The organism is Helicobacter saguini (assembly GCF_000762875.2).
Classification (GTDB): Bacteria; Campylobacterota; Campylobacteria; order Campylobacterales; family Helicobacteraceae; genus Helicobacter_A; species Helicobacter_A saguini.
The window spans coordinates 1-115,343 of the sequence record NZ_JRMP02000006.1 but is presented as its reverse complement, the minus strand read 5'-3'; the positions used below and the strand labels follow the sequence as shown (position 1 = coordinate 115,343).

At 34.1% G+C, this 115,343-nt stretch carries 101 protein-coding genes and 4 pseudogenes (1 of these 105 running past the window's edge); 59 read left to right on the top strand and 46 right to left on the bottom strand.

The genetic code is table 11. The annotated features are described in order from the left end of the window. On the top strand, positions 1 to 2,972 hold the 3' portion of the coding sequence (locus tag LS64_RS05330) for a DEAD/DEAH box helicase (protein WP_034572534.1). Its footprint begins 2,062 nt before the window's first position; the window shows 2,972 of its 5,034 coding nt (coding positions 2,063–5,034); its start codon lies off the left edge, out of view; its stop codon occupies positions 2,970 to 2,972. Positions 2,973 to 3,025: 53 nt separating this feature from the next. Beyond that, positions 3,026 to 3,403: an exodeoxyribonuclease VII large subunit gene (locus tag LS64_RS05325; protein WP_052062547.1), complete on the top strand. Its 378-nt coding sequence runs from the start codon at positions 3,026 to 3,028 to the stop codon at positions 3,401 to 3,403. A gap of 33 nt (positions 3,404 to 3,436) precedes the next feature. On the opposite strand, the gene LS64_RS13585 is transcribed toward LS64_RS05325, so the two are convergent. Continuing rightward, positions 3,437 to 3,565, bottom strand: coding sequence for a hypothetical protein (locus LS64_RS13585; RefSeq protein WP_272916602.1), 129 nt, complete (start codon positions 3,563 to 3,565; stop codon positions 3,437 to 3,439). A 330-nt stretch (positions 3,566 to 3,895) separates the two neighbouring features. On the opposite strand from LS64_RS13585, the gene trpD reads away from it, so the two are divergent. Next, complete coding sequence (gene trpD, locus LS64_RS05320; RefSeq protein WP_034572531.1) at positions 3,896 to 5,539, top strand: anthranilate phosphoribosyltransferase; 1,644 nt, start codon at positions 3,896 to 3,898, stop codon at positions 5,537 to 5,539. Positions 5,540 to 5,587: 48 nt separating this feature from the next. Here the strand turns inward: trpD and LS64_RS13180 are convergent, their stop codons facing one another. Beyond that, a complete protein-coding gene (locus LS64_RS13180; protein WP_237416269.1) occupies positions 5,588 to 6,112 on the bottom strand; it encodes a hypothetical protein in 525 nt (174 codons plus the stop codon). 5 nt (positions 6,113 to 6,117) lie between these two features. Then, positions 6,118 to 6,930, bottom strand: a complete 813-nt coding sequence (locus LS64_RS13175; protein ID WP_237416268.1) for a protoporphyrinogen/coproporphyrinogen oxidase — start codon at positions 6,928 to 6,930, stop codon at positions 6,118 to 6,120. Between the two features lie 138 nt (positions 6,931 to 7,068). On the opposite strand from LS64_RS13175, the gene LS64_RS05310 reads away from it, so the two are divergent. Continuing rightward, complete coding sequence (locus LS64_RS05310; protein ID WP_052062546.1) at positions 7,069 to 7,881, top strand: outer membrane beta-barrel protein; 813 nt, start codon at positions 7,069 to 7,071, stop codon at positions 7,879 to 7,881. 88 nt (positions 7,882 to 7,969) lie between these two features. On the opposite strand, the gene LS64_RS05305 is transcribed toward LS64_RS05310, so the two are convergent. Then, on the bottom strand, positions 7,970 to 8,983 hold the full coding sequence (locus LS64_RS05305) for an aldo/keto reductase (protein WP_052062545.1): 1,014 nt from the start codon (positions 8,981 to 8,983) through the stop codon (positions 7,970 to 7,972). A gap of 205 nt (positions 8,984 to 9,188) precedes the next feature. Between LS64_RS05305 and rimO the strand changes: the two are divergent. The 4 genes and pseudogenes from rimO to motB all read left to right on the top strand — a co-directional run. After that, positions 9,189 to 10,583, top strand: a pseudogene (rimO, locus tag LS64_RS05300) (30S ribosomal protein S12 methylthiotransferase RimO); the annotation flags it as partial. A 452-nt stretch (positions 10,584 to 11,035) separates the two neighbouring features. Continuing rightward, positions 11,036 to 11,776, top strand: a pseudogene (locus tag LS64_RS05295) (HesA/MoeB/ThiF family protein); the annotation flags it as partial. Between the two features lie 198 nt (positions 11,777 to 11,974). Next, a complete protein-coding gene (gene motA, locus LS64_RS05290) occupies positions 11,975 to 12,745 on the top strand; it encodes a flagellar motor stator protein MotA (protein ID WP_034572525.1) in 771 nt (256 codons plus the stop codon). A gap of 349 nt (positions 12,746 to 13,094) precedes the next feature. After that, positions 13,095 to 13,865, top strand: a complete 771-nt coding sequence (gene motB / locus LS64_RS05285) for a flagellar motor protein MotB (RefSeq protein ID WP_034572523.1) — start codon at positions 13,095 to 13,097, stop codon at positions 13,863 to 13,865. 26 nt (positions 13,866 to 13,891) lie between these two features. On the opposite strand, the gene LS64_RS05280 is transcribed toward motB, so the two are convergent. Beyond that, positions 13,892 to 15,070: a type II secretion system F family protein gene (locus LS64_RS05280; RefSeq protein ID WP_034572520.1), complete on the bottom strand. Its 1,179-nt coding sequence runs from the start codon at positions 15,068 to 15,070 to the stop codon at positions 13,892 to 13,894. 294 nt (positions 15,071 to 15,364) lie between these two features. Here LS64_RS05280 and LS64_RS05275 point away from each other — a divergent pair, with 294 nt between their 5' ends. Then, entirely contained in the window at positions 15,365 to 16,384 is a 1,020-nt protein-coding gene (locus tag LS64_RS05275; protein ID WP_118949331.1) for an FIG domain-containing protein, read from the top strand. A 39-nt stretch (positions 16,385 to 16,423) separates the two neighbouring features. On the opposite strand, the gene LS64_RS05270 is transcribed toward LS64_RS05275, so the two are convergent. From LS64_RS05270 to ndk, 5 genes are all read right to left on the bottom strand, one after another. Then, positions 16,424 to 17,119 (bottom strand): ABC transporter ATP-binding protein, encoded by a 696-nt coding sequence (locus LS64_RS05270; protein ID WP_034572685.1) that lies wholly within the window; start codon positions 17,117 to 17,119, stop codon positions 16,424 to 16,426. 73 nt (positions 17,120 to 17,192) lie between these two features. Then, positions 17,193 to 18,200, bottom strand: a complete 1,008-nt coding sequence (gene plsX / locus LS64_RS05265; RefSeq protein WP_034572682.1) for a phosphate acyltransferase PlsX — start codon at positions 18,198 to 18,200, stop codon at positions 17,193 to 17,195. 18 nt (positions 18,201 to 18,218) lie between these two features. After that, a complete protein-coding gene (gene rpmF / locus LS64_RS05260; protein WP_034572679.1) occupies positions 18,219 to 18,368 on the bottom strand; it encodes a 50S ribosomal protein L32 in 150 nt (49 codons plus the stop codon). A gap of 3 nt (positions 18,369 to 18,371) precedes the next feature. Then, positions 18,372 to 18,857 (bottom strand): DUF177 domain-containing protein, encoded by a 486-nt coding sequence (locus tag LS64_RS05255; RefSeq protein ID WP_202391515.1) that lies wholly within the window; start codon positions 18,855 to 18,857, stop codon positions 18,372 to 18,374. A gap of 146 nt (positions 18,858 to 19,003) precedes the next feature. Further along, a complete protein-coding gene (gene ndk / locus LS64_RS05250) occupies positions 19,004 to 19,417 on the bottom strand; it encodes a nucleoside-diphosphate kinase (protein ID WP_034572676.1) in 414 nt (137 codons plus the stop codon). 188 nt (positions 19,418 to 19,605) lie between these two features. On the opposite strand from ndk, the gene LS64_RS05245 reads away from it, so the two are divergent. Beyond that, positions 19,606 to 20,940 carry a sodium-dependent transporter gene (locus tag LS64_RS05245; protein ID WP_034572673.1) on the top strand — a complete coding sequence of 445 codons (1,335 nt, stop codon included), beginning with the start codon at positions 19,606 to 19,608 and terminating at the stop codon, positions 20,938 to 20,940. A 54-nt stretch (positions 20,941 to 20,994) separates the two neighbouring features. After that, a complete protein-coding gene (locus LS64_RS05240) occupies positions 20,995 to 22,530 on the top strand; it encodes a UDP-N-acetylmuramate--L-alanine ligase (protein ID WP_034572670.1) in 1,536 nt (511 codons plus the stop codon). 10 nt (positions 22,531 to 22,540) lie between these two features. Here LS64_RS05240 and rsmH read toward each other — a convergent pair whose 3' ends face one another. The 8 genes from rsmH to tig form a co-directional block, all read right to left on the bottom strand. Continuing rightward, positions 22,541 to 23,599 carry a 16S rRNA (cytosine(1402)-N(4))-methyltransferase RsmH gene (gene rsmH / locus LS64_RS05235; protein ID WP_034572667.1) on the bottom strand — a complete coding sequence of 353 codons (1,059 nt, stop codon included), beginning with the start codon at positions 23,597 to 23,599 and terminating at the stop codon, positions 22,541 to 22,543. 13 nt (positions 23,600 to 23,612) lie between these two features. After that, entirely contained in the window at positions 23,613 to 24,530 is a 918-nt protein-coding gene (locus tag LS64_RS05230) for a carbon-nitrogen hydrolase (RefSeq protein WP_052062779.1), read from the bottom strand. A gap of 303 nt (positions 24,531 to 24,833) precedes the next feature. Then, positions 24,834 to 25,925 (bottom strand): KpsF/GutQ family sugar-phosphate isomerase, encoded by a 1,092-nt coding sequence (locus LS64_RS13170; RefSeq protein WP_052062563.1) that lies wholly within the window; start codon positions 25,923 to 25,925, stop codon positions 24,834 to 24,836. Positions 25,926 to 25,978: 53 nt separating this feature from the next. Continuing rightward, positions 25,979 to 27,277: a hypothetical protein gene (locus LS64_RS05220; RefSeq protein WP_052062562.1), complete on the bottom strand. Its 1,299-nt coding sequence runs from the start codon at positions 27,275 to 27,277 to the stop codon at positions 25,979 to 25,981. 28 nt (positions 27,278 to 27,305) lie between these two features. Next, positions 27,306 to 29,921: a hypothetical protein gene (locus LS64_RS05215; RefSeq protein ID WP_034572665.1), complete on the bottom strand. Its 2,616-nt coding sequence runs from the start codon at positions 29,919 to 29,921 to the stop codon at positions 27,306 to 27,308. A gap of 25 nt (positions 29,922 to 29,946) precedes the next feature. After that, the gene (locus tag LS64_RS05210) at positions 29,947 to 31,149 is read right to left on the bottom strand and encodes a hypothetical protein (RefSeq protein ID WP_138127255.1); all 1,203 of its coding nucleotides are present in this window, start codon (positions 31,147 to 31,149) and stop codon (positions 29,947 to 29,949) included. 155 nt (positions 31,150 to 31,304) lie between these two features. Beyond that, positions 31,305 to 32,108, bottom strand: a complete 804-nt coding sequence (rfbF, locus tag LS64_RS05205; protein ID WP_034572659.1) for a glucose-1-phosphate cytidylyltransferase — start codon at positions 32,106 to 32,108, stop codon at positions 31,305 to 31,307. Positions 32,109 to 32,164: 56 nt separating this feature from the next. After that, positions 32,165 to 33,481 carry a trigger factor gene (tig, locus tag LS64_RS05200; RefSeq protein WP_138127253.1) on the bottom strand — a complete coding sequence of 439 codons (1,317 nt, stop codon included), beginning with the start codon at positions 33,479 to 33,481 and terminating at the stop codon, positions 32,165 to 32,167. Positions 33,482 to 33,566: 85 nt separating this feature from the next. On the opposite strand from tig, the gene fliI reads away from it, so the two are divergent. The 7 genes from fliI (at position 33,567) to LS64_RS05165 (ending at position 38,405) form a co-directional block, all read left to right on the top strand. Further along, a complete protein-coding gene (gene fliI / locus LS64_RS05195) occupies positions 33,567 to 34,922 on the top strand; it encodes a flagellar protein export ATPase FliI (RefSeq protein WP_052062561.1) in 1,356 nt (451 codons plus the stop codon). A gap of 27 nt (positions 34,923 to 34,949) precedes the next feature. Continuing rightward, complete coding sequence (locus tag LS64_RS05190; RefSeq protein ID WP_034572654.1) at positions 34,950 to 35,270, top strand: YnfA family protein; 321 nt, start codon at positions 34,950 to 34,952, stop codon at positions 35,268 to 35,270. 137 nt (positions 35,271 to 35,407) lie between these two features. Next, positions 35,408 to 35,695 (top strand): hypothetical protein, encoded by a 288-nt coding sequence (locus LS64_RS05185; protein WP_034572422.1) that lies wholly within the window; start codon positions 35,408 to 35,410, stop codon positions 35,693 to 35,695. 9 nt (positions 35,696 to 35,704) lie between these two features. Beyond that, a complete protein-coding gene (locus LS64_RS05180) occupies positions 35,705 to 37,096 on the top strand; it encodes an ATP-binding protein (RefSeq protein ID WP_052062531.1) in 1,392 nt (463 codons plus the stop codon). A 22-nt stretch (positions 37,097 to 37,118) separates the two neighbouring features. After that, positions 37,119 to 37,502, top strand: a complete 384-nt coding sequence (locus LS64_RS05175; protein WP_034572424.1) for a hypothetical protein — start codon at positions 37,119 to 37,121, stop codon at positions 37,500 to 37,502. A gap of 11 nt (positions 37,503 to 37,513) precedes the next feature. Then, positions 37,514 to 37,876, top strand: a complete 363-nt coding sequence (locus LS64_RS05170; RefSeq protein ID WP_052062532.1) for a hypothetical protein — start codon at positions 37,514 to 37,516, stop codon at positions 37,874 to 37,876. 136 nt (positions 37,877 to 38,012) lie between these two features. Next, positions 38,013 to 38,405, top strand: coding sequence for a hypothetical protein (locus LS64_RS05165; RefSeq protein WP_052062533.1), 393 nt, complete (start codon positions 38,013 to 38,015; stop codon positions 38,403 to 38,405). Between the two features lie 14 nt (positions 38,406 to 38,419). Here LS64_RS05165 and LS64_RS05160 read toward each other — a convergent pair whose 3' ends face one another. The 3 genes from LS64_RS05160 to panB form a co-directional block, all read right to left on the bottom strand. Then, positions 38,420 to 39,007: an HAD-IB family hydrolase gene (locus LS64_RS05160; RefSeq protein ID WP_034572427.1), complete on the bottom strand. Its 588-nt coding sequence runs from the start codon at positions 39,005 to 39,007 to the stop codon at positions 38,420 to 38,422. A 54-nt stretch (positions 39,008 to 39,061) separates the two neighbouring features. Further along, positions 39,062 to 40,864: a flagellar hook-basal body complex protein gene (locus LS64_RS05155; RefSeq protein WP_034572429.1), complete on the bottom strand. Its 1,803-nt coding sequence runs from the start codon at positions 40,862 to 40,864 to the stop codon at positions 39,062 to 39,064. Between the two features lie 218 nt (positions 40,865 to 41,082). Further along, on the bottom strand, positions 41,083 to 41,877 hold the full coding sequence (panB, locus tag LS64_RS05150; RefSeq protein ID WP_034572432.1) for a 3-methyl-2-oxobutanoate hydroxymethyltransferase: 795 nt from the start codon (positions 41,875 to 41,877) through the stop codon (positions 41,083 to 41,085). 188 nt (positions 41,878 to 42,065) lie between these two features. Here panB and ppk2 point away from each other — a divergent pair, with 188 nt between their 5' ends. Genes ppk2 through LS64_RS05130 form a run of 4 tightly spaced genes read left to right on the top strand, consistent with a single transcriptional unit; the run spans position 42,066 to position 44,607 of the window. Beyond that, a complete protein-coding gene (gene ppk2, locus LS64_RS05145) occupies positions 42,066 to 43,001 on the top strand; it encodes a polyphosphate kinase 2 (RefSeq protein ID WP_034572434.1) in 936 nt (311 codons plus the stop codon). A 31-nt stretch (positions 43,002 to 43,032) separates the two neighbouring features. Next, complete coding sequence (locus LS64_RS05140; protein WP_118962089.1) at positions 43,033 to 43,584, top strand: hypothetical protein; 552 nt, start codon at positions 43,033 to 43,035, stop codon at positions 43,582 to 43,584. Positions 43,585 to 43,613: 29 nt separating this feature from the next. Continuing rightward, on the top strand, positions 43,614 to 44,201 hold the full coding sequence (locus LS64_RS05135) for a DUF2972 domain-containing protein (RefSeq protein WP_138127251.1): 588 nt from the start codon (positions 43,614 to 43,616) through the stop codon (positions 44,199 to 44,201). After that, complete coding sequence (locus LS64_RS05130; RefSeq protein WP_081948324.1) at positions 44,161 to 44,607, top strand: DUF2972 domain-containing protein; 447 nt, start codon at positions 44,161 to 44,163, stop codon at positions 44,605 to 44,607. The genes LS64_RS05135 and LS64_RS05130 overlap by 41 nt, the downstream gene beginning before the upstream one ends. 4 nt (positions 44,608 to 44,611) lie before the next feature. Here LS64_RS05130 and LS64_RS05125 read toward each other — a convergent pair whose 3' ends face one another. Further along, positions 44,612 to 48,817: an Eco57I restriction-modification methylase domain-containing protein gene (locus LS64_RS05125; RefSeq protein ID WP_034572028.1), complete on the bottom strand. Its 4,206-nt coding sequence runs from the start codon at positions 48,815 to 48,817 to the stop codon at positions 44,612 to 44,614. A gap of 20 nt (positions 48,818 to 48,837) precedes the next feature. Further along, positions 48,838 to 49,560, bottom strand: coding sequence for a hypothetical protein (locus LS64_RS05120; protein WP_034572031.1), 723 nt, complete (start codon positions 49,558 to 49,560; stop codon positions 48,838 to 48,840). A gap of 119 nt (positions 49,561 to 49,679) precedes the next feature. Between LS64_RS05120 and LS64_RS05115 the strand changes: the two genes are divergently transcribed. The 4 genes from LS64_RS05115 (at position 49,680) to LS64_RS05100 (ending at position 57,132) form a co-directional block, all read left to right on the top strand. Beyond that, complete coding sequence (locus tag LS64_RS05115; protein ID WP_034572034.1) at positions 49,680 to 50,774, top strand: glycosyltransferase family 2 protein; 1,095 nt, start codon at positions 49,680 to 49,682, stop codon at positions 50,772 to 50,774. A gap of 1 nt (position 50,775) precedes the next feature. After that, complete coding sequence (locus LS64_RS05110) at positions 50,776 to 51,933, top strand: alpha-1,2-fucosyltransferase (protein ID WP_118977180.1); 1,158 nt, start codon at positions 50,776 to 50,778, stop codon at positions 51,931 to 51,933. 377 nt (positions 51,934 to 52,310) lie between these two features. Continuing rightward, a complete protein-coding gene (locus LS64_RS05105) occupies positions 52,311 to 53,552 on the top strand; it encodes a DegT/DnrJ/EryC1/StrS family aminotransferase (RefSeq protein WP_034574425.1) in 1,242 nt (413 codons plus the stop codon). 22 nt (positions 53,553 to 53,574) lie between these two features. After that, positions 53,575 to 57,132 carry a DEAD/DEAH box helicase gene (locus tag LS64_RS05100; protein WP_052062491.1) on the top strand — a complete coding sequence of 1,186 codons (3,558 nt, stop codon included), beginning with the start codon at positions 53,575 to 53,577 and terminating at the stop codon, positions 57,130 to 57,132. Between the two features lie 69 nt (positions 57,133 to 57,201). Here the strand turns inward: LS64_RS05100 and trpF are convergent, their stop codons facing one another. The 5 genes from trpF to LS64_RS05070 all read right to left on the bottom strand — a co-directional run bounded on the left by trpF (position 57,202) and on the right by LS64_RS05070 (position 61,375). Next, the gene (trpF, locus tag LS64_RS05095; RefSeq protein WP_052062492.1) at positions 57,202 to 59,277 is read right to left on the bottom strand and encodes a phosphoribosylanthranilate isomerase; all 2,076 of its coding nucleotides are present in this window, start codon (positions 59,275 to 59,277) and stop codon (positions 57,202 to 57,204) included. Between the two features lie 77 nt (positions 59,278 to 59,354). Then, complete coding sequence (locus LS64_RS05090; protein WP_034572041.1) at positions 59,355 to 59,627, bottom strand: type II toxin-antitoxin system YafQ family toxin; 273 nt, start codon at positions 59,625 to 59,627, stop codon at positions 59,355 to 59,357. Beyond that, positions 59,624 to 59,821, bottom strand: a complete 198-nt coding sequence (locus tag LS64_RS05085) for a hypothetical protein (RefSeq protein WP_034572044.1) — start codon at positions 59,819 to 59,821, stop codon at positions 59,624 to 59,626. Before LS64_RS05085 ends, LS64_RS05090 begins: the two co-directional genes overlap by 4 nt. 47 nt (positions 59,822 to 59,868) lie before the next feature. Further along, positions 59,869 to 60,780, bottom strand: a complete 912-nt coding sequence (locus LS64_RS13160; protein ID WP_034572047.1) for an MqnA/MqnD/SBP family protein — start codon at positions 60,778 to 60,780, stop codon at positions 59,869 to 59,871. A 37-nt stretch (positions 60,781 to 60,817) separates the two neighbouring features. After that, a complete protein-coding gene (locus LS64_RS05070; RefSeq protein WP_052062493.1) occupies positions 60,818 to 61,375 on the bottom strand; it encodes a hypothetical protein in 558 nt (185 codons plus the stop codon). 111 nt (positions 61,376 to 61,486) lie between these two features. Between LS64_RS05070 and LS64_RS05065 the strand changes: the two genes are divergently transcribed. Beyond that, entirely contained in the window at positions 61,487 to 62,032 is a 546-nt protein-coding gene (locus tag LS64_RS05065; RefSeq protein WP_034572050.1) for a DUF507 family protein, read from the top strand. A 71-nt stretch (positions 62,033 to 62,103) separates the two neighbouring features. On the opposite strand, the gene LS64_RS05060 is transcribed toward LS64_RS05065, so the two are convergent. Continuing rightward, positions 62,104 to 63,192: a hypothetical protein gene (locus LS64_RS05060; RefSeq protein ID WP_052062494.1), complete on the bottom strand. Its 1,089-nt coding sequence runs from the start codon at positions 63,190 to 63,192 to the stop codon at positions 62,104 to 62,106. Positions 63,193 to 63,318: 126 nt separating this feature from the next. Between LS64_RS05060 and LS64_RS05055 the strand changes: the two genes are divergently transcribed. Beyond that, the gene (locus tag LS64_RS05055; protein WP_034572054.1) at positions 63,319 to 63,708 is read left to right on the top strand and encodes a hypothetical protein; all 390 of its coding nucleotides are present in this window, start codon (positions 63,319 to 63,321) and stop codon (positions 63,706 to 63,708) included. 141 nt (positions 63,709 to 63,849) lie between these two features. On the opposite strand, the gene LS64_RS05050 is transcribed toward LS64_RS05055, so the two are convergent. The 7 genes from LS64_RS05050 to rrpB all read right to left on the bottom strand — a co-directional run bounded on the left by LS64_RS05050 (position 63,850) and on the right by rrpB (position 71,132). Continuing rightward, positions 63,850 to 65,229, bottom strand: coding sequence for a class II 3-deoxy-7-phosphoheptulonate synthase (locus LS64_RS05050; protein WP_052062495.1), 1,380 nt, complete (start codon positions 65,227 to 65,229; stop codon positions 63,850 to 63,852). Between the two features lie 104 nt (positions 65,230 to 65,333). Then, positions 65,334 to 66,284 (bottom strand): DNA ligase, encoded by a 951-nt coding sequence (locus LS64_RS05045; RefSeq protein ID WP_034572059.1) that lies wholly within the window; start codon positions 66,282 to 66,284, stop codon positions 65,334 to 65,336. A gap of 1 nt (position 66,285) precedes the next feature. Then, the gene (gene rimM / locus LS64_RS05040; RefSeq protein WP_034572062.1) at positions 66,286 to 67,017 is read right to left on the bottom strand and encodes a ribosome maturation factor RimM; all 732 of its coding nucleotides are present in this window, start codon (positions 67,015 to 67,017) and stop codon (positions 66,286 to 66,288) included. 31 nt (positions 67,018 to 67,048) lie between these two features. Then, positions 67,049 to 67,336, bottom strand: coding sequence for a KH domain-containing protein (locus LS64_RS05035; protein WP_034572065.1), 288 nt, complete (start codon positions 67,334 to 67,336; stop codon positions 67,049 to 67,051). Positions 67,337 to 67,410: 74 nt separating this feature from the next. Beyond that, a complete protein-coding gene (gene rpsP / locus LS64_RS05030) occupies positions 67,411 to 67,638 on the bottom strand; it encodes a 30S ribosomal protein S16 (RefSeq protein WP_034572068.1) in 228 nt (75 codons plus the stop codon). Positions 67,639 to 67,713: 75 nt separating this feature from the next. Next, entirely contained in the window at positions 67,714 to 70,740 is a 3,027-nt protein-coding gene (locus tag LS64_RS05025) for a Kae1-like domain-containing protein (protein ID WP_052062496.1), read from the bottom strand. Between the two features lie 29 nt (positions 70,741 to 70,769). Beyond that, positions 70,770 to 71,132, bottom strand: a complete 363-nt coding sequence (rrpB, locus tag LS64_RS05020) for a MarR family transcription factor RrpB (RefSeq protein ID WP_052062497.1) — start codon at positions 71,130 to 71,132, stop codon at positions 70,770 to 70,772. A gap of 339 nt (positions 71,133 to 71,471) precedes the next feature. On the opposite strand from rrpB, the gene LS64_RS05015 reads away from it, so the two are divergent. Then, on the top strand, positions 71,472 to 72,113 hold the full coding sequence (locus LS64_RS05015; protein ID WP_034572070.1) for an SDR family oxidoreductase: 642 nt from the start codon (positions 71,472 to 71,474) through the stop codon (positions 72,111 to 72,113). 43 nt (positions 72,114 to 72,156) lie between these two features. Here LS64_RS05015 and LS64_RS05010 read toward each other — a convergent pair whose 3' ends face one another. Then, complete coding sequence (locus tag LS64_RS05010) at positions 72,157 to 74,640, bottom strand: TonB-dependent receptor domain-containing protein (RefSeq protein ID WP_238699466.1); 2,484 nt, start codon at positions 74,638 to 74,640, stop codon at positions 72,157 to 72,159. A 338-nt stretch (positions 74,641 to 74,978) separates the two neighbouring features. Between LS64_RS05010 and LS64_RS05005 the strand changes: the two genes are divergently transcribed. The 8 genes from LS64_RS05005 to LS64_RS04970 all read left to right on the top strand — a co-directional run bounded on the left by LS64_RS05005 (position 74,979) and on the right by LS64_RS04970 (position 84,447). After that, positions 74,979 to 75,284 (top strand): hypothetical protein, encoded by a 306-nt coding sequence (locus LS64_RS05005; RefSeq protein ID WP_034572893.1) that lies wholly within the window; start codon positions 74,979 to 74,981, stop codon positions 75,282 to 75,284. A 94-nt stretch (positions 75,285 to 75,378) separates the two neighbouring features. Then, positions 75,379 to 80,595, top strand: coding sequence for a S6 family peptidase (locus LS64_RS05000; RefSeq protein WP_034572895.1), 5,217 nt, complete (start codon positions 75,379 to 75,381; stop codon positions 80,593 to 80,595). A 54-nt stretch (positions 80,596 to 80,649) separates the two neighbouring features. Further along, positions 80,650 to 81,186 carry a hypothetical protein gene (locus tag LS64_RS04995; protein WP_034572897.1) on the top strand — a complete coding sequence of 179 codons (537 nt, stop codon included), beginning with the start codon at positions 80,650 to 80,652 and terminating at the stop codon, positions 81,184 to 81,186. A gap of 49 nt (positions 81,187 to 81,235) precedes the next feature. Continuing rightward, entirely contained in the window at positions 81,236 to 82,060 is an 825-nt protein-coding gene (locus LS64_RS04990; RefSeq protein ID WP_118988438.1) for a polysaccharide deacetylase family protein, read from the top strand. Beyond that, a complete protein-coding gene (locus tag LS64_RS04985; RefSeq protein WP_118988439.1) occupies positions 82,032 to 82,316 on the top strand; it encodes a polysaccharide deacetylase family protein in 285 nt (94 codons plus the stop codon). The genes LS64_RS04990 and LS64_RS04985 overlap by 29 nt, the downstream gene beginning before the upstream one ends. A gap of 80 nt (positions 82,317 to 82,396) precedes the next feature. Then, the gene (gene coaD, locus LS64_RS04980; protein WP_034573085.1) at positions 82,397 to 82,894 is read left to right on the top strand and encodes a pantetheine-phosphate adenylyltransferase; all 498 of its coding nucleotides are present in this window, start codon (positions 82,397 to 82,399) and stop codon (positions 82,892 to 82,894) included. Further along, a complete protein-coding gene (locus tag LS64_RS04975) occupies positions 82,891 to 83,655 on the top strand; it encodes a dTMP kinase (RefSeq protein ID WP_034573087.1) in 765 nt (254 codons plus the stop codon). Before coaD ends, LS64_RS04975 begins: the two co-directional genes overlap by 4 nt. Positions 83,656 to 83,718: 63 nt before the next feature. Next, the gene (locus LS64_RS04970; protein ID WP_034573089.1) at positions 83,719 to 84,447 is read left to right on the top strand and encodes a hypothetical protein; all 729 of its coding nucleotides are present in this window, start codon (positions 83,719 to 83,721) and stop codon (positions 84,445 to 84,447) included. A gap of 20 nt (positions 84,448 to 84,467) precedes the next feature. On the opposite strand, the gene LS64_RS04965 is transcribed toward LS64_RS04970, so the two are convergent. Further along, positions 84,468 to 85,244 (bottom strand): MetQ/NlpA family ABC transporter substrate-binding protein, encoded by a 777-nt coding sequence (locus LS64_RS04965; protein WP_034573091.1) that lies wholly within the window; start codon positions 85,242 to 85,244, stop codon positions 84,468 to 84,470. A gap of 58 nt (positions 85,245 to 85,302) precedes the next feature. Further along, positions 85,303 to 86,736, bottom strand: coding sequence for a DegT/DnrJ/EryC1/StrS family aminotransferase (locus LS64_RS04960; protein WP_052062622.1), 1,434 nt, complete (start codon positions 86,734 to 86,736; stop codon positions 85,303 to 85,305). 91 nt (positions 86,737 to 86,827) lie between these two features. Between LS64_RS04960 and LS64_RS04955 the strand changes: the two genes are divergently transcribed. The 9 genes and pseudogenes from LS64_RS04955 to LS64_RS04915 all read left to right on the top strand — a co-directional run bounded on the left by LS64_RS04955 (position 86,828) and on the right by LS64_RS04915 (position 92,760). Further along, the gene (locus tag LS64_RS04955) at positions 86,828 to 87,796 is read left to right on the top strand and encodes a transaldolase (protein WP_034574842.1); all 969 of its coding nucleotides are present in this window, start codon (positions 86,828 to 86,830) and stop codon (positions 87,794 to 87,796) included. A 195-nt stretch (positions 87,797 to 87,991) separates the two neighbouring features. Continuing rightward, positions 87,992 to 88,381, top strand: a pseudogene (gene rpsF / locus LS64_RS13155) (30S ribosomal protein S6); the annotation flags it as partial. Between the two features lie 213 nt (positions 88,382 to 88,594). Then, on the top strand, positions 88,595 to 89,167 hold the full coding sequence (locus LS64_RS04945) for a single-stranded DNA-binding protein (RefSeq protein ID WP_118949325.1): 573 nt from the start codon (positions 88,595 to 88,597) through the stop codon (positions 89,165 to 89,167). 43 nt (positions 89,168 to 89,210) lie between these two features. Continuing rightward, positions 89,211 to 89,465 (top strand): 30S ribosomal protein S18, encoded by a 255-nt coding sequence (gene rpsR, locus LS64_RS04940; protein ID WP_034570005.1) that lies wholly within the window; start codon positions 89,211 to 89,213, stop codon positions 89,463 to 89,465. Between the two features lie 94 nt (positions 89,466 to 89,559). Next, positions 89,560 to 90,279 carry a uracil-DNA glycosylase gene (gene ung, locus LS64_RS04935; protein WP_034570004.1) on the top strand — a complete coding sequence of 240 codons (720 nt, stop codon included), beginning with the start codon at positions 89,560 to 89,562 and terminating at the stop codon, positions 90,277 to 90,279. 125 nt (positions 90,280 to 90,404) lie between these two features. After that, the gene (locus LS64_RS04930; RefSeq protein ID WP_118949324.1) at positions 90,405 to 90,695 is read left to right on the top strand and encodes a hypothetical protein; all 291 of its coding nucleotides are present in this window, start codon (positions 90,405 to 90,407) and stop codon (positions 90,693 to 90,695) included. 58 nt (positions 90,696 to 90,753) lie between these two features. After that, on the top strand, positions 90,754 to 92,133 hold the full coding sequence (locus tag LS64_RS04925; RefSeq protein ID WP_064773725.1) for an ATP-binding protein: 1,380 nt from the start codon (positions 90,754 to 90,756) through the stop codon (positions 92,131 to 92,133). Next, positions 92,108 to 92,404, top strand: coding sequence for a hypothetical protein (locus tag LS64_RS04920; protein ID WP_034572567.1), 297 nt, complete (start codon positions 92,108 to 92,110; stop codon positions 92,402 to 92,404). The genes LS64_RS04925 and LS64_RS04920 overlap by 26 nt, the downstream gene beginning before the upstream one ends. 11 nt (positions 92,405 to 92,415) lie before the next feature. Further along, positions 92,416 to 92,760: a hypothetical protein gene (locus tag LS64_RS04915; RefSeq protein ID WP_034572570.1), complete on the top strand. Its 345-nt coding sequence runs from the start codon at positions 92,416 to 92,418 to the stop codon at positions 92,758 to 92,760. 1,027 nt (positions 92,761 to 93,787) lie between these two features. On the opposite strand, the pseudogene LS64_RS13150 reads toward LS64_RS04915, so the two are convergent. Then, positions 93,788 to 94,942, bottom strand: a pseudogene (locus LS64_RS13150) (peptidase U32 family protein); the annotation flags it as partial. A gap of 188 nt (positions 94,943 to 95,130) precedes the next feature. On the opposite strand from LS64_RS13150, the gene LS64_RS04905 reads away from it, so the two are divergent. From LS64_RS04905 to tssF, 4 genes are read left to right on the top strand one after another with little or no spacing between them, the layout of a single operon-like run. Beyond that, positions 95,131 to 96,006 carry a CheR family methyltransferase gene (locus LS64_RS04905; protein ID WP_034572573.1) on the top strand — a complete coding sequence of 292 codons (876 nt, stop codon included), beginning with the start codon at positions 95,131 to 95,133 and terminating at the stop codon, positions 96,004 to 96,006. Beyond that, the gene (locus LS64_RS04900; RefSeq protein ID WP_193554424.1) at positions 96,006 to 96,716 is read left to right on the top strand and encodes a CheB methylesterase domain-containing protein; all 711 of its coding nucleotides are present in this window, start codon (positions 96,006 to 96,008) and stop codon (positions 96,714 to 96,716) included. The genes LS64_RS04905 and LS64_RS04900 overlap by 1 nt, the downstream gene beginning before the upstream one ends. A 25-nt stretch (positions 96,717 to 96,741) precedes the next feature. Then, positions 96,742 to 97,134 (top strand): GPW/gp25 family protein, encoded by a 393-nt coding sequence (locus tag LS64_RS04895; protein ID WP_034572576.1) that lies wholly within the window; start codon positions 96,742 to 96,744, stop codon positions 97,132 to 97,134. Positions 97,135 to 97,143: 9 nt separating this feature from the next. Next, positions 97,144 to 98,862, top strand: a complete 1,719-nt coding sequence (gene tssF, locus LS64_RS04890; RefSeq protein ID WP_034572579.1) for a type VI secretion system baseplate subunit TssF — start codon at positions 97,144 to 97,146, stop codon at positions 98,860 to 98,862. Positions 98,863 to 98,898: 36 nt separating this feature from the next. Here the strand turns inward: tssF and LS64_RS04885 are convergent, their stop codons facing one another. Next, positions 98,899 to 100,170, bottom strand: a complete 1,272-nt coding sequence (locus tag LS64_RS04885; protein WP_052062552.1) for an arginase family protein — start codon at positions 100,168 to 100,170, stop codon at positions 98,899 to 98,901. Positions 100,171 to 100,486: 316 nt separating this feature from the next. On the opposite strand from LS64_RS04885, the gene LS64_RS04880 reads away from it, so the two are divergent. From LS64_RS04880 to LS64_RS12390, 4 genes are read left to right on the top strand one after another with little or no spacing between them, the layout of a single operon-like run. Continuing rightward, positions 100,487 to 101,329, top strand: coding sequence for a fumarate reductase cytochrome b subunit (locus LS64_RS04880; RefSeq protein ID WP_034572582.1), 843 nt, complete (start codon positions 100,487 to 100,489; stop codon positions 101,327 to 101,329). Between the two features lie 17 nt (positions 101,330 to 101,346). Continuing rightward, complete coding sequence (locus tag LS64_RS04875; RefSeq protein ID WP_034572584.1) at positions 101,347 to 103,326, top strand: fumarate reductase flavoprotein subunit; 1,980 nt, start codon at positions 101,347 to 101,349, stop codon at positions 103,324 to 103,326. 2 nt (positions 103,327 to 103,328) lie between these two features. Continuing rightward, on the top strand, positions 103,329 to 104,102 hold the full coding sequence (locus LS64_RS04870; protein WP_052062553.1) for a fumarate reductase iron-sulfur subunit: 774 nt from the start codon (positions 103,329 to 103,331) through the stop codon (positions 104,100 to 104,102). Positions 104,103 to 104,121: 19 nt separating this feature from the next. Continuing rightward, complete coding sequence (locus LS64_RS12390) at positions 104,122 to 104,265, top strand: hypothetical protein (RefSeq protein ID WP_160659380.1); 144 nt, start codon at positions 104,122 to 104,124, stop codon at positions 104,263 to 104,265. A 36-nt stretch (positions 104,266 to 104,301) separates the two neighbouring features. On the opposite strand, the gene icmH is transcribed toward LS64_RS12390, so the two are convergent. Next, complete coding sequence (icmH, locus tag LS64_RS04860) at positions 104,302 to 105,063, bottom strand: type IVB secretion system protein IcmH/DotU (protein ID WP_034572586.1); 762 nt, start codon at positions 105,061 to 105,063, stop codon at positions 104,302 to 104,304. A gap of 256 nt (positions 105,064 to 105,319) precedes the next feature. Here icmH and LS64_RS04855 point away from each other — a divergent pair, with 256 nt between their 5' ends. The 3 genes from LS64_RS04855 (at position 105,320) to LS64_RS04845 (ending at position 109,234) form a co-directional block, all read left to right on the top strand. Next, positions 105,320 to 106,612 (top strand): citrate synthase, encoded by a 1,293-nt coding sequence (locus tag LS64_RS04855; protein WP_034572589.1) that lies wholly within the window; start codon positions 105,320 to 105,322, stop codon positions 106,610 to 106,612. 93 nt (positions 106,613 to 106,705) lie between these two features. Next, entirely contained in the window at positions 106,706 to 107,737 is a 1,032-nt protein-coding gene (locus tag LS64_RS04850; RefSeq protein WP_034572591.1) for a metal ABC transporter solute-binding protein, Zn/Mn family, read from the top strand. 18 nt (positions 107,738 to 107,755) lie between these two features. Beyond that, the gene (locus LS64_RS04845; RefSeq protein WP_052062554.1) at positions 107,756 to 109,234 is read left to right on the top strand and encodes a hypothetical protein; all 1,479 of its coding nucleotides are present in this window, start codon (positions 107,756 to 107,758) and stop codon (positions 109,232 to 109,234) included. Between the two features lies 1 nt (position 109,235). Here LS64_RS04845 and LS64_RS04840 read toward each other — a convergent pair whose 3' ends face one another. From LS64_RS04840 to LS64_RS04825, 4 genes are all read right to left on the bottom strand, one after another. Beyond that, the gene (locus tag LS64_RS04840) at positions 109,236 to 110,051 is read right to left on the bottom strand and encodes an alpha-1,2-fucosyltransferase (protein WP_118988440.1); all 816 of its coding nucleotides are present in this window, start codon (positions 110,049 to 110,051) and stop codon (positions 109,236 to 109,238) included. A 5-nt stretch (positions 110,052 to 110,056) separates the two neighbouring features. Next, positions 110,057 to 110,299: a hypothetical protein gene (locus tag LS64_RS04835; protein WP_034571577.1), complete on the bottom strand. Its 243-nt coding sequence runs from the start codon at positions 110,297 to 110,299 to the stop codon at positions 110,057 to 110,059. Between the two features lie 56 nt (positions 110,300 to 110,355). After that, positions 110,356 to 112,137, bottom strand: coding sequence for a DnaJ-like cysteine-rich domain-containing protein (locus LS64_RS04830; RefSeq protein WP_034571579.1), 1,782 nt, complete (start codon positions 112,135 to 112,137; stop codon positions 110,356 to 110,358). Positions 112,138 to 112,228: 91 nt separating this feature from the next. Then, positions 112,229 to 113,326 (bottom strand): FkbM family methyltransferase, encoded by a 1,098-nt coding sequence (locus LS64_RS04825; RefSeq protein ID WP_237416267.1) that lies wholly within the window; start codon positions 113,324 to 113,326, stop codon positions 112,229 to 112,231. A gap of 230 nt (positions 113,327 to 113,556) precedes the next feature. On the opposite strand from LS64_RS04825, the gene LS64_RS12385 reads away from it, so the two are divergent. Continuing rightward, positions 113,557 to 113,724 (top strand): hypothetical protein, encoded by a 168-nt coding sequence (locus LS64_RS12385; RefSeq protein ID WP_160659381.1) that lies wholly within the window; start codon positions 113,557 to 113,559, stop codon positions 113,722 to 113,724. A 114-nt stretch (positions 113,725 to 113,838) separates the two neighbouring features. Further along, complete coding sequence (locus LS64_RS04820; RefSeq protein WP_034569810.1) at positions 113,839 to 115,194, top strand: PDDEXK-like family protein; 1,356 nt, start codon at positions 113,839 to 113,841, stop codon at positions 115,192 to 115,194. Positions 115,195 to 115,343: the final 149 nt, after the last annotated feature.

Genomic DNA, 115,343 nt, shown 5'->3' with positions numbered 1-115,343 from the left:
GTAGCGAGCAAAACGCAAAAACAGCCTTGCTAGAATTAGAAAAATTACAATTTTTAAAACGCAAAAAAGATTACATAAATGTATTTGCCACATCAATAAATATAGAAAATACAAATATAGATTCTATAAAAACATTAAAATTTAAAAATGGCGAAATAATGAATGAAAAAATAAGAAAATATATGATTGAATTTATGCAATATTTATTAAATTTAAAAGAAATAAATGAAGTGGAAATAGAAAAAGCATTTATAGATTTAAGCTTGCCACGTGAGTATATAAACGATATTTTAAGTGAATTGAAAGCACATAAATTTATAGAATACAAAAATGATATAAGCATATTTTATAATAAAAGTGTAAAAGAAAAATTAAATGAATATATACAATTAGAAAATTTCTTATTAGATTCTATAAGAAATGCAAAAGATAATAAAATTAATTTTAAAAGCTTGAGAAACCCGCAAGATGCGAATTTTAACGATATAAATTTATATAAAAATATACTAAAAAGTTTTAGTTTCTTAGATAATTTTTTAGAAAATAATACAAAAGATTCTAAAATATTTGAAATTATAGAATCTAAAAAATTTTCTTGTAAATTTAATTTGGATAATTTTAATGAATTAAGTCAAATGTTAAAAAAGCGTCAAGAATTATGTGAATATATTGTTGATTTTTTAGATAAAAAGAAAGAAGATTCTAAAAAAACAAGCGAAATTATATTTTGTGAATTAGAAATGTTAGAATCTTTTAATAAAGATTTTTCAAGTAAAGTAAGCCAAAGTGGCTTACACTCGTGTTTAAATATATTAGAACATTTAGAATCTAATAATATTAGACTAAATAAATCTTGCATTTTTTCATACAAAAGATATGAAATACAAATCTTAAAAAATATAGAATATACACCAAAATTATATGAGGAAAATTTAGGGAAATATTATAAAAATAAGCTAGATTCTATATATATTTTTAAAGATTTTTTAGAAAGATTAAGCAAAGATTCTAACAATATTGATAATTTTATAACAGATTATTTTGAATTAGAAATGAAATCTTTTAAGGAAAAATACATAAAAGATTCTAAAATTGAAATTTTATATGATAATTTAAATGAAAAGCAAAAAAATATTTTAAATACGAATGGTTCTATGGTGATTTTAGCTCGCGCTGGTAGCGGTAAAACTGAGATTCTAACGCGTAAGATTCTAAAAATATTAAGCGAAAATAAAGATAAAAAAATACTAATGCTAACACATCAAAATAGCACACTAAATTCATTTAAAGCTAGAATCTATACTCGATTAAAAGAGCTGAATTTAAGTAATAATAATATTGAAATTTCTACAATACATAAATTTGCCTTAAATATTTTAGGGAAAAATTTAGATTCTATGGAAACACCAAGTAACACAAAAGCAATTATTGAAGCAACTAAAATTTTACAAGAAAGTGAATCTAATTTAGAATATGATATTTTTGCCATTGATGAATTGCAAGATATAGATTCTAAATTCTATCATTTCTTTAAAGCGATATATGATAAAATGCCTAGTAGCAGGGAATTTATAGGCGTTGGCGATACATTGCAAATGATAAATGACTATGATAATGAAAGTGGTGAAAATAGCATAGAAAATAAAGAAAAATATATACAAAATATAATAAATGGCTTTATGGAATCTAGTGATAAAAAATTCCACACAAAACCTTTAAATATAAATTATAGAAGTCTCAAAAATATCATTTCTTTTGCAAATTTATATAAAAATAAATATATAGATGAAAATATAGAATCTAATATGGAATCTAACACGCAAAATAATGGCAAAATAAATATAACATATTACAAAAATGACTACATGATAAATATTGCAAATATCCTAGATTCACAGCTAAAAAATTCTAAAAATCAAGGGAAAAGCTTTGGAATCTTTTTTAGGGAAAACGAGGAGGTGGATGAATTTTGTGAGATTTTAAATGCTAAAGATATTTCTTTTCGTGTGCTTAAATCTAAAACACATAAGTCAAATAATAGCTTTAGTGTTATAAAACTTGTAGAATTTCAAGATTTTTTAAATCTTTTAAAGGAAAAAAGCTATAAAGATTCTAAAAAAGAAATATTGCAGAAATATAAAAATACACAAAATTATCAATTATTACAAAATGCTTTTGAAATATATGAGCTAGATTTTAGAGATAATTTTTATGAATTTATAAAATATCAAGATTTATATTCATTGCAAACTCACGCAAATGTCACAATTAGCACAATGCATAAAGCAAAGGGCTTGGAATTTGATATTGTGTATTTTGGTTTAAAAGAATTAATAACAACAAAAGGTAAAAAAATTGATAATGCTTTTGAAATAAGATTGATATATATGGCTATCACACGAGCAAAAGAAAATTTAAATATACATATTTTAGATTCTAAAAATTTAGAAAGTTATAAAAAAATTGAGTTTATAGAATCTAATGACAATATAAATATTAAAGATTATAGAAATATATATTTTAATAAGGCTGATAAAATTTCATTTATTATGGGTCTCCGTGATGTTGTTTTAACAAGAATGGAACATATAGAAAAACCAGAGAAAATATATAAAAAGACACACATAAGAGAAATGGTAAAAGAGAGCGAAAACAATGGAAAATATACGTTGATTATTAAAGTTAATGTGGGTGATGAAATAAAAGTTAAAGAAGGGAAATATTACCTAAGCGATTATACAATTTCAAATGGAAAAAAGATATGTTACTATCATAAAGTATATTATTTTTATAAATATGATTATATAATCGCTGTGTCTTCAAATGAACTTATTAAGAAAATAGAAGATAATGAAAAAATGGGATACAAACTAGATTCTAAAGCAAAAGTTATGTATATAGTGGATTATTATGACGATAAAACAAACAAAACATACACACAAATTTTATGCCAAATCACAATGACAAAATAAATCTTAAAATAAAAATTATACAATTCTAGTCAAATTAAATTTTAAGGAAAAAAATGCCAAATTACGCGCTAAATTCATATCCAAATTATCCGCTAGATTCTATAAATATTACAGAATCTAATTCTCTAAAAACGCCAAAAGCACAAAAGCCGCTGCAGGTAAGCGAAATCACACGCCAGATTAAAAGCGCTATAGAATCTGATTTCCCTTATGTCGAGGTTATAGGCGAGATTAGCGGCTTTACTTTGCAAAAGACAAATGGGCATATTTATTTTAGTTTAAAAGATGAAAATTCTATGTTATCTTGCACTTTTTTTAATTTTCGCAACAAAAAATGTCCCATTTCTCGCGAGCTAAAAAATGGCGATAAAATCATCGCAAAAGGCGAAATAAAACTTTATGAGCAAAGAGGCACATTTGTTAGCCTTTAACCTACATCGCTATCTACTGTAACTTCTGTTTGATTATATGTATATCGGTTTAAAGCTAATATTCCATAGCCACACTTGCAAAGGCTTCATGTTGGCGGATACTTCTAAGCCATAGCTTAATAGACTTGCACAAGTTATCGACTTTTCAAATGTCATAATCATAACTTAAAGGCCATTACAAAAGAGCTTAATTTGTCTTGAGCTTAATATCATTTGAGAATATTATGGTGATTTTAGGGCTTTGGACTACGAAAAAAAAAGAGGTTTTATAGCGAGTTATCAAAATGGGCATTTTGATAATAATGGTAAAAAAACAAGCAAGTGTATAAGAAAAGAAATTAGGGAAATATGATAACACATTCCTAAAAATTATAGAATCTAATTATTAAAAGGCTAATGTTAAATCTAGATTCTATGTGTTTAGAATCTAAGATTTTATATTTTACGCATAAAATTGCTACAATAAGATTTTTGAAACTTTAAGGATTCTAAATGATACTACTAATCGATAACTACGACTCATTTACCTATAATATTTATCAGTTGGTCGCAAGGCTAGGCTTTGATGTGGTGGTAAAACGCAATGATAGCATAAGCATCGATGATATACGTGCGTTAAATCCTAGCCACATAATCTTAGGTCCAGGTCCAAATGCGCCGCAAGATTCTAGAATCTGCCTTGATATTGTGCGTGAATTGAAAGGCGAGTATGCGATTTTAGGAATCTGCTTAGGGCATGAAGCGATACTCCATGCCTTTGGTGTGCCGATTGTAAATGCCAAAAATATCGTGCATGGCAAGGTTTCACCGCTAAATCATAGCGAAGATTCTATATTTACCAACATTCCGCAGGGTGTGGCGATTACGCGTTATCATAGCCTTGTGGCGAAAGCAAAAGATATTCCAAATGAGTTTAGAATCCTTGCTTTTAGCGATGATAATGAAGTGATGGCAGTCGCACACAAGGAATATGCCCTTTATGGACTGCAGTTTCACCCTGAATCTATCGGCACGGAACACGGCGAAAAAATGCTTTTGAACTTTATAAATTACAAGCGAAATAGCATTCCGCTTAAGACTTTTTTGCATAAACTAGCCGATTTGCAGGATTTGAGCTTTACGCAAAGCTATGATTTGATGGAGTGTATCGCGGAGAATGACTTGACCCCAGCCCAGCTAGGCAGCGTTATTACGAGTTTTTACATTAAAAAGCCTACAAGTGATGAGTTAGCGGCGTTTTCTAGTTTGCTTGTGGCAAAGGCGGCTTCGTTTGATATTGATGGCAACGATTTTTTTGATATTGTCGGCACGGGCGGGAGTGCGCGTAAGACTTTTAATGTCTCTAGCACAGCCGCGATTGTCCTAGCGTCAATGGGCGTGAAAGTGGTAAAGCATGGCAATCGCGCAATTACTAGCAAAAGTGGCTCGGCTGATTTGCTCTCCGCTCTTGGCGTAAATATCAATATGTCGCTATCTACGGCTTTGAAGTGCTATAAGGAAATCGGGCTAACTTTTCTTTTCGCCCCACGCATTCATAGCGCCTTAAAGCACGTGCAAGGTGCGCGCCGTGAGCTAGGGTTTAAGAGTATTTTTAATTTGCTAGGTCCCTTAAGTAATCCGCTGAAACCGGACTTTCGGCTTATCGGTGTGTTTGATTCTAGCTTTTCATCTATTATGGCATCCGCGCTTGGCAGTCTTGGCTGTAAAAGGGCTATGGTGGTGCATGGGCTGGTAGATTCTAAAGATTCTAAGAATTTGGATTCTAAAAAACGCAAGACTTCATATAGCGAGGGCATCGATGAATTTAGCCTGTGTGGTATCACAAAAGTTAGCGAACTGAAAAATGGCGAAGTGATAAATTATGATTTTAACCCTTTAGAGCATGGAATAGGCTTAGTTAATTTCAATGATTTAAAGGGCGGCGATGTGGCAAAAAATGTAGAAATTACAATGGAGATTCTAAGCGGAGTTGATAGCCCAAAAGCTAACTTAGTCGCCCTAAATGTCGGCGCAAGCCTGTATCTTTACAACATTGCCAAAAGCATAGAATCTGGCTTCCACCAAGCCAAAGAACACCTAAAAACTAAATCCGCCCTAAAGACCCTAGAATCTTTTGTAAGATTAAGCAATATGTAATGTAATCTAGTTAGAACTAATCAATATTTTAACCCCAAATTATAGAATCTAAATTAAATCCGTTGCGTTTTTGCCACTCAAAAAGGCTTCGTCACTCCATAAATATTCCCATTTGCCAAAGCGACCGATAGGGATAATCTCATTTTTTGCCAAAAAATCTAATAGAATCTTCCTATCTTTTTCCATTCCTTTATAAAACGTCACATTGCCAAAAGGTGCAATGCGAAAGTCTTTTACGCATATATCTTCGCTCTTAAAAAGCCCCATTTTCACGCCCTTTTCTACCACGTGATTTATTAGCTTTTCGCCCTTTATTTTCAAGGGTTTTTCACGAGTAAAATAGATTTCAAACTGCATTGAGCTTGTATTTTTTGGCGTATTTTGTGGTGATTTAATGCTTGGCGAGTAGCATCTAGCAGGCAAAATATCTTCATCATAAATGTAAAACCATAAATATTTTGGAATTTGTGGTTTGTTAAAACCTAGTGAAATTAGGGCTACGCTTGTGTATTGCAGTTTGTTTGCGGTATCTATTATTTTTTGTGTGATTTTTATAGAATCTTTACGCCGCAAGGGTGTTACCCCCCCCCCCCCCCCGTAACATTTCTAAGTGATAATAAATCCGCGTAAAGTGGCAGTGGCAGGCTTGAAATGAGTTTGTCATAATTATCATTTGTGCCATCTTTAAAATACAAAATCTTTTCTTTAGAATCTATCCCTACAACTTCCTTATTATAGGCAATATTACACTCTTTTTGCGCCTTTTTAAAGAAGCTTTTGTAGCCACCTGATTTTGGGTAACGCATTTCTTTTGCGTAGTAGAAATTAAAATCTTGCGTTTCAAACGCACCTTTTAGCACTTCTTTCATATTTGGCTTATAAAACCTTGAACCAGCGGCAGATTCTAGCCATTTTACGCCCATTTCTTGCGCCTCTTTACACCAGTATTTTCGCGTGTATTTAAAGGGGAATTTTGTAGCAAAAACTTCGCCAAATTGCGCGATAAGCCAGTCAGCATAATCATTTACGCGTCTTTTTGTGTTTTTATTTTCTATAAAATCATTTATGATTTCAACTTTTTCATCGCTATCAAGCGGAGCTAAATTATTTTGTGCAGGATGTCTTAGCCACTTAGACTCATAATAGTTATATGCCACAGGTATATGTTTAATCAATTCGGTAGAATCTGCAAAGAAATCTTGCACATATTTATCCTTAGCAAAGGATAAATGCACAGCCTTGTCAAACAAAAAATTATCCACGACAAAATTCCCACAAAGCCCACCCCATGTAGAATCTTTTTCATAAATCACGCTTTCTATACCCTTTTGCTTTAAATGATAACCAGCTGAAAGCCCAGCTATCCCCGCCCCTAAAATCACTACTTTCATATTTGTCCTTTTTGTTGAGATAAATATATTTTACTTTGTAAAATTTTAGATTCTATAAATAAGCAGATATAGAATCTAAAAACTAAAATTAAAGTCTTAAAAGTCGATTTGTCACAAATATTATTACAAAGGTTAGATATGAGAAATGTGGTGCAAGATAAAATCTGTGTTGAGAATGAAAAATACGAGATAACTAACAATAAAAGCTCGAGAAATATAGGTGTAAAAGGCATGTTATCACTTGTGTTAGTAATGTGTATGGGTAATGTGGGGTTTTCAAAGCCATTTAAAAATGTATATGCAAAATCTCAACCTGTAACACCTAAAGAAATTACTAAAAATAGTAAAACAGGCTTTATGTTAGGTGCTGATATTGGTATTAAGACTTTAAACATACAAAAAGATTCTGATAATTTTATTATGGATTTTGGTATTTCATTAGGGTACGTGCTGTATTTTCATAAATCATTTGGGATGCGTATAAAAGGAGATTATCATTATGCGTTTATGAGCGTAGTTAGTGCAGATAGGATTGATCCAAGTAATAGTTATGTAGGTAATCTTAGCACGGGCAATTCGCATGAGTTTTTGTTTAATATGGATTTTTTGTATGATTTTTACAATAATAGTAGCGAAGGACTAAGTCTTGGATTATTTGCTGGAATAGGTGGTGGATATGTAATGCAGCCAACGCAACAGCCTAGTATTTCCCAAGCAGTAGGTGCTAATGCCTATACAACCATTAGCAGAAGTGGATTTGAGTTTGTATTTAATGCAGGATTTTCCACAATCTTTAAAAGTAAGCATAGATTAGAGTTAGCTTATAGATACGCTATTTTAACCCCAAGCTTTACAGGTAGTATCATACAAAATAATGCAATCGTAGGTAACATAGAAGCGAAAGCTAGTGTCCCATTTATGTTTAATTTAGGATATAGTTATGTGTTTTAAATCATTAAGACAATAATTAACAACACACTTACAGCACACATATAAAGATAGAATAAACATTTACACAAGAAACATAAGAATATGACTATTATTGCTTCTTAGAGTAGCTCTCTTTTTTAACATCTTTTTTCTTTTTCCCTTCTTCCCTTGCTTTGATTCTATCTCTTTCTTTTTTAACGTCTTTAAGCCTTGATATAGCTTTTAAATCTCTTGCTTCAAGATTGAAACTAAAAACATCACTATACTCTTTTATGGTGTCTACGTCAGCACTACCCGCTAGAGTTGTATATCCTTTTTGTAGATTCCATCTTAAGATAACTTGAGCAGGAGTCTTATTATATTTTTGTGCAACTTTAGTTACGATAGGCTCTGTAAATATTTCATCTCCAAAACCAAATGGAATAAATGTAGCTACTTGCATTTTTCTATTATAAGAATCATCCACCAATCTATCATCAAACATATATGGGTTCAAGAATAGTTGATTTACTACAGGTCTTATTTCACATTCTGACAAGAACTTATTAAATAATTCATACTTAAGATTTGTTACTCCAAGTGCTCTTACTCTACCACTTTTATATAATTCTTCCATACCTTGCCAAATACTAAGCTTCTGTTTTAAAAGCTTGTCATCTACTTCTTTAGGAAAAAACAAACAAAGCAAATCAACATAATTCGTCTTCAATTTAGCCAAACTTTGATTAAAACTCTCAATAAAATCATCAGCACTTGTTATGTTTTTACCTTCCAATTGCAATGATACAAAAATCTCTCCTCTATCTATACCACTTTTTAGTAATCCAGCACCAACATCTTCCTCACTTTTATAAACACCTATGTGTCTATATCCTATATTTATAGCTTCTACTATAGCCTCTGAATTTTTATAGCTATCATTACTAAGAACCCTTGAATATGCCCCAAAGCCAAAAATTGGCATTAATACACCATTATTAAGTCTTTGTGTACTAAAAAAACCCTGTACATCAACATGTGGTGCAGCAATCATGCCATCAAATAATCCAGTTCCAACAACCAAAGCTCCAGTAGTAATGCCCGCTATTTTCATAAAATCACGTCTACTTATATTCCCTTGCATAAAAATCTCCTTGAAAAATTTAGAAAAAAAAATTAAAAGATTATACAATATATAAATGTTTTTTTCAAGTAAAAAATAAGATTTTTAAGCATTGTATTCTTAAAAATTATCACACATAAAATCCATTTTCACACAAATTCTAAAAATATATCATTTTAAGATAGAATCTGCAATTTAAAAAATACCAAAAAGGACAAAAAACTATATGAAAAAAGTGCATGTAATTTCACTTGGTTGTAGTAAAAATCTAGTCGATAGCGAGGTTATGCTAGGGCGATTGTGCGAGTATGAAATCACAAGTGAAATCAAAGAAGCCGATGTGATAATAATAAACACTTGCGGTTTTATCGAAGCGGCAAAAAGTGAGAGTTTGGGGCATATTTTTGAGGCGTTAAATGTGCGAAAAAAGGGCGCATTGCTAGTGGCAAGTGGCTGTCTAATCGCGCGATACGCACAAGAAATAAAAAAACTTATCCCTGAAATAGATATAATGACGGGTGTGGGCGATTTTAATAAAATAGATTCTATGATAGAATCTAAAATCACAGAATCTAAACGCAACTTGTATTCAAAAAATACGCTAGATTCTAAAAAAGATTCTAATATTATAGAATCTAAGGCGAATTTTGAAGTCAAAAAAGATTCTAAAAACACTGAATCTAAGGGAGTTTTTATAGAATCTAAAAGAGATTCCAAATTAGATTCTAAACCACAGCCAAAAGTAATAATAAGTAGCAATAAAGTCTTTCTAAATGATAATGAGAAACGCGTCATCACAGGCTCAAAAATCCACGCTTATGTGAAAATTAGCGAAGGGTGCAATCAATCTTGCTCATTTTGCGCTATTCCCACTTTCAAAGGAAAATTGCAAAGCCGCAGCATAGATTCTATACTAAAAGAGCTTGAAAATCTCGCTACACAGGGCTTTCAAGACATTTCTTTTATCGCGCAAGATACTAGCTCATTTTTGCTGGATTTGGGCGTAAAAAATGGACTTTTAAAGCTAATAAACGCGGTGGAAGCACAAGGTGCGATAAAGACGGCTAGAATCTTGTATCTTTACCCAAGCAGCACGGACTTTGCACTGCTTGATTCTATCGCAAATAGCGAGATTTTCCAAAACTATTTTGATATGCCGATACAGCATATCAGCCAGCGCGTTTTGCGTGATATGAACCGCAGTTATAAGGATGTGCGATTTTTGCTTGATTATATGAAAAAGATTCCAAATGCGTTTGTGCGAAGTAGCGTTATTGTCGGCTATCCAACCGAGAGTGAGAGCGATTTTGAGGAGCTTTGTGAGTTTTTGAGCGATTATAAATTTGATAGGCTGAATGTGTTTGAATATTCGAGTGAAGAAGGCACACGTGCGGGACTTTTAAAGGAGCTACCAAAAATGATACGCACAAAGAGAATAAATAAGATAAAAAGAATCATTGCTAAAAATCAAAAGGAGCTTTTTAAAAGTATGTTAGGGCAGGTTTTTCCTTGCATTATTGAGGGGAAAAGTGAGGTTAGCCCGATGTTTCTAAGTAGCCGAGATGTGCGGTGGGGACGCGAGATTGATGGTGAGATTTTGATAAATGATGTTTCTTTTTCGCTTTTGGAATCTTTGGGTAATAAAGATTCTAAAAACTTGCAGGCTAAAGATTCTAATATTTCACAAGGTAAAGATTCTAATATTTTAAGGGTAGAAGATTCTAATATCTTAAAAACTAAAAATTCTAACATTTTAATGGCTAAAGATTCTAAAAATACCCCTTTCACGTCTTTAGATTCTATGAATTTAGAGGGCTATTTTAATGTGAAAATTACAGAATCTAAGGACAATATTTTAGTTGGGAAAGTGGTAGGCTAAATAATAGAATTTTGGTTATTTTGGATTAAAATAACTTTACAAACAAAGTCTCATAAAAATTTTAATATTTTCATTTATGTAATTCCGCCAAAATTTACATTTTTTTTCACAAAATTCACAAAACTAAATTTTATATAATATAATTATGATTTTAAAAAGGGTGAGATTGCAAGGTAAAAGTAAAGGCAAAGTTTATGGAAAGCAAAGAGACATTACAAGAGCGGTATAAGCGGCATTTGCTACTTGATGATATAGGGCAGGCTGGGCAAGATAAGCTAAGCAAGGCAAAGGTTTTGGTGATTGGCATTGGTGGGCTTGGTTCGCCTGTGTGTATGTATCTGGCGGCGGCTGGTATCGGTCGCATCGGCATTTTAGATTATGATACGATTGAGATTGGCAATCTGCAGCGGCAAGTAATCCACACAACAAGCGATGTAAATAAGTCCAAAGTGGCGTCCGCTAAGGCAAAAATGAATGATATAAATCCAAATATTACAATTGATGATTATTTTAGTAAAATTACGCAGGATAACGCACAGGAGCTTATTCATAATTATGATTTTGTGATTGATGCGACTGATAATTTTTCGACAAAATTCCTTGTAAATAACGCTTGTGTGGCGACTAATACGCCCTTTTCTCACGCAGGAGTATTGCGGCATCGCGGGCAGACTATGACTATTATCCCGCATAAAAGTGCGTGTTTTGCGTGTGTTTTTGATGATAATTATACTAAAGAGATGAATGAGCTTTTCCACACAGGTCCGCTTGGCGTAACCCCCGGTATTATCGGGGCTATTCAGGCGAGTGAAGCGATAAAATATTTTCTAGGTATCGGCAAATTATTGACGGATACGCTTTTGACTTTTGATGTTTTAAATACTGATTTTACAAAAATTGCATTAGAAAAAAATAAAAACTGCCCTGTGTGTGGCGGCGTTTCGAGCGAAGATTCTAATGAAGATTCTAATATAGAATCTAATTTGCAAGATTCTAACCAAAAAGTCGATATAGATTCTAATCTTATAGAATCTAAGGCAGATAATATCGCTTAGGTAAGGCTTAACATGCGTAAGGTATATATTTTGCTTAATGTTTCATATTTGCGTAAATTTTGCTAAGAGAGGATAGGTATGGATTTATCAACGATTTTGGGTATTGTGTTGTCGATTACGAGTATCTCGGTTGGGGATATTTTGGAGGGTGGTAACCCTTTGCATGTTATTCACTTAAGCTCGGTGCTTATCGTGATTCCAACCGCGATGTTCTCCGCGATGACGGCGACACACGCAAAGGCGGTCAAGGCGGCGTTTAAGGAGTTTAAGCTCGTTTTTACAAATCCAAAGGTGAATTTGAATAATACGATTCGCCAGATGGTCGAGTTTAGCTCAGAGGCTAGGAAAAATGGCTTGCTTACGCTAGAGGCGCGTGTTTCGCAACTTGAGGATGACTTTACACGCGAGGCGATGTCAATGATTATCGATGGTCGCGAGGCAAAGGATGTGCGTGAGGATATGGAGATACAAGTAGAGCAGCTAGAGCATTATTACCACACTGCAGCGCACTTTTGGATACTAATGGGTAAATCTTCGCCTACATTTGGTCTAGTTGGTGCGGTTATGGGTCTAATGCTTGCGTTGGCGCTTTTGGATAACCCAGCTGCGATGGCAAGTGGTATTGCGGGGGCATTTACCGCGACGGTTACGGGGATTATGAGTGCGTATGCGTTATTTGGTCCTTTTGGGCAAAAGCTGAAGGCAAAATCACATGATATTGTGAAAGAAAAATTGCTAATTTTAGAGGCGGTCGTAGGTATCGCAAATGGCGATAACCCGCGTAACTTAGAGCAGAAATTGCTAGGATTTATCCCACCGGGCGAGGCGAAAATTTCACAATTTGAATAGGTTTTAGAATCTAAACCGCTTGAAAGGGCGGACGTTAGGTCATATTGAGCGAAGCGAAACTTAATTTATAGAATCTAGATTCTATAAAATTCCGCCTATCACATTAAATAAGGTTAGGAGTTTAAAATTATAGAATCTAGATTCTATCCACTTATTTAAAAGGGTGGCTTTAGGAATTAGCAAAGCAAGATATAGAATCTAGATTCTATCCACTCATTTAAAAGGGTGGTGGGTGGGCGTTAGGTTTGAGCGAAGCGAAATATCTATATTTAATGTATATGGAGCAAAACAAAATATTTAATTTATAGAATCTAGATTCTATAAAACACAATCTCAAAAAGGAGACAAAATGGCAAAGAAATGTAAATGCGAAGAATGCCCCGCAGGTGAGAAATGGGCTGTTCCTTATGCGGACTTTTTGTCCTTGCTACTTGCGTTATTTATTGCGTTGTATGCGATTTCAGCACAAAATACTTCGCGTATCAAGGCTGTCACACAGGCTTTTATCACAATTTTTGATGCGACTCCTATGCCGGAGCGCACTATGCCTGTTATGATTATCCCGCCTGAGCCTAGCACCGTTCGCCCAGAATCTGAGCAAACTGAGAAAAATACTAGCACAAGCACTAGCTCGCCAACAACCGTTGTTACGATTACGCAGCTATCTAACCTTATCCAAGATGGCGGTTTGCTAGAGCAAATCGAGCAAGGCACGACCTTAAGGCTACCTAGCGAGATTTTATTTGAGCAAGGAAGTGCGGAGTTAGCCAACCAAGATACGCGAACCGAGCTTGACTTACTTGCAAGTTTAATTGCCAAACTGCCGCCAGAGGTAAATGTCAGCATTCGGGGCTACACTGATAACTCCGTGCCAAGCGGCTACATGGACAACTACGAGCTAGCAGGCAAACGCGCCGCAAATGTCATGCGTTATCTAATCAGCAAGGGCGTAAATCCCGCAATGCTATCCTACACATCATTTGGGCAATACAACTCCGCTGTGCCAAACAATAGCGAGGTCAATCGCCATGTAAATAACCGCGTGGAAGTCTTCTTTAACACCACAAAAGTCTCAACGCAAGAAGTGCAAGGCGTGCTAGAGGACATGCGAAATAACTAGATTCTATATTTTAAAGTGTTTATCATTCACACAGCGATTTCTAAGAGTTGCCACATCGGGCTTACCACGCTAAAGGCTAGAAATGTGATAAAAAGTCCCATTAAAATCGTGATTAATGGTTCGATGATGATACTTAGGCTTTCTAGAGCTTTTTTATATCTTTTCTTATAAAATTCATAATTTAGCTGCAGAGATTTATCAAATGCGCCACTTTCCTCGCCGCTTTTCAATAGCGAAATATTCGCAATTTCAATATCAATATGAGAAAACGCATAACTTAACGCATGACCGCCATTTAGATAATCTATCACAGGTTTGAAACTTTCTTTTATCATAACATTATTTACCAAAGAGTTACAAATTTCGATACTTTGTAAAAAATCAACCTTGCTAGATAAAAAATAATAAAGCCCCAAAAAATACCGATACAATTCATAATCAAGCAAGATTCTATTAATAATAGGAATGTTTAATAAAATTCTATCTTTCATAACTTTTTTGGAAAAAAGTGCCGCAACAAAACTCACAAAAATTATAAAAAACATAACTATTTGCACAAAATATTCGCTTAAAAATCCACTAATTGCCAAAATATATCGCGTGCTAGTAGGCAGGCTAGAATTTAGCTCACCATAAATATTTGCAAATTCTGGCACGACAAAAATCGACAAAATAAAAAAAGCAACCACGCAGGACACGAGCAATAAGCATGGATAAATCATCGCTTTAATCATGCTTTGGACAAATTCGTTTTTCGCGCGGATTTCGCGTGCGCATAGCTCACACATTTCGCTCATTTTGCCGCTTTTTTCGCCGATTTCAAATAGCACCACGACCAAATTTCCGCATACTTTTGTGTGTTTTTTGAGCGCGACTGATATGCTTTCCCCGCCATTTAGCGTCTCAATTATAGAATCTAAAAGGGCGATATGTTCCCTAAAATGCAAGCCTTCGCGGATAGATTCTAAAAGCGCGATTAGTCCAAGTGAAGAGTTTATGCCAAAGCCTAGCTGCCAAAAAATGTTTTCTAACTCGTCTAATTTTGCGTTTGGGTTTATGAGATTTGAGATGCCAAATTCTTGGATATTTATTAATATAACGGGCTTATTTTTTATTTTTTCTATCGCTTTATCTTTGCTATTTGCAGTTATAAAGCCTATTTTTTCGCCTTTTATATCGCGATATAAATATTTAAAAATTTTCATTTTGCTTCTTTCTTAATTAAAAATTAAGTAATTATACACATAATTCTATAACTTTTTGATTGTGAGATTGTTGATTTTCTAAATTAGATTCTATAACAATATACTGATTTGGTATACTTAGATATTAATATTTAAAAAAAACATATAAGAATCTTAATTATAATGTTTTTTTACCTATGAATTGAAATATGAGAAACTTGTGAAATGTTATAGCACTAATAAATCTTAGAATCTAAATTTCACATTTCACACAAAAACGATAAAATATCAAAATACAAACAAAAAGGACAAAAGATGTGGCAAAAGGGCATTGCTGATATGATGGATAAGATTGATAGCACGTTTTTTACGCGTTGTTTGCTGGCGAGTTGCGAGATTATCAATGTGCTAAATACGCGGCACTGGCTTTTGTATGAGGACTATGGCGTGGGCGCTGGGGGCGATGAGTCTTGCGGTGGCGACTTGATTGCGGAGGCGATTTTTGCCAAGTATCTTACGCCGTTTTATAGCATTGATAGCGAGGAGAGCGGCTTTATCGCGGCTCGTGGGAGTGCGCCGCGTGGCAAAATCGTGCTTGACCCCCTTGATGGTAGCAATAATTTTAAGTCGAATATCCCCTATTTTGGCGCGTCTTTGGCACTTTGCGATAGTGATAATATCGTTAAAGAGGGCTTTATTGTGAATTTTGCTGCGCGAAAAATTGTCTATAGCAATGAGCGTTTGCTGAAAATCACGCAAGTGCCGCTTACCTTTAGCTTTGGGAATCTAGATTCTATCCCTGATTTAGATTCTATAAAAGAGCTAGAAAGCCATCTGCAAGGCGATGAAATGGCACTGCGTGAGCTGCTAAATAACGACAAGGAAAGTGGCGATTTTAAGGGGCTATGCAAGGAGATTATGGCACAAAGTGGCGATGTGGATTCGACTATTTTTCCTACGCTTTTTAAGAGTGGCTTTGTGCGGTATGAAAATAAGACTTTTTCGCACAAGCTAAATTGCGGGATTTTTGAAAAGGCAAGCTATCATTTAGACTTTGCAAAAGAGCTGTTAAAACAGAATCTAAAGTTTCGAAGCCTTGGGGCTGGGGCGCTTAGTATCGGCTTTAGCTTTGAGTCTTTGTTTGTCATTTTACCTACTAAAGTAAGAAAATATGATGTTTTGGCGGGATTTTTCTTAGCGCAAAATGAAATCAAAACGGGCAATCTAAGCGAATATCAAAAATATATCCCAAACCTTCGCGCTGTAGATTCTAAATACATTTTAATCACAAAAGACTTTGATGTGGTGGAAAAACTTAGGAATGTTTTGACGTAAGAGAGTTTTATAAAGATTTTTAGTTTTATAGAATCTAAATCACGCGTTTTTTTCCAAAATCACCTCTTTATTGATATTCCCATCCAAAAAGTAGATTTCGCGGTGTGCGTATTGCGCCATTTCAGGCTCGTGCGTCACCATTAAAATCGTGATTTTTAGCTCCTTATTTAGCCTCGTCATAATCTCCATAACCTCAATGCTACGTTTGGTATCAAGGTTGCCCGTTGGCTCATCAGCTAGCAAAAATAGCGGGTGAATCACAATCGCGCGCGCTATTGCCACACGCTGACACTGCCCGCCGCTAAGCTCGCCACTGCTGTGGTGCGCCCAGTTTTCTAAGCCGACCATTTCAAGCGCCTCATACGCTAGCTTCTCACGCTCCTTTTTAGCCATACCACGATAAATAAGCGGCAGCTCGACATTCTCAAGCGCGCTCGTGCGGCTTAGCAGGTTAAAACCCTGAAAAATAAAGCCCATATAATGACGCCGCAGTAGCGCCCTTTGATTGCGAGAGAGCGCAAACACATCCACGCCATTAAAATAATACTTGCCCGTGGTAGCGACATCAAGGCAGCCAAGGATATTTGCCATCGTGCTTTTGCCAGAGCCAGATGGTCCCATTAGCGCTACAAAATCGCCTTGCTCAATGCTTAGATTAACCCCATGCAACGCCTGAAACGCGCTCTTGCCCTTGCCATAAGTCTTTGTAATTTTTTGCAACTCAATAAACGCCATAGTTTTAACTTTAGATTCTATAAATTTAAGAGTAGAAATTATAATATAAAAATAAATGTTTTATAGAATCTTTTTAAGCCTTGTTTTCAAAAGCCTTAGCGATTATGTCGCAGATGTTAGAATCTAGGGCATTTAGTGCTTGGTAAATAGCGCACTCCATAGCCCTTGCATTACTTTTACCATGGCTAATAATCACAGGCTTTTTAATGCCAAGAAGTGGTGCGCCGCCATATTCAGCATAATCAATCTTTGCCTTTAACGCCTTGAAAGCGGGTTTTGCTAAAGAGTAGCCTATCATATTTAATAGTGACTTTTTTATCTCGCTTTTTAATATCGAATTTATAGCCGCCGCCACGCCCTCACTTGCTTTTAACACAAGATTACCCATAAAGCCATCGCACACGACCACATCCACGCTACCATTGAAAATGTCGTTACCCTCGACATTCCCCTTAAAACTCGCACCCAAAATATCGCTATCCTTTAGCATTTTAAACACAGCCTTAGTTAGCTCATTTCCCTTAGAATCTTCCTCGCCATTAGCTAGGATTCCAACGCGTGGCGTGGCGTATTTTAGCACCGACTTAGCGTAGTGATAGCCCATAATCGCAAACTCATACAAATACTCCGGCTTGCAATCAGTATTCGCCCCCGCGTCCAAAATAATGCTAGGATTAGCCGTGATAGTCGGCATACAGGTGCATATCGCAGGACGGGAGACGCCCTTAATGCGACCCACTTGCAAAGTCGCAAGGCTCATCGTAGCCCCGCTATGCCCAGCACTCACACACGCATCCGCATCGCCATTTTTCACTAACGCAATGGCTTTAAATATCGAAGATTCACTGCGTTTATTAGCCGCGCTTGCATGTTCGCTCATCTTTATATAATCGCTCGTTGGGACAATCTCGACATTTTTTAGGCTTTTTATCGATAAAGATTCTAAGTGCTTTTTTATTTCACTCTCATCGCCTACCAAAAACGTCTTAAACTCCTTATGATTTAACGCCGCACGCAAACCATCAATCACAGGAGCTACGCCATTATCCGCGCCCATCGCATCTAATGCTATTTTTTGCATAATTTTTCGCTTTAGAATCTAGCTGTAATTTTGCGTAAATTTGTTAATGTGATGCGGCAATTTCCAGCTGCCATCCTTATCTTTAATCGGTTTTGCCAACGCGATTTTATAATGCGTCCTTCTTTTCGCCGCCCTAGTCTTGCTTACTCGTCTCTTTGGAACTGCCATTTTCTACTCCTTAATATTATAGTCAAGTCGTATCGATTCAATCTCGCTATTTAGCACAAAATCAATATCGATAAAGCCATCAAAAAACTCGATGACATCAAGGTCAATCTCGCTTTGGCTTTGCATTTTGTAGATACCATCTGCAAAATACAAAACCAAATCCTGCGTTATATTTTTGCTAAATTCTTCGCCACTTTTAACGCAAATTAGATTCAAACTCCCGCTTAAAGTGCCGCTAAATTTGACTAATTTAGAATCTAGCCTTGTTAGTTCGCCTTTTAGGGTTATGCTTTCTGGCGTTGATTCTATGTTTTGAGATTCTATAAAATTATGATTTTTGTTAGAATCTTTATTAGAATCTTGCAAATTTTGCAACTTTTTAGAATCTTTTTTTATACTAAAATCTTGCAAATTTTCCAACTCACAGCCACTTTTTGTAATATCCACAATCTTTGGCGTTCGCGTAATTTTCTTAAATTCTATCCGCAAAATTCCAACCTTTTAGATTCTATAGAATCTAGATTCTATATAAAAGCAAAATTTTAAAGATTCTCGCAAAATCTTATAGAATCTTATAGAATCTAAAACCTACACATTCCATAACTTTTAAAGCAAAAAATTATAGAATCTAGATTCTAATAAATCTTACTCTTAGCAAAAAAGAATGCGATTTCATTTGCCGCATTCTCCTTAGAATCACTGCCATGCACCGCATTTGCATCAATGCTATCTGCAAAGTCCGCTCTTATCGTGCCTTTTGCTGCTTCCTTTGGATTTGTCGCACCCATAAGTTCGCGATTTTTTGCTACCGCGCCCCTGCCCTCAAGCACCATAACGACCACAGGACCGCTAATCATAAACTCAACCAAGTCCTTAAAAAACGGACGCTCCTTATGCACGGCGTAAAATTCTTGTGCTTCCTTTTTACTAAGCTGCACCTTTTTTGCCGCGGCAATGCGTAGTCCATTATCCTCAAATCGCGATATAATCTTACCTATAACGCCCTTTTTTACCGCATCAGGCTTAATAATCGATAGAGTTTGCTCCATATTTTCCCCTTTAAAAGTTATGAAAATCCTAACTTTTGCAACAAAACTAAGATTCCATAAACAAACATTAAAAAAACCGCTATTTTACACAAAAAAGCAAGAAAAATCAACAAAAAATTCTAAATTTTATAGAATCTTCAATTTTATCAAATATAATTACACGCAAAATTAAAACTTTTGGACAACAAATGACAAACTTCTCCAAACTAGGCTTTATAATGGCGACGCTTGGCAGCTCCATAGGGCTAGGGCATATCTGGCGATTTCCTACGATGGCTGGGCTAAATGGCGGCAGCGTTTTCATCGCTATATTTTTGCTAATCTCCTTTGGCGTGGGCATTTCAATGCTAGTTGCTGAAATGCTAATAGGCAATCGCACCAAAACAAACGCGCAAGACGCCTTTGCCGCCTTAGATGAAAGCAAGCACAAAAAGTGGCACTACGTGGGCTTTTGCATCGTTGGGGGACCTTTGATTCTAACATTTTACTGCGTTGTGCTAGGCTGGGTTGTGTATTACTTGGGCGTGATAAGCACTGATTTACCGACAAATATGCAAGATTCTAAGCTACTTTTTTCGCAGTTAAAAGAAAATATTTTAGCCCAAATCATTAGCCTTTTTGTAGTCGTATTTTTGACCGCATATTTTGTCGCAAAGGGCGTGAAAGACGGCATTGAAAAGCTTAATTTTATCTTAATGCCTATGCTTTTTATCGTGTTTTTAGGGCTTTTATTTTACGCGATGAGCATGGAGCATTTTGTAGATTCTGTAAAATTTATGTTTGCTCCTGATTTCAGCAAAGTCACCGCACAAACGCTAATAGATTCTATGGGGCAGGTTTTTTTCTCGCTATCTTTGGGTATCGGCATAGTCATAACTTACGCCGCTTTTACTGAATCTAAGCAAAATCTATTCCACGCAGCCCTTTGGGTCGTAATCCCAGGCATAATAATCTCGCTAATTGCCGGGCTAACCATTTTCACATTCGTCTTTGAATACAAGGGCGATGTCGCCGAAGGCACAGGGCTAGTCTTTATCACACTGCCTGTGATGTTCGCACAGATGGGCTTTTTTGGGAGCATTGTTTGCATTTTGTTTATGGTTGGGCTGGCGTTTGCTGGGATTTCTAGCACGATTTCGCTTTTAGAGCCTAGCATAAAGTGGCTGCTTGACAAAACGGGGAAAAGTCGCGGTGTTTTGACTTATAGCGTGGGCTTTGTGGTGTTTGTGGTCGGCTGTGTTTTGATTGTCTCGCTAAATGAGAATGCCCTGCAGTTTGGCGGTAAGAGCCTATTTGAGTGGGCTGACTGGATTAGTGCGAATATTTTGATGACTTTTGGCGGGATTTTATCTGCTGTGTTTGTAGGATATGCGATAAAGCGGGAGCATTTGCGTGAATGGACGCGTGATTATTTTAGCGAAGGTATGTTTAGATTCTGGCTTTTTGCTATTAAATATCTCGCCCCGCTAATGGTTTTGTGCATTTTTACATATCAAATCTACGCCCTTATAAAGGGGAAGTAGGATTAATTTTAAAAATAAAAAATTACATTTTTTTAGTTTAAAGGTCAAAAATTTATGTTTTTTAAAAATTTAAAGGTGCATTTTATCGGTATTGGCGGCATTGGCGTGAGTGGTTTGGCGCGATTTCTTAAGGCGCAAGGTGCGATTGTAAGTGGCTCTGACATTGCGGAAACTAGCATTACAAAGGGTTTGCGTAGTGAAGGAATCACGATAAATATCCCGCATGATAGCGGCGCGATAAATGGCAAGGATTTGATTATCCACTCCGCGATTATTAAGGATTCTAACATCGAAATTATGGAATCTAAACGCCAAAATAAAAAAATCTTTTCGCGTAAGGACGCACTTTTGGAGCTGCTAAAAGAGCGGCAGGTGCTTAGCATTTGCGCTGCGCATGGCAAGTCTAGCACGAGTGCGATTTTGAGCGCGATTTTGCCTAAAGCTGGCGCGATTATTGGCGCGATTAGCAAGGAGTTTAATAGCAATGTGCGCGTTTCAAAGGATAAATTGCTAATTTTTGAAGCCGATGAGAGCGACAAAAGCTTTCTAAACTCAAATCCTTACAAAAGTATCGTGCTTAACGCTGAAGCCGAGCATCTGGAGAGCTATGGGGGTGATTTTAATGCGCTTAAAAACGCGTATTTGGAGTTTATAAAACTTGCTAAGGTGGCTGTTTTGAATGTGGGCTGTCCGGTGGTTTTGGAGCTTTATAAACGTTTGATTAAAGAAATGCCTTATTTAGATTCTAAAGTTAGTTTAGATTCTAATGTCGCTTTAGATTCTGTTGAAAGTAGCGAAAATAATAATGTTATAGAATCTAGACTTACTAAAATTGATACTTTTAATCCAAAAAATGATATAAAAAATATCCACTATACATTGCAAGATTCTAAGCCATATACTGCGTTTAGCTTTAGAGATTTTGGTGAATTTAAGATTTTTGGGATAGGTGAGCATAACGCACAAAATGCAGGAATTGCGATTTTGAGTGCGTTAGAGTTTCAAAATATAGAATCTATTCGCAAAAATATTCTAAATTTTAAAGGTATTAAGAAGCGATTTGATATTTTGTGTGATTTAGATTCTAAAAGCCCTTGCATTATCGATGATTACGCACATCATCCAACAGAAATTCGTGCGACTTTGAGTGCGGCTAAGATTTATGCAGACTTACTTTTTAAGGAAAAAGTTAGGGAATTTGAAAGTTTAGATTCTACAGAATCTACTTTCAAAAAACATTTGAATAAGTCGCAAGATTCTATAAAAATCACTGCGATTTTTCAGCCGCATAAATACTCGCGTTTGCGTGATAATTTGGATGCGTTTTGCGCGTGTTTTGTGGGCTGTGATGAGCTTGTTATTTTGCCTGTGTGGGCGGCTGGTGAGGAGAAAATCGACTTTGATTTTGCCAAGCTTTTTAAGGCGTATAATCCTATTTTTGCGGTGCGTGTGAAACGCGTGGATTCTAAGAAAGGGGCGAGTTTGCACCTGCTAGATTCTAATGATAAGCTAATTAAGATTCTAGATTTTGGCATTATTTTAGGACTTGGCGCAGGCGATATTACCTACCAACTCCGCGGCGAAAAATAAAGAATATATGTTAATCCTTAAAAAAATAAAAAGCTCGTAGTTTAGCACTTCTAGAGCGTGGGTTTGATTTTATTTCACTTGCACTTGCTACTAATGGCTTTTTGTATAGAATCTGCCCTTTTGCGTGGTTATTTCCGCATTCGCACTTCATTACATTCTCGTCGCACACGCAGTTTTTAGCCCAGATTTTAAAGGTTTCTTTTATGATTCTATCTTCTAGTGAATGAAAGGAAATGACGCAAAGTAGGCAATTTGCAAGATTTTCACAAGCCTTTAGTAGCCTTTTTAGTTCGCCTAGCTCGTCATTTACGGCGATTCGCAGGGCTTGATAGATTAGTGTTAGTGGGTGGATACTTTTTTTGTGATTTAATTTTAGCGCGATTGCGTGTAATATTTCACTTGAAAAATTAGGATTTTTAGAATTTTTTCTAAGATTCTCACGCTCCAAAAGTATCAAATTTACTAACTTTTTATACTCTTTTATTTCACCATATTCACTAAAAATTTTCTCTAACTCCAAACGATTATAAGTGTTTAGAATCTCATTTGCACTCAAATTTTGCGAAACATCCATTCGCATATCAAGGGCAATTGAATTAAAACTAAAGCCACGATTTATATTATCAAACTGAAGCGAACTAACGCCTATATCAGCCAAGATTCCAACTAATTTCACATTTTCTAAAAAGCTAGATTCTATAATATTAGAAATATTAGAACTTTTTGGGCGTAAAAATTCATTTAAAATAAGCGGTAACATCTCACCAAACGCCCCCTTAACAATATAGATTCTATCATTAAACTCATCGCACAAATTTTCATTATATTTTATGGAATCTAAGTCCCTGTCAATACCGATAATCTTAAGTCGCGGATAGCTTTGTAAAAGCTTGCGTGAATGCCCACCATAGCCTAGAGTGCAGTCAATTATAAGTGGAAATTGATTATTAGATTCTATAACTTTATCCCCCAAAAAGTTAGGATTTTTAGAATTTAAGATTCTATTAAAAGTTTCTAATACTTCATTTAAAAGCACAGGGATATGTGGCGAGTTAGAATCTTTTATCATTTATTTCCTTATTTCACTCACTTAAATGGCGTTTGGTTAAGGGCGCATAAAAGTCTATGCGGCGGTCGCGTAAAAAGGGCCAGATGTCGCGGACTTCTTTTGTGCGATTTTTATCGATTTCAGCGTATATAATCTCATCTTTATCGCTACTAGCTTGTGCTAAAATCTCGCCTTGAGCGCCACAAATAAAGCTATTTCCAAAAAAGCGAATGCCCTGTATATCGGCATTTTTTGCACCCTTAGAATCTTTAGAATCTTGTGACTTAGATTCTATAGAATCCAAACAACTAGATTCCACAAAATCCGCGATATTTATAGAATCTAAATTCGGCTCAAAGCCCACGCGATTGATACTTGCCACAGGGATGCCATTTGCCACGGCGTGGCTTCGCTGAATAGTCTGCCACGCCTCAAGTTGTCGCGTTTTTTCAAGCGTAGAATCCGCGTCAAACCAGCCAATCGCCGTAGGGAAAATGAGCAAATCAGCCCCCGCCATACTCATAAGGCGCGCCGCCTCAGGAAACCACTGGTCCCAGCAAATAAGCACACCAAGCCGCCCAACACTCGTCTCAATGGGGCGAAAGCCCAAGTCACCGGGCGTAAAATAAAACTTTTCATAAAACTGCGGGTCGTCTGGAATGTGCATTTTGCGGTATTTTCCAGCGATTTTGCCATCACGCTCAAAGACCACAGCCGTGTTGTGATAAAGCCCAGCAGCACGTTCCTCAAATAGCGAAGTAACCATCACCACGCCGCACTCACGGGCGATTTTAGAGAAAAATTTAATGTTAGATTCAAAGTCACGCGCAAACTCAAAATACTTCGTATTCTCACTTTGACAAAAATACTGCATTGTGTGAAGCTCTTGCAGCAGCACTAAATCCGCATTTTTAGCCGCTTTTTTAATGCACTTTTTAGTTTTTTCTTTCATTTTTTCACTTAGCTCAAATTGCCAAGATTCTAAGCTTAAACCTTGCGAATTTTGTAACTTTTTAGATTCTATAGTTTTATTTTTTAAAATCTTTTTTAGCTCATCAAAAACATAACTTTGCTGGATTAACGCCACTTTTATTTTTTTAGAATCTTTTTTCATATTTGCCACCTTTTACATTTTAAAACTAAGTCCTTAGTATCATTATAGCTTCTATTAATTAAGTTTCTATCTTTACCCACAAATGTTTAAAATGTATGATTGTATTATGAAATATAGATTTATACATAGTTTCTATAGAATCTAATCCGTTTTAAAACCTGCTTGGATAAGCGTATGCAAGTGTATCACGCCTTGCAAGTTTTTATTTTTATCCACAATGGGCAGGATTTGAATCTTAGAATCTTTCATAATTTTTAGCGCGTCAATGGCGAGCATATTAGAATCTTCAATCATTTTTGGCTTTTTTGTGGCGTAGTTAAACGCGCTAGATTCTAAGCTAAAGTCGCTATCACACATCGCACGTCGCAAGTCGCCATCGCTTAAAACGCCTAAAAGTTTGCCAAAATTTTTTATCGCTTTAGAATCTAAATCTTTAGAATCTTTTTTAGATTTTTTACTAGATTTTGTAACTTTAGATTCTATAACATTAGCATTTTTAGAATTTTTTGCCCCAGAATCTTCTATAGAATCTTCTATAAAAAACGCATTCCCCAACCGCCCCTTACTCATCACAAAAATAGCATCTTTCAAACTCACGCCTACATTTAATAGCGGTAAATCGCTCCTTTGCATTAAATCAGCGACCTTCACAAACAGCTCACGCCCAAGCGAGCCACCAGGATGAAACGCGGCAAAATCGCCCTTTGTAAAGTGCCGCGCATTCATAAGACAAACCGCCAACGCATCGCCCATCGCAAGGCTCAAAGTAGTCGAAGTAGTCGGCGCGGTGTTAAGCGGACACGCCTCTTTTTTAATCTCAATAGGCAAAAAAAAGTCGCCCAAAGCGGACATTTTGCTAGTGCGACTACGCGACATCGTAATGATTTTCAGCCCAAAGCGGCGGATATGCGGCAAAATCTCCACGATTTCAGCACTCTCCCCACTATAACTAATCGCCAAAACGCAGTCGCTATCCTGCAGCACGCCCAAATCGCCGTGCATCGCTTCACTCGGGTGTAAAAAAAAACTAGGAGTGCCGGTGCTGCTTAGCGTGGCGGCAATTTTTTGCGCGATAAGCCCACTCTTGCCGATACCAACAATCGCTAGCTTGCCTTTTAAGCTTAAAATTAGCTTAATTATAGAATCTAAATCGCCCAAATCGCCGTCATACTCGCTCAAAGCTAACGCTTCTTGCTTTAAAGTATCCATAAAAATTTGTCTAAAATCCATCATTAAACTTTCCTAAAAAAAATTTAAACATAAAATTTTATCATAAACTAAAATATTTATTTAATTTTATGTTTTTTGGCGTAAGCTTCTATTTCATCTCTTAAATATTGCGGAAAAGATTCTCTATATATTGCTGGGATTCTAGGGTCTAGTTTTTTATCTAGTTTTCCACTTTTATATAATTCTTCTAAAGATTCTGGCGTGTAGTATAGTGGAGCGTTTGGATAGCCTTGTGGTGGAGTTACTGCTAAAACATTAGCGTATAAAACTAATATATCATATTCTAATTGTGGGTCTTCAAGAGTTGGTATATCTGGTAAATCTAGTGCTGCGGTCTCTCTTCGTCTTTGTATTAAAAAATTTGATATTTTCATAAATTCTTTTCGCGTTTCTTGCGTGGCTTTAGAATCTCTTGGGTCTAGTAACTTTCCTTCATAAATATAATCATCAATTTCTGGTAATATATCATTATAAGCATCATATTTACTAAAATCTAGTATCCAATCTGCTCCGATTATTTCATCTATATATGGTAACATCCCAAATTTATCAGGTTTTATTTTGTTAACTAATGCTTTTACTTGTTGTTTTTTTAATGGATTATATTTGAATCCTAATTCTGTTTCACCTATAATGTTTTTTCCAAATATCATAATGTTGTTACCTTTGGTTAATTCCCATGGGTTTATTTGCAATCCTAATATAGCTTCTTGTATATATCTTGATGTAAAACCACAATTATCTCTTGCAAAATATTCAGCTCTCCCTAAAATTCCAGCTGCTATACCCCACTCTTGCCCATGCAAGTATGATCTCATTGTATTTTTCTTTTTATCAACAATGCGATATAAGTCTTCATAATCTCTATTTATTATATTACCATCTTCATCTACAGCACCTATTGCGTCAAATGGTATATCTATTACGCTACTTCTTAAGCCACTTCTTATTACTAAATATTTATATCTTTGCATTCTTGTTTTTAAAGATTCAAAGTAGGCTTTTTCTTTTTTAGTCCATGGAGCTATTGCTTTTTTTATAGGGTCTTTTAGGTATAAATCTTGCCATGATTTAAATGTATTAAATGTAGAACTTTGCCCTGTTGTTTGCGTTGGGTCTAAATATATAGGTTGATAATGTGCGTAAGGGGAGTTACGAATAATATCGTTTGTTTCATTAAGTAATCTTGTTGATATATAAGCATTTTCTTTTAAAAGTTTCTTATCTTCTACCGGAAGTTTTTTTATCTCATCGCGAAACATTGTCTTTATATCATATACATAATCTTTAAAAATTATATTCCCTTCAGAATCTAAATGTATATCATTGCCAAATATATCTTTTACTATACGCATTATTTCTCCTTTTAAATTAGATTATAATTTATCCTAGCCATAGCCCATCTTCTATGATTATAGTAGTAGCTAGTCTGCCTATAAATTTGGGACGTTTCATGTGCTCACTTCGCTTGCTAAGACCTACGTGTAATGCCCTAATATTATTGTTACCTATTGCGTCTAGACACAACATAAGTTCTCTTGCTTTATCTTTATCAAAAATATTTGTGCGTGTATTTGTAAAATAGTATTCTTTATAATCATATAAAATTTGTAAAGCTTTATTATATGAGTCAATACCTGAACGTTTTTTATCATCTTCTAATATTTTGAATTTTTTATATAAGCTCAGTTTATCTTTACTTTCCAATACTTTATAATTCAAAATATTATCTAAAGATATTTTAAAGCCATTGCTAAAAAACTCTTTATCTTTTATTTGTTTTTTAGAATCTAACTCGACATCTTCTATACTTTTTGCCCCTCTTTTTTCATCTATAATTAGAAATTTCAATAATCTTTCTAAAATAAATTCTTGTATATCATTATAATGCTGTTTCATACTATATAGCAAAGCACAATGATAATCAAGCCCACCTGTGCAAAGTCGTGAGCCATAAATCATAGTTTGTAAATCAAATGAAATAAAATTATTTTTTATAAGTAGCGGATAATATACTTTAGCATCTCTTTTTAATGCTAGTGGGTCATCGTAAAAATATGTATATTTTGTGTGTAAAATATTTTTATATTGTTCTTCTTGAAGCTTAATAATATCTGGTAATATTATATCTAATGCTAGCAATACAGAAGATTCTAGCAAAGATGATTGAATGGAATTTTTTAAATCCATATTCTTTAGTATTTGTGAAATTTGTTTCTTTCTTACACTTTTATATATTTCAAGCAGTTGTTTATATCCTATGGTAGTGCTTCTAGAATCTATTTTTATGCCATTAATATGTGTTATGTGATAGAATCTTATATTATTTTTTTGTATATTGTATGCTAATATTTTTTCATTAAATTGCTCTGCTATGTTACTTGTTTTTGAGTTTTGTTTAAGTTTTGTAATTGCTTGCTGTATTGCTTTATTTACATTTTTATCTTTAATGTGTAGTGACTTAGATTCTATATCATTTATTATTGCTACTTTAGCATTACTACTTTGCAGGGCAACACATTCTTGTAATAATTTTTTAAACGCATTTTGTGTAATATTTTTTGTAAGTATTACTGAAGTTTTATCCGTATATAAAGATACTTTTGCTATGTAAAGTAATCCTAATTCTTTTTTGATTGTATGTATTAAAAAATCTTTTAATGAATTGTTGTTCCACATATATGTAACACACAGCCCAAATACATGTTTTGTAGTATCCATAATATTATTATTTACAAATAATTCTAGTAAAGGACAAGCAGTTATAAGAAATTTTGTAAGTAAATCATGTATAAAATTATCAATACTTTCTTGTCTAATATTTTGTATATAAGATTTATATTCGCTACTTTGCATTATTTTTTCATCTAAGATAGCATAATCTTTGTCATTTAGCTTATCTATAATACTTGTAATGTTGTTGTTACTAGATAATGATACATCTTGCAATATGGAATCTTTAACTTCTTTTAAAAATATTTGATTAAATATGTTTGTTTGCTTACTTGCAGATTCTGTATTATTAATTATGTGCGATATTAAATCAACTATATCTTTTGCTTTAAGTTGATTAAATGTAAAATTATATTTTATTATCTTATAACTACCATTTTTACTTGATAGATGAAAATAACCTTTTATAATATTTGTTTCAATTTTAATATTTGCTATAGGGAAGTTAATATTAAACATATAGATTCCATAAGTAATTACTAAAATATCTAAGAAGCTAAAAGAATTATCGTTTGGTTTTTTTGTATCATAGATTGCTTGTTGTACATAAGATTCAAATGTTTGTAGATAAAGTGTGGCGATTTCTAATTCTTTATCTATTACTTCTTTTAAGTTTGTATTTTCTTTTTTAAAATAAGAATTTATATGTAACAAATCATTATAATCTTGAATTTTTTGATTATCAAATAAATATTGTTGTTTAGATAATAATGTATTGTATGATACATTATAGTATACAAATGGCGGTATATTGCATAATATATCAATAAATTTTTGACATAAATTTGGGGTAATATTATTTTCTATAAACTCTATTGCTTGTTTTATATTTTCGTTGTTATAAGATTCTATAATTTTTTTAATTTCTTGATAAGATTTATGTAAATTATATCCTATAGTTTGTTTGCTCAAATAAAATATGATACTAAAAATATTATTTGCGTAATATGTAATATTATTTAGCAAATTACTTATATTTTTTATATCTTTATAATTATCAATTTTTTGCGTATATTCTTTTTCGTCTATAATAATAAAGGGTGACAAAGAAAGTATGTATGTTTTATTTTTTTGATTAATTTCTATATTATAATCACTAAAGTCTCTAGTTGTATTATATGTATTTTTATTGCTATCAAATTTAGGTTTATGTGTGCTATATTCTATTGCTATTTTATTACTTGCGATATTATTTAAAATAACTTCATTTAACCCTGCATTATGTTTATTAGGGCAATTTGTAATGATTAAATAATTTTTATTCATTTTTGTTGTGCCTTGCTCTTCTTTGTTATATTTTGTTATATTGATAGTTTTCTTGCATAATTATTTCTACAAATTTAGCTGAATTAAAAAATGGAGATTCTATATATGATAAATATCTTAATTCTCTAGTTTTATGTTTAAAAATATTAGTGCTAAAAGTATTGCTATTTGCATTAGTAGTATTTAAATTTTTTGTAGAACAAATATTATATGAATATGTTTGATTTTTAATTCTATGATTAATATTAGAGATATATCGTTTATTATCTATAAAGCCTTGCAAATATTGTGTTAGTATATTTGAATCTAATGTTAATATTAATCCAGCTTCTTGCGTGAATGGTAGTGTAGGATAATGTGCATTAAGATTAAAGCCTGATATATCAATAATCTTTACTTCGCTGTCATATTCAAATATAATAGCATTGCTTAATAATTTAGATTCTATCAAGTTAGCATAAAGCCCAGCTTGAGTAGAAATAAATTTTGATATTGGATTTTTAAAAGCATAATCATATTGTGTTTGTTTAAAATTATCGTATTGAGTAAAAGATTGAAATGTTGATAATCCTAATCCAAACATTAAAGCATAAGGATTGCGTCCAAATGAAAAAGATGTAAAAACAGATTCTATTAGAATCTTTAAATATTTCTTTATTTCATAGTCTTTGCAGGTTTTTATATATTCTTTAATATCATTAAATAGATTGTTTAATTCATTTTCAATATTATGTTTAATAATATTGTCAAAAGTTTTAGATTCTGTGATTTCTTTTATTTCTTTTTTTATATTATCTGCTAAGTTATCAAGCAAATTTGATACTTCATTATATATATCATTATCTATATTGTCAATTAATTTGCTGAGTGAATCTATATTTTTATCATTAGATTTTTTATAAAGTTGTAAGATAAAATTTTTAATGATAGTATTGTGTCTATAAGATTTAAGAGTTAGGATTCCATCATTCCATATATTAATATCTGGTTTTTTTGTTAGAAAATTTATATACCCTTGCAGTGTTATGTTCGTAATCTTAAAGTCAAATTTGACAATATATTGTTCCTTATCTTGTAGATTAGCTTGTATTTTTCTAAACAAAGTATTTAGATTTAATTCATTATTGCTATATATTTCTACTTGTATATTATGAGTAGAGGTATTAAAAAGGATTTGCGTGATTTCTTGTGCTAAATTCATTATTTTTGTATCTGTAAATAAGGACAAATAGCTATCATTAAAATTTTCACAAAAGAATTTTATAACTTTAGGAGAAGATTTTATAGCATTGTGAACTTTGGTTAATAGTTCCTTTCTATCTTGAATTATCATTCATATCCTTATAGAGTAAATTAGATTCTATAATACTTAAAACAAAATCATTAAGGCTTTAACCACAATGCCCAAGGGGCTTTTTTGTGTATCCACATATCTACTAGCTCATTTTTATCACGCAGTGTATCCATACATTTCCAAAAGCCTGTGTGTTTATATGTGTAAAGTTTAGAATCTAAGGCTAGATTTCGTAATGGCTCTTGCTCGAACACCACATCATCTCTGCTACTTGGGATATAATCAAATATGCTAGGCTCACATACAAAAAATCCTGCGTTTATCCATCCTTGATTAATATTTTTAGAATCTCCTTTTGGCTTTTCAGTAAAAGACTTAATCTTACCGCTACTAGGTTCTATATCAAGTGCGCCAAATCGCCCATCTGGCAGGATTGATGTCATAGTGCAAGCCGCATTTTTACTTTTATGAAACTCTAAGAGTGCTTTTAAATCCACATTACACACGCCATCACCATAAGTTAGCATAAAGCTCTCATTACCTACATAATCTTTAGCATGCAAGATTCTACTACCTGTCATCGTTTCTAAGCCTGTGTAAAGCATCGTTACTTTCCATGGCTCTACGCGGTTTTTGTGTATCTCAAAGCTATTATTTTCCATATCGATAGTAATATCGCTATATCGCATATAATAATTTAAAAAATACTCTTTTATCACATGCCCTTTATAACCTGTCAAAATAATAAAATCATTGAATCCATAATAGCTATAAATTTTCATAATATGCCAAAGGATAGGGTATCCACCGATTTCTATCATAGGCTTTGGGACTAAGTTTGTCTCTTCGCTAAGCCTTGTGCCAAGCCCCCCTGCTAAGATTAATACTTTCATTTTTTACCTTTTAGATTCTATATCTTAGAATCTTTAGAATCTAGATTCTATAGAATCTATTTTTTAGAATCTTCTTTTGATTCTAACAAGCCGTTTTTGGAGTCTAGTAAATGTGTGATGACACGTTCTTCTATCATAGCCATTTTTACGGCGGGGGGGAGGGTATTTTTACGATACATTTCGATTACTTCTTGTGGGTTTTGCCCATTCATCATTGATTCATAATATAGGGCTTGATAGACTTCGTTATCATCTACGTGGATTTTTTGCTCTTTGGCTAGTTTGTCGATTATAAATGTAACTTTTACGCTTTTTTCCGCATTTGGACGCTCTTTATCTCTTAGCTCTTTTATTTTAGATTCATTCCCACGCAAAGATTCTAACTCATCCTTACTCATCTGCCCTGCGGCGTTATTTACTAGCACATTTATTTCTTGCTCGATTATATTTTCTGGCAGGGCAAAATTATAGGTTTTTGCGATATTTTCAAGTGTTTCTTCTTTCAATTTTTCATTATAAAGCTTTAAACGCTCCTCGTTTTCTAGCTCTTTTTTAATGTTTTCTTTTAGCTTTTCTAGCGTATTTTCATCCTTATCACCTAGCAAAGATTTCGCAAAAGAATCATCAATTTTTACTTTTCCCTTTTCTTTTATCGCATTTAGTTTCACCTTAAAAGTGGCGTCTTTCCCGGCTAAATTTGCATTTTGATATTCTTTTGGAAAGGTTACTTTTATTTCACGGCTCTCGCCTACTTTCATTCCCTTTATAGAATCTTCAAAGCCCGGGATAAACTGCCCAGAGCCTATTAATAAATCAAAGCCTTCCGCCTTGCCACCTTGAAACGCCACTCCGTCAATAAAGCCTTCAAAGTCGATATTGCCGATTAAATCGCTATCAAGCGACGTAGCCTTAGATTCTATAATCGGTGCGCGAGATTTTGCAATATCATCCAAACGCTTATCCACCGCAGATGAATCCACAGGTGATAAAGTAAAACTAGGCACACAAGATTCTATATCCTTTAATTCAAAAGACGGCGAAAGTCCTATTTTCATCTCAATATCAATGCCCTTATCACTCTCATCAAACTTCGTAATTAAGGGCTGTCCTATCACATTTTTAGAATCTATTCCTAAATCTTTCAAAGCAGATTCAAAAAAGTTATCAATACTTTTTTGCCTTGCTTCTTGCTCTAAATTATCTTTATAGCGATTTTTCACCACGCTCACAGGCACTTTACCGCGTCTAAACCCATCTATTTTCATATTTTTAGCATAAGAATTTGCCAACTTCTCAATGTGATTATTTATCGTCTCTGTCGATATTTTCCCACTCGCACTCGCATTAGCATCATCAACTCTTTTTGTTTCCATATCTATCCTTAAGGTTTTATTAGTATAATTGCAAATGTGTATTGTAACGAAATTTTTATTATTTTGTAAAATTTAAGGAGTAAAAATGAGCGAAAATGTGGAAAATACTGAATCTACTTTCAAGATTCCAAGTATAGAATCTTTAAAACAAAAACTAAACGCCGCTAAAAATCTATCTCCAAATTTTGGGCAAATAATTAGCGTTGAGACAAACATTATAAAGGCGTCTGGCTTATCGCCGAGTGTGGGCGATGTGGTGTGGCTTATTCGTAGTGATGATAGCAGGAGCGAGGGCATCGTTATCGCTACGCATAAGGATGTTTTTAGCATTTCGCCATTTACTTTTACTGAAGGCTTTAAAAGTGGGGATAGGGTTACGATTGCAAAGGAAGGGCTTAGAATCCCGGTTGGGGAATCTTTACTTGGGCGTGTGATAAATCCGCTAGGTGTGCCGCTAGATTCTAAAGGGAGTATAGATTCTACAATCACTGCGCCCATTATTAGTTCGCCTATTTCAGCGTTAAAACGTGGGCTAATAGATTCTGTATTTGACGTGGGAGTTAGAAGCATTGACGCACTTTTAACCTGTGGTAAGGGGCAGAAAATGGGAATCTTCGCAGGCTCAGGTGTGGGAAAATCTACATTAATGGGAATGATAGTCAAAGGCTCATCAGCACCGGTAAAAGTAGTCGCTTTGATAGGAGAGCGGGGGAGAGAAGTCCCCGAATTTATAGAAAAAAACTTGCATGGCAATCTAGAAAACACCGTGCTTGTCGTAGCCACCAGCGATGACTCGCCACTTATGCGAAAATATGGCGCATTTTCCGCAATGGCAGTGGCGGAGTATTTCAAAAGCTTAGGGCATGATGTGTTATTCATAATGGATTCAGTAACAAGGTTTGCAATGGCACAACGTGAGATAGGTCTTGCGTTAGGTGAGCCACCCACAAGCAAAGGCTACCCGCCAAGCGTTTTAACCATTTTACCGCAATTAATGGAAAGGGCAGGGAAAGAAGAGGGCAAGGGCAGTATCACAGCCTTTTTTACCGTGCTAGTGGAAGGAGACGACCTAAACGACCCCATAGCCGACCAAAGCCGCAGCATACTAGATGGACACATAATGCTAGATAGAAACTTAACAGATTTTGGAATCTATCCGCCCATAAATATCCTAAACTCCGCATCGCGTGTGATGAATGATATAATAAGCGAAGAGCAAAAACTAGCCGCAAGGAAATTTCGCCGCTTACAAGCGTTATTAAAAGAAAACGAAGTGCTAATTCGAATCGGCAGCTATCACAAAGGAAATGACGCGGAACTAGATGAGGCAATCGATAAAAAAGCCGCAATGCAAGACTTCTTAAGCCAAGATGAAAACGTGCAAGTAAGCTTTGAAGAAAGCGTGAGCGAAATGATAAATATTGCCAACACGCAGGTGTAGATTCTATAAAAGGTCTTGTAAAAAATTATGATTTATTCTATGTTTATATTTTTGCTTAGTGCGTTATGTGAAGTGGGTGGTGGCTATCTTGTGTGGATTTGGCTTAAAAATGATAAGAGTGTGTATATCGGTATTTTGGGGCTAATTTTGCTTGCGTTATATGGCATAATAGCGACTTTGCAAACGCAAAATTTTGGTCGTGTATATGCTGCTTATGGTGGAATCTTTATTGTATTTTCTATATTTTGGGCGTATTTTATCGATGACTTTAAGCCGGATATTTACGATATTTTGGGCGGGATTATTACGCTTGTTGGCGTGTGTATAATTATGTTTGCAAAAAGATAAATATCTTATTTAAAAGTTTCAAAAAGTTACACATTTAAAATTTTTTATAAAAAATTTATCAAAAATTATTTTTCATTAACTTCCCATTTTTTTTTTTTTTGTCTATCCTGCCTTTATTGAAAGATTAAAGGTTTAGTATGTTACCTATGTTTGCTCCGTGGGTTTGGTCTCTTTTGCTTGGTGGATTTGCTGTAATTATCGGTGGTGTGCTAGTTTATAAGAATCTTGATAAGTTTATTGACAAAGTTATAGATGTCAAAAATGAAAAAAAGGCTTTAGAAGCCAAAATTTATTCAATTATAAAAAAGGGAAAATATAACGAAGTCAAAGTCAATCTAACCAAAAAAGATGGCGAAGTGGTAACTGAAGTATTTAACGTAAATGATGATATAGAATCTGCATTATATGTAGGAAAAGTATTTTAAGGATAAAATATGGTAGAAATTTTTGATAAAAATTATATGTTAGATTTTAAGCAAGATTCTATAAATAAATGTATAAATAATTTTAAAGTGCATGTTGAGAGCATTTTAAATGAAAGCGATTATGACTTTGGCGATGATATAAGTGATTTGAGCCTTTTAGTTGTCCTTAATAAAGAAGGCAGTAATGATGTGCAAGTAAAGCAAAAAAGAGAGCTAAATAAAAAAGAAGAAGTGGGCGTTTCATTGCTATTATCTAGATTACAAAATAGAATCAAAACATTTTTAGATTCTATAAATAAAGATTCTAATGTAAAAATAAAGGCTGATTTTTATTTGTGTATTGATTGTGTAAATGTGATAAAACATAGAATCTCACAAGATTGTAAGCAAAAAGATTCCAGCCAAAAAAATTCTAATATTATGCAAAATACATTAATGAATATGAATAAAAATAAATCTAATGAAGATTCTAAAATAAAGCTAGATTTATTCCCACAAACGCCGCGCTTTAAGCTAGAGCAAATCATACTAGATTCTAAAACAAAAGAGAGTTTATTAGATACGATTTTATTACTACAAAAGCAGCATATAATTTATGATGAATGGGGATTTAAAGAAATAGATTCTATCCCTAAAACCATTATAAACTTTTATGGTAAGCCAGGAACAGGCAAAACAATGTCTGCAAATATAATCGCAAGTGAATTAAATAAAAAAATAATCTTTGCAAATTACGCAGATATAGAATCTAAATATGTAGGTGATGCGCCTAAAAACTTAGTTGCTGCCTTTGATTTAGCCCAAGAAAGTAATGCAATTTTATTTTTTGATGAGGCTGATAGCTTTTTAGGCAAACGTATTTCAAATATATCGCAAAGTAGTGACCAAGCTATAAATTCTATGCGAAGCGAACTTTTAAAACTGCTAGAAGAACGTCCTATTATTGTAATCTTTGCCACAAATTTGCTAGATAATTATGACAAGGCTTTCCATAGTAGAATCTTGCGCTCCATTGAGTTTAGCCTGCCAGATTTAGACACAAGAAAGATTCTAATAAATAAATTTATCCCAAAAGCACTGCAAAACAAAGGCTTTAAATTAAGCGAAACGCAGATAGAAAATCTAGCACAAATTAGCGAAAATTTTTCAGGGCGAGAGATAAAAAATGCGGTGTTAAATTCACTTATTTTAGCCTTAAAAAACGCTGAAAATATTCCAAATTTTAGCAATTTTGAAGCGGCATTTAAATATTGCAAAGATGAATTTGACAAATCGCATAAAAGCGAAATACGCAATAAAGAATTAGCAAATAAAATAGATTCTAATCTAAAAAGTGGAAACTACGTGCTAAAGGAGAAAGATGAGCTAAAAACACAAAATATAGAATCTAAAACAAATTGACAAACATTAAAAGGAGAAAAATATGTCAAAAATAGATATTGTATTACTCTTAAATGAGTTTAGAAAATGGTGTGAGCAAAAAGGCTTGGATATGAATGGATTGCTTGAGCTATATAAGGCTATTCAATTATCTTGGGGCTTTAAAGAGGAAAATGTAAGTCAATACACTTTTAAAGAGTTGCTTGGCTATTTACAAGCCCACGCAAAAGAGGATAAGCACAATGGTGCAGCTGTAATAAAAGAGCATGATTCAAGTGGCAAGATTATTTTAAAAGTAATGCTACTTGATAAAAATGACGAGCCCATAAAAGCCTTAGGTAGTACGTATTTAGTCGTGTATGCTAATAGTTTAGATTCTGATTTAGAATCTAGATTTGGCGATAAAGATATGATAGTGATAAAATAAGGAGCGTTAAGATGATAGATTTTATTAGCGGTTTATTTGATAGTGCAAAAAGTTGGTTAGAAAAAATATGGGTTTGGTGTAAAAAGATTTTTTTAAGTGTTGTGAATTTTACAAAGAATATTGTAGATTTCTTTAAAAATCCACAAAGGCTAAAACAGCTAGAAAACGATAAAAATGTAATAGCTGTAAGTATAAAAGAAAAACTAGGAAATGGTGATTTCAAAGTAGTAAATTGTTTATTTAATAAAAATAAAGGTGAAATCGTAGGTGAGGAAACACAAAGTAATGAAAATGCTTTGGGTATAGAAACGCAAAGTCTAGATTCTGAAACCCAAAAGCATTTTGGTGATAAAGATATGATTGTTTTGCAATAGTATAGAATCTATGTCATTGCGTTAGCACTGACAAGGCTATCTATTTATAGATTGCTACGAATTGTTGCGCAATTCTTACAATGAGGTTAAATTATAGAATCTAGATTCTATAACTTGCATATATAAAGGAGAAAATATGGAAAATGGAAATAATGGTTTGATAATTTGTGCTTTAGTAATAGCTGGATTAGTAGTGGGCGCATACCTTGCCTTTAGAAAAAAGACAGCAAGTGCAAATAATACGGATGGTTTATCCTACGAGCACAAAGATTCACTAAGTATGAAAGAAGTGATAGAATATTTTAAAGAGCCTAAGGCTTTGCAAGAATTAGAGCAAAATAAAGATTATATCGCTGTGGCTATTAAAAGTCAAACAAATGATAATAAAACAAAAATTCTTTTGACAATTTTTGATAAAGGTAAAAATGATATAATTGATACACCAGCCGCTAAAGGCTTTATTGTAAATAGCCTAGATTCTGAGCTTTTAGGACATTTTGGCGATAAAGATATGATTATTTTGCAATAGTTAGAATCTAGATTCTAAGAAAAGATTCTATAAAAGCCACAATTTGGGCTTGCAAGCTCCAGCATTTCCTTATCACCGCGCGTATCGCCATACACATAAATGCACTCAAACGCACTCAAATCATATTTCTCCTTAATGCGCGCCACTTTTTGCGCCCCATAGCAGTTTGGCTTATCAAATCGCCCAGTAATCACGCCATCCTTAATCTCCATACTTGTCGCCATCAAATCTATGCCCCATTTATCGCACAGCGGACGCAAATACTGCTCAAAACTAGCCGAGACAATCGCGACCTTATGCCCTTCGCTTTTGTGCCAAAAAAGCTTAGATTTTGCTGAATCTTTACAATAAGATTCTAAGAACTCCACAAATTCATCGCATTTTTTGCTAATATCAGCCCAGCTTTTCCCACCCAAACACGATTTCAAAATCTTTTGCTTTGTAGTTGCATTATCTATAATATTTAGCTTATAAAGTATCAAAATATGTAAGTTTTGTAGAATCTTAATATAGAATCTAGCACCCAAAACAAACTTCAAAAACTTCGCAAACGAATCGCCATAAGTAATCGTCCCATCAAAATCAAAAAACGCAATTTTCAAATCTTTAACCTTTACAAAATAGATTCTATATTTTATTGAAAGATTCTATAGAATCTACGCGCGTTTAAGGGCGATGGCTTCTTTTATCAAGTCATCTGAAGTTGTAAAGGCTTTTGCATTCATTGAATAGCCCCTTTGCATTAGAATTAGGCTTGTTAGGGCATCGGCTACATCCACATTGCTAGTTTCAATTTTGCCCTGTATGATTTGCCCTTGCTTAAGGTTAGAATCTTCGCCCCACACAAGCTTTGGCTTACCACTTTGCTGCACTACTTGCCCATTTGCAGTCGTAGGATTTAATGCAAACAAATTACCGCCAACCTTTCTTAAGCCTTGGTCATTTGCAAACATCGCTAAGCCCACTCGCCCTATAGCCTCAGTTTGCCCATTTGTGAAAGCGATAGAAATCACGCCATTATCATTTATACGAATGCGCGACATCTCACCGCGATTTTTCCCATCTTGCTCGGTATTATTTAGCCCAGATTCCGAATAGACATGATTTGTGCTTCTATCCAAAGTCAGCTCCACATTTTTCTTGCCAAGGAATGGAATCTCCATCTTATTCACACTCGCCTTGCCTGTTTCATCAAATGAGATTCTACCCTGCTTTATCTCGCTACTAACTAGCATTCGTTTGCCCGAAAACTCGTGGATATAGCTTTTCACATTCCATGTTTCAGGTCGCTTTGTCGCACTCTCATTATCACCACTATTGATTAAAAAATACTCCGTTCGCAAAGCGTATTTCTTACCACTTGGGTCAAAGATTTCAGTTGCATTAGCAAAACTTGGCACACGCAAATTGCTCCCTGCAATATAGTCATTTTTCGCCATAGGGTCTAGCTCACCGGTCAAACTAAGTCTATCAAAAAAGCTACCGCTAACCTTAACTTTCACCGAAGTATTCGTATTATTTGTCAAAACTAACACGCCGCGTGGGTCAATTACACCATTTGGATTACGCGCTAGTTCCAAGTCCAAGCCTGTATCGCGTTTTACCAAATATTGTAGCTGCCCAACGGTTCTAAATTTCCCTTGAGAGCTTGTCCCATCGCCATACTCATAATGCACCATCGTTACCGTGCCATCTGGCATCGTTACTTCTATATCTGCTTTATCAAAGTTATTAGGGCGAATCATATCGCCATCGCGATTAGCTAGTGCGTTAAAATCGTGATTATAAAAGCTCATCTCATCAAACACGCCATTATTTGTATAAGCCTCAACGACGTTTTTCAATTCACCTGTGCGATTTAGATTCACACTTAAATCAACTTTTGTAGTCTCCACAGGCTGATAGCTAATCTGTGGCGGGATAGAAATAGGCTTCATAACGCCCTTTGCTAGCTCTTTATAATCTTTCTCAGGGTCTTGAGATGCCTTAAAATTATTACCATCAATCTTGCCAAGATTCACACCATAAAGATAATAGCCTTCCGAATTTACCAAATATCCATCAGAATCAATGGTAAAATCGCCATTTCTAGTAAAATAATTAGAATCACTTATCTTAAAATCATCTTCACTAATCTCAAACTGCCCCTCTTTATTTTTCCCCACGACAAACCAGCCTTTACCTGTGAAGGCCACCGCCGTATCACTATCTGCCGAGCGAAGATTCCCCATTTTTGTGATAATGTTGTTAGATGAACCAGTAACACCATAGCTAAAGTCATTATTTGTAACCGTTGCCGCATTCATAGAATCCATACTACGAGAAAATAGCGTCTTAAACTCAGGGCTATTTGCCTTGTAGCCGTTTGTATTTACGTTTGCGATATTGTTTGATATAGAATCTAGCCCAAATTGATGGGTTTTAATCCCACTTACCGCGTTTAACATCGTGTCATTCATTGATTGCCTCCTGCAATTTATCGCACTTTGTTTGTCTTACACTTTTAAATTTGAAGGATAAGGCTTTCGCAATTCCCTTTATTTCGTGCATTCCGTGCATTAATTAAGTAGGATAGTAGCAAAAGTCGTGCCAAAATTTGGGTTTTTGATTAAAACATAGTATGTTTAAAACATAACCTTTAAGTATCGTCTTAGGTATTATGGTTATAATTTTTTACTTAATAACTCTCATTTTGACTAGGAAATTTCTCATTTTTCACATCGCTAACATAGCTACGCAGCGCACTTTGCAGGGCTTCCTTACCATTAAAATATCGCCTCACAAATTTCGGCTGAAACTTATCAAAAAAGCCAAAGGCATCGCTCCACACCAAAATCTGCCCATCGCAACCCACACCCGCGCCAATGCCAATGGTTGGCACACTCACACTTTGCGTGATTTGGCTTGCCACATCGGCGACTACGCCTTCAATCAAAAGTCCAAAAACGCCCGCTTGCTCCATTTTTTTGGCGCATTCAATTAGCTCACGCGCCTCATTTTCAGCGCGTCCCTTAACCTTAAAACCCCCATCAAATCGCATAAACTGCGGCTTTAGACCGATGTGAGCCATGAGTGCGATACCCTCAGCACATAACGCACGAACGATTTCTAGTTTATCCACGCCCACCTCGACTTTTAGCGCGTCAATCTCGCATTTTTTATAGAATCTAAGGGCGTTTTTAAGCGCATTTTTACGCGTATCATAGCTGCCAAAGGGCATATCAGCAATAAGGAATGATTTTTGCGTAGCAGAGGAAACCGCACGAGCGTGATAAATCATCTCATCCACACTCGCACCCAAAGTGCTATTTTGCCCGCCAAAGCTCATTTTTAAGCTATCGCCGACCAAAATCACATCGACTTCCCCATCAAAAATATTCGCCATAAGTGCGTCATACGCGGTAATCGCAGCGATTTTCTCCTTGCCCTTTTTATTTTTCAGTGCATTTAGTGTTAGCTTTTTATCTAGCATTTTTTATCCTTTTTTAGATTCTATAAAAAGTTATTAATTTTAGCATATTTTGGCTTTTAGAATCTAAAATATAAATTTATGTAATATTTTTTAACAAAAATTCTAAATTTTTCATATTTTTAAGTTTATTTTAATCAAATATTCGTTATATTTAAGGTTTATTATTATTTTCACATCAAGGAAGTGCCATGAGCAAAAAGCAAATCGTGATTAGACCAGAAGAGTCAATGGACCCAAAGGAAGTCTATAGCAAGAAAAAGGTGATAAATGGGCGGCATTTGTTAAAGACTGAGTTTTATGAAAAAGAGCTAAGAAAGCTTGAAATCGAGCTAGTGAAACTGCAAAATTGGGTCAAAAAGACAAATCAAAAGATTGTGATTATCATGGAGGGACGTGATGGCGCAGGTAAGGGCGGCACGATTAAGGCGCTTACTTCGCATTTGAATCCTCGTGGATGTCGCATCGTCGCGCTTAATAAGCCTACAGAGCAGGAGAAAACTGACTGGTATTTCAAGCGATATATTAGCAATTTGCCTAGTGGTGGCGAAATCGTGTTCTTTGATAGGAGCTGGTATAATCGCGCTGGAGTCGAGCGTGTGATGGGCTTTTGCACGACTGAGGAGTATAAGGAGTTTATTTATCAAGTGGGCAACCTAGAGCAAATGCTAGTGGCAAGTGGCACGATGATTTTTAAATATTTCTTAAATGTTAGCCAAGAGGAGCAAAAAAGGCGTATTGAGCGGCGAAAAAGCGACCCTTTGCGTATGTGGAAGCTTAGCCCTATTGATGCGAAGTCTCTTAGCCTTTGGAATGACTACACAGAGGCGTTTGAGAAGATGTTTTCGCGCACACATATGCCGTATAGTCCGTGGATGATTGTAGATTCTAATGATAAGAAACGAGCGCGGCTAAATGTCGCACGTGACTTGCTTAGCAAGGTCGATTATGAGGATAAAGACCAAAATTCTGTGTGCCTTTTAGCCGACCCAAATATCGTGCATTTGTATTCGCAGCAGACTAGCTTTGTAAAGAAAAATAAGGATTTTAAAATCTTTAAAGAGGAAAAGGGCTCTAAGGGAGATTCTAAAGATTCTAAAGAGGGGAAAGATTCAAAAAAGGATTAGTTGTTTAGAATCTTTATGAAAGAATAGAATTATGTTGCATAAAAAATCATTTATAAAACACAAACTAAAATATATAGAATCTAAAATTAGAAAAATTAGAAGTTTTATAATAAAAGATTCTATATATAGACATATTAAGTTAGAAGTTATAGAATCTTATTATGCAATTAAGTGTGTATTATTTTATCCTTATAGTTTTTTTAAATTAAAAAAGTTCTTTAAAAACCAAGAGAATTTTCATATTTATTTAAATATTAGCAATAAAAGTAAGTTTAAGATTCTAAAAATGCAAAAAATAAATACTTATTTTAACTCAAATGAGTTTAAGAATTTGGCGCGACAAAGTGCGTATCCACCATTACTAAATCCAAAAAATATAGATTATTCTAAAATAGATTCTAATTTTGCTTGGGAAGCAAATTTACCACTACCAAAAACATATAAATTTATATATGTTTCACCACATGGTGTAGGGGCTATGGCTTTTATTAAGTTTGCAAATGAAATGTTTGCAAGCTACACATTAGATAATAAACCTAATACAAATAACGGGGGGGGGGGGGTAACCTACATAATAATATAATAACTCCGATAGCTCCATCTTGGGCGATTTTGGATGGTAAAATGCGATATACATCTCAATATGATTCGTTATTAAAATATGATTGTTTAGGCTTAAATATTGCAGAGATAGGATTTCCTAAATGTGAAAAATATATTTCGCTTCTTGGCGTGGATAATATTGTTATTTATAGTGTAAGAGAGCCTATATCTTTTCTTAAACATGCTGCTGGGCGAGATTGGAGTAAAAGTAGTAAAAATTTTGATAAAAGCCCTTTTAATCTAACAACTGATTGGAGAAAATATATTCAATTTTTAACGCCAACAAAGACTGACATAAAGTTTGATTTTTCACATTTGCAAAATTATGGATTTTTGTCTAATTATGTGTTAAGTAGATTAAAATACAAGAAAATAATTTATATTGATATGAGTGAAATAATGCCAGATAGGGCATTTAGCACGATGCAAAAACTTGCAAAGGAAATTAATTTAAAAACCCCAAAAAATAGTGATATATTTAAAATGAAAGAATTTCGCGGATATATTAGATACTTAGTTCCACTTAGATTCTATGCTAGTAAAAGTGATTTAAAAAATAAATTTAGCCTTAAAAATCCACATAATAAAAAAAAATAAAAAAATTGCTACAGACAGCATTATCCTTACATTCGATAGAATTATTAAGAGTGAGAAAATAAATATTATGACTGAGATTACAAATAGTGATATTTGCAATGATTTAGGGCTTTATATCAATAAAAATGATTTAGAATCTTTGCGAAAAGATAAGGAATTTTTTAATACTATCAAAGATTTTTTAGGCGAATTTATAGAATCTATTAAGAAAACAATCGATAAAACAGAAAAAGAAATGCTAAGCGAAAAAGAACTTTTAAACTTTTTTGCAAATAACAAAGAAATTGCATTAAAAATAAAATCATATTTAGACATAGACTTAGCACATATAAAAACACATAGACCAGATATTGTAGAATCTTGGGAGTATTATAAGGAGTTTGAAAGGATATGTGAAAGGTTTTAAAGTATTAGATTTCAAACATTTCCCTTAATAGTGAGATGTATTGTGGTTGGGTATCTTGCAGGACTTTAAAAGATTCTAGGATGTATAAAAATTCATCTTTTGAAATGCCATATAGTTTTGCTACTAAATGGTCTGTTTTGGCACGCAAGATGTCATATTGCTTTTTTGTTTTTGGTAAGTCAGAATCTTTAATGTTAAATTCAGTTTTTAACTCGCTAAAGTCCCCTGCCTTGTCGTTATATAGTTGCAAAAGCAGGGCATTTATTGCGATTTGCTTATAGTCTGTATTAGATTCTATAAGAGTATCACTTTTTTGTGGGAAAGGGATTCTAACTAGATATGTTTTATTTACGCTAATTTGCACTACGCGTCTTAGTAAAAAATCAAATGTAATGCTATTAAACACACCTAAAGCAAATAAGATTCTAATATGTGGAATCTCTTTAGTGATAATATCTTTATATCTTGTAGTATAGACTTTTGGGATGCTTACATATAGTGTATTACCACAGCCTACATTTTTTGGTATTAGACTAAATATGCTTGTGCGTTCATTAGTATCACTTGCTATACCCCTAAAGGCTAGTCTAAAGTATTCTCTATCATATTTTATTATAGAATCTTCTAGCTGCTCTATTGATTTAAAGCTTGATTTTTTAAGCATAAAATCTAGGATTTTGTTATATTCCTTAATGTGTATGTTTAAATCTTGTTTTAGTCTGTATACTTCCTTACTTCTCATTCTTGCATCAAAGTCTTTTTTATTTAGAAAATATAAATGCAGCTTCCTTGCTTCTATAAACGGGTCTTTAAAACGTGCGTTATATTGATGTATTAGCTTCCCTTGATAAAGTGGCAATAAATCTTTGCTAAAAGATTCTATAAATAAATCTTTATCACTTGTCATGTGCAATTCATTTCTAAAATCAAGCCATTTAGAATCTAATCCGCTAAATCGTTTATAAAGTCGCTTTAAAATCACTAAGTCTTTTTTACCACTTAGCTCCATTAATGCTAGATGATTTGGGCTTAATAATCTTATCGTGTCTAAGTCTATATAAATTAGCCTTCTTGCATATACTCGCAATTCTTTTTTAGTCATATATTCAGTTTTGCTAACTCGCTCTTCCCAAAATGTATTTTTTAGCACATTTGGATTTACTTCTCTTTTTGGCTTATGCTTTTTTTGCACTCTTTTACCATCTAGTATATCTTTTGCCCTGTGTGAATCTGTGGCATCATCTACATCTACTTGGTAAAATAGCGTTTTTATTCTATGATAGCTTGGAGCTTTAGCGTTTTTTATTTGCATTAAGGCAAATTTATATCTAGAATCTACTCTCCTAAAAGTAATATTACGATTTTCAAAGCAGTAAAAATACTCTAGCGTTTTATTTTCTAGTATGTATTTTCTTAGATTTACACTACTTTCTTCTAGCATTAGAGCACTAGGTAGGACATAGTTTAATGTGGCATTAGAATCTAAAAGACTTAAATTTCTCTCCACAAAAAAGCGAAAAAGGTTAGAATCTCCTATACCTTCATTTAGCGGATAGCGGCTTTTATAGTATTCATTATTAGATTCTATTAATGCTTTATTTTCATCATATTGCCTTTTTATATAGTTTTTATCTAGCGAATTTATTTTATATTCTTCTTTTTTTGCATTACTTAGCTTTCTGTAATTACTTTTAAATTGTGGGAAAAAGTCATTATCACTAAATTTCACTTTATCCCAAGGAGGATTACTAACAATAATATCAAATCCTACAAATTTTATATCTTTAAAATCTTGTATTCTATCTTTTGAACGCGGTATATTTAAAATCTCTGGAAACTCTATTGCATAATTAAAAAATTTATATTTTTTTGCATAAGATTCTATAATTTTTACTAACTCATTTTTTTGGTATCCATCTTCTTCAGTTAAGACCATTTCAAATAATTCAAAAAAGTTTGTGTTAGAATCTAGATTAAAGCTTGTTTCTAAAATATGCTTATTTTCAACATTATCAAATATTTCTTTTTCTTGATTATTATAAAAATATTTTAAGGTAAAGTAGTTGAAATATAAATTTAGTTTATTTAAAATAGGCGTTATTTCTTTAGTATATATCCTTTTAGATTCCATAACTTGCTCTCTTGTTGTATCTGTTATAGAATCTAGTTTTATAAAACGTGCTTGCAATTTTCTAATTAAAGGTGTAAATATTTTTATAAATTTATTTATACCGCTTTGGCTTTCTTGATTTAGATTATAAAAATCTTGTATTTCTTGTAAATTAGTGCCAATTAAGGCATTCCCACATTTTATATGATGCTCTATAAAGCTAAGTGGTGTGCCAAATATAAAGCTATTAATCCAAAGGCTAAGCTTACTTAGCTCAATAGCAAATGGGCTTAAATCTACCCCATAAATCACACGTTTTAGTAATAATCGCTTTAATATATCGCTTTCATCTACTACATAATCTTTTATTTCAAAATCTTTTATTATTTCTTGTATAGCATCTCGCTCTTTATTATAGTATTGATGTAAATTAGAAAAATACTCAAAGTTTTCAAGGACAATTTGTGTTATTTGATTTAAAGCTTCTATTAAAAAATGTCCGCTACCACAGGCATTATCTAAAATCTTAAAATGTGCTATATTTTCATTGCTTAGATTATTTTGCAAGCCTATTTCTACTAGGAATCTAGTAATAGATTCTGGTGTGTAAAAACTTGCCGTGTTTTTGCGTGTATTACTTGTATTCATTAAAAAAAGCTGCCCTTTTTTATAATCTTGCACTTTATGGACAATATTATCTTTTTGTAAATCTTTATATTCATAAATATCTGCGTATTCCTCATTTATTTCCTCATCGCTTTTTTTATATTTTGGCTCATAAGAAATATAAACCATATCATTTTCAGCGATATTAAAAAAATATGCTAAAAGTCCCTCATAAATCGTGCCTAAATGTGTAATACTAAGTGTGCGATAATCTCTATAAAATATAGATTTTCCATCATTAAAATTAAGCAGTTTAAATAAAATGTTGTATAAGGTTTTATTATCAAACATTTTTGATGTTTTTAAAAGCGGGGCATTTTCATTATTAAATAATCCACCATTAAAAGCTGGCATATAAATATTTCCATTTCCCTCATTATAGATTCTAAAAATATCATTTAGTCTATTAAAAGCGGTAAATCTATCATCTTCATGCTTATTAGATTCTATAAAATCAAGAATATATCTCTGCAGTGTCATATAATCATGGAAATATCTATGCCCTTTTAGAATCTTATTAAATCTATCCTCAAAAAACATTATAAAAAGTAAGCGAAAAGTAAAATAAAGTGAATTATTATAAGCTTCTTGTAACCCTTGCTCTTTATTTCTTTCATATATGCAAGAGCCTATTTTTTCAAATATAGATTCATTTCCATTTGTGCCATAAATTACAGCTTGCAAGTCTTGCTCTATCATAGTTTTAGCTTCTTCATTTTTTCTTAAAGAAGTTTTCATTTTAGATTCTATAATCACTTCATCTTTTTGCATAACTTCACGCGGGACAAAATTTTTAGCGTGAAAAACATAGTAAAAATACTCAAATGCTTCAAGTTGCAAGTTAGAATCTTCGCAAAATAAAATAGATTCTAAATCTACTTCATAAAAGACTTTATTACTGCTAATTTTATTTAAATCATAGAATCTCCACACATGTCCATTACTAGAAAATCCATAAAACACACGCAAATTATTTAGATAACTAACTAATTGAAAATGCGGATTATTTAGAATCTTTTTATTATCCACAGCTACATTATATGCCTTAGTTTCTAAAATAACAGATATTCCTGTGTTTTTAGCATATCTATCATCACGTGGTATTTTTTCGTATTCTTTTTTAGAATCTAAGTTGCAAAATAATAAAAAATCAGGCTTTTCAATCCTACCTTGAATAATCTTTTCTTCTTGCCTTATATACTCCCAACCCAAAATATCTAGCACTTTTGTTATAAAGTCATCTTCGAATTGATGCTCATTTTGATTTATAAATTTATCTTTATCATAAATTGCTTTAATTTTTTCTAAAGATTCTATAACTTCTTGCTTATTTTTATCAAACTCATAAGTTTGCGGGAAATCCACCAAAAGCGTATAACTTGTAAACATATTATTATCAAGAAACTGCAATTTTGTCATATCTACGAGCTGCATTTTAAGTCCTTAGAATCTATTTATTGCGCTTGGTATGGATGCGTGTTTGGTATTTGATAGTTTTTGTCATCTTGTGGAGTATTTTGCGGAATGTTGTAAGGTTTAGATTCTATGTGTTCCATATTATAATCTTGTGTTTCATCATAATCATTCATCATTTTTTCCATATTAAAGCCGTTATTTTCCATACTCTCCTTAATGGCTTCCGCTGGGCTTTTCACATAGGACATACTATCAATTATAATGATTTCATTGCCCTTTTTCTCAAAGGTTATCGTGCCTATCACATCGCCCTTATCACTCATGCTAATCTCCAAAAACTCGCTACTTTTCCACTCATACTTGATTTCCACTTCATCGCCTTGCTCGTTGCGCGTCTTATATTGCGTATTTTGCGTGGGCAGTTCCAAACGCAGATAATCCATCGAGTTAGACAGCTCAAGCCGCAGCTTATACGCCTCTTCAAAGGTCTTATCCGTCATAATGTATTTAATATACACATTATTAATGTAGCGACACAAATAAATGCAGTTATTCATCCTGCAAGTATCAAAAATCTGGCAAATCTCATGTCCGCTCAAATTGTCCTTATCCTTGCTAGTATCAATGCTAGGTTGCGTTCTAGGACCGACAATCTCGCGATTTTCATCGCCTGGCGGACGCTGCGATTCAAAGTGAAAATCAATCGCTTTTAGCGCACTTATGCTAAAAAACAATAAAAATATCGCCAAAAATCTACTCAAAATATTTCCTTAAAACTTATGCAAAATCTTAGTATATCGAATCTTTTAGAATCACATATTTACTAAAACTAAAAATCTTAACATAGAATCTACTTTTTATCATACAAAAAAGGCAAAGAATGTCTCCTAAATTTTCTATAATTTCGCCTGTTTATAACCATGAAAAATATGTGGGATTTATGATAGATTCTGTATTAAGTCAAGATTTTAAGGACTTTGAGCTAATTATTGTAGATGATTTTTCTAGTGATAATAGTTTGGGTGAAATTAGCAAGTATAAAGATTCTAGAATAAAGCTTTTTAAACACGAATATAATATGGGGATAAATGCGGGGCTAAATACTGCCTTTAAAAACTCGAGTGGAGAATATCTTATCTTTTTGGGTGGTGATGATATACTTGAGACTAATATTTTAAGTAGGATTAAAGAAATTATAGAATCTAAAAATGATATTGTAGCACTTGAGTGTGAGTTGCATATTATTGATGAAAATAATCAAATATATAGGGAATGGCATTTTGACTATCATAATAGACTTGATATTTTGCGTAGAATGTTTTTTGTGGCTGCGTGTCTTACATCCACAGGACTTACGATTAAAAGGGAATATTTTGCAAAAATGTATCCACTACCTTTAGGAATCTGCAATCATCAAGATACTTTTATGCAAATAAAGCTATTTTTATATGGCGAAGTAGATTTAATCAAAGAAAAATTTGTGCGTTATAGACAAACAAGAGAGCATAAAAGTATATCAAATATCCGCGTCCCAGCAACTATAAATCGTGAAAATTATGAAGTAGATTCTATAATGCAAGTATATTTAGACTATTTTTTAGAATCTAAAGACTTAGAATTATTAGAAAAAATGTTTGATAAAGAAATACAGAGCACGGGTATAAAACCCTACATTGATACGATTGAGTTTTTCTTAGGGCGTATGGCGTTAGAATCTAGCGAATCTTGCAGGGAGTTTTGGGGCTATCATACAATTATGAATGTTTATAATGACTTGAAAAAGCAAGAAATTATAAGGGAAAAATATAACTTTACCTTTAAAGATTTAGTCGCACTAAGTAATCTATATAAAGATTCTAAATTTGATACTATCAAACGCAAATATTTAGGCTATCGCAAAAGATTTAATATGATGATTATTGTAAGTGTAGTTTTACTAGCAATAGTCATTGTGCTACTTTTTACAAGGAATTAAAATGTCATTTTTAAATGATAAAAAAGGCGTGATAATCTATGTCGATGGTGGTATATGCTCACAAATCCACATGTGTGCCATCGGCTTAAAATTTGCAAAAATGGGCTATCACGTAAAATATGATTTAAGCTTTTATGAAAGTAAAGAACTAGAATCTAATATTGCAAACGGGGGGGGGGGGGGGAATCATAATTTAGATTCTATAAATTCTAATATTTCTAATAATGTTAATAATAAATTACAGAATCTAGATTCTAAAGATTCTAAAGAAAATATAGAATCTAATCACGCAAAACAAATCCTAGATTCTATAAAACACCTCCAAAATGGCAAAGATATGTTTGGTAACTTTGCTAGAAACTATGATATGCCCTTAGCCTTCCCACATATAAAGCTAGAAATTGCATCAAAAGAAGAGATAAAATATTATCAAAAGCACTTTGGCAGAATCTATCCAAAGCCCTTTAATCCCTTTAACTACAACCCACCAGCATATTTTGGAATGTATTATAGCTACCCAGCCTACCTTGAGTTTCAAGACTTTTTAAAGCAAAATTTTAACCCCATAGATAAAGATTCTATAAAACCCTTAGTAAATGAGATTTTAGAATCTAATTCGTGTGCTATCCACATAAGACGAGGCGATGTTAGTGGCTATACACTTTATGGCTACCCACCAAATAAAGACTACTTTTTAAACGCAATAAATCTTATCAATAAACTAGATTCTAATGTTAAATTTTATTTTTTTAGCGATGAAGTAGAATGGATAAAAAATCATATTATCCCACATTTAAACCACATAAATTACACAATTTGTGAGCAAAATGGCAGTGATAAAGGCTATCTTGATTTATACGCGATAAGCCGCGCTAAACACATAATCGCATCTCATGGCTCACTTGGAATCTATGGGAAATTTTTAAGCATTCGCAAGGATAAACCAAACTATTTTGTCCTATCAAAATTTAGCGAAATCTACTTTAAACTCTACAAAGAAGACTGCATTTTACTAGGTAACAACTCATTTTACACGCTGCCGCCAAAAGATTGCAAAGATTCTAATAAAAAGATTAGAAAATTACGTTTTATCAACAAATTGCGACTACAATTATACGAATATTTGCAAGAAAAACTAAGGAAAAAAGGCGTTATATGAGCGTTGGAAAAGATTCTAAAAGCACGTTAAAAGAGAATTTGCAAGAGATTATGCAAGAAAATAAGATGATTTATAAATCTGTTGAAAATATAGATTCTAAAAAATCTATGGAATTAAGGGAGAATTTGCAAGAAGCCTTGAAAGAAGGCAAAATAAGTTATGAAGAGTTTGAAAATAATATGGAATCTATAAACCAAAAATCTAGCTCAAACACTAATGATGTAGAATCTAAAAAGTTTGAGACAAAAGATTCTATAGAATCTAAAAGTCACATAGAATCTAAATTGCAAAAAGATTCTAAAGATTCTATAGAATCTAAACCACAAAAAGATTCTAAAAACCCCACAAAAAAAGATTCCAACAAACAAAATAAAAAAATAAAATTCCTTGATTTACATAAGATTAACGAACGCGATAGAAAGCAAATCAATAAAAAAATTAAAAAAGTGCTAGATAGTGGCTGGTATCTTTTGGGGCAAAAAGTTAGGAAATTTGAAACTAATTTCGCAAAATATTGCGGCGTAAAACACATTATCGGTTGCGCTAATGGGCTTGATGCTTTAAGCCTTATCATAAAAGCGTATGAATTTAGCCCAAGCGATGAAATAATCGTGCCTGCAAACACCTACATAGCAAGCATTTTAGCCATCACGCAAAATAATGTAAAAGCCATTTTAGTCGAGCCAAACATTGAATCCTACAACATAAACGCCGAGCTTATAGAATCTAAAATCACGCCCAACACAAAGGCGATTTTGGCGGTGCATTTATATGGGCAAATCGCCGATATGGAAGCCATTTTGGCAATCGCAAAAAAGCACAATCTAAAAGTAATCGAAGATGCCGCGCAAGCACACGGGGCAGTCTATACATTTAGCGATGGTAGCAGCAAAAGGGCTGGGGCAATAGGCGATGCGGCGGGCTTTTCATTCTATCCGGGCAAGAATTTGGGTGCGCTAGGCGATGCGGGTGCGGTGGCGACTAATGATAGCACTTTGGCGGAGAAAATCCGCGCTATAGCCAATTATGGCTCGCACAAAAAGTATCATAATCTCTACAAGGGCGTAAATTCGCGTTTAGATGAAATACAAGCCGCTGTGTTAGATGTGAAACTTAAAAGATTAGATGTTGATAATTTTAAACGTGCTAAAATCGCAGCTTTTTATCTAAAAAATATCAAAAATCCTAATATTATTTTACCGAAAGTTACAGGGAGTGTCATTGCGAGTGAGCCTTTAAAGGCAAAGCGTGGCAATCCACATATAGAATCTTTGAAAGATTCTATAGAATCTAAAGTTACAGAATCTAGAACTATTATAAAAAAAGATTCCATAGAATCTAATATTTTAGAATCTAAATCACATGTGTGGCATGTCTTTGTAATTAGAGCTAAAAATCGCGATAAATTGCAAGAATATTTGAGAGAAAATAATATCGAAACAATCATCCATTATCCCATCCCACCGCATAAGCAAGAGTGTTATAAAGAGTGGAACGCCTTATCTTTTCCATTGACAGAGCAAATCCACAATGAGATTCTATCAATCCCTATTAGCCCTGTTTTGAAACTCAAAGAAGCCAAAAAAATAGTAAAAGCCCTAAACGCCTTTCAAGGCTAAGTTCTAAAAATAGGAATAAAAAGTGATAAAAAGTAATATCCAAAGTGTGATTTATGAATTTTTTGTGTTAAATAAAGAGTATTTTGAGTGTGAATTTTCTATCTTAGATTCCCTTAATTTATTTGGTGTTAATTTAGATTCTAAAGATTCTAATATTTCTAATTTTTCGCCATCAAAAGTTACAAGTTTAGAATCTAATAATTTAAATACTAATAAAGTTATAGAATCTAAAAGTATTTTTTCTTTGCCAAAAAAAGATTCTAAGGATTTTAAACCAAAAATTATAATTTGCTCTAGTGAAGAAATTGAGTTAGCATACAACGCACTTAGCTTTATTCTAGATTCTAAAAAAGTTATAGAATCTGTAACTAATAATGATAAAAATTCTACACAAACGCCCAAAAACCTAACGCCCACCCACCGCCCTACTTTTGACAAAAATAAAAAACAAAAAGTCCTTAAATTGCCCGATATTCGCCTTTCTCCTTTTAGCAATACCCAGACTTTTTATGAAGAGTTTAAAGAGCTTTTTGCGACTTTAACGCAGTGGTATGAAAGAGATGAAAGCCAGATTCTAATTACTACGCCGCACACTATTAGTAATTTTTTGCCACCAAAAGAGCTACTTAGCACTTTTACACTACATCTAAATCAAAATATTACCCCAGATTCTATCGCGCAAAAACTTATGAATTATGGCTATGAAAGGGTTGAGATTGTTGAAATGCAGGGCGAGTTTTCCTTGCGTGGCGACATTCTTGATATTTTTATCCCAAGTGAAAGCCCAACTTTTGAAAGCCAAAATACACAAGAAAGTGAGCAAAACCCCGTGCGTATAAGCTTTTTTGACACTGAGATTGAGAGCATTCGCTATTTTGATTTGCAAACGCAGTTAAGTCAAAAAGAAGAGCTAAAAAGCATAAAAATTTCCCCTGCGTTGTTTAGCCTAGATTCTAAAAATAGCGAATTTATAGAATCTAAGCTAGATGAAATGGTGCAAAATGAGCAGATTCTAAAGCCAGAAGCTAGTATTGCTAACTTTGCCTTTTGGTTTTTAGAAAGCCTTAATGGCGTAAATTTTTTAGCAAAATATCCGCATATTTTTACGCCTTTGGCACTGAAAGAATATAAAGAAAATTTAGAGTTTATTAACCAGAATCTAATACCACAAAATAGCCAAAAAGTTAGCATTTTTAATACTAATGTAGAATCTAAAGATATGGATTTAATAACTTTTAATCATTTAAGTAACACTTTTAGCTTAAATGAAAATAAGCAAATTTATTTGCTAAGTCCAAGTGTAACTCTTTTTAAATCTAGCTTAGAAGCACTAAATTTTGAGCCTAAAGCCATAACTAATATAGAATCTAGATTCCAAGATTCCAAACTTTTTAGCTATAAAATTACAGAATCTAATACATATAAAAATCTAAACTTATACCTTACGCCTTATTATTTTAACATTAATACAAAAGAGAAAATGTTTATAAGCCTTGAAAAGCCTTTGAAAACGCAAAAAAGGCGAGTGAAACTTGATATTGATAGCCTGAAAGTTGGCGAATTTATCTGCCATAGCGAGTATGGTATCGGTGTCTTTGAGTGCATAAAGCAGGTTGATATAATGGGCGCTACGCAGGACTTTCTTAGCATAATTTATGCGAATGATGACCGACTGCTGCTGCCTGTGGCTAACCTTAATTTGATTGAAAAATATAGCGCGTATGATACGGCTATTAAGCTTGATAGGCTTGGCAAGGGCAGTTTTGCTAAGTTAAAAGATTCTATAAAAGAAAAACTGCTGGCGATTGCAAATGAGATTGTGCGTGTGCAGGCACTGCGGGATTTAAGTAAGGGCGTGTATATCGAAATTGAAACGCCTAGCAAGTTATTAGCGTATAAAAACTTTGAATCTAGACGCGGATTTGAACTAACAAAAGACCAAGAAGCTGCGATAAATGCAGGTTTAAGCGACTTTAAAAGCGGTCGCGTAATGGATAGAATCTTAAATGGCGATGTGGGCTTTGGGAAAAGTGAAGTGGCGATGAGTTTAGCGTATGCTGCCGCACTAAATGGCTATGTAACTATCGTTTTAGTGCCTACAACGCTACTTTGCAACCAGCATTTTGATACTTTTAGTGAGCGTTTTGAAGGCTTAGAAATCCCTGACTCCTTAAGGGGTGGTAGGGCGGGAATAGATATAGAATCTAATCTAGATTCTACAAGCCAAACGCCCACCCACCACCCTATTAAAGAATCCACCCAAAATAAAAAAATAAAAGTCGCCAAAATAGACAGATTCACCACCGCAAAAGAAAAGCAAAACTTGCAAGATTCTATAAAAAAAGGCGAAACGCAAATCATTATCGGCACACACGCACTTTTCAACCTTGAAATTACTAATCTAGGCTTAATCGTAATTGATGAAGAGCACAAATTCGGCGTAAAACAAAAAGAAATTTTCAAAGAAAAAGGCTTAAATACGCACCTTTTATCAATGTCGGCAACGCCTATTCCACGCACTTTAAATATGGCTTACTCCAAAATTAAAAGCATTAGCGAAATCAAAACGCCGCCATTTTTTAAGCAAGATTCTAAAACTTTCGTCAAACTTAAAAGCGATACCTTGCTAAAGGAAATTATCACGCGAGAACTGCGACGTGGCGGACAAGTTTTTTATATTTTTAATAATATTGCTAAAATTAATACGATTAAAACGCACTTAGAATCCTTGCTACCGAACTTAAAAATTTTGGTTTTGCACTCAAAAATTCCGCCAAAAGATACCGAGCAAGGAATGATTGACTTTCTGCATAAAAAATATGATGTGCTTCTTTGCACGAGTATCGTGGAGAGCGGCATTCACCTGCCAAATGCAAATAGCATCATTATTGATAATGCGCATAATTTTGGCATTGCTGATTTGCACCAGCTGCGTGGGCGTGTCGGGCGTGGGAAAAATGTGGGCTATTGCTATCTTTTAGCGAGTGAAAATATCAATGAAGATTCTACAAAAAGGCTACTTAGTTTGGAGAAAAATTCATATCTTGGAAGTGGCGCGGCGCTTGCCTATCATGACTTAGAAATACGCGGTGGTGGGAATCTTTTGGGGTCCGCGCAAAGTGGGCATATAAAGCAGGTTGGCTTTGGGATGTATGTGCGGCTTTTGGAAGAGACCCTGCAGAGTTTAACGCAAAGTGGTGTAAGTGAAAATAAGGTGGATATAAAGCTTAGTGTGTCAGCGTTTTTGAATGATAATTTGATAAATAGTGAGCGGCTGCGGCTTGAGCTTTATCGCCGTTTATCACTTGCAAAAAGTGAAAGCGAAGTGCGTGAGATAGAGCGTGAAATAGAAGAGCGTTTCGGTCGCCTTGATACATATTCACTGCAGTTTTTAGAGATTATTATTATAAAGATTCTAGCGATGAGTGTCGGCGTGAAAGCCATAAGTAACGCGGGGGCAAACATCGCCATAACTATGAATGATAACTCCCGCAAATACCTTACCGCCGACACAAAGGACGAAGACGACATCCTTATCTGCGTTAAGAAATTTTTGAAAGGCGAAATCGGAAAAAGGTAAAGGTGAAATTTAGGCTCTATTGTGAAGTTATTTTTTATATAAAGCAATATATGCTAAGTTCTACGCAAATTATTTTATGATTTTATAATAATTTTTGAAAGTTTTAAAAAACTCTTTTAGCTTTTTAATATCTTTTATACCCTTGCTAGATTCTAAGGCGGAGCAAATGTCAATTAGCATAGGATTTAGACTTAGAATCTGCCCTAGATTTTGCGCGCTAATGCCGCCTGCAAGCCACAAGTTTTTTTTAAAAATCTCATTATTTTGTAGAAAAATTTTGATAGATTCTATATCAAGCGTTTCGCCACTGCCGCCGCTACTATCAAAAAGGATGAATCTATCTTGCAATTTTTGCGTTTTAAGGGTTTGAAATGGCGTATTTAGCGATGGATAAAAGGCGAAATTCGCGCTGTTTAAATTGATATTGTTGTAAAAAATTTCGCTAGATTCTATAGAATCTAGCACAAATTCTAAGGGCGTATCATGCAGCTGCAAGCAATCAAGCAACTTAGATTCTAAACATTTTAGCCCAAAATCAATGCAATCTTGCGTAACCACGCCGACACGAATAGGACGAAAAAAGTTAGGAATTTTAGAACTTTTTAGCTTAGAATCTAAGTTATTTTTGTTTAACTTAGAATCTAGCTCAAAATTATAATTTTTAGAACTTTGGATATTTTTTACTAAGTTAGTATTTTTAGAACTTTTAGATTCTATAGAATCTTGCAAAGTAGATTCTATAATCTCATTTGCCTTTTTTAAAAATTCAAAATCTATGTAACGCGGACTTTTTTTAGTTAAAATAAAACCTAACAAATCCGCACCTTGCTTTATAGATTCAGCCAAAAAATCTAAATTATTTATTCCACAAATTTTAATTAAAGGTTTTTGTATTTTAGATTCTATAAAATCTTGTGAATTTTGTAATTTAGATTCTATAAAGTTAGTATTTTTAGAATCTTCTGTAGATATTTCGCCTTTAGATTCAATAATATTATTTTTAGTTACAAATTTCCTAACTATTTTCTCTAAAAAGTTATTTTCACTTCCTTTTAAAAACGCATTTTTTAAATCATTTAAAACACTAGATTTACTCTTAGAATCTAAATTTTTAACAAGATAGCTACCGCACAAAATCCCGCTAAATCCGCTACTTGCCGCACTAAAACTATCAAAAGCACACTCAATCCCGCTTTCAAAAATCACAGGAAAACGCGTTGGCATCATAGCTTTCAGTCGCATCGTATCCATAGCATTAATCTTAAAAGTGCGCAAATTTCGACTATTTATGCCAAGCAGTGCCTTTTGCAAGTTTGAAATGCCTAAGGTGGCGATAAACTCGTATTCTTTAAGGTCGTGAATTTCAATTAGCGGCGTCATTTTATAGCTTAAAATCGCTTCAAAAATCGCTTTGAAAGTCTTAAAATCACGCAGGAAAATCGCCGCAATGAGTAGCACCATATCCGCGCCCATCTTGTAGCTAATCTCAATTTCTTTTGGGTCAAGGATAAAATCTTTTCGCAGCACACACGCGTGTGGCAGGGCATTTTTGACACTTTGCAAATCACTTAAACTTCCCTTAAAATAATCCTCTTCACACAGCACAGAAATCGCACTCGCGCCTTGCTTCACATAAGTTTTGGCAAGATTTATAGGGTCTAAAATTTCACTAATATTTCCAGCGGTAGGACTTGCTCGTTTAATTTCGGCTATTATAAAGGGTTGTTTTTTATTTTTTATGCAATCTGTTTTAGATTCTATGTTTTCATTGAAATTCACGGGATAATTCGCACTTTTATTTTCAAAGGGTGGGAATGGGTGGGACTTTAAAATCAAGGGCGAATTATCCTGTGAATTTTCTATTTTAGATTCTATAAAATTATTACAATTTTTAGAACTTTTTATAGATTTTATTATGGAATCTTTTGAATTAGATTCTATAAATTCTTTAGAATCTTTCAACGTAGATTCTATGAATTTGCAATTAGAATCTTGAGTAAATTCTTGCAATATAAATGGCGTAATTAAGGGCGTTTCTCGGCTCTCTGGAATCTTATAGCCAAGATTAAACCCTTTGCTTTCAAGTCGCTGCATTTTCTTAACACATATTTTTTCTAAAATCTCAATATCACTAAATTTTTTCATTATATAACCTAAAATTCTAAATTTTATAACTTTTTAATATTTTTAAAATAAATTAAAAGTTCTAATTTTCCTAACTTTTATCCAAACAAATCACTATGCGAACCAACTGCTACGCAAAGTAAAATCAACACATCATCTTTTTTTTGATAAATTAATAGCAAATCTGGGCGCACATGGCACTCGCGGCACTGCTGATACTCGCCACTTAGCTTATGGTCTTTGTATTTTTCATCCAAAATCTCGCCATTTGCGAGCTTATTAAGAACTGCAAGAACCTCATATTTCTTATCCACGCTTAACTTTTTCATTTGTTTTTTGAATTTCGCGGCACGTTCAATCGTATAATTCATTGCAACATATCCTTTTTAAACTCCTCAAAGCTCGAATATCGCACAACTTCCCCCCTTTCTATCTCCTCCAAAGCCTGCTGCACCGCATTCTTTTTTTTCTTTTTGCTTACCTTCAGCTTAGAATCCGTGCTTTTTGCCAACGCCTTATACACATTCAAAAATTTCTCATTCACATTTTCAATAGTTAGTGTCATAAAATCTCCTTAAAACAGCATTTAGATTCCATAATTTTAGCCAAATTTTAGAATCTTTTTGGCGGTTTTATGCCCTTTAGTCGCCCAAATCGATAAAATCGCAAAAGTGCTATTTTTTCTTTATTTTCAATTTTGTAATATATTTTTTCTATATATTTTTTGGCAAAAAGTTGCGATATTCCTAACTCTTTACAACGCCTAGTTAGCATATAATATGGAATCTTTATGCCCTTAAATTTTTTCCCACTTCCTATTTTTACACTAAATTGCTTAATCAAATTTTTATAAAATCTAGCATTTTTTTTAAAACACAAACGCCCAAAAACAAAGGGCAGCCGCGTCTTTTGATACCATAAATTCGCCATATCATAAAAGGCAACATTTTTAGAATCTTTATAGAATCTAGATTCTATATTTCCTAACTTTATAGAATCTAAATTAGTATTTTTGATACTTTTATAGAATCTAGATTCTATAATTTCTTTAGAATCAAAATTTTTAGATTCTATATTTCCTAACTTTTTATCAAAATTGTTAGAATCTAGCTTTTGCAATTTAGCAGATTCCATAAAAGATTCCATAAAATTAAAAAAAAACTTTAACGCTCTATCGCCGATTAGCACCTCGCCATTTACATTCAAAACTTTCGATAACGCATTCGAACTAGCCGATTGATAATCATTTTTTGCCACGCGTTTCAGCAGCAAAACACTCCACACTTCCTTGCACGCAATAATGCCCAAACTCCCGCCAGAGTGCAAACTACGCACATCACTCATCGCTGCAATCGAGCTAATAAACCCAGCATCAATTCGCCCAAATAAATAATCAATATTAAGCTTTGCAGGGTAGCTTTTGCGTGCATTTAGCCCCGCTTTAAAACTATTACTTGCGTAACTTTTTTTCAAAAAAATATCAAATATTATAAGATTCAAATACTCGATTTTACCAAAACGCATATATTTCCTTGCAACCAGATTCTATTTATTATTTTTTTCACCGTCCAATCCCCAAAACAACATTCTCTAAGCCCTTGCTAATGGCACTTTGTAGGGCTTTTATAGGATTTGTGTCATTTGCATTTAGCACTAAAATATTACTTTTAGCACGGCTTAAATCATAGTTTATAATCTCATAAGTGGCGTAAATATGGGCGTTATACTCGCTTCCATTCTGCGTTAGATATAAATCATTGATATTTAGCCTTATGGTGCTAGTTTTCTGCCCAACAATGCCGCTTGATTCTATACTCACGCAATGATTTGCACCGACTTTTATCATCGCATTTCGCACCATATTTTTTGGTAAATCCACCCATTTATATGTATCCAAAACCTTAATTTGCCCCGCATTATTGACTAAAATATCCTTGCCATCATAAGGAGATAGCACATTTACGCTTAGATTATAGGTAGATTCCATCTTTTTGCACGGATTTAGCACGATAGAATCAAGGCTAAAATACTCTTCTTTTGGTAGGACAGATTTTAAATTCACATTTAAACAGCCCTGCAAAAACACGCAAAACACGCACATAACGCAGATTCTAAACATTTTTTCTCCTTTTTATAAAGCATATTTTAGAAAATTTGTTTTAAGATTTAATTTTCTTAAACAAAATCTAGTAAAATGTTTGCTTTATAGAATCTAAACTAAAGGCAAAAAATGAAGCTAAAGCCGCTGCACGCGAAGTTTATCGCCACTCGTATCATCAATGATTTAAGCCGCTCAAATTATGTGAAATTCAACGCACCAATGCCGCGTCTAATCGCGCTAGCCACGCAAATCATAGAGGATGACATAAAAGAGGAATACGCTATAGAATCTAAGGCGCGCGAGCTGGTCGAAAAACATCAAGACGACATTGATGATAATGAGGTCGATGAGCGGCAGTTTTTTTCGATGGTGAAGCGACAGATTGCCGCTGAGCGTGGCTTTTTGCTGAATAAAAATGAGCGGTATTCAAAGCTTGCACACGAGATTTTGGATGGGCTTTTTGAGGAGAAATACATCGAGTTTAATGTGCCTGAAAATGTGGTGAAAAATCACATTTTGGACTCGATAAAGGCGTATTTAAGGCAACACGAAAACATCACTGACATCGTAATGGATAAGATGCGAAATATGCAAAAAAAGCTAATTGCAGGGAGCGAAGAATACGACTTAATGTTTGCTAGGCTTTATGAAGAGGAAGTGGGTAAGCTGGGGTAGTGCTATTTTTATGCAAAGGTATTAAATCTTGTTTAACTTTTAATTTAACAAACAAACATTTTTAAATTATCCTAATATAGTTTAGTTATTAACCCACTTATTTGACCTTTTAGCCTTTCTTTCAGTGTTAAGATTCTATAATATTCATAAATTTCTTGTTTGGTTGCGTTTTTTAGAATCTTTAGTGATGAATCTTGTAGTTCTTGCTCGTAATATTGCTGTTTTTGCTTGAATTCATCGATTGTTTGTTGCGTGGCAAACTTGCTAAATGGCGAGAGAATGCGCCCCATATCCATATCCCTTATAAGCAGCCCAGAAATCACATAATTGCTAACAAGAGAGCCTTCAATGGCTTTTAGATTCTTAAAATTTCTTATCATATTTATATTTTTAAAATAATTCTTAGAATCTAGCTCCATAATTTTTAGCAAATGCACGCTATTAAGGTTTTTAAGAATCACAATATCATTACTAGCAAGAAACTTAAACGTGGCATAAAGCGCATTATCATTTGTTAGTGAAAGCCCATAAAGTAGGACATTTAACGCCCTTGTATGCAGCCCTGCTAACATAAAATTTGCATAAGATTTTAGAAAATATTGTGCGAGTTTAGAATCTTTTTTAGATTCTAAAGATTTAGATTCTAAAGCCTTGCATAAAAAGGCTTCGCCGTGTAAAACAAATGAACTTTTAAAATTTCCACCTTCTGTATATAATAACTTTTGTACGTTAGAGTTAGAGAATCTATAATAGTCAAAATTGCTAATATCGCGCACTTTTTCACATCTATCGCACTTTTTTATAAAATGTAGCTGGAGAGCTAAAAGCGTGTGTAGCCTGTCCTTATTTCGCACTTCTTGCATTAATAAATCTTGTGCTATTTTGCTAATTTTTTCACTTGTATTTAGCTCCAAAAGGGCGTTAAAATAAGGGAAAATAGGGGAATTTATATCGAGCTTTACTTCGTCTAGCTGCTTTTTTGTTAGATTGCAAGTTAAAGCTTGTGATTTTTCGTTTAATGGGGCGTTATAAAGTTCTTGAATCTTTGCTAAAATGGCGTCCTTTGAAATATCTGCGTTTTTATCTCTGTTTAAATCTTTTGCAAAAAATAAGTCGCAAAATAACGCTAATAAAAAAAAATATCTACATATAGCAATCATTTTCCTAATCCTTTCGCAATATTATAATCAATAAGTATTAAAAGATTAGAATCTAGATTAAGATTTTTAGGAATATTATTTGCTTAATATCGTGTAGATTTTTTCTAATGTGAAAAGGAGTAAAGCATGGATTTAGTCTTAGCGATGTTAGCGAGTAATTCAAATGCTAAAATAGAAGATAAAAGATGGTCTAACTTTCCGCAAAATGTGCAAAAAAAGCTTGAAGTTAGCCAAAATGTGAAAAATTTTGCCCTTTATCGCTACCTTGTCAATAGTGCGATTCGCTACCCTAAGGAGTGGATAGAAAATAAGGCTAGAGCGAGCGTGATAGCGAGTGTGGCGATATATAATCAGGATGTGATTTTGAAAAATGTTAGAATCTTAAGCAGTAGCGAAGGGCTTAATAAAAATAGCGTGGTAAGCGAAGTAAAAAAGACCTTTAAGCGTGCTAGTAGCGACTTTCCAAACACACAAGAAAGCGTAGAAATCGACTTGCCACTTGAGTGGAGAAGCTAGATTCTATAAATTTAAGATTTAATTATAGTTTTAATACAAAAGTTTGGGTGACTTTTTTGTCTTGTTTTTATCAAGTCATTATTAAATATCTTTTGGTATTTTAATATTTTTAATAAATATAAAATTATGGAATCTAATATATTAGTTTTTGTCTCTCTTAGCCAGTATCTCGCTTAGCATAAAGCTTAATTCTAAGGCTTGAGTAGCATTAAGGCGTGGGTCGCACTGCGTTTGATAGCTTTTAGATAAGCCCTCTTCATTTATTTCTTGCGTTCCACCGATACACTCTGTCACATTCGCGCCCGTCATCTCAAGATGAATGCCCCCAGCAATGCTCCCTTGCGCCTTATGAATGTCAAAAAAGCTCTCAATCTCACGCACAATATCATTAAAATCACGCGTTTTATACCCGCTACTAGCCACTTTCGTATTCCCATGCATAGGGTCGCAGCTCCACAGCACCGCACGTCCATCAGCCTCCACACCACGCAATAATGCAGGGAATTTCTCCCCTATAACATTAGCACCCATCCGCACGATTAGCGTAAGTCGCCCAGGCTCATTTTGCGGATTTAAAATATCGCAGATTCTAAGCACATCGCTAGAAGAAGCATTTGGACCGATTTTCACACCCAGCGGATTTTTCACCCCACGCAAAAACTCGATATGCCCCTCATCAATCCCACGCGTGCGCTCCCCTATCCACAAAAAGTGTGCCGAGCAGTCATACCACTGATTGCTTAGTGAATCTTGCCGCGTTAAAGCCTCCTCATAATTTAGCACCAAAGCCTCGTGAGATGTGTAAAATGAGACCTCTTTTAGCTGCCTAGAGTTTGCAATATCAATGCCACAAGCCCGCATAAACGCCAAAGATTTGGCGATGTCATTTGCGATTTTTTCATATTTTTTGCCAAAATTATCCTTCACAAAGCTAAGATTCCAACTATGCACCTGCTCTAAATTCGCAAAGCCACCTTGTGAAAACGCACGAAGGAGATTGAGTGTGCTAGCACTTTGATGATAGCCTTTTAGCAACCTTGCAGGGTCTGGCTCGCGTTTATCAAGCTCTTGAGAGTTAATCAAATCGCCACGATAGCTAGGATAGCTCACGCCATTTATGGTCTCAGTATCGCTGCTACGCGGCTTTGCAAACTGCCCAGCCAGCCGCCCAACCTTAATAATGGGGCAGCTCGCCGCGAAAGTCAAAATAGCACTCATTTGCAAAATGACCTTAAACATATCGCGGATTCCATTCGCACTAAACTGCGAAAAAGACTCGGCGCAATCGCCCCCTTGAAGCAAGAAAGCCTGCCCTTTACTAGCCTTAGCAAGCTTTTCTTTCAGGCTATCAGCCTCCTTTGCAAAGACAAGCGGGGGGTAGCTTTCAAGCTCTTTTTGCACAGATTCTATCGCCTTAGAATCTTTATATGTGGGGTGCTGCTTTATGGGGAAAGTCCGCCAACTAGCCTTATTCCATTTTTTTTCTTCATGTTTTTGATGACTTTTTTGGTTACTGCTCATTGCTCTTGCCCTCTATTATTTTGGTTAAATTTGTTTTGAAAAGGTAAATTATAGCTTAAAGATTCTAAAAATCTATAAATTTTACGATTTAGGCGTATAGTAAATTATTCCTTATAAATTCGTAAAAATACGGGGAATTTTGGCAGTCCATTTTTGCTAAATCCTTGAAATTTGTAGGTGATAATTGTGCCAACTTTTGGCGGATTTGCCCTTAAATTATCGCTAAAACCACTGCCGATTTTAAACTCGATTAGCTCATTTTTATTGCTGTCATTTAGCTTTGGATGGATATTTGGGCTAAAAGATTCTAAGGTTTGCGTGCAAATTATAGCACCCATTTTGCCTTGAAATTTGCCCTTGCCCTGCGTTATTTCTTTAATCTTACATTCGGAATCTTGGAACTTTTTTAGCTTAAAGTTATAGTTACTTCTGCCACTTGTATATGGAGCGTGATTTTTTCTTAGCACTAAACCCTCGCCATTTAGGGCATTTATAGAATCTAGTTTAGAATATAGAGCGGATATAGAATCTAACTTTTCTTGCCTTAAAATTCTAATAGTTGTAACTTTACCTTTTAAAAAATCACGCAAAATTTGCAATCTAGATTCTAAAAAACATAACTTTTCAGTAATTTTATTACAATCTAACTCTTTAATTTTAATAGATTCTAAACCATCAAAAGTTTCAAAATGTGGAACATCAAAGACATAAAAGTTAAGATTACTCCACTCTTCACAGCTAGGATTTGCCTTATTTGTCGCACTTATAATGTTATTAAAATCGCCCCTTTTGCTCCACAGCTCACCATCTAAAAAAAACTTTGGATAGCCCTGTGTAAAGCATTTTGGCGCATTTATCACATTGCCATTTCGACTATAAAAATTTTTACCATTCCATAAAGCGCGAATACCATCTAGCTTTTCACTAACCAAAAATTCTTTTATATTTTTATCATTAATAATTTTAGAATCAAAATTTTTCAACAACAAAATATTAGAATCTTTTGCGAATAAAGTTATGAAAAATAGAATTTTTATAAGGCAGATTCTAAACATTTTACATCTTTAAAAAAGCAGCATCACGCGTTTGTATCTGCTTTTTTTCCACATCAATACTAAGGACATATCTATCAATGTATGGTATTAAAAAGTCCTTGCCAAGCACGAAATAATGGGTGTTTGCGATTTGCTCGATGTATTGAACCTGCCCTAAAATCTTGCCATTTTCAACCACATCTAGCCCGATAATATCAAAATAAAAAAATTCATTCTTTCCTAGCTTGCAATTTTTACGTGTATCTTCCATTGTGCTAAAAAATGTAACATTTCGCAAGGATTCACTATCATTTTTAGAACTAAACTCATTTAAAATAATCGTATTGTTACTTTCATTAAAAGATTTCACGCTAATGGGCAAGTATAATATTTTTTCTAAAATATTATGATTTTTGGAACTTTTAGAATCTGCGTGGATAGAATCTGCGTGAATAGAATCTACATTAGTAGAATCTTCATTTTTAGAATCTAGATTCTTAGAATCTAAATTATAAAATTCCTTATTTTGTAACTTTATTTTAAAATCATTACTAAATTTCAAACTTTGTAAAATCGCAGATTCTATAATTTCATTTAATTCTATATAGAATCTAGCCCCTTTTGTTAAGATTTCTTCAAAATCACTTAGCAAAAAGACTTTCATTCCACCTTTAAGCCCCACAGATTTACCAAAGCTACCCACCGCTATCATTTTTTCTTTATCATAGAATCTAGGAAAAGCTTCAATATTCATAATTTTTAATCTTAAAAGTTATGGCAAAATTCTAAAAATTATGCCCATTATGAGTGTGATTGCTAGGATTATTCGGCGTGACGACTAGCTCATAAGAAATATTATCCTTTGCCTTGCAGGCTGAAATCACATTTTTAAGCGAACTAATCATCTTGCCATCCTTGCCAATGACCTTGCCAACATCCTCATTTGCCACCTCGATATGCAGGATATAATCGCTTCGCTTTCCCGCGTCAGTCTTTATTTTGACCTCATTTGGATGCTTTACGATTTTTTTCACATACGTCTCAAGGAAACCTTGCACAGGAAATTTTTGCATAAAAATCCTTTACTTTTGCCCTAACTTTTAAGGACAAAAATTCTAAAATTTATAACTTTTTCTAGCTTGAAAATCTACTTTGTAAGTGTCGCCACGCGCTCACTCATCTTCGCACCCACGCCTTTCCAATACTCTAGCCGATCTTTATTTACCTTGATAGTCGCAGGATTAGTCGTTGGGTCGTAAATTCCAAGCGATTCAATCCAGCCGCCATCGCGCCGCTTCCTACTATCAGTCACCACCACACGATAAAAAGGCTTCTTTTTCCTACCCATTCTTGTTAGTCGCACAACCGTTGCCATTTTTTTCCTTTTTTAAAATTTTAAATTAAAAACCGACATTTTAGCATAAAATTGCAAATTTTCTAATTTTTTAATCTATTTTTCACTTGCAAAGGCTAGTTGCCCTAAGCTTATTGAGTAGTCATTGCAGGGCATTTGTGGGAAAAAGTAGCCTTTTTTTTCAGAATCTAAAAGCATTTTTAACCTTGCATTTAATATAAAATTTGAAAAAACGCCCCCGCCAAAAAGGGCAAAATCTGCTCCTATTTTTTTTATAGAATCTAAAATCACAAAGCAAAGTGTATCAATAAATTTTAAAGCGATTTTTCCTTTGTTAAGTTCGTAAATTTGTAATTTTTTATCTAAAATATTAAAGTTATAATTTAGCGAATTTATTTTATTTAAAGTTAGGTTATTTTTAGAATCTAAACTTGCTGGGTTTATAGAATCTAGATTTAGTGAATTTATAGAATCTAGGCTTCTTGAATATTTAGAATCTGGCGTTATATTTTTTATATCAATATACATATTTTTGAAAGTTTTTGCTAGATTTATTTCATTATTTATAATTTCATAAGGATAAGGATTAAATTTAGATTCTATAAATTTAATATTTTTTCTAGCATTAATTTGTATTTGATTAGAATCTATTAAATATTTTAAGGCAAGATTTGAGATTATTTCTCCACTTTGAGCTTCATATTCTAAAGTTTCTAAATTGCTAATTTTTTTAGAATCTAAGTTATTAAAATCTAAACCTAAAATAAACCCAGCAATATCAAAAAGACGACCAACAGAGCTAGTTAAAGGCGAATTTATACCGCTTTTTTGCATAGATTGCAATATTTTATATTCACTATTAAGATTAGATTCTAAAATTTGTAATATTTCTTTAATATTATTAGACAAAGCATAACTTAAAGCTAGACGTTTGCAATCTTTTATATGCTTTTCGCCACCTAAAATTCTAAAAGGTTTAAAGTGCATTAAACGAGTGAAAGTTTTAAAATTGCCACTTAAAAACTCGCCACCCCAAATGGTATTATCACTTCCAAGTCCGCTGCCATCAAAGATTACGCCCAAAGCATTACTTAGATTTGCTTCTAAAAGCAGGGCGTTTAAATGGGCGTGATGATGATAAATGCTAAGAATTTGGGTGTTAGAATCTTGTGCTACAATTTGAGCCATTTTAGAGCTTTCATAACCTTGATGTTTATCGGTAATTAGCAGCTTTGGGCTACCATAAAGTTTGCTAAAAAACTTAAAATTTTCCATAAAATTTTCTACATTTTTAGGGCTAAATAAATCGCCTAAATATGGGCTAATTATCGCATTTTGCTTAAAGCCAAAGCAAAGGGAGCTTTTTTGCATTGCTCCAAAACTAGCACTCAAAGTTTTTAAATTAAGATTTTTAAAGTGAAAATTTTTAGGAGAATATCCACGCGAGATTCTAATAAAATTATGTTTTTTAGAATTTTTTAGATTAAAAATTAGATTACTAGAATCTAGAATTTTTTTAGTATTTTTATTAGATTCTATATTTTGTAATTTTTTCTCAAAATGCAAATTATTTATAATGCTATCATCTAATCTATTGACAATTTCTCTATTATTTTTTAGTATAAAAAGTTCTAAATTTTCTAACTTTTTGTTGTGATTAGAATCTATTTTAGAATCTAGATTCTTAATGCCAAAAGATTCTAAAAAACTATTAGATTCTATAATTTTTTGTGAAAAAAGTTCGTCTAAATTTTTTGCAATCATTTCTCCTTTAATATTTGCTGAAGTATAAAGCATAATAAAATTAGAATCTAAAAAAGAAAAAAGAAGCTCGAGTATAGCGGTATATGGTATCATTACGCCGATGCTTTCAAATGGAGTTATAAAGTTAGATAAATCATAACTTTTATTTTTTAAAGTTATTAAAATAGGAGTTTCATTAGATTCTAAAATATCTTTTGCTTTTTTATCTAAAATGGCTATTTTTTGCAAAGATTCTAACTTACCCATTACCGCAAATGGCTTAGTTTTTCTTTTTTTAATTTCTCTAATTTGCATAATCGCTTTATCACTCCTAGCATTTGCCAAATACGCATATCCGCCCAAACCTTTAAAAAGAATAACTTTATTATTTTTTAAAGCATTCGCACATTCTTTAATAGATTGCAAATCATAGAATTTTTTGGTTTTAAAATTATGATTTTTAGAATCTAGATTCACTCTAAAATCATTAAAATTATTAGAATCTAAATAAAACCCACAAAGGCTAATCTTGCACTTAGGACAGCTTAGTGGCTGCGTGTGAAATCGCCTATTTTGCGGCATTTCATAATCGCTCAAACAACTTTCACACATACTAAATTCGCTCATACTCGTATTTTTTCTATCATAAGGCAGATTTTTCAAAAGCGAAAATCGCGCCCCACAATTCACACAAGTGGTAAAAGCATAGTTATAAAATCTAGAACTTTTTGCCCTTAAATCTTTCAAACAATCCTTGCAGATTCTATAATCAAGCGGTAATTGCAACTCTAAAATATTATGTTTTTTGAAACTAGATTCTAAAATACTAAAGTTTTTCATAACTTTTGTATTTATTAAATTTATTTCAATAGATTCTATATTTGCATTCTTTGGTAAAAAAATATTATGTAATATAGAATTTTTTTTATTAAAATATCTATTTATCATAATTTTAGATTCTATAGAATCTAAATTTTGTCTTAAATAATTCCCACAAATATCAAGCAACGCCAAGAAAAATAATTCTAAATTTTCTAACTTTTTAGAATCTAAATTCGCCTTAGATTTTAAATTAGATTCTAAATTCACGCCAGAATCTAAACTAGAATCCACATTAGAATCTAACTTAGATTCTTTGTTAGCCATAAAATCTAGCTTAGAATCTAAGCCTAACATTATCTCCGCGCTATCCCCCAAATTTTTCACATAACCATTTAAATCTAAATTGCATGCTAAATTATAAACAAATGGACGAAACCCAACTCCCTGCACAATTCCAAAATTAGTAATTTTTATAGCATTAAACTTAGAAATTTTAGAATCTAGATTCTGCATATATTCTAAAAACTTTATAAAATCACCACCAAAACAAAACTGCATTACAAAAACCCTTTTAGATTCTATAAAATCTAAATATTCTCCCCATTATTAAAGTCATGTGTGTAGTCTCTTTGATAATTTTCCCCCCACGATTGCAGGCTATCAAGCACGATTTTTAGGCTACTTCCTAGCTTTGTAAGCGAATATTCCACCTTTGGCGGCACGACTGCATACACCTTTCGCTTCACAATTTTTGCCTCCTCTAGCTCACGCAAATTTTGCGTTAAAACATTTTGCGAAATGCTTTGATTTTTGGTAGCCTGTAGCTCTCGTTGCAGCTCACCAAATCTTTTTTTGCCTTCAAGTAGCTTAGAAATTATCAGTAATTTCCACTTATTCCCTATAAGATTAAGGGTTGTTTCCACAGGGCAAGGTGAGTAATAGCTATTCATATCATACTCCTTAAATTATAATTTTTATATTAAAAAATTAGTAAAATTAGAATTTATTTCTTATATCCTAACGCCCACCCACCGCCCTATTTTTATAAAAAATTTTAAAAGTGTATAGAATCTAGATTCTATAAATTCTAATTTTTTTACAAAATTATACCATAATTTCTAAAAATTTTTTATAATAAAATACCCTATTTTACACATTAGTATAAAAAATATAACTATATATTAAAATAATACCTACTTGATTTTTAATACTTACATTGATATTATTTCATTACATAAATTTTGTATGTTATATGTAAAATTTATGAAATCATATAAAAAGGATATACAATGAAAATAGCAGTATTAGGTGCTAATGGCAAAAGCGGTAGTTGTGCGACACAAGAGGCATTAAGTCGAAATCTTGATGTTACGGCTTTTGTAAGGAAAGATAGTAGCAATGTGCCAAGTGGAGCAAAAGTTATAAAAAAAGATATTTTTGAGCTAAAAAGTAGCGATTTAGATAGCTTTGATGTGATAATTGATGCCTTTGCTGAATGGCAGAATCTTCCGCTTCATCTTAAGCATATTAAGCATTTAAGCGAAATTTTTAACGAGTTTAAGAGCCAGAAAAAAAATAAAAAGCTCATAGTTATCGGTGGCGCAGGCTCTTTATATATGGATAAAGCCCACAGCACAAGGCTAATGGATACAAAAGACTTCCCAAAAGAGTATCTTGGCGTGGCAAAGGCTACTGCGGAGGTGCTAGATTTTCTAAGGACGCAAGATTTCCGCTGGACTTATATTAGCCCGGCAGCTCTTTATGTGTTTGACTTGCCACGCAGTGGTAGCTACATTTTGGGTGGCGAGGAGTTTATCACAAACGCCAAAGGTGAGAGCAAAATCGGTTATAAAGATTTAGCCATTTTAGTGCTTGACATCGCCCAAAATGGCGGCCACGACAGGGAACGCATTACCTGCGTAGAGAAATAGTTTAGTGATTTAAATATTTTATAGGATAGATTCTAATAATAGGTTAGAATTCCACGCGTAAGGTTAGCCAGTAGTTTCGGCTAGGCAGTATGCGTTGGTAATTATTTTGCGCACTATAACTTGTTACGCCAGCGTTGTTTGTAGAAGCCACGCGCGAGTAGTCCATAAAATACACATCAAATAAGTTATTTACCGCAAAAGTTACGATATAGTGTTTGAAAAACTTATAAGTTGCAGCAATATCTACAAGCTGATAGTCTTTATAATATTTCCCTACGATATTTCGCACACCTGTCCTTGCAGCGCCACTACTTGGGTCTGTTGGCGTCATAAATCGCCCTGTCCATCGCAAGTAAATACTAAAGTCATTCCAAGTGTATTTTGGCGTTACATTTATAGCGTGGAATGGCACTTCTACCAAAGGCTCACCTTTATATTCCCCCTCTAATCTTTGTGTGTATGTAAAGCTATAGCTAGTATCAAGGCTAAAACCATAAAAAGGCTTTAAATTCGCCCCTACTTCTAGCCCTGCCATAAGCGATTTACCAAGATTAGTATAAATATAGCATTGCGTTGCATTGCCTACTTGCCCTTCACATAATCCACCATAATATCTAGTCTGTGCAATTTTATTAGTAAAATCAGTGTAATATCCTGTAAGCACCGCACCAAAATATTTAGTATCAAACATAGTGCTTAACTCATAATTCCAACTTAGCTCTGGCTGTATATCGTAGTTACCATAAGTATATGTGGTTACATTATTAGACGTAGATTCAGTAGGTCCATAATATATGTAGCTAAGTTGTGGAGTTAGCATACCACTTGCGATTCCTGCTTTGATAGTTAGCCATTCTGTCGGTGTGTAGTTTATATAAACACGTGGATTTGGGATTCTAGAATCAAATATATTAGAATAGTTATAGCGAAGTCCTAAAGTCGTGCTAATATAATCATTGATATGATATTCACCCTCTGCAAATACCGCTACTTGGTGCATATCTTTATCAAATGGAGAGCGACTTGAAAAATCATGCAATCTTTCATACATATAATACACGCCACCGCTAAAGATTAAAAAACCAGCAGCGTTAAAGTTAAACTGCTTATTATATGTGCTTTGAAACACTGCATTATGATTCTCACGTCTATTAGCCCAGTTAATATAATCACCTTTTGAAGCACCAGGCGGTAAGCCTTTAATTCCACCATCACTTGGGTATTCATTGCCACTATTCATAGCATGAGCGGCTATTACCGTGAAAGTGTATTGCCCATACGTGCTTAGTTTTCCCCAGTCGTATTCTGCTTCATGGCTTAGGACATTATTTGTTTTATACATTTCTTGCACAGATGTGAATGAAAATCTACTTGTATTAAGTGAGCCAAAGCGACCATTATACACTTCGGAATCTAGATAAATTGTATTGTGTTTATCAGGCGTGTAGGTTAGTCGTAAGCCAGCATTCCAGTTATGCGAGCCAGTAGCGGAGTGTCCCATATATGGGTTTGGTCCGCGTGGGTCATTTGTAGTATTTAATGTAGCCCAGCTAGGCTTTCTAAAGCCATTTTGCTCATTATATCGCCCACCACCGCGAAGATTCAAACTAAGCGTTTGTTTAATAAGCGGGACAAAAATATAGCCATTTGCACCATATACATTACCCCACTCTTTTTCTTCAAATAGTTTGGTTTCTGCTTGAATGCCCATCGTTAATTTATCACTATGTTTTTTAGTAATAACATTTATAACACCGCCCATCGCATCGCTACCATAAATAATACTCGCAGGTCCGCGTATTACTTCTATTCGCTCTATCATACTAGCTGGGGGCATAAAAGATGTAGCATTTCCTAAGGCATTTGCAATAAAGCCCTGCGCTGTATTTTGCCTTTTACCATCGATTAGTATAAGTGTGTATTTGCTTTCCATACCACGCATTTTTATCGTATTTTGCCCTGTTTTATCCTGCTCGGTATAAACGCCCGGAATATCTTGCACAGCATCGCCTATATCGCGTATAGGGCGAGTCATAATCTCTTCACTTGTAATAACGCTAATGCTAGCTGGGGCATCTCTTAGATTCTGTTCGTAGCCTGATGCTGTGCTAACCTTTTGCGCGGTAGTGGTTACGGCTTGGAGCTTGTAGGCTTTTGCTTCTTTGTCTTTGTCGTCTTTGTTTTCGCTTGTCTCTTTGGAGTCGCTTTCGCTAGATTCTGTTATTTTGTTAGAATCTGTTTCATTTTCGGCTAGGGTTATTATGTTGTCATTGCGAGAATCGCGTAGCAATTCGTGGCAATCTATATCTTGACAATTTTTAGATTCTATAAAATCTTTAGAATCCACACTAGCCAACGTCATAACTCTGTCACTTTTAGAATCTAGCTTATTAGATTCCATACTCGTATTAAGCAACATTCCCATTTTAGTAGATTCTATATTCTTAGAATCTTTATTGTTTAAAGTAGATGAAGCAAGGAGATTCCCCCCCCCCCCCCGTGAGTATAAGAGAGGAGCAAATAACACTATATTTCAAAACTTTTAGCATAAATAATCCTTTAAAATAGAATTTGAACTAATATGTAAAAATATTAGCCTTTTTATAATCGAAATTCTACCACAACATAACATAAGAATTAATATTAAAATATAAAATTCTATAAATTTTACTATCACAAGTAACTTTTTGTAACATTTATGTCATAAATTCTCAAAATTCCAAAATTATTTATACTACATTTAAAAACACAATTATCAAAAATATTTGCATTATAAGAATTTTTAGAATCTAAGCTAATGTTTTTAGATTCTATATTTTTATGTTTTATAATACGAAATGTTATAGAATCTAAAAGGATAATGTTATGAAAATCGTTATTTATTCACAGCAAGGTGGCGATACTCTAAGCGGTGTGCATACGGATATAAGTTTTGATTTTAATAGTTTTAAGCATTCAATACTTATAAAAACTGAAACTAATGATGTGGCGCATTTTATATCATGTAGGGATATTGAAAGCATAGGCATTTGGCGGACAAGTGAGCTAGAATGCGCCTTTATAAGTGCGTGCAAAAACGGCAGACCGCTATTTATGATAGTGCCAGATAGCCACGAAGAAGCCGAGCTACAAATAATCTTAAGCAAATGTATAGAAAAAATTCAAGATTAGCGAGTTGCTACGTTAAGCATATTAAATATTATTTTACAAGATAAAATTGCTATAATTTGTTATTTAAATTTGTGTTTTGATTAGGTGTTGTGGAATGGGTTATATTAGCACTTTAGATTCTATATTATTTAAGATTTTTCTTGTATTTTTTATTTACTCTCAATGTGTTTTTGCTCAAATTATTAATATAGAAAATTTTAATTATAGAGATTTTTTGGATTTTGGGCAAAATAAGGGCGTGTTTGGCGTAGGGAACAATGCGTCTAATTCAATAGATTCTAATAAAGTAGGGCAGAGTGGAAACGCAAACATCCAAGTAGGGCAGGGCTTAAATCCAAACTCACAATTACAACAAAATGGGAATATAAACGCGCAAGTAGGGCAGGGTAGTTTTTCAAATCAAAATGTGTTAAATGGTAACACTAACATTACGATTAGTGGGAAAAATAGTAACATTTTGCTTCCAAATTCGCCCTTTATCAATTTGCAATCTCAAAGCAATTTTGGGAATCTAAATCATTTAGGCGATGGTTTTGTCACCACCGCAAATCATGTCGATGATAATTATGATACAAATAACGCATTCCTTAAATTTGGCTTAAGCCTGTATAATATCGCAGGGCAAAATATCGATGGCGAGGGCAATGGCGTTAGTAGCATTTATGGACGTGATAGCAAATTTTTGCGTTTTGATAAATATGTTGTCGAGGGTGAATCTAGCCTTTTAGAATCTAGCTTTAAAAACACGATAAATGCGAGTGATAAAGCCTTGCAGGAGCAAAATCTTAAGGCATTTCAAGCGGCTCTAAACGACTTTAAGGACGCGGATGGCAACATTTACCTTTATGGTAGCGGCTCTGGGATGCTTACGTTGCGTGGAAATGGCAATACTTCGCTTGGTATGGATGCAAGTGGGGAGCGACGTGGTGGCTTTTTTGGCACGCTTAGCGGGAGTGGGGCGTATGGGACGAGTATGTGTAATAATAATTCTACGGCTGGATGTGTTACTTCTGGTATCACTTTTGCTATACACCCTGATGATATGTTTCAAAATGTAACTAGTAGTGGCGATAGCGGCTCTCCTATTTTTGCTTATAACGCTAAAAAAGGTGAGTGGGTGCTGCTTGGCGTGGCTTCGCAGAGTTTTTCGCACTTAGGGCAGAATGATACGCGATATTCCTTTGTGAGCGACAAGGATTTTAGCGATTTTAAGGATAAATTTACGCAAAAAATCGCTTTAGATTCTAGGGCTTGGAATCTTAGTAATCAAGGTTTAGAATCTTCGGCTGGTGGTAGCTTTGTAGGTTTGCAAGGTAATAAAGATATGCTCTTTAGCGGTGGGGGCGAAGTTTCCGTGACTAATAATATTATTAGAAATATTAGCGGACAGGCTGGTGGCTTTATCTTTGCGGATTCTAATAATGCGGTTAAATACACTTTTAGCTCGGCAAATGGGCAGAATTTTTATTTTAAAGGTTCAGGGTTAAATGTGGGTAAAAATGTAACACTTGAGTGGGCTTTGCGAAATCAAAGTGGGGATATTTTACACAAAGTTGGCGATGGCACTCTTGTAGTGAAAACTTCTTTTATCCCTGCGGATTCAACGCAGAATCTAGGCTTTTTGAAAGTAGGGCAGGGCAAAGTGATTTTAGATTCTAATACTAAGTTGTATGAGGGAATCTATATTGTAAGTGGTCGCGGGAGTGTGGAGCTAGTCGCTGGGAAAGGCGAAGCGTTGGGTGCTACTAAAGATTCTAATGGTTCTTATGTGTTATCGCAAGATAAAACTTCACAGATGGGAATCTATTTTGGTAGTGGTGGTGGAATCTTGGATTTAAAAGGTAATTCATTGTCTCTAAACACGATAGCCGCAAATGATTCTAATGCTATTATCCTAAACTCATTAAGTGGCGTTGCGAATAAGTCGGTGCTAGAAATCGGTGGCTTTGGCTATGATACTAATGGTAACAAAATGGCTACTAAAGCCGATACATTAATCCATGCAAGTATCGGCAATCTCCCAACGCGAGATACTCAAGGAAATGTAACTAATAGTAACGCTACAAATATTGACATTGTGTATAATGGTAACAAAGATTCTGGTGCTAATCTTATTTTTGATGGAAATATTAACACAAATGGTAGTTTGGAATCTAATAACGCAAATATTACTCTGCAAGGACATGCGACAACGCACGCAATTATTAGCAATGCAAGTGATAGAAATGCTGTGATACAGGCGCACAAAAATGCGGGAAATCCGCTAGATTCTAGCGTTGATTTAAGCAAACCTAGCACTTTGGGGCAGAGCGATTATGATACGCGTGAGTTTAATTTTGGCTCTGGAATTACTTTGAAAAATTCGAATCTAAATATCGGTCGAAACGCTGTTGTAAATGCAAATATCAATTTAGATTCTAACTCAAAAGTTACTTTTGGTAACGCTTTTAGTAGTAAGGTAACTCATTTTATTGATAATAAAGATGCGGCAAATATTAATTCTAATGGTTTTGGGTATTTTCAAAAGTTAGAATCTGGCGTGTTAAGTGATAATTTGGTAAATGATTCTATTAGCTTTAATGGCGAAATTAGGGCAGTTGGCGGGGTTATAGAATCTGGTATAAGCCATTTTAATGCTACTTTAAATCTTAGTAATGGAGCGAAATTGAACGCGAGTTTTTTAACATTAGATTCTAAAAATAGTGTTACTTTTAGTAATGCAAGTGGGGAAATTTCAAACTTACATATTAAAGATATAAATAGCCTAAATAATAAGCTAAATTTGAATAATTCAACACTAAATATTACAAAAAGCCTAATTTTTGAAAATGCAAATGTGAGCTTAGATTCTATAGAATCTTCATTGCAAAATAGCGGTGCTACTTTAAGTAACAAATATGATATTACCGCTTTTTCAAACTCAAATATAAAAGCAAATGTGTTAAATGGTAACATTTATCTACATATCGGTGCTACTTTAAGTAACAATATAGTGAATCTCGGCGGTGAAAAAAGTAGCATAGTGGTGCAAGATTCTAATACAAGCTTAAATGTGGCTCAATCTATTAATGTAAAAAGTTTAGAATCTAGCTTGATGTCCGCGATAAATGGTGGGAATATAGAATCTAAAAATGTAAATTTAGAAAATGTAAAGTTAGCATATTTTACAAGTAATAAAGATTCTAAAATTACAATAACTGAAACTTTTAGTGCTAAAAATTCTAATATTAATATGATTTTACGTGATAATGCTATTTTTAAAACCCAAATTTTAAGTTTGCAAGATTCTAAAGATTCTAAGATTGATATTTATGATAGCGCGAGTTTAGAATCTACTAAGCTAAATCTTAATAATTCTACACTGAATCTAGATTCTAAAAATATTAGTATAAATGAAATAAATTTAGAAAATAATTCTACTTTAAATTATAATGTAGATTCTAAACTTACAAAAAATATAACTTTAAATAATAACTCAAATCTTAATTTTAACGCAGATTCTAATAATTTACAAAGCGTTACTTTAAGTAATAATTCAATCGCTAGATTTAATACATTTAGTTACCAAACGCAACAAATAAGCACAGATTCTAACTCGCAAATTTATTTTAATACCTTTAATCTCGCCCAAGATTCTAATAAAACGCATAATCTTAATGCAAATACAAATATTTTACAGAATCTAAATTTAAATAATGTTGGAAACTCCACTGCTAACGATGAAAATCGCTACCACGCCCTAAATATCACACAGAATCTAAACTTAGAATCTAACGCAAAAATTAATGTAAATTTTGACAAAACGATACTAAATGTAACAGGTAATGATGTGGAAACGGGTAAATTTTACACACTTTTAAGTGCTAAGCAACTAAGCGATAATCGAAGTGATAAAAAAATAAATTTCACTTTTGTAGATTCTAATAAAGAATTTTTTATGGTTAGCAAGGTTGAAAATAACGCAATTTTGATTAAATTTTTAGAAGATAATCCAAAAAGTTTTATAGAAGTAAATAAGCGGATAAACCCTGTGTATAGCGACATTGCAAAGATTCTAATCGAGCATAATTCACAAGATTCTACACTTGATACTGCCGTTAGCACGGAAGATTATGATAAACTAAATGTGTATTTAAGTAACATAGAATCTAATTTAAATGCTTTGTCAAAAAACGATTTGCGTAAAATTAACACAAATATATTATTTGCGAATAATCATTCTATAAATACGCGTGTAAATTATGTGCGATATGCGGAGAGATTCTATAATAATGATACTTTTAGTAACACTTTTTTGCAAGATTCTAAGAATTATCCACAAGATTCTAGCAATTATTCGCAGAATCATAAAGATTTTAGCAATTCGAAACATCTAAAAAATGCTACCTTTAGTAACGCACCCCTTGCCCTAAATGCTACGAATAGTAACGTGGAATCTAAAAGCGATATTCCATTACCAAACCCCTTAAAAGATTCTATACAAGAAAATGAAATCCCTAAAAATCCTATAAAACAAAGCTATCACCCCTTAATTCTAACAAATACAAATGCTCAAAATAACGCGTGGGGCGGCATTTCCGCAGGATATTTTGGTGGTGAAAGCAGCATGGGCTTTTATAGTTTGAATGTAGGCTATGATAGGCTGCTGAAAGACGCGTTAGTGGGCGTTATGATGGGCTATGGTAATTCGAGTGCTACACTTAATAGCCTAAAAGATTCTAGCCACCTGCTAAATCTTGGAATCTACACACACGTGCCACTAAAAAATCACGAGATTTCTAGCAATCTTAACGCACTTGCTACTTTTAGTAACAAAACGATGACTAACGATAACGCAAATAGTGTAAATTTTGCCACTTTGTGGAATACATATTATAAATACACATTTAATTTTGGCGATAAAAAGCTAAGGCAGAGTATAAAACCGCTCGCGCTTTTTGGAGTGGGCTTTAATCATATCGGCGAAGTGCGTGGAAATACCTATCGCATGGAATCTTACAGCGATTTTAGCCTTGAGCTAGGCTTAGGGGCAGAATACACTTTGGCGAGAAAAAACCTATTTTTAAGCGTGCAGTTTCTAGCAAGACAGCCCCTTTTTCACACAAAAGATTCTATAAATCTAACCTTAGCAAACGCAGTGAGCGTAATAAATTACAACTTGCGAAAGGACACAACCGCCTTTGAACTCGCATTCACCGCCGCTCACAGCTTTAAGGAGAGATTTTATATGCAATACGCCTTTTTGAATCTAGTGGATTTAAACACCAACTTCGCCCTGAAAGCCGACATAAAATTTGGAATCTTGTTTTAATATTTAGCAAAAATCACATAAAAATCTTATAATGGCAAAAAACAAAGGATTCTTATGTGGGGACTAAGATTTGTTAATAGATTTTTGTTGTGTATTTTTGTAACATTTAGCTTGACAAATGCCGAAAATGCCGAGCTTAAAAGCATTAATAATGAAGAGATTCAGCAGTATTTTAACACAAATGATTGCGAACACAGCGAAAGCAAAGTGTGTAAAACAATAAAAGATTTTTTATTTTCACTAAATGTGCTAGAAAAAATCCAAGAAAACAACCTAATTTTAGCCTACAAAAAGGAAAGTACGAAAAAAGCAAAAAGCAAAAGCGATATAAAATACAAGGACAATCGCCTAAAAGAGCTAAATGACGGCGGCACACAAAAGCTAGACTACCACGATATACAAAGCAAGGAAATCGTTCTTGTGACAAAGGATGAATACATCGCACTGCGTAAGTCAATGCTTAGATTTTGTAAGAATTTTGAAAAGCTAAGCACAAGTGAAAAAAATCTAATTTTTGAGTTAAAATGGCACAAAATTGACATTTTCCGCGATGAAAACTTCATCAAACAATTTTGCAAGACAAAGTTTTAAAGTTGTAAAAAAGATTCTATAATTCTTATGTCAGTTAAAAGGAGAGAGATTGAAAAGCATTATGTATCATTATGTGCAAAAGAGTAGGGCGGAGCTACCATATTTTCGGTATTTGGACTTTAGTAATTTTCAAAAGCAGCTTGATTTTTTTGAGAGTGAATATGGCTTTGTGGAGTATGATGATTTTTTGGCACTTTTGGATGCCTTATTAGAATCTAATTTAGATTCTAAAAAAATAGAATCTATATATAAAAAAATGCAAGGCAAGATTCTATTAACATTTGATGATGGGCTTAAATGCCATTATGAGTATGTTTTTGGCGAGTTTAAAAAGCGAAATTTGTTTGGCTTATTTTTCATCCCAACAGGTGTTTATGAGCGTTCAAAGGCGTTAGATGTGCATAGAATCCACTATCTTACAGGTAGCATTAAGTCAAAAGATTTGTATGAATATGCTAAGAAAATTACGCAAGATTCTATGTTAGAGCATAGAGAAAAGTTTGAAAATACCACATATTTAAAGCAAGATAATGATTTTTACACACAGGAGTTTAAAAGGCTTTTTAACTACTATATAAAGTATGAATTTAGGGAATCTTTGCTAGATAATGTAGTGGAGCATTTTTGTGGTGGGTATGATATTTTTGCTAATTATTATTTGAGCGAGAGTGAAATTATGGAAATGGATAGTCAAAATATGTTTATAGGCTCACATAGTGTCAATCATTTTGTGCTTTCAAAATTAAATAAGATGGAGCAAAGTAGCGAAATTGTAAATTCTTTTAAATTATTAGAAAAAGTTTTAGAATCTAATTTAGATTCTAATAATGAATGTCAAAAAATGATTGTGGGGGGGGGGGCAATCACTAGCTAATAATCCTTTGCAAGATTCTAACCTACAAAATATTTCAAACTCAAAAAGTCTCAAATACAAAACATTTTGCTACCCTTATGGTGGCTCGCACACATTTAACGCCGATAGTGAAAGCATCCTAGCAAGTCTTAAAGTGCTATTATCTTTTAGCGTGGAAAGTAGGGATACAACCTTGCAAGATATTTTACACTACGCTTTGGCTCTCCCTAGATTTGACTGCAATGAATTTCCCTTTGGCAAGGCTAGCCTGGGATAGATTAAAAAGTTGGTTTTGTCGTAGATTTTTTATTTTTCTTATAAAAAAAATTCTATAATATAGAATCTAAAAGGAAGAATATGACAAAACTTGCGATATATCCTGGGACCTTTGACCCGCTTACAAATGGGCATTTAGACATCATTCGACGTAGCAAAAATATGTTTCAAAAAGTAATCATTGCGGTGGCAAATTCGGCGTCAAAAAAGCCGATGTATAGCCTAGAGCAACGCAAGGAAATGATAAATCTCGCGTTAAATGAGAATAAAAGTGACTTTAGCAATGTGGAGTGTGTTACTTTTAGTAACCTTTTGGCGACTTTTGCACGCGATTTGGGGGCGCGTGTGATTATCCGCGGACTGCGTGTGGTGAGCGATTTTGAGTATGAGCTGCAGATGGGCTATGCGAATGCGAGCCTGAATGACCAGCTTGACACGATTTATTTTATGCCAACGCTTGAGAATGCCTTTATTAGCTCATCAATCGTGCGAAGTATTATCGAGCATGACGGGCATTTTAGCCACCTTGTGCCGCGCAGCATCCACGATTATATTATGAATTTACAGGTAAAAAAATGAAGTATTTTGTGATTGAGGGCATTGATACAAGCGGGAAAACTACGCAACATAATATGTTAAAGCAGAAGCTAAAATGTTATGATTTATCTAACTTAATGGATGATAAAGTTATAGATTCTAATATTATTTTTATAAATGAGCCGGGCGTTACTCCCTTTGGTAAAAATATTAGAAATATGCTTTTAAAGCAGGATTTAGATGTTTCAAATCGCGTGAAATTCCTGCTTTTTTTAAGTCAAAGGGCGGATATTTTTGATAGGATTTTTGCTTTGGAATCTAAACTGCAAAAAGATTCTAAAGATTCAAAAGAAATTATAGAATCTAGCAACTTAGATTCTAAAAAGTTAGAAAATTCACAACTTTTAGATTCTAAAAAAATAGATTCTAAAAACCTTACAATTATCGCGGACAGAAGCCTAATTTCAGGCATTTCTTACGCATTTTTAGATTCTAATTTAGAATCTTTATTTGATTTTAATCTTTTTGCTACGCATAATTTTTTGCCACAAAAAGTCGTATTTTTAGAACTTTCTAAAGATGAATTACAAAAGCGATTAAAAAATAAAAAGCTAGATTCTATCGAGAAAAATGGCATAGATTATTTGCTAAATATTCAAAATAAAATGCGCGAAGTGCTAGATTTTATGCAAACTTATGCAAAGAAAAAAAGTTACACAATTCCACAAATTTTAGAGCTAGATTCTAGCTTGTGTGTAGATTCTATACATCAAAAAATTATGGATTTCTTTTTTGAAAACTAACAAAAATGAGTAGTTTTTACACATAATTAAAATATAAATGTAACAAAAAGTAAAGGTTTTAAAATGTATTGCGCGACTTGTGAGCGTTTTAGTTTTCATATTATTTGCAAGAGTTGCCTTAATAATTTGTGGTATATAGATTCTAAAAGGGAGCTTGAAAATGGCTTAAAAGTCTTTAGTAGCTTTGCTTTAAGCGAGATAAAAGAGCTAGTGCTAAGTAAAAATAATGTGATAGGCTCAAGGGTTTTAGCTCGTCTTGGTAGCTTTGGTGTGAAAAAATTTTTTATGCAAAATAGCGAACTTTTGTTTGAAAAAACTCTAGATTCTATAGAATCTAAAAATACGAAAGTTATAGAATCTAGAGATTTTTACAAAAAAGATTCTATAAATGTCTCGCAAGATTCTATAGAATCTAAAATACGCAAAAAAGATTCCATAGAATCTACAGAATCTATAAAGAAAAATTGCGCCATTGTCTGCGTGCGAAACAAACAAATCGGCGCGTATAGCCATAGTGCGATTTTGGCTAAATGCTTTAAAAAGTTTGGTTTTAAAGTGTTTTATAACGCGCTAATCGCCCAAAATGATGTGCGTTTCACTTCGCTCTCACTAATCCAAAGGCTTAAAGAAAGCCGCGATTTTAGCTTTAAGATTCCGCAAAATTTTAGCTTTATAATCATCGTGGATGATATTATAACCACAGGACAGACGCTATTTCAGGCAAGTGAAATTATAAAATCTAATGACAAAATCCCCCTTTTTGCTTGGACCCTTTGTGATGCAAGATATTAAAATCTAATCTTTAATAGAATCTAAAAAGCGGGGACTACCGAGCCTTGATAAGTATCCTCTATAAACTTTTTCACCTTTTCGCTTTGCAAGGCTTTTTTTAACGCCAAAATATCAGGGCGATTTTCATCACCTTTTCTTACGACTAAAATATTTGCATACGGCGAACGTGCATCTTCTAATAGCAGGGCATCTTTGGCACTTAAGCCTGCTTGCATAGCAAAGTTCCCATTGATAATCGCGGCATCCACATCAGGCAAGGTCTTAGTTAGCAGCCCAGCCTCAAGCGTCTTAAACTCAAGTTTTTTTGGGTTGCTTTTGATGTCAAACTTTGTCGCAGTCAAGTTTTTAGGGTCTTTTAGCTCTATTATACCAGCGTTATGCAGCAGGATTAGGGCGCGCGCACCATTGCTAGGGTCAGCAGGGATGGCAATCACGGCTTTATTGTGTAGGTCGTTGATGTTTTTTATTTTTTTACTATAAACGCCGATAGGCTCGACATGGATTTGCGCGATGCTAACAAGGTGCAGATTTTTGTCCTTATTGATTTTCTGCAAATAGGGCAAATGCTGCATAAAGTTCGCATCTAACGACTTGTCCTCAAGCGCAAGATTAGGCATTACATAGTCGCTAAATTCCACAATTTTAAGGTTTATGCCCTCATTTTTTAAATCTGGCTTAATGACCTCTAGAATCTTTGCGTGTGGCACAGGAGTAGCGCCCACTTTTAAATCTCCAGCGTTTAATACACTCATAACTATAGCAAAAGCAAAACTTACATTTTTCAAAACTTTTAGCATAAAAAGCTCCTTAATTAAAATAGATTCAGTATTTTAACATAAAAAAGTTAGAAAAATATTAATATTTTAATTTCTCAAAAGTTTTTAGGATTATATCGGCGGTTTGTTTGGCTAGGTTTAAGTCCATATTTTGATGGCAAGGGATACTTAGCTCTGCGTGATAAAAGTCTTCGGCGTTGCGTAAAAGTGGATAGTTAAATTTTTGATAGGCTGAAAAGTTGTAAATGGGCTTATAATGCACCTGCACGCCGACATTTTGCGCGTTTAAATCATTTGCGATTTGCTCCTTACTACACACATATTTTGGGTCTAAAAGCAGTGGATAAAGATGGCGTGTGCTTTGGGTTTTTTGGAAGTTAGATTCTATAAATTCTTTGGAATCTGGCTTCTTAGATTCTATAAATTCTTTAGAATCTTGGCGATTAGATTCTATATTGTTAGGGTTTTTAGAATCTAGATTCTGTGATTTATTCAAATTAGATGTTTCGCTTTTGCTCAACATGACGGAATGAGATGTTTCATTTCTACTCACTTTTATAGAATCTTGCGTTTTTATAGAATCTGGCGTAAAAAAGAACGGGTTTCCCTTAAAATATTCATTATAAAATTGCGCTATTTTTTCGCGTTGCGTGATAAAAGATTGCAGACGCTTCATTTGCGACAAACCAAGTGCAGCGCTAATTTCATTCATCCTAAAATTAAAGCCCAAAGTAATGCAATCATAGTTAAAAAGGCTCTTTTTTACCACACCATGCGAACACACAAGCCCCGCCAAAGTCGCAAAAAAGTTACTATTTGTAACAAGTGCGCCGCCTTCACACGTGGCAATTGGCTTTACCGCATGAAAGCTAAAAATGCTAACATCCGCAAAACTCCCAACTTTTTCGCCCTGAAAAGTCGCCCCAAACGCGTGACTAGAATCTGAAATAAAAAGCAAATTATGCTTTTCACAAAGCTTACGCAACGCCACCACATCCACGCTATTACCCGCATAATCGACCGAACAAATCGCTAAAGTATCGTCCTGCAAGGCAGATTCTATCTTTGCGGTGTTGATATTTCCATTCATTTCAATATCCACGAAAATAGGCGTAATGTCATTTTCAAGCATCATATTTGTCGTGGCAACAAAGCTAATAGGCGTTGTTATGATACTTATTTTTTTCTTTTTTCGCGCACTCGCAAAATTTGGAGCATCCATTAAACGCAAAATCTTAGAATCTAAGCAATCTTTAGAATCTTTAATCAAATTCCGCACAAAATCCGCGTTATAAACCATATCTTTCACACCGCGAAATGCCGCATATAACGCAGATGTAGCCGAGTTAAACGCAATCGCTTTTCCCACGCCTACAAAACTAGCGATAGAATCTTCAAACTTTTTTACTTGCGCCCCTTGCGTTAAATGGCTTGATTTTAAAGCCTGTGTGACGCTTAAAATGTCGCTATCATCGATACTTTGCGTGCTGTATGGCAGAAATTTTTCTAACATCTTAAAACCTTTTAGCTATAATTTGAAATTTAAAAATATAGCAAAATTTAGGCTTAAAAATCCCAAAATTTACGCAAATAGGAGTGAAAAAATGGTAAAAATTTGGTGTGATTTTATTGAACGCGGCTTCCTTGAGAGCGAGTTTAGAGAGCTTGTGAATCGCGGTAAAATAAGTGGGGCGACTAGTAATCCTAGCATTTTTGCAAATGCGTTAAAAAGCAAAAACTATGCCGATTCTATACAATCGCTAAAAGCACAGGGTAAAAAGGGCGAAGAAATTTATGAAATCTTAGCGATAGAAGATATAAAATTAGCCGCTAAGATTCTAGCCCCACTGCATGAAAAGGACGCTAGGGACGGACTTATAAGCCTTGAGCTAAACCCAGCTTTGAGTGAAAATGTCCCAGCGAGTATTGATTCTGGTGTGCGGCTGTGGCGAGAAATCGATAGTAAAAATGCGATGATAAAGGTGCCGGCGACAAAAAGCGGCTATGAGATTATGGAGCAGCTGATGTTGCGAGAAATCAATGTGAATGCGACTTTGGTTTTTAGCAAGGCTCAGGCGCGTGAAGTTTTAGCGGCGTTTAAACGCGCTGGCACGGGGGCGCAAGGGGTTATTAGCGTGTTTGTCTCGCGATTTGATAGGGTGCTAGATTCTAAGCTGCCGCGTGATTTGCAAGGCAAAATCGGCATTGCAAACGCGATTGATATTTACAAGGATTTTTGCGCGGAAAACACGAGCGAAAATTATAGAATCTTATTTGCTAGCACGGGCGTGAAAACCTTGAATGACGTGTATGAGGACGCTGGATATTATGTGTATCCGCTGGCTTTTAGTGATTGTGTGAATACCTTGCCGCTTGATACGTTGAGTGCGATTGATTTTTCGCGTTTGTCACCGCCTACAAGTTTAGAAAGCCACGCCTCACACGACTTTTTAAGCATTTTAGAATCTTTAAAAGACTATAAAATCAACTTGCACGAAACACAGCACAATTTGCTAATCGAGGGCTTAAAAGCCTTTGAAACAAGCTTTGAGGAAATGCTAGGCAGCCTTTAGAATCTAGATTCTATACCACTCAAAGGTTTGTTTTGTTTTTGTTTAAGCAATAATGATTAATCAATTTATAGATTCTATATTTATAAAAAATATCACTAATTTTATATGTAATCTCACATTTTTTATGCTATAATCCCAACTTTTAACCTTGCTCCTAAAAAAATGTTTTAGGGGCTTAAACCACAAGGAGAAATTATGAGTGCGAAAAGTGCGAAAACTTCGAGCTTGAATGTCGCTACGAATAACACAAAGCGGCATTATGAGACGATGTTTATACTAAAACCGACTTTAGTTGAAGAGGAAATCAAGGCTAGGATTGACTTTTTCAAGGATGTCATTACCAAAAATGGTGGCGAGATTGAGACCTGTCTTGATATGGGAATGCGAAATCTTGCGTATCAAATTAAGAAAAATCATCGCGGATATTATTTTGTGATTTATTTTAGGGCGACTCCTAGCCTTATTGCCGAGCTTGAGCGGCTTTATGGCATTAGCGAGGATGTGTTGCGTTTCATTGTGATAAAATATGAGAGCAAAAGTGAGCAGACAGCCTGGCAGAGCCTTGTAAATCGGGCGAATAAAAAGGAAAAGCCAAAGACCTTAAAAAAAGATGATGGCGTGTATCGCGAGAGAGGGCGTTATCCGCGTGATAGGGATTTAGATTCTAAAGATTCTCAAAGTGAGGGTAAGGAAACTAAGGGCGAAGATTCTATAGAATCTAGTGGTGAAAAGCCTGCTAAAAAGACGCATACACCGCGAGATTCTAAGGATTCTAAAGAGGCTAAAAGCGAGTAAATTATGTTTAATAAAGTGATTATGATAGGGCATTTGACACGCGATGTGGAGCTAAAGCACCTAAATACCGGCGTGGCTGTGGCTGACATCGGCTTGGCGTCAAATAGTCGGTATAAAAAGCAAGATGGCAGTATGGCTGAGGATACTTGCTTTGTGGATGTGACGCTATTTGGCAGGACTGCGGAGGTGGCAAATCAATATCTGCGTAAAGGCTCTAAGATTCTAATCGAGGGCAGACTGCGATATGAGAGCTGGACTGACCAGCAGGGCAATAAGCGAAGCAAGCACAAGATTACAGCAGAAAGCCTTGAAATGCTAGATAGTAAGGCTCAAAGTGAAAATCGCGCAAATCAAGGCTATGGCGACTCTTATGGCTCGCAAGGCTCGTATGGCGGCTCTAATTATGGCGGTGGCTATGGTGGCGGCAACTACGGCGGCTCAAACTATAATCAAGGCTCTTATGGCAGCTATGGTAGCAACTATAATCGCGGTGGTAATTCTGGTGGTGCGTCAAATGCGGCTAAAAATCCAAATGACATACCAGAAGTGGATGTAGATGATGAAGTGCCATTTTAATGGTTTTTAGGTAATTTTTAATTTTTAAGAAAAAGGACACACAATGGAAAGAAAAAAATATTCAAAAAGGTATTGCAAATACACAGAGGCAAAAATCGATTTTATTGACTACAAAGACTTAGATTTGCTAAAGCATTCACTTTCAGAGCGATATAAAATTATGCCAAGACGCTTGACAGGCAACTCAAAAAAATGGCAAGAAAGAGTTGAAATAGCAATCAAAAGAGCGCGCCACATGGCACTCATCCCTTATGTAATCGACACTAAAAAAGTGGTGGAAAATCCTTTTAAGATATAGAATTTAACGTGAGATATATCATTTGCATATTTATTGTTGAAGATATTATTAAAAAGAATTTAGGTTTGTGATATTAAATTAATAAAGGTGACTAATGCCTGTGCCACGCACGATGAGGGATGAGTGGGTTGAGATTTTAAGGGATGAATTTGAGAGTGAGTATTTCAAAAATATCATTAAAAATTACAAAAATGCCCTGCAAAATGAAGTCGTTTTCCCCCCACGTGAGCTGATTTTTAACGCGTTTAATCTTACAAAACCACAAGATATTAAGGTCGTGATTTTAGGGCAGGATCCTTATCACAATAGCGTGTTTGTCGGGGGTGTGGAAGTTCCGCAGGCAATGGGTTTGAGCTTTAGTGTGCCGCCTGGTGTGACGCCGCCGCCGAGCCTAAAAAATATCTACAAGGAGTTAGAAGCAAATCTTAATTTTAAGCCGCCAAAGTGTGCAAATGGCGGTGTTAGCGGCGATTTGAGCCTGTGGGCTAGTCGCGGTGTGTTTTTGCTAAATTCGATTTTAAGTGTGAAAAAAAATGCGCCTGCTTCGCATCGGCACTTTGGCTGGGAGATTTTTACGGATAATGTGATAAGGCGTTTGAGTGACGAGTATAGAGGGATAGTTTTTTTATTATGGGGGAATTTTGCTAAGAAAAAGGAGAGCCTGATTGATAAGGCAAAACATGCTGTAATTACCGCGCCACATCCTAGCCCTTTGGCACGCGGCTTTCTTGGCTCGCAAGTTTTTTTAAAAGCAAATGAGGCATTGAGTTATTTTAATAAAAGTGTGGATTGGGAGCTTAATACTATTATATGAATTACATAAATGTTACAAAACTATACACATCTAAAAAATTTTTATAAAAAATTATTTTTCATTTACTATCTGTTTTTTTTTTTTTTGTCTAATGTATTGATAAGATTTATAGACAAAGGGGAAATATGCTGCCGATTATTCCATGGATTATTAGTGTTATTGTAGGGCTGCTTGTGATTGGAAAATTTATAGAAGATGAAGAGGAACTTAAAAAAGAAATTAGAGAATTAAAAGAGGAATTAGAGAAAGAAAAAAATAAACGTATGATTCCTAAGATTGAAAAGAAAATGAAAGATGGTGAAGTTCGAAAAATTGAAGTAGGATTTTATGCTAATGGCGTATTAGTAAAAAAAGCTGAGTTTGATAATGTAAGTCAAAAAGTATTTGATTGCGTAAATGTTGGGGATACTTTTTAGATTCCATAGAATCTAAAAATAGAATCTAACCACACACAAAAGCAAAGGCGAAACATAAATGCGTTTTAAAGTCGAGTTTATAAATAATTATATTAATAAAAATTTAGATTCTATAAATGCTAATTGCATGGATTTTAAGAGCGAAGCCCTAGAGATTCTAAATCGCAATGATTATGATTTTAAGGCAAAAGAAATTGCCCTTTTTGTGATTTTTAAGCAAAGTGGGGAAAATGAAATCTTTACGCAAACTAAAAGAAATTTTACGCATAAAGAAGATATTTCGCTTTCACTTTTAAAGGCTAGACTTAGCCACACTATTAATAAATTTATAGAATCTAATCGCTTGTGTTATCACAAGGAGCGAAGCGATAAAGTGGATTGCCACGCCTTGTCTAGTGACAAGTCTCGCAATGACATAGATTCTATAAACGCTGATTTTTTCATCGCATTTGATGAATCTATAAAAGATATAGAGCAAGAAATCGCTACCATAGAATCTATAGAATCTAAACAAGATTCTAAAATAGAATCTAATCTACAAATAAAACAACTAAACCCTGTAAAAGAAAATAAAATAAAGCTAGATTTACTCCCACAAGAGCCAAAATATAATCTAAATCAAATAACATTAGATAAAAAAACAAAAAAAGAACTGCTAAATTGCGCTACATTAGTAAAAAAACAAGGCTTAATATATGATGAATGGGGCTTTAAAGAAATAGATAGCACGACTAAAACAATCATAAACTTTTATGGCAAACCTGGCACAGGAAAGACTATGAGCGCACACATCCTAGCAAGCGAGCTAAATAAAAAAATAATCCTAAGCAATTACGCAGATATAGAATCTAAATATGTAGGCGATGCACCTAAAAACTTAGTGGCTGCATTTGACTTAGCACAACAAAGCGATGCAATATTATTTTTTGATGAAGCAGATAGCTTTTTAGGTAAAAGAATTACAAATGTAACTCAAAGTGCCGACCAAGCGATAAACTCCCTGCGTAGCGAGCTTTTAAAACTACTAGAAGAGCGAAGTGTAATCGTTATTTTTGCGACTAATTTAATGGAAAATTATGACAATGCTTTTAATAGCAGAATCTTGCGTTCTATCGAGTTTAAATTGCCTAGCAAAAAGCAGCGAAAAAAGATGATAAAAAGCTTAATTCCTAGCAAACTTTATGACAAAGGAGTAAATTTAGATGAAAATGAAATAGAAATATTAGTCGCCTTAAGCGATGGGCTAAGCGGTCGTGAGATAAAAAATGCGATTTTAAATACGCTTATAAATGTGGCAAGTATTGAATCTAATGTAGATTCTATAGAAATTATCCCTACATTTAAAGACTTTAAAAAAGCGTTTAAATCCATAAATAAATCTCGTGGTATAAATATTATCAAAAGGAAAAATAATGCAAAAATTGCAAGAAATATTTAAGGCTGCATGGAATTATCAGGCAATAAAAAAGGATAGCTACACCTTTAAAGAGCTACTAGAGTGGGCGAAAAATAATGCTAAAAATAATGAAAGCGTGGCGGTAATGCGTGAGAGTAAAGATTCAAAAATTATTATTAAAGCTATGCTTTTAGATAGTAATAATACGCCTTTAAATGCGTTAGATATGCCATATTTATGCGTAGAGACAAAGAATTTAGATTCTGATTTGCTGCAGCATTTTGGTGATAAAAATATATTGATTTTAAAGTAAGGAGTGTTAAAATGGGATTTTTTGAGGCAATAGGCGAGGTGGCGGATATTATAGCGCAGTGGTGGGAAAAGATTAGAAAGATTATTTTAGCCATCGTTAGATTTATGGATAATCTTGTGGCGTTTTTTAAGCAAGATGATATAAGAGAAAAGCTAAAAAATGATAAGGATTTATCAGCGCTGATATTTAAAGAAGAGATGGAAAATGGGAATATTAGAATCTTGCAGTGCTTATATGATAACAAAACGCAAAAGGTGCTAGAAACTAATATGCAAGGCATAGAAACAAAAGAGCTAGATTCTGAAACAAAGGGGCATTTTAAAAATGATGATTTGATTGAGATAAAATTGAAGTAGCAAGGTTAGAATCTAGATTCCAAACATTTTAGATTCTATAGTTACAATTTAATTTTACTAAGGAATAAAAATATTTGCTAGATTTTGTGTGATATATGTGTGATAAGTGTGCTGTGTGCGAAATTCTTTTCTTTTTAGCCACAAAATTTCTAATTTTTAGAATCTTTTTTCAACTTTTTACTTTAGTTTTAATTAAGATTCTAAGATTTTATGCTTTTATGCGCAAGAATGTGAAAGGAGGGAGCGTGAAAGGGAGTAAAATGTAGCTTGTGTTTCCGCTATGGATTGAATCTAGTTGTTTATATGGTATGTTTTTAAAAGTTATAGAATCTTTAGTCTTTATTATTTCTAAGTTATTAGTTTTGGTGGTTTTAGATTCTAAAGTTTTTGTTGTTTCTAAGTTATTAGTTTTGTTGGTTTTAGAATCTAGATTATTTTGTGTAGGATTTGGCAGGTCAGTATTTTTTATAGAATCTTTGAAATTAGATTCTATGTTTTGTTGCGGTTTAGAATCTTTAGAATCTTTTGACGCACTTTGTGAGTGAGAAATATCTATGTTTTCTTTAGAATCTAAATTTTTAGAATCTTGCGAGTTAGATTCTATGTTTTCTTTAGAATCTAAATTTTTAGAATCTAAAATACTAGATTCTATAACATTTTGATTTATCGTTATGATTTTATTTAGCTTTATATAGTAGCGATTTTCTACACAAATAATTTGCCCGATTTCATTTTGGCATTCATTTAAAAAGTTATTTTGCAAGGCTGAAGTTTGAATAAAAGATTCTAGAATCTGCGTTTTTATTTTTTTGCTAGGTAGCGATTTATTAGAATCTAGGCTAGATTCTATAGAATCTTTTTTAGAATCTAACGTGGAATTTACCCACCTTCCATTTTCCCACTTTCCATTTACCCACCCCCCTAGCCCCCCTCCGCAAGGGAGGGGGGAATCACTCTTAGAATCCCCAAAACTTTCACTCACAAAAGGAAACTTTACCCCAAAATCACTATTCTTATAAAAGCTCAAAGGCGCGATAATCTCCGCCCACTGCCCAGCTTTCAACGTATGCTTACATAGCCCAAAAGAGCCAGAGCTATCCACTTCCGCGCACACCTGAAAGTCGCCATCACTAATCGCACTCATCGTATTTTGCGTATCTAGCCTTTGAAATGGACGATGCACGATATACCCTTGCGTAAATCCACGATGCTTTAGCGTATGCAGCTCATACTGATAAAGGCTATCACGACTCCCACGCCGCGCGTAAAAATCACTCAAAGCTAGTGCATAAGTGCGAGCCGTAAGCCCCGCATAATAGCTAGATTTTGTCCGCCCCTCAATTTTCAAAGCATCAATCGCATTAGATTCTAAAATAGCACTAAGCTCACTAGCAAGATTCAAATCCTTAGCATTAAAAATGTGCGTGCCGATTTCTTGCTCCTGCTCCAAACGCATAATCACGCCATTATCGGGGTTTTTCACATACATTTCATCGCCATAGAATCTTACAAGGCTGTCATCGGCGGCATTTCGCACATAGTATTCATAATCAAAGCGGCAGTCATTCGCGCAACTCCCACGATTAGGCACACGTCCATGCTGCAGCGCCGAAATAAGACACCGCCCACTAAAGGCAAAACACATACTCCCATGCACGAAAATCTCAATCTCTAGTTGCGGAATTTGCTCCTTTATGATAATGCAGTCATTCAAGCTAATCTCGCGCGCCGCTACAATCCGCTTCACGCCCATATCATAAAACACCTGCGCATCCAGCACATTTAGCACATTTGCCTGCGTGGATAAGTGTATAGGCACATTTGGCGCGATTTGCTTTGCTAGTTTTATCACGCCGGGCGCGGCGACAATAAAGGCATCAGGGTGCAAATCACGCATTAAAGCGATGTGATTTTTAAGGCTATCAATTTGCGAGTTAAATGGGAAGCCATTTATGGTAACATAGACTTTTTTATTTTTTTTATGCGCATAATCGATACCTTTTTGGAAGTCGGCTAAACTAAAATCCTTGCTAGAGCGATTGCGAAGCGAAAAGTGGCTAACGCCGCCATAGACGGCATCCGCACCGAAATCAAGGGCAATTTTTAGCTTTTCCAAATTCCCCGCTGGACTTAAAAGCTGGACTTTTTTAGATTGCGTTTTAGATTCTTTTTTAGATTCCATATTTATACTTTTTTGTGATTTTATTTGAAATTTTATAGAATCTATTTTAGCTTTTTATTTAAATGTGATAAAAATTATGGAAATATTAAAACTGAGATTCTAACAACAAAATTTCATCAAACACTAAAATTATAGAATCTAGATAGTTTTTCGCTAAAATTACAACTTAAATTTTGTAAGGTAAGATAATGGTTTCTAAAAACACTTTGAGTTTAGATAAAGATTCTATGCAGCAAATACAGCATATTTTATATGAGATTTGTGGCATACATTTGACAGATTCTAAGCAGACGATGATTCAAAATCGTATTAATTCTATGCTTAAAAATCCTGTATGTGCGAATATTCATAGCTTTGATGATTTATTTCGCACTATTAAGGGGAATAGTCAGGTTAGACAGCTTTTTATCAATAGTTTTACGACTAATAAGACGGATTTATTCCGCGAAGCATATCATTTTAGCGATATGCTAAATCGTACGCTTATCCCGCTTTTGCAAGGCGGGAAAGAAATAAAGATTCTATGTTCAGCTAGTAGTAGTGGAGAAGAGCCTTACTCAATAGCGGCTACTTGCCTTTATGCTAAAAATATTTATAAGTCCGCTAGTAAGATAAAAATTACAGCGACAGATATTGATACTGATATGCTAGAGATGGCTAAAATCGGGCATTACCAGCTTGATAAAAGGCTAAATAAGATTCCAGAATGGGTGAATTTAGAAGATTATTTTGATGTGAAAATACTCCCAGATGGCACGCAGGATTTGAAAGCAAAGCAGATTCTAAAAAATATGATAACTTTTAAGCAGCTTAATCTTTTTGCAAAAAGCTATCCTTTTTCTAAAGATGAGTTTGATATGATTTTTTGCCGAAATGTGCTAATTTATTTTAAGCAAAAAGACCAAGAGAATATACTAGCAAAGCTGCATAATGTGCTGAAAGTTGGCGGGACACTTTATCTAGGACATAGCGAAGATGTGCTAGGATTAAGTCAATTTTTTGATAGATTAGGTAATAAAATCTTTGTAAAAAATTCAGATTCTATAATCAAAGGGATTGAGTAATGGCTACAATGAAAAAAAATGATGTATTAATGCAGCAAGTCGCAGAAAAGTATCATCCAGATACCATTTTGCAAAATAAGCCATGCACAATGACACGTGAAAAGCTAATCGTTATAGGTAGCTCCACAGGCGGCACAGAGGCACTAAATAAGATTCTATCAGGACTTAAAGCAAAGAATTTACCGCCCATTGTAATCGTGCAGCATATCCCTAAGATGTTCTCGTCATCTTTGGCTGTGCGGCTTGATAATAATAGTGAATTGAGTGTGTTTGAAGTGAAAGAAAGAGTGAAGCTTGAGAGTGATTGTGCGTATATTGCTAGTGGAGATTCTCACGTGGTTTTGAGTTATAAAGAGGGCAAATATTATGCAGCGCCCTTTGATGAGAGGCGAATAAGTCGGCATCGTCCAAGTGTGGATATTTTATTTCGCTCGGCAAATAATACTTCTGGTAAAAATACATTAGCCATAATTCTAACAGGGATGGGCGATGATGGTATGATAGGTATGAAAAATCTCTATGATAACGGCGCATATACAATAGCCCAAGATGAGCAAAGCTGTGTGGTCTTTGGTATGCCAAAAAAGGCTATTGAAATAGGGGCGGTGCGTGAGATTTTACCCTTAGAAAAAATAGCAAATCGTATAATGGACTACGCCGCTGGTCGCATTAATCTTTTGAAGCCAAAAGAACCGGATGTGAATATTTAGATTCTATAAATTTTGAAAGGTAAAAATGTCATTTTTAGATAGAATCATACATAACTTAGATTCTCAATATAGTGGTATTCAATACCAGGAAAATATTGTAAAAGAAATCAAGGAATATATTACAATATTATTAAATGCAAAGATTGATGATTGTGTAAGCTTAAATTCCCTTGGAATGCCTGATATTTCTTTTTTAAATGTAGATTCTAGTGAGCTTTGTATATTAATGGCAAAAGAGATTAGAAATATTTTGCAAGAATATGAGAATAGAATTAGATTATTATCAATTTCTTATGATAGCTCACTTAGTCCTTGGCAATTAGATTTTGATATTTTGTGTTGTTTTACTAATGACAGATTTAGTGAGTTTAATATACATATAATTTTTAGAAACAATAGATATTGTGAAGTGTTGTAGGATAAGAAGATGGATGAAAATATTTATTATTACAAAAAAGAATTAGATTATTTACACAAGATGCGTAGTTTATTTATTAATAATTTTCCGAAACTAGCACCTTTTCTTTCGTATAATAGCAATGACCCAGATATTGAAAGATTAATAGAAAATTTTGCTATTTTAACAGCAAAGCTACATCAAGAACTAGACAATAATCTACCATTGATTGCGGAATCTTTAATTAATATAATCTCCCCAAATTATACAAATCCTTTACCTAGCGTGTGTATACAAGATTTTATTTTAAAAACAGATTCTAAAGAAAATGAAATATTTATACCTAAAAACACAGAAGTTAAATCTATACCCATAGATGAAATTGAATGTAGATTTAAAACATTATATGACATTAATTTATATCCGCTTGCATTACAAGATTGTCATATATCTAATGTTAATAATACATATTCTATGATTATATATTTTAACACCACAAAAGATATTAATATTAATGAGCTTAATATTTCATATTTAAATATTTATTTAGGCAATGATATTTATACATCTACTTCACTTTTGATGTGGATGTTATATTATTTGCAAGAAGTTATTGTTATTTTTGAAAATGGAGAAGAGTTTAAGATATTGCCTAGTTTTGTCGAACATATAGGATTGGATAGTCTTGCTTTTGGCGGTGGAGAAAATGGATTTGAAGCATTTTCGCTTTTACAAGAGTTATTTTTTGTTCCTGAAAAATTCAACTTTATTCGTATTAATCAATTAGAGATTCTAAAAAGATGTAGTAGTCAAAAATTTAATATGAAATTTAATTTTACAAAGCCATTGCCACATGAGTGTATGCCAAGGGTTGATATGTTTAGTTTATTTGCTACGCCTATAATCAATAAATTTCACATTTCTGCAGAGCCAATTGTAAACAATCATAATAAAGAATCTTATAGAATCTTTATTAATCAAAACAAAGTAGAGTATTATGAAATCATAGAGATTCTAAAGGTAAAAGCACACAATAGTGACACAGGTAAGCGGATTCTAAAAAATTATAAAAGTTTTGAGAGATTTGGAATCTTTGATAATGATAGATTAAATGATTTTTATAGTTCATTTTATAAAAAAGATATTTATGGGCATTCATATAGACATATTTCTTTTTTTTCACAAAGTAAAGTTAGTGAAACAATTTCTATTGAAACAATTTCTTGCAACAAAAACTTACCTACACATTTAAAAATGGGAGAAGTTAATAAAATAGATAACAAAGATATACAAACACGTAATATAACAATGCCAACTTCTATGAAAAGAGTAGATATTGATGGAGAAATTATTTGGAAACTTGTAGCAACACTCTCATTTAATTATCAAAGTATCTTAGAAAAACAAAGTTTTTTAAATATCTTAGAATCTTATAGTTTTTTGCTCAATAAAGAAAAAGATAATATAGCTAAAAAATTTGCTTTAAATCTTATAAATATAACACAAAAACCAATATATACAATCAGTGGTAATTTTGCTAAAAAAGGTGTGCTTTGCACTATGAGTATCAATCAAAATGGATTTTACTCTTTAGGTGAAATCTATAGGATGGGGCTTGTATTTTCTAAGTTTTTGGCTAGTTTTGCTTCTCTTAATTCTTTTTGTGAGTTAGAAATAAAATGTATCAATAGAGATTATATAACTACAATATCTTATCCATATAAAGACGGGAAAAAGGCAACAATGTAGGTTATATTAAAATAATATTTCAAATATTTTTAGATCTTATTTTATTAATGGCAAGGTTTCAAGCAATCTTTTAAGCTGAATTTCAGCCTTTGGGAAATGCTCGGCGATGGTAAGGGCGACCACGTCATAGCGACTAGCGACATCATTTATAAGACGCGAAACCTGCGAAATGCCCATCACGCCGCTATTTCCAACCGCGATATAAAGCTCACTCGCATCCAAAACATCCAAGTCCAAATGGATAGCAACGCGGCTCACACCCGTGCTTTCAAGCCAAGCTAAAAGCTTTTTAGAATCTTTTGCGACATCTTTCACACTCAAAGTCGTAAGGTCAAACTCGCGCACACGTCGCGTAAAATGCGTGGCTTCCTTTGAGTGCAGCCCGACCAAAATCACCTTGCTAGATTCTATGTGGCTAGGCAGATTAAAGTCTTTTTGCAGGTCAAAAGTGGCGTTTTTGTCGTTATGATTCTCACTTTTGGCGTTTTTTGAGTTTTTGCCAAGCAGGGCAGATACCGCCATCGCGTGATAGCCCTTGTAAAAATTATCGAATGGAAGCCCAACATCAGGGTGCGCATCAAGCCAAATCACCGCCAAATCACCCTTATACACGCTATTTAGATAAGTGAAAGGCGCGACAGATACGCTACACTCGCCACCCAAAGTTAGAATCTTTTGCGGTTTTCTCGCGTTTAGAATCTGCAGGGCTTTACTTGTTTGTTTTTTTAAAATTTCACCATCGATTATGCCATTTTGCACTATTCTTTGAGAGTTAGAATCTAGCTTTAAATCTTTTGAAATATCGACAATGGCGATGTTTTCGCGACTTTTAGATTCTATGTTAGAATCTTTTTTAGAATTTTGCTTAGAATCTTGCATTTGAAAATTATGATTTTTAGAATCTAAAGTGTTATTTTGTGTAAAATTATTAGGATTTTTAGAATTTTTAGATTCTATATTAGAATCTTTTTTGGATTTTAGCGTTTTAGATTCTGTATTAGAATCTTGCAATTTAGATTCTATAGAATCTTTTTTAGAATCTTGCATTTTAGATTCCATAGATTCTATAGAATCTTTTCGCACTGAATCTACTAGCAAATTTAAAATTTCCGCACCCAAAATATAGCCCTTTGCGGCTTCTTGTAAGCTTAAATCACTAAACCAAGAAGTAATATCACCGCCTTGCCACTGCGGATAAACTAACCGCAAAATCTTAGAATCCATAGTATTAGAATCTAAATTACCACCAAATGCAATTATATTCATAAAAAATACTCCAATGAAAATTTTACAGCAACTACCAAACATAATAACACCTTTTGAAGTTGGCTATTATATCAAAATACTATTATATGACTAAATCTAAAATTGTAGTTTTCAAAAAACAATTTATATAAATTATTACACATTTCTTACACATTTAAAATGTGAAAAACTATAAAAATAAGAATAATTCTATTATTTTAATATGGTATTTTATAATTTATAAGTGTGTAGATTCTACACATTGGGTAATAAAATTTTCATTATTCAAAATAAATAAAGTTAATTTAAAGTAAATATATTCTAATATTTTGTTGTGAATATAATCTTTCACAAGACTTATGTTTTTAAGGGAGGCATAATGCAACAAGAAGATAAGATTATCGAGGGTTATTTAGGTATAACCCCAGAGCGTAAGAAAAGTAGAGTGCCAGCAAAGCTGGATTGGTGGCAGAGTGCGACAGGGCTATTTTTGGGCTTGTTTATGATTTTCCACATGTTTTTCGTATCAAGCATACTTATTAGCGATGAGTTTATGTATTGGATTACGAAGTTTTTTGAGGGCAGCATTTTTATAAAGGCTGGTGAGCCGCGAATTGTTAGCGGTGTGGCGGCGGTTGTGATTGTGGCGTTTGTAGCACACGCATTTTTGGCGATGAGAAAGTTTCCTATTAATTATAGGCAGTTTTTGGCGTTAAAGGTGCATAAGCATTTGATGAAACATAGCGATACTAGCCTTTGGTTTATTCAAGCCGCGACTGGATTTGCTATGTTTTTCCTAGCTAGCGTGCATTTATTTGTGATGTTTGCTATGCCAGAAACTATAGGACCTAATAGCTCGTCATATCGTTTCTTTAGTCAGCATTTTTGGATTCTATATATTGTGCTGCTTTTTGCGGTAGAACTGCATGGCTCTATCGGGCTTTATCGCCTTTGCATTAAATGGGGCTGGCTTGAAGGGCTAGGCATTTCTGGCTTACGGAATCTAAAATGGGCTATGAGTGCGTTTTTCATTATCTTAGGGTTAGCGACATTTTCTGCGTATTTTATTAAGGGTATGAATAATGCGGATAAGTTCAAAGATATTCATGACGCAAGAGAAGCAGATGAAAGGCTTTATGGACATCATGAGGCAAGTGCTAGTGATTTAGATTCTATGTCTAAAAAGGCAGTAGCCATTGCGAAAGAAAATCTAAGCAAATAAATTGTAAAGGAAGAATGATGAAAGTAACATATTGTGATGCGTTAATTATAGGCGGTGGTTTGGCTGGTTTGCGCGCTTCCATCGCTACACAAGAGCAAGGGTTAAGCACAATAGTGCTAAGTCTTATACCGGTTAAAAGAAGCCACTCCGCTGCTGCGCAAGGTGGTATGCAAGCAAGCCTTGGAAACTCAGTAAAAAGCGATGGCGATAACGAAGACTTGCACTTTGCTGATACGGTAAAAGGGAGCGACTGGGGTTGCGACCAAGATGTAGCTAGAATGTTCGTAACAACTGCGCCAAAGGCAATTAGAGAGCTGGCTGGCTGGGGTGTCCCATGGACTAGGATTCAAAAGGGTGATAGACCAGCGGTTATCAATGGCGAAAAGGTAACGATTACTGAAGATGACTTTAGACACGGCTACATTCACTCAAGGGATTTTGGTGGGACTAAAAAGTGGAGAACCTGCTATACAGCGGATGCCACAGGTCACACTATGCTTTATGCGGTAGCAAATGAAGCTTATAAGCACGGCGTAGATATTCGCGATAGAAAAGAAGCGGTGGCTTTGATTCACCAAGATGGGCGATGCTATGGCGCGGTGGTGCGAGATTTGGTTACAGGCGAGATTTCTGCGTATGTAGCAAAAGGCACACTGATTGCCACAGGTGGATATGGTAGGGTTTATAAAAACACTACAAATGCTGTAATTTGCGAAGGCACAGGCGCTGCTATTGCTATGGAGACAGGTGTAGCAAAGCTAGGGAATATGGAAGCGGTGCAATTCCACCCAACGCCACTTTTCCCTAGTGGAATCTTGCTGACTGAAGGATGTCGCGGTGATGGTGGTTTATTACGCGATGTGGATGGCTATCGCTTTATGCCTGATTATGAGCCAGAGAAAAAAGAGCTAGCAAGCCGTGATGTTGTTTCGCGTAGGATGATTCAAAGAATCCGCGAAGGTAAGGGTGTAAAATCGCCTTATGGTGAGCATTTATGGCTTGATATTACAATCTTAGGTCGCGCGCATATTGAGCGAAATTTACGCGACGTGCAAGATATTTGTAAAGTATTCGCTGGTATTGACCCTGCGGATAAATGGGCGCCTGTGCTACCTATGCAGCACTATTCTATGGGCGGTATCCGCACAGATTATCGTGGTGAATCTTATCTTAAAGGTTTATTTGCAGCAGGTGAAGCGGCGTGCTGGGATTTACATGGATTTAATCGCTTAGGTGGAAACTCAGTTAGCGAAGCGGTGGTAAGCGGTATGATTATCGGTGGATATTTCGCGGAGCATTGTCAAAATGCGGAAGTGGATATTGAGACTGCTACTTTAGAATCTTTTATTAAGAAAGAAGAAGCCTACATCGCAAGTCTATTAAATAGCAGCGGCACTGAAAATGTGTATGAAATAAAAAATAAAATGAAAGAAATAATGGATGCGGATGTTGGAATCTTTAGAGATGGTAAAGGCTTGCAAGACGCGGTAACTCGCCTAGAAGAGCTATATAAGCGAAGCAAAAATATAAGAGTGCAAAATAAAAAATACCACGATAATCCAGAGCTAGAAGATGCCTACCGCACACCGCGTATGCTAAAAATTGCCTTGTGTGTGGCAAAAGGAGCGCTTGATAGGACAGAATCTAGGGGCGCACACAGCCGCGAGGACTATCCAAAAAGAAATGATAAAGACTGGCTAAAACGAACTTTAGCTGGTTGGAGCGATGACCCAAATCAAACATTGCCTACAATCACTTATGAGGATTTAGACATTATGAAAATGGAAATCGCGCCCGGATTCCGCGGATATGGTGCTAAGGGTATGATTATCGAGCATCCAAATAGCGCGATAAGACAAGCTGAGATTGATAAAATCACAGCAGAGATTAACGCAAAAGGTGGTGATAGATACGCATTGCAAGAAGCATTAATGCAGTTTAACTTGCAGCCACTTTATAAAGCAAGAAATGAAAGACTAAGCGATAAAAGGAGATAAAAATGAGTGCTGAAGTAAGTAACAATCAACAAACAGCGGCTAAACCAGCCGAGCATAAGGGCAGGACAATTACCATTCGTGCGTTAAAGTTTGACCCACAAAGCGCGGTAAGTAAGCCGCATTTTAGGGAATACAAGCTAGAAGAGGCGCATTCAATGACCGTGTTTATCGCACTAAATATGATACGCGAACAACAAGACCCTGATTTAAGCTTTGACTTTGTATGTCGCGCGGGGATTTGCGGAAGTTGCGGTATGATGATAAATGGTCGCCCACGACTTGCGTGTAGGACTTTGACGCAAGATTTCCCTGATGGCGTGATTACCATTTTGCCTTTACCTGCGTTTAAACTTATCAAAGATTTGAGTGTGAATACAGGCGAGTGGTTTGAGGGTATGACAAAGAGAGTAGAGAGCTGGGTGCATACGCAGCATAAGCCTGATATTTCTAAGCTTGAAATGCCTATTGAGCCGCAGGTGGCGGATGATGTGTTTGAGCTTGATAGATGTATTGAGTGTGGGTGCTGCATTGCAAGTTGCGCGACAAAAGTTATGCGTGAGGACTTTATCGGCGGGGCTGGGATGAATCGCATTGTGCGATTTATGATTGACCCGCATGATGAAAGGACTGATGAGGATTACTACGAGCTAGTAGGTAATGATGATGGCGTATTTGGCTGTATGAGCCTTATTGCCTGCCATGATGTATGCCCTAAAGAGCTACCTTTGCAAAGTAAAATCGCTTACCTTCGCCGCAAAATGGTCGCCTTGCGCTAACTTTTTCTTAATAGATTCTATGTTTTATAGAATCTATTTTACGTTTTATAGAATCTACCTTATTAGATTCTACATTTTACAGAATCTATTTTGCAAGATTCTATTTAGATTCTATATTAGAATCCATTTTTACAGAATCTATCTTACAAGATTCTATAACTAAAACTCCCTAAATAGTAAATAGATTCTTAGAATCTAACTATTGTTTTAAGTAAATATTAATAAACTTAGATTCTATATTTTCATTATTGTTTAAAATTTTAAGTGTTGAGAATGTAAATACGCCTAAAATAATTCCTAGTGGAATAAATATAACAATAACCTTAAAATGTCTTGTTAAAAATTTGATAAGGCTTTGGAATAAATCATTATTATTAAATCTTTTGCCATATTCATTGAAAATATCTTCTTTCATTTCAATATTTGGTGTTATTGCGGCACATATATTTTCACATAAATATAAAATTTTTTCATTACAATCATTTTCTACATTAAATTTACCCCTATAGCCCAAAATCATACAAACGTATATAAATTCAAGCATATCTTTATTTTTACTGGGATTTTCCAGCCACTTATACATGATTCCAAAAAATTTATCGCCACCTTCGTTTTCATTAAATAATCTTAAAGTTAATGGATTATTAGCGTAATCGCTATCGATAAATAAAGGATTCTTAAGCAAACTCTCATCAATAAACACACACACGCAATATCGTAACCTTGCAATATCAATTTCATCGTATTTTTTTAGATTTATAAGCGTAGAGTTTATAGATAAAATTTCATTTAATATATTCTCTTTTAACTGCTCTATGCTCATATCAAATTTACTGATTCTAGATAATCTATTAGCTAATAAAAGTAAAGATAAATAGTAATCTAGTGCCAAGTTATTTTGCAAACCCCTAAGATTGCCAGCGGCTATGAGCGATGTTTTTTTTATATCTTTATCCTGCATATTAAACTTTCAAATATTTTTAAAAATGTAAATGGTAAAAGAAAAATATGAATTTAAGTAAATTTCTAGATTCTATAAATTCTTAGCATTTTTGTAACATTCCATTAATTACACAAAAATAATTAATATTTGCTAGACAAAATGTGAAAAATTTAGATATTATGAAAAACATTAGCTTTTAGAATCTAGATTCCATAAAACATAAGAAAACTTAGAATCTAGATTCAAAAAAGCAATCAATTTAAAGGAGAAAGATATGGCAAAAGAGAGCGTGACACTGACAGATAATTCAACCGGGCAAAGCTATGAGTTTGACTTAATTAACTGCACTAGGGGTCCTAAGGCGATTGATTTTAGTAAGCTTTTTACGACAACAAATCTATTTAGCTATGACCCAGGATATGGTAGCACAGCAGGCTGTGAAGGCACTATAAGCTATGTGAATGGCAAGGATGGCGAGCTGCTTTACAAGGGCATTCCTATTCAGGATTTGGTGGCGAAATATAAATTTACCGATGTTTGTAGGCTTTTAATTAGCGATGATGGGCTGCCTAAAGATTCTAAAGAAAGCGATGAGTTTGACCTTGAGTTGCGACATTGCGGCTTCTTGCATGAGCGGCTAAAAAGTGTGTTTAACGCATTTCCTGATAAGGCGCATCCTATGGCAACTTTAAGTGCGTTAGTGAGCGTTCTAGCGACACTTTACTACGACCATAAAGAGATGGAGGACGAGGATGATTATCAAACGATGGCAAGGCGGATTATTGCTAAAACGCCTACAATGGTGGCATTTTGCTATCGTCATAGCGTTGGTGCGCCCTTCATTGAGCCTGATGTGAGCAAAAGCTATGTGGAAAATTTCTTGTATATGCTACGCGCATATCCGCACGGACGGCTAAAGCAAACGCTTAAAGGCGAGCAAGAAATCACGCCTGTGGAAATCGAGGCGTTAGATAAGATTCTAACGCTTCACGCAGAGCATGGGCAAAACGCTTCAACTACCACCGTGCGAAATGTGGCAAGCACGGGCGTGCATCCGTATGCGGCTATTTCTGCAGGGATTGCCGCCCTTTGGGGACCAGCACACGGCGGGGCAAATGAGGCGGTGCTAAGTCAGCTAAGAGAAATAGGCGATGTGAAAAATGTCGATAAATACATCGAGCGTGTGAAAGATAAAAATGACCCATTTCGCCTTATGGGCTTTGGGCATCGTGTGTATAAGAACTACGACCCGCGCGCTAAGACGCTGAAAGCCTTAAAAGATGATTTAAACAAACGCGGTATAAAAATGGATATGAAACTTAGTGAAATAGCTGAAAAAGTCGAGGAAGTCGCCCTGAAAGATGAGTATTTTATCAAGCGAAATTTGTATCCAAATGTGGATTTTTATAGCGGTATAATTCTTTCGGCTTTGAAGATTCCAACGGAGCTTTTCACGCCTATTTTCGTTTTAGGGCGAATGCCTGGCTGGTGTGCGAACTTAATCGAACATGTAAAAAATCCACATGTTAGAATCACAAGACCACGTCAGGTGTATATGGGGAAATAAAACATGAAACTTAATGATATTTTATCTTTTAGATTCTAAAAATCTTAAAAGTTAAAATATATAATTAGATTCTAAATTGATTTTAGGATGGTTATGAAAAAGATAAGTTTTTTAATATTTTATTTTATTTTTTGTAATATTTTTATTTTAAATATTTTAAGTGCCGCAGGGGTGAAAAGCAAAATAGATTCTAAAGAATCTAAATTGCAAATTGCAGTAAGCATTGCCCCACTTGCCTTTTTTGTGGAAAAAATCGCCGCTGATAAAGCCGATGCTAAAATAATTGTGCCAAACAATAAAAATGCCGAATTTTTTGAGCCTGATTTTAAAATGATTAAAACCTTAGAAAATGCCGATATGCTCGTATTTATCGGTATGCCTTTTGAAAAAATTTACTTAGAAAAAATGATAAAAATTAAACAAGATTCTAAAAATGCTAAAAAAACGGAGATTTTGCGTTTAGATTCTATCATTCCACTTGAGCGAATTAAGATTCATAGCAAAATTAAATCTTTAGAATCTAATCTACAAAATAAAAAAGAAAAAGAGCTTACACAAGGGCTTTTACAAGGCAAGGCAGTAATACAACCAAGTGCAGATTCTAAAGAAAATCATCATAAACACAAAGAAAATCACGATTCTCATAATGAAATTTCCCACCTTTGGCTAAGTCTAAATAACGCAAAAATTATCGCTAAAGAAATAGCACAGAATCTAATTAGTTTAGATTCTAAAAATGCTAACTTTTATAAAGAAAACTTAGCAAAATTAGAACAAGACATAGAATCTTCGCAGGGCAAAATTAAAGAGATTCTAAAGAATATGGAAAGACGCGATTTTATCGTGTATCATCCGCTATTTGAGGGCTTTGAGAGTGAGTATAATTTGATTGAGCATAGCCTTGAAAAGCATGGTAAAAAATATGGTTTGCAAGACATTTTGGCGTTAAGCAATTTTGCGAAAAAAATCGGGGTAAAACGCATTTTTACACAGAGTGAAAATAAGGATATAAAAACCCTTGCAACATCGATAAATGCGGAACTCGTGCTAATTAATCCTATGAGTAAAGATTATCTAAAAAACTTAGAATCTATAATGGAAAAAATCGCAAAAAGTTATGAATAACGAAAAAAAGGGCGAAAAATGGTGATTTTAGGTAGCACGGGCAGTATCGGCGTGAATGCATTGCGTGTGGCGCGCACTTTTGGGCTGCAAATCGAGGCGATGTCGTGCAATAGCAATGTGGCGGTTTTTAACGAGCAGATTGCCGCGTTTCGCCCAAAATTTGTCGCCATTTGCGATGAGAGCAAGCTAGCGCTTTTAAAACCGCGTGATAGCCGCGTGTATGTCGGCGATAGCGGCGTAAAAGAGATGATAAAAAAGGCGAAATCTAAGGCTGTGCTGAATGCGATTGTGGGCTTTGCGGGGCTGAAATTTAGCCTTTGTGCGTTAAAAGAGGGCAAAAGATTGCTACTTGCGAATAAGGAAACGCTTGTTATCGGGGGGAATTTGGTGCGGGAAATTTTGCTAAAGCAAGATTCTAAAGATTTCACAAAAGGTGCGGCGAAAAAAGATTCTAAAAAATCTAAGAAAAATAAGCATAAAGTTATAGAATCTAAAACTACTAAGACTTGGAGAGATTTTGAAGATTCTAAATTTATAGAATCTAGTTTTTTAGAATCTGGCTTTGTGGTATCTAATCGTGGTATAGAATCAGATTCTAAAAATCCTAATATTTTGGATAATAACTTAGAAAATTTAGAAGTGATAGAATCTAGAAACTCAATGGATTGCCGTGAAATTGATATGTTTGAATCTAATAAGCATTTTGCCTTAAAAGATTCTAAAATTGATTCCAAAAAAGATAAAAAAAGTTCTAAAAATCCTAACTTTTTAAAGCATATTTTTCCTATTGATAGCGAGCATTTTAGCCTTTATTCTTTGGGTGTGAAAAGTGGTGCTAAAAATGTGCGAAAGCTCTATATTACCGCGTCTGGCGGGGCGTTGCGTGATATGCCTTTAAGCGAGATTAATAACGCAACTTTAGAGCAGGTCTTAAAACATCCAACATGGAATATGGGCGCGAAAATAACTATAGATTCTGCAACTTTAATCAACAAATTGTATGAAATTTTAGAAGCTTTCTGGCTTTTTGGAACGCGAAAAATTGATGCTGTGATTGAGAAAAGTTCGCTCATTCACGCCTTTGTGGAATCTAGCGATGGCAGCATTAAGGCGTTTTTAAGCAAGGCTGATATGTGCCTGCCGCTCGCATTTGGGCTGCATAGCAAGCGGGCAAAAAAGCGTTTTAGTATTGAAAAAATTAGCGTGACTGACCTTGCTAGGCTTGAGTTTCGCGGCATTGATGTGACGCGCTATCCGCTTTGGCGCTTTAAGGACTTGCTACTTGCTAATCCCGCTCTTGGCGTGGTTTTGAATGCGGCAAATGAGCATTTGCAAACGCTTTTCATAGAATCTAAAATCAATTTTGGCACATTTTATAGCGTCTTACCGCAGGTTTTAGGGCATTTTAGCGACATTTCTCCTTGCAAAAATCTAATTGAAATCTATGATTTACGCGATGAAGTAATCAACTTTTGTGAAGGTTTGATGAAAAGTTAGTTTAATATAAAACTTCATTCCCCCAATAAATATCAATTATATGCCAAGTTTTCTGCCCTTCTTTTAAATCTTTTCGTGTTGTAGGTGGATTGCTGTAAGAATAAACATTTGGCATAACAACGATTTTACTAGGATTTTCTATCAAATATGCTCCCCAAAAACTAAAGGTAGAATTAGCTATAATGGCGTGTTTGCAGGACTTCATTAGCTCTAAATCAAAGGCAGCGCACCCTTCGTGATTATTATCAATAAACTCAAAGTTTAAACCCTGCGTAATGTTAGAATCTAAATAACCCAAAAGATTTTCCTTACACCAATTAATACCATTGCTAAAGACAAAAATAGTAGCGTGTGGCAGGGCATTTTTAATGATTTTTAATGCGGCATTATAATAGCTACTACCCAAAATCGCAAAATCATTGCACTCCAAATAATCGCCCCGCCTAATATGCAAAAATACTGAATCTTTTACACTCAAAATATGCTTTTTTGTCGCTAGATTCTTAGAATCTAAGGGCGTTTTAAGGCTAAAATCACGCAGCAAAACTTCCCTAATCTCATTAAAATACGCAATGCTAAAAAAATACCCACGAAAATAATCACGCTCTTTGTAATAAGTCCCGCTTTTTAGCTTACTCTCAACATCGCTTTCCTTGCTAGATTCTATAAAATATCTGTAGTGCCACTTTCGCCATTCCCGCGGCAGCATTTTGTAGATTAGTCTAAAAAAATAATTGCGTCCAAACATCACCAAATTTATCGGCAGATTTAGCTTGTCATATTTTTTAAAAAACGCATAAACATCTTCATAATCCATACATTTTAAGCTGATATTAAAATGTAGTAACTCAATAATTCGTGCCCCCGCAAACCGCTCTCTCTCTCTCTCTCTCTCTCGTTGTCACCATTAGTTATAGAATCTACGCCCCTTTGCAGCATTGATATATTATGACGCGAAATATCTAAACGCACTTCTTGCTTGTAATAATGCTCTAACGCCTTAGCAAAAGCGTAGTTATACATTTGGTTTCCTAGACCATAATAAAAGCCGATTTCTACTACCATTTTTTCTCCTTATTAATACGAAGTGATATTATATTAAATTTCCCTTAAAAATTTTTCTAATCAAAATAATCAAGTGGTAAGATTCCATACACATAATTATTTTCAGTGATAAAAATAGGGAAAAAATAAAAAACAAGCCCGATAATTAAAGCACCAAAAAAGAGAAATAAAAAATAACGACTCTTATTTATATCATAACGATGAAGCCAAACATCCAAATTTGCAGCACGAAATTTAAACCAAAACTTACGATAAAAATACGCTACAAAAGCCCCAAGCACAAATATCAAAATGCTATGAAAACTAAGGGCATCCCACATATTCCCTAGCAAGATTCCAAGACTAAAATCTTTAAGTGAATTAAGACGCGTAATATCTCTAGAATCTTTAGTGTTTTTAGAATCTTTCTTAGAATCCACATCAAAAATATTCAAATACGATTTGTTTAGATATGTAACATCATCTTTTTTATATGTGTAAATATTACTCATATTTTTAGTATTTTTCGCAATAGCAAAATTATGCAATTTATCATACATAAAAACGCCAAATGCGATAAATAAAAAAAATAAAAACCATTTAATATTCGAGTAAAAACATATTGTCTTAGTTAGTTTATACATAGAATCTAGGGCAGTTTTGACAAATTCATAACTTATCGCATTATTTAAGATTTCGCAGTCACGCTCCGCCCTTTCCGTAATATGCGCATCTTTAAACTTTATTTTTGGTCTTGTCTCAACATTTCCATTTAGAACCGACTTTAAAGACATATTACCATATATAGAATCTTTTTTAAATAAAGTTTCAAAAATACTATTTTGCATAAAATTAATAATAGCATTTTTAGAACTAATAGCAATAAAAGGCTTAAAATAACAAAGCCTAGCGTTTTTAGCCAAATTTATCAAATCACCTTCCAAAAGCAAGTCTAAAACCCCGCCCGCATCGCTAATTTGCAGGTTTTTCCCAAAGACTATCCACTTTATCTCGTTGCCATTAAAATTAGTAAGGATTTTAGCAAATGGCACGCTGGCATGATACTCCTCATACACGCTAGAATCCGCACTACTCTCAAGCAAATTAGTCTCGCCATACCGCTCCAAATCCGCCAAAATCACACGCTTTAACGCACTCTCAACATCGCTATCCACGCCATCATGCAAAGTCATCTCCCACCTTGCCACCGCATACACGCTAATGCTTGCCACCTCCGTTTTCACGCCACTCCCACCGCAAGTGCTACAAGTCACTTCGCCACGCCCATGACAGCTGCTACACTCATTATACCCGCTCCCATGGCAATGCACGCACCGCTCCATATAGCTCTCAGTGTAGCTGCTACCATCAAAGGCGGTTGCCTGTCTTGTCTTATGCAAATTGCCCAAACCAGAGCAAAAGTTACACATATCACGCCCACGCCCACCGCATGAAAAGCAGGTCGTAATGCCATTATGACAGCTAGTGCAAGGGCTTGTGTAATAAAAACTCTCCCCACTTTTTAGCTTTAAAGTATTCTTTATAAAACCATATTTATTGTTTTGCACCATATTATAAAGCTTGTCTAAAGTGTTACGATTTTTCACTTCTAACATTTCACTTTGTTTAATTTGGTAACAAAAATCAGCATACCCCGAGCAGTAGATTCCACTACTTCTCTCCCCGGGATAACTCATAGTAATATGGTCAGCTACGATTTGATAAGTCACATACACCTTAAAATGAAAAATAAAATCCTTATAATCTTCAATCTCAAGCACATTATTTTTAAATCTAGTCTGCTCATTCAGCCACTTATTTATCGTATTTATAGAATCTTGTTTGTAATTATCTAGCATTGTAGCTACCCTGCGTAATAAGATATTGCTAAGTTTTGTAGTATTTTACAACATTTAAGATACAAAATTAGTTTTTTGTTTAAATTTAGCTTTATAACACCTCACAATATAAAGCCGTCTCAATGCTAATATTCCCATCAACTGGCTTATGAAATTTAAATGTATAGCCCAAGTTCCAAGATTCTATAAGTGGCTTTATATCAAAAAAATCACTTGCATTATGATAAATGCTAATTAACATCGCAGGTTTAAACCGCTTTATAGTTTCTTTCGCACCCTTTAAAAACTCCTGTTCAAACCCTTCTATATCCACTTTTATAAACCCAACATCAATATTATGCTGCTCCACATAAGAATCTAAAGTGATAATTTCTACACGTTCAACCTTTTGAAATGTATCGCTATCCCAAAGGCTTTTGGTCGCATCACTCATAGTCGAGCCTGAGCCAGCGATACTTATTTCAATCTCGCTAGATTTTGCACCCAAGCCCTTATTTATAGGCACGATTCGCTTAGAATCATTTAGCTTCAAAGTCTTTAACATCAAATTATAATTTACAGAAGTCGCCTCAAAAGTGTAAATCTTTTTATCACAAAACTCTTTTTCAAAAATTATCGCACTATCACCTATAAAGCCGCCCACATCGATAAAATCCCTGTGTCTTATAGAATCTAGTGTGCTAGATTCAAATATATCTAAGCTATGTTTGTAATAAAATACACCAGCCTCAAAGTGATTAATCGGTAAAAAATACCCCGCATACACAAAAGCTTCATCATTAATCTTTAGAATCTTGTCGTAAAAATCAGTGTGAATAGCCCTTAAAGCGTCTATTTCGCTTTGTTCTAGCACTTGAATGCTGTGAATTGTATTTTGATAAATATCTTTTAGACGTTTTATAATTTGCAAAATATTTATCGCCTCTTTTGGTGCTACACCGCTAAGCAAACGCTGAATCTTTTCTAAAATATCTGGCGAAGTAGCGATATACTCACCGACACTTAGGCTCATAAGATTGTTACCATCTAGCCTTTTTGTCTTGTAAGTATCAAACATATATTTTGAATAGCTTGTCTTATCATCGCGAAAAAATATAGGCATACCAAAGATTCTATAAATATGTCTTTTGCGGATATATTGCCCTTTGTTTTTTATTTTTATATTTTTTGTAATAAGTTTAAAACTCATATTTTCCCCTTTATCATTAAAGGATTTACGATACAAAAAAAAAAAAAAAAACAGGTAGTAAATGAAAAGTAAATATTTTGTGAATTTTGTATTTCATCGTTACTAAAAGTATTTTTTGATATTTACATAAAGCTTTTTAAATGTTAATTTTATTCTATAAATAATATTCCACGAACTTAAAAAAGTTTTTATAGAATCTACTTTTATTTTGCAGATTTTAAGGTAGATTTATGGCGGAAAAGAATTTGTTTAGCAAAGAGTGGGAAAGCTTAATTTATAATGAATGTGAAAAGCGTGGATATTTCGGCGTTAATGGTAATTTGAAATTGCAAGATTCTAAGAATATAGAATCTAAAAACGTAGATTCTAAAAATTCTAAAAAACGTGCAAAAATATAGAATCTAACTTGTAAGATTCTAAAGAATTTATAGAATCTAATTTACAAATTGTAACTTTATTTGTAAGGTTTACAAAATTTTCTACAATGTAATTTATATAAACAAAGGGCGAAAATGAGTGAAGATTCTAGGAAATATGAGAGCTTTTTTAACGATTTTAGCGACTTTAAAGAGCGTGTGCTAAAAAGCAAAATGCGTGGCAATAATAGCTATAATCCGCTTTTAGTCATCCGCAAAAGCAATGAAGAGCTATTTCACAGCACAATGCTACATTCTTTCTTAAATCCGCATAGCAATCATTATCAAGATTCTATCTTTTTGGATAAATTTTTGGAAACGTGCAAGCTGAAAGATAAAAATTTAAAAGAGTGGTTTGGCGAGACAAAACACGCCCACGTTTATAGTGAATATAGCATTGATAGAAAGCGTATCGACTTGCTAATCAAAAATAATTATAGATACATAATCCTTGAAAATAAAGTATGGACGGGCGAGAGCCCCGAGCAAATAAAAACCTACATAAACAAAATAGCCCAAATGTTAGGTGCAGATTTAACGACTAGTGAGAGCGAAGATTCTATAGAATCTAATGAGACTTTGGATGAAGATTCTTTAAATGATTTTATAGAATCTAATAATATTTATGAAAATATGGCGGTGGTTTTTCTAACGCTTTGGGGCGATGATGTTAAAAGTGCGAAAGATTGGCGGATTAAGGGTGATTTTTTAGAATCTAATAATAAAAAGATTCTATACAAGGCGATAAGTTATAAAGATGATATTATCAAATGGATAGAATCTTGTCAAAGCAAAGAAGCGGTAGGAAACATTACAAATTTAAATTTTGCGTTAGAATGCTATAAAGACGCAGTCAAAGAAATCACAAATCAAAGGAAGGACAATATGGCAATTACAAATTTTTTGGATAGTGAAGAGAAATATGCGGTAGCACGAGAAATTATTGAATATAGCAAAAAATATAAAATCGATGATTCTTATTTAAAAGATTTTGTTTATGGTAAATGCAAAGAGCGCGAAAGATTAGGTGAGAAGTGGATAATGGCAGAAAATGATTCTAGATTCACAAGTTTTAGAGAATGGCGTAATGATATTGTGTTGTTTAATGAAAAATATTTGAATCAAACATTTAGATTTATGTTTGATAGAGAAATTCATTATGGCGAACAACGAGAAAAATGGAGATATTACGGGGTGAGAATCCTTGTAAAACATGGTGATATAAAGGGTTTTACAGAGGATAGTTGTAACAAAATTGTTAAAGAATTAGATAAAATTATCACAAAAAAATTTGGCACAATATTAAATTATGATGGATGGTGGTTTAAAGACGAATATTACTACGCAAAAGATATAAACGAAACAATTGATTTAGTAAATAAAGTCAATGATTTTCTAGCAACTGATAGCCAAATCGCCACACTTGCAAAAGAACTTGAAAATATAAAATAACTGCATTTAAACACATGCAAATATTCCACGAACTTAAAAAAGTTTTTATAGAATCTACTTTTATTTTGCAGATTTTAAGGTAGATTTATGGCGGAAAAGAATTTGTTTAGCAAAGAGTGGGAAAGCTTAATTTATAATGAATGTGAAAA

What these genes read in the sequence shown, in the direction of transcription:
- LS64_RS04830 (WP_034571579.1), bottom strand. Translation starts at nt 112,137, where the DNA reads ATGCTAGATAATTACAAACAAGATTCTATAAATACGATAAATAAGTGG.
- LS64_RS05005 (WP_034572893.1), top strand. Translation starts at nt 74,979, where the DNA reads ATGAAAATCGTTATTTATTCACAGCAAGGTGGCGATACTCTAAGCGGT.
- LS64_RS05155 (WP_034572429.1), bottom strand. Translation starts at nt 40,864, where the DNA reads ATGAATGACACGATGTTAAACGCGGTAAGTGGGATTAAAACCCATCAA.
- LS64_RS05270 (WP_034572685.1), bottom strand. Translation starts at nt 17,119, where the DNA reads ATGGCGTTTATTGAGTTGCAAAAAATTACAAAGACTTATGGCAAGGGC.
- LS64_RS04880 (WP_034572582.1), top strand. Translation starts at nt 100,487, where the DNA reads ATGCAACAAGAAGATAAGATTATCGAGGGTTATTTAGGTATAACCCCA.
- trpD (WP_034572531.1), top strand. Translation starts at nt 3,896, where the DNA reads ATGATACTACTAATCGATAACTACGACTCATTTACCTATAATATTTAT.
- LS64_RS05215 (WP_034572665.1), bottom strand. Translation starts at nt 29,921, where the DNA reads ATGAATAAAAATTATTTAATCATTACAAATTGCCCTAATAAACATAAT.
- LS64_RS05035 (WP_034572065.1), bottom strand. Translation starts at nt 67,336, where the DNA reads ATGCAAAAATTTCCTGTGCAAGGTTTCCTTGAGACGTATGTGAAAAAA.
- LS64_RS05230 (WP_052062779.1), bottom strand. Translation starts at nt 24,530, where the DNA reads ATGAAAGAAAAAACTAAAAAGTGCATTAAAAAAGCGGCTAAAAATGCG.
- LS64_RS04875 (WP_034572584.1), top strand. Translation starts at nt 101,347, where the DNA reads ATGAAAGTAACATATTGTGATGCGTTAATTATAGGCGGTGGTTTGGCT.
- LS64_RS05170 (WP_052062532.1), top strand. Translation starts at nt 37,514, where the DNA reads ATGATAGATTTTATTAGCGGTTTATTTGATAGTGCAAAAAGTTGGTTA.
- motB (WP_034572523.1), top strand. Translation starts at nt 13,095, where the DNA reads ATGGCAAAGAAATGTAAATGCGAAGAATGCCCCGCAGGTGAGAAATGG.
- motA (WP_034572525.1), top strand. Translation starts at nt 11,975, where the DNA reads ATGGATTTATCAACGATTTTGGGTATTGTGTTGTCGATTACGAGTATC.
- LS64_RS12390 (WP_160659380.1), top strand. Translation starts at nt 104,122, where the DNA reads ATGTTTTATAGAATCTATTTTACGTTTTATAGAATCTACCTTATTAGA.
- rpmF (WP_034572679.1), bottom strand. Translation starts at nt 18,368, where the DNA reads ATGGCAGTTCCAAAGAGACGAGTAAGCAAGACTAGGGCGGCGAAAAGA.
- LS64_RS05085 (WP_034572044.1), bottom strand. Translation starts at nt 59,821, where the DNA reads ATGACACTAACTATTGAAAATGTGAATGAGAAATTTTTGAATGTGTAT.
- LS64_RS05175 (WP_034572424.1), top strand. Translation starts at nt 37,119, where the DNA reads ATGTCAAAAATAGATATTGTATTACTCTTAAATGAGTTTAGAAAATGG.
- panB (WP_034572432.1), bottom strand. Translation starts at nt 41,877, where the DNA reads ATGCTAGATAAAAAGCTAACACTAAATGCACTGAAAAATAAAAAGGGC.
- LS64_RS05125 (WP_034572028.1), bottom strand. Translation starts at nt 48,817, where the DNA reads ATGCAGCTCGTAGATATGACAAAATTGCAGTTTCTTGATAATAATATG.
- LS64_RS12385 (WP_160659381.1), top strand. Translation starts at nt 113,557, where the DNA reads ATGGCGGAAAAGAATTTGTTTAGCAAAGAGTGGGAAAGCTTAATTTAT.
- LS64_RS05325 (WP_052062547.1), top strand. Translation starts at nt 3,026, where the DNA reads ATGCCAAATTACGCGCTAAATTCATATCCAAATTATCCGCTAGATTCT.
- LS64_RS05305 (WP_052062545.1), bottom strand. Translation starts at nt 8,983, where the DNA reads ATGCAAGGGAATATAAGTAGACGTGATTTTATGAAAATAGCGGGCATT.
- LS64_RS04955 (WP_034574842.1), top strand. Translation starts at nt 86,828, where the DNA reads ATGGTAAAAATTTGGTGTGATTTTATTGAACGCGGCTTCCTTGAGAGC.
- LS64_RS13175 (WP_237416268.1), bottom strand. Translation starts at nt 6,930, where the DNA reads ATGAAAGTAGTGATTTTAGGGGCGGGGATAGCTGGGCTTTCAGCTGGT.
- LS64_RS05000 (WP_034572895.1), top strand. Translation starts at nt 75,379, where the DNA reads ATGGGTTATATTAGCACTTTAGATTCTATATTATTTAAGATTTTTCTT.
- LS64_RS04915 (WP_034572570.1), top strand. Translation starts at nt 92,416, where the DNA reads ATGGGATTTTTTGAGGCAATAGGCGAGGTGGCGGATATTATAGCGCAG.
- plsX (WP_034572682.1), bottom strand. Translation starts at nt 18,200, where the DNA reads ATGCAAAAAATAGCATTAGATGCGATGGGCGCGGATAATGGCGTAGCT.
- LS64_RS04970 (WP_034573089.1), top strand. Translation starts at nt 83,719, where the DNA reads ATGTATTGCGCGACTTGTGAGCGTTTTAGTTTTCATATTATTTGCAAG.
- rrpB (WP_052062497.1), bottom strand. Translation starts at nt 71,132, where the DNA reads ATGAATAGCTATTACTCACCTTGCCCTGTGGAAACAACCCTTAATCTT.
- LS64_RS04945 (WP_118949325.1), top strand. Translation starts at nt 88,595, where the DNA reads ATGTTTAATAAAGTGATTATGATAGGGCATTTGACACGCGATGTGGAG.
- LS64_RS04835 (WP_034571577.1), bottom strand. Translation starts at nt 110,299, where the DNA reads ATGGTAGTAGAAATCGGCTTTTATTATGGTCTAGGAAACCAAATGTAT.
- LS64_RS05015 (WP_034572070.1), top strand. Translation starts at nt 71,472, where the DNA reads ATGAAAATAGCAGTATTAGGTGCTAATGGCAAAAGCGGTAGTTGTGCG.
- LS64_RS04840 (WP_118988440.1), bottom strand. Translation starts at nt 110,051, where the DNA reads ATGGATTATGAAGATGTTTATGCGTTTTTTAAAAAATATGACAAGCTA.
- LS64_RS05245 (WP_034572673.1), top strand. Translation starts at nt 19,606, where the DNA reads ATGACAAACTTCTCCAAACTAGGCTTTATAATGGCGACGCTTGGCAGC.
- LS64_RS05240 (WP_034572670.1), top strand. Translation starts at nt 20,995, where the DNA reads ATGTTTTTTAAAAATTTAAAGGTGCATTTTATCGGTATTGGCGGCATT.
- LS64_RS04825 (WP_237416267.1), bottom strand. Translation starts at nt 113,326, where the DNA reads ATGAGTTTTAAACTTATTACAAAAAATATAAAAATAAAAAACAAAGGG.
- rfbF (WP_034572659.1), bottom strand. Translation starts at nt 32,108, where the DNA reads ATGAAAGTATTAATCTTAGCAGGGGGGCTTGGCACAAGGCTTAGCGAA.
- LS64_RS05070 (WP_052062493.1), bottom strand. Translation starts at nt 61,375, where the DNA reads ATGTTTAGAATCTGCGTTATGTGCGTGTTTTGCGTGTTTTTGCAGGGC.
- LS64_RS05220 (WP_052062562.1), bottom strand. Translation starts at nt 27,277, where the DNA reads ATGCGTATAGTAAAAGATATATTTGGCAATGATATACATTTAGATTCT.
- trpF (WP_052062492.1), bottom strand. Translation starts at nt 59,277, where the DNA reads ATGAAAAAATTTAGTGATATTGAGATTTTAGAAAAAATATGTGTTAAG.
- LS64_RS04855 (WP_034572589.1), top strand. Translation starts at nt 105,320, where the DNA reads ATGGCAAAAGAGAGCGTGACACTGACAGATAATTCAACCGGGCAAAGC.
- LS64_RS05165 (WP_052062533.1), top strand. Translation starts at nt 38,013, where the DNA reads ATGGAAAATGGAAATAATGGTTTGATAATTTGTGCTTTAGTAATAGCT.
- rsmH (WP_034572667.1), bottom strand. Translation starts at nt 23,599, where the DNA reads ATGATAAAAGATTCTAACTCGCCACATATCCCTGTGCTTTTAAATGAA.
- LS64_RS04920 (WP_034572567.1), top strand. Translation starts at nt 92,108, where the DNA reads ATGCAAAAATTGCAAGAAATATTTAAGGCTGCATGGAATTATCAGGCA.
- LS64_RS04925 (WP_064773725.1), top strand. Translation starts at nt 90,754, where the DNA reads ATGCGTTTTAAAGTCGAGTTTATAAATAATTATATTAATAAAAATTTA.
- LS64_RS05275 (WP_118949331.1), top strand. Translation starts at nt 15,365, where the DNA reads ATGTGGCAAAAGGGCATTGCTGATATGATGGATAAGATTGATAGCACG.
- LS64_RS05055 (WP_034572054.1), top strand. Translation starts at nt 63,319, where the DNA reads ATGGATTTAGTCTTAGCGATGTTAGCGAGTAATTCAAATGCTAAAATA.
- coaD (WP_034573085.1), top strand. Translation starts at nt 82,397, where the DNA reads ATGACAAAACTTGCGATATATCCTGGGACCTTTGACCCGCTTACAAAT.
- LS64_RS04850 (WP_034572591.1), top strand. Translation starts at nt 106,706, where the DNA reads ATGAAAAAGATAAGTTTTTTAATATTTTATTTTATTTTTTGTAATATT.
- LS64_RS13170 (WP_052062563.1), bottom strand. Translation starts at nt 25,925, where the DNA reads ATGATGGATTTTAGACAAATTTTTATGGATACTTTAAAGCAAGAAGCG.
- LS64_RS05115 (WP_034572034.1), top strand. Translation starts at nt 49,680, where the DNA reads ATGTCTCCTAAATTTTCTATAATTTCGCCTGTTTATAACCATGAAAAA.
- LS64_RS05050 (WP_052062495.1), bottom strand. Translation starts at nt 65,229, where the DNA reads ATGAGCAGTAACCAAAAAAGTCATCAAAAACATGAAGAAAAAAAATGG.
- rpsR (WP_034570005.1), top strand. Translation starts at nt 89,211, where the DNA reads ATGGAAAGAAAAAAATATTCAAAAAGGTATTGCAAATACACAGAGGCA.
- LS64_RS04995 (WP_034572897.1), top strand. Translation starts at nt 80,650, where the DNA reads ATGTGGGGACTAAGATTTGTTAATAGATTTTTGTTGTGTATTTTTGTA.
- LS64_RS05310 (WP_052062546.1), top strand. Translation starts at nt 7,069, where the DNA reads ATGAGAAATGTGGTGCAAGATAAAATCTGTGTTGAGAATGAAAAATAC.
- tssF (WP_034572579.1), top strand. Translation starts at nt 97,144, where the DNA reads ATGGATGAAAATATTTATTATTACAAAAAAGAATTAGATTATTTACAC.
- LS64_RS05140 (WP_118962089.1), top strand. Translation starts at nt 43,033, where the DNA reads ATGTTGCATAAAAAATCATTTATAAAACACAAACTAAAATATATAGAA.
- ung (WP_034570004.1), top strand. Translation starts at nt 89,560, where the DNA reads ATGCCTGTGCCACGCACGATGAGGGATGAGTGGGTTGAGATTTTAAGG.
- LS64_RS05190 (WP_034572654.1), top strand. Translation starts at nt 34,950, where the DNA reads ATGATTTATTCTATGTTTATATTTTTGCTTAGTGCGTTATGTGAAGTG.
- rpsP (WP_034572068.1), bottom strand. Translation starts at nt 67,638, where the DNA reads ATGGCAACGGTTGTGCGACTAACAAGAATGGGTAGGAAAAAGAAGCCT.
- LS64_RS04870 (WP_052062553.1), top strand. Translation starts at nt 103,329, where the DNA reads ATGAGTGCTGAAGTAAGTAACAATCAACAAACAGCGGCTAAACCAGCC.
- LS64_RS13585 (WP_272916602.1), bottom strand. Translation starts at nt 3,565, where the DNA reads ATGATTATGACATTTGAAAAGTCGATAACTTGTGCAAGTCTATTAAGC.
- LS64_RS05065 (WP_034572050.1), top strand. Translation starts at nt 61,487, where the DNA reads ATGAAGCTAAAGCCGCTGCACGCGAAGTTTATCGCCACTCGTATCATC.
- ppk2 (WP_034572434.1), top strand. Translation starts at nt 42,066, where the DNA reads ATGAGCAAAAAGCAAATCGTGATTAGACCAGAAGAGTCAATGGACCCA.
- LS64_RS04820 (WP_034569810.1), top strand. Translation starts at nt 113,839, where the DNA reads ATGAGTGAAGATTCTAGGAAATATGAGAGCTTTTTTAACGATTTTAGC.
- ndk (WP_034572676.1), bottom strand. Translation starts at nt 19,417, where the DNA reads ATGGAGCAAACTCTATCGATTATTAAGCCTGATGCGGTAAAAAAGGGC.
- LS64_RS04965 (WP_034573091.1), bottom strand. Translation starts at nt 85,244, where the DNA reads ATGCTAAAAGTTTTGAAAAATGTAAGTTTTGCTTTTGCTATAGTTATG.
- fliI (WP_052062561.1), top strand. Translation starts at nt 33,567, where the DNA reads ATGAGCGAAAATGTGGAAAATACTGAATCTACTTTCAAGATTCCAAGT.
- LS64_RS05045 (WP_034572059.1), bottom strand. Translation starts at nt 66,284, where the DNA reads ATGTTTAGAATCTGCCTTATAAAAATTCTATTTTTCATAACTTTATTC.
- rimM (WP_034572062.1), bottom strand. Translation starts at nt 67,017, where the DNA reads ATGAATATTGAAGCTTTTCCTAGATTCTATGATAAAGAAAAAATGATA.
- LS64_RS04895 (WP_034572576.1), top strand. Translation starts at nt 96,742, where the DNA reads ATGTCATTTTTAGATAGAATCATACATAACTTAGATTCTCAATATAGT.
- LS64_RS05110 (WP_118977180.1), top strand. Translation starts at nt 50,776, where the DNA reads ATGTCATTTTTAAATGATAAAAAAGGCGTGATAATCTATGTCGATGGT.
- icmH (WP_034572586.1), bottom strand. Translation starts at nt 105,063, where the DNA reads ATGCAGGATAAAGATATAAAAAAAACATCGCTCATAGCCGCTGGCAAT.
- LS64_RS05060 (WP_052062494.1), bottom strand. Translation starts at nt 63,192, where the DNA reads ATGATTGCTATATGTAGATATTTTTTTTTATTAGCGTTATTTTGCGAC.
- LS64_RS05280 (WP_034572520.1), bottom strand. Translation starts at nt 15,070, where the DNA reads ATGAAAATTTTTAAATATTTATATCGCGATATAAAAGGCGAAAAAATA.
- LS64_RS04975 (WP_034573087.1), top strand. Translation starts at nt 82,891, where the DNA reads ATGAAGTATTTTGTGATTGAGGGCATTGATACAAGCGGGAAAACTACG.
- LS64_RS04930 (WP_118949324.1), top strand. Translation starts at nt 90,405, where the DNA reads ATGCTGCCGATTATTCCATGGATTATTAGTGTTATTGTAGGGCTGCTT.
- LS64_RS13160 (WP_034572047.1), bottom strand. Translation starts at nt 60,780, where the DNA reads ATGCGTTTTGGTAAAATCGAGTATTTGAATCTTATAATATTTGATATT.
- LS64_RS04845 (WP_052062554.1), top strand. Translation starts at nt 107,756, where the DNA reads ATGGTGATTTTAGGTAGCACGGGCAGTATCGGCGTGAATGCATTGCGT.
- LS64_RS04900 (WP_193554424.1), top strand. Translation starts at nt 96,006, where the DNA reads ATGGCTACAATGAAAAAAAATGATGTATTAATGCAGCAAGTCGCAGAA.
- LS64_RS05090 (WP_034572041.1), bottom strand. Translation starts at nt 59,627, where the DNA reads ATGAATTATACGATTGAACGTGCCGCGAAATTCAAAAAACAAATGAAA.
- LS64_RS04905 (WP_034572573.1), top strand. Translation starts at nt 95,131, where the DNA reads ATGGTTTCTAAAAACACTTTGAGTTTAGATAAAGATTCTATGCAGCAA.
- LS64_RS04960 (WP_052062622.1), bottom strand. Translation starts at nt 86,736, where the DNA reads ATGTTAGAAAAATTTCTGCCATACAGCACGCAAAGTATCGATGATAGC.
- LS64_RS04885 (WP_052062552.1), bottom strand. Translation starts at nt 100,170, where the DNA reads ATGTTTGGTAGTTGCTGTAAAATTTTCATTGGAGTATTTTTTATGAAT.
- LS64_RS05025 (WP_052062496.1), bottom strand. Translation starts at nt 70,740, where the DNA reads ATGCAGTTTTGTTTTGGTGGTGATTTTATAAAGTTTTTAGAATATATG.
- LS64_RS05185 (WP_034572422.1), top strand. Translation starts at nt 35,408, where the DNA reads ATGTTACCTATGTTTGCTCCGTGGGTTTGGTCTCTTTTGCTTGGTGGA.
- tig (WP_138127253.1), bottom strand. Translation starts at nt 33,481, where the DNA reads ATGGAAACAAAAAGAGTTGATGATGCTAATGCGAGTGCGAGTGGGAAA.
- LS64_RS05180 (WP_052062531.1), top strand. Translation starts at nt 35,705, where the DNA reads ATGGTAGAAATTTTTGATAAAAATTATATGTTAGATTTTAAGCAAGAT.